At 52.0% G+C, this 115,343-nt stretch carries 91 protein-coding genes (1 of these 91 running past the window's edge); 30 read left to right on the forward strand and 61 right to left on the reverse strand.

Annotation, left to right across the window (positions count from 1 at the left end; all coding sequences use genetic code 11):
* Positions 1–83: 83 nt before the first annotated feature.
* From AB4Z33_RS03985 to AB4Z33_RS04030, 10 genes are all read right to left on the reverse strand, one after another.
* The gene (locus AB4Z33_RS03985; RefSeq protein WP_442048671.1) at positions 84–773 is read right to left on the reverse strand and encodes a hypothetical protein; all 690 of its coding nucleotides are present in this window, start codon (positions 771–773) and stop codon (positions 84–86) included.
* Between the two features lie 185 nt (positions 774–958).
* Positions 959–1,900 carry a 5'-nucleotidase gene (locus tag AB4Z33_RS03990; protein ID WP_442048672.1) on the reverse strand — a complete coding sequence of 314 codons (942 nt, stop codon included), beginning with the start codon at positions 1,898–1,900 and terminating at the stop codon, positions 959–961.
* Between the two features lie 202 nt (positions 1,901–2,102).
* The gene (locus tag AB4Z33_RS03995) at positions 2,103–2,498 is read right to left on the reverse strand and encodes a hypothetical protein (protein WP_442048673.1); all 396 of its coding nucleotides are present in this window, start codon (positions 2,496–2,498) and stop codon (positions 2,103–2,105) included.
* A gap of 73 nt (positions 2,499–2,571) precedes the next feature.
* Complete coding sequence (locus tag AB4Z33_RS04000) at positions 2,572–3,432, reverse strand: carbohydrate ABC transporter permease (RefSeq protein WP_442048789.1); 861 nt, start codon at positions 3,430–3,432, stop codon at positions 2,572–2,574.
* A 49-nt stretch (positions 3,433–3,481) separates the two neighbouring features.
* The gene (locus AB4Z33_RS04005; protein WP_442048790.1) at positions 3,482–4,339 is read right to left on the reverse strand and encodes an ABC transporter permease; all 858 of its coding nucleotides are present in this window, start codon (positions 4,337–4,339) and stop codon (positions 3,482–3,484) included.
* 196 nt (positions 4,340–4,535) lie between these two features.
* Entirely contained in the window at positions 4,536–6,167 is a 1,632-nt protein-coding gene (locus tag AB4Z33_RS04010; RefSeq protein WP_442048674.1) for an extracellular solute-binding protein, read from the reverse strand.
* Positions 6,168–6,789: 622 nt separating this feature from the next.
* Complete coding sequence (locus tag AB4Z33_RS04015) at positions 6,790–8,190, reverse strand: ABC transporter substrate-binding protein (RefSeq protein ID WP_442048675.1); 1,401 nt, start codon at positions 8,188–8,190, stop codon at positions 6,790–6,792.
* Complete coding sequence (locus AB4Z33_RS04020; protein ID WP_442048676.1) at positions 8,187–10,031, reverse strand: sensor histidine kinase; 1,845 nt, start codon at positions 10,029–10,031, stop codon at positions 8,187–8,189. The genes AB4Z33_RS04015 and AB4Z33_RS04020 overlap by 4 nt, the downstream gene beginning before the upstream one ends.
* 20 nt (positions 10,032–10,051) lie before the next feature.
* A complete protein-coding gene (locus AB4Z33_RS04025) occupies positions 10,052–11,659 on the reverse strand; it encodes a response regulator transcription factor (RefSeq protein ID WP_442048677.1) in 1,608 nt (535 codons plus the stop codon).
* A gap of 108 nt (positions 11,660–11,767) precedes the next feature.
* Positions 11,768–12,430: a lysoplasmalogenase gene (locus AB4Z33_RS04030; protein WP_442048678.1), complete on the reverse strand. Its 663-nt coding sequence runs from the start codon at positions 12,428–12,430 to the stop codon at positions 11,768–11,770.
* Between the two features lie 160 nt (positions 12,431–12,590).
* Between AB4Z33_RS04030 and AB4Z33_RS04035 the strand changes: the two genes are divergently transcribed.
* Both AB4Z33_RS04035 and uvrA read left to right on the forward strand, forming a co-directional pair.
* Positions 12,591–13,547 carry a hypothetical protein gene (locus AB4Z33_RS04035; protein ID WP_442048679.1) on the forward strand — a complete coding sequence of 319 codons (957 nt, stop codon included), beginning with the start codon at positions 12,591–12,593 and terminating at the stop codon, positions 13,545–13,547.
* A 7-nt stretch (positions 13,548–13,554) separates the two neighbouring features.
* On the forward strand, positions 13,555–16,452 hold the full coding sequence (gene uvrA / locus AB4Z33_RS04040; RefSeq protein WP_442048680.1) for an excinuclease ABC subunit UvrA: 2,898 nt from the start codon (positions 13,555–13,557) through the stop codon (positions 16,450–16,452).
* A 332-nt stretch (positions 16,453–16,784) separates the two neighbouring features.
* On the opposite strand, the gene AB4Z33_RS04045 is transcribed toward uvrA, so the two are convergent.
* A complete protein-coding gene (locus AB4Z33_RS04045) occupies positions 16,785–19,247 on the reverse strand; it encodes a UTP--glucose-1-phosphate uridylyltransferase (RefSeq protein ID WP_442048681.1) in 2,463 nt (820 codons plus the stop codon).
* Between the two features lie 140 nt (positions 19,248–19,387).
* Here AB4Z33_RS04045 and AB4Z33_RS04050 point away from each other — a divergent pair, with 140 nt between their 5' ends.
* Positions 19,388–21,160 carry an ABC transporter ATP-binding protein gene (locus tag AB4Z33_RS04050; RefSeq protein WP_442048682.1) on the forward strand — a complete coding sequence of 591 codons (1,773 nt, stop codon included), beginning with the start codon at positions 19,388–19,390 and terminating at the stop codon, positions 21,158–21,160.
* The gene (locus tag AB4Z33_RS04055; protein ID WP_442048683.1) at positions 21,157–23,013 is read left to right on the forward strand and encodes an ABC transporter ATP-binding protein; all 1,857 of its coding nucleotides are present in this window, start codon (positions 21,157–21,159) and stop codon (positions 23,011–23,013) included. The genes AB4Z33_RS04050 and AB4Z33_RS04055 overlap by 4 nt, the downstream gene beginning before the upstream one ends.
* 35 nt (positions 23,014–23,048) lie before the next feature.
* On the opposite strand, the gene AB4Z33_RS04060 is transcribed toward AB4Z33_RS04055, so the two are convergent.
* The 5 genes from AB4Z33_RS04060 to AB4Z33_RS04080 all read right to left on the reverse strand — a co-directional run bounded on the left by AB4Z33_RS04060 (position 23,049) and on the right by AB4Z33_RS04080 (position 26,874).
* Positions 23,049–23,270 (reverse strand): helix-turn-helix domain-containing protein, encoded by a 222-nt coding sequence (locus tag AB4Z33_RS04060; protein WP_442048684.1) that lies wholly within the window; start codon positions 23,268–23,270, stop codon positions 23,049–23,051.
* A 10-nt stretch (positions 23,271–23,280) separates the two neighbouring features.
* Positions 23,281–23,763 carry a DUF2975 domain-containing protein gene (locus AB4Z33_RS04065; protein ID WP_442048685.1) on the reverse strand — a complete coding sequence of 161 codons (483 nt, stop codon included), beginning with the start codon at positions 23,761–23,763 and terminating at the stop codon, positions 23,281–23,283.
* Positions 23,764–23,799: 36 nt separating this feature from the next.
* Positions 23,800–24,279 carry a DUF2975 domain-containing protein gene (locus AB4Z33_RS04070; protein ID WP_442048686.1) on the reverse strand — a complete coding sequence of 160 codons (480 nt, stop codon included), beginning with the start codon at positions 24,277–24,279 and terminating at the stop codon, positions 23,800–23,802.
* A gap of 417 nt (positions 24,280–24,696) precedes the next feature.
* On the reverse strand, positions 24,697–26,091 hold the full coding sequence (gene thrC / locus AB4Z33_RS04075) for a threonine synthase (RefSeq protein ID WP_442048687.1): 1,395 nt from the start codon (positions 26,089–26,091) through the stop codon (positions 24,697–24,699).
* A gap of 129 nt (positions 26,092–26,220) precedes the next feature.
* The gene (locus tag AB4Z33_RS04080) at positions 26,221–26,874 is read right to left on the reverse strand and encodes a pentapeptide repeat-containing protein (RefSeq protein ID WP_442048688.1); all 654 of its coding nucleotides are present in this window, start codon (positions 26,872–26,874) and stop codon (positions 26,221–26,223) included.
* A gap of 126 nt (positions 26,875–27,000) precedes the next feature.
* On the opposite strand from AB4Z33_RS04080, the gene AB4Z33_RS04085 reads away from it, so the two are divergent.
* The gene (locus AB4Z33_RS04085) at positions 27,001–28,107 is read left to right on the forward strand and encodes a DUF3895 domain-containing protein (RefSeq protein ID WP_442048689.1); all 1,107 of its coding nucleotides are present in this window, start codon (positions 27,001–27,003) and stop codon (positions 28,105–28,107) included.
* Positions 28,108–28,197: 90 nt separating this feature from the next.
* Here AB4Z33_RS04085 and AB4Z33_RS04090 read toward each other — a convergent pair whose 3' ends face one another.
* From AB4Z33_RS04090 to AB4Z33_RS04110, 5 genes are read right to left on the reverse strand one after another with little or no spacing between them, the layout of a single operon-like run.
* Positions 28,198–34,869 carry an S-layer homology domain-containing protein gene (locus AB4Z33_RS04090; protein ID WP_442048690.1) on the reverse strand — a complete coding sequence of 2,224 codons (6,672 nt, stop codon included), beginning with the start codon at positions 34,867–34,869 and terminating at the stop codon, positions 28,198–28,200.
* Between the two features lie 44 nt (positions 34,870–34,913).
* On the reverse strand, positions 34,914–35,450 hold the full coding sequence (locus tag AB4Z33_RS04095) for a phage tail protein (protein ID WP_442048691.1): 537 nt from the start codon (positions 35,448–35,450) through the stop codon (positions 34,914–34,916).
* Positions 35,451–35,465: 15 nt separating this feature from the next.
* Positions 35,466–35,987 carry a phage tail protein gene (locus tag AB4Z33_RS04100; protein WP_442048692.1) on the reverse strand — a complete coding sequence of 174 codons (522 nt, stop codon included), beginning with the start codon at positions 35,985–35,987 and terminating at the stop codon, positions 35,466–35,468.
* Positions 35,988–36,031: 44 nt separating this feature from the next.
* A complete protein-coding gene (locus AB4Z33_RS04105; protein ID WP_442048693.1) occupies positions 36,032–36,556 on the reverse strand; it encodes a phage tail protein in 525 nt (174 codons plus the stop codon).
* Positions 36,557–36,571: 15 nt separating this feature from the next.
* Positions 36,572–36,934, reverse strand: a complete 363-nt coding sequence (locus AB4Z33_RS04110; RefSeq protein WP_442048694.1) for a GNAT family N-acetyltransferase — start codon at positions 36,932–36,934, stop codon at positions 36,572–36,574.
* 415 nt (positions 36,935–37,349) lie between these two features.
* On the opposite strand from AB4Z33_RS04110, the gene AB4Z33_RS04115 reads away from it, so the two are divergent.
* From AB4Z33_RS04115 to AB4Z33_RS04125, 3 genes are read left to right on the forward strand one after another with little or no spacing between them, the layout of a single operon-like run.
* Positions 37,350–37,895: a DUF4358 domain-containing protein gene (locus tag AB4Z33_RS04115; RefSeq protein WP_442048695.1), complete on the forward strand. Its 546-nt coding sequence runs from the start codon at positions 37,350–37,352 to the stop codon at positions 37,893–37,895.
* 5 nt (positions 37,896–37,900) lie between these two features.
* A complete protein-coding gene (locus AB4Z33_RS04120) occupies positions 37,901–39,283 on the forward strand; it encodes an MBOAT family O-acyltransferase (protein ID WP_442048696.1) in 1,383 nt (460 codons plus the stop codon).
* Between the two features lie 14 nt (positions 39,284–39,297).
* Positions 39,298–40,443, forward strand: coding sequence for a DHHW family protein (locus AB4Z33_RS04125; protein WP_442048697.1), 1,146 nt, complete (start codon positions 39,298–39,300; stop codon positions 40,441–40,443).
* Positions 40,444–40,984: 541 nt separating this feature from the next.
* Here AB4Z33_RS04125 and AB4Z33_RS04130 read toward each other — a convergent pair.
* The 4 genes from AB4Z33_RS04130 to AB4Z33_RS04145 all read right to left on the reverse strand — a co-directional run bounded on the left by AB4Z33_RS04130 (position 40,985) and on the right by AB4Z33_RS04145 (position 46,993).
* Positions 40,985–43,042 carry an alpha-galactosidase gene (locus tag AB4Z33_RS04130; RefSeq protein ID WP_442048698.1) on the reverse strand — a complete coding sequence of 686 codons (2,058 nt, stop codon included), beginning with the start codon at positions 43,040–43,042 and terminating at the stop codon, positions 40,985–40,987.
* A 330-nt stretch (positions 43,043–43,372) separates the two neighbouring features.
* Positions 43,373–44,995 (reverse strand): ABC transporter substrate-binding protein, encoded by a 1,623-nt coding sequence (locus tag AB4Z33_RS04135; protein ID WP_442048699.1) that lies wholly within the window; start codon positions 44,993–44,995, stop codon positions 43,373–43,375.
* Positions 44,996–45,094: 99 nt separating this feature from the next.
* Positions 45,095–45,982, reverse strand: a complete 888-nt coding sequence (locus AB4Z33_RS04140) for a carbohydrate ABC transporter permease (RefSeq protein ID WP_442048700.1) — start codon at positions 45,980–45,982, stop codon at positions 45,095–45,097.
* Between the two features lie 24 nt (positions 45,983–46,006).
* The gene (locus AB4Z33_RS04145) at positions 46,007–46,993 is read right to left on the reverse strand and encodes an ABC transporter permease (protein ID WP_442048701.1); all 987 of its coding nucleotides are present in this window, start codon (positions 46,991–46,993) and stop codon (positions 46,007–46,009) included.
* A 198-nt stretch (positions 46,994–47,191) separates the two neighbouring features.
* On the opposite strand from AB4Z33_RS04145, the gene AB4Z33_RS04150 reads away from it, so the two are divergent.
* The 6 genes from AB4Z33_RS04150 (at position 47,192) to AB4Z33_RS04175 (ending at position 53,649) form a co-directional block, all read left to right on the forward strand.
* Positions 47,192–48,817 carry a response regulator transcription factor gene (locus AB4Z33_RS04150; RefSeq protein WP_442048702.1) on the forward strand — a complete coding sequence of 542 codons (1,626 nt, stop codon included), beginning with the start codon at positions 47,192–47,194 and terminating at the stop codon, positions 48,815–48,817.
* A gap of 21 nt (positions 48,818–48,838) precedes the next feature.
* A complete protein-coding gene (locus AB4Z33_RS04155; protein WP_442048703.1) occupies positions 48,839–50,584 on the forward strand; it encodes a sensor histidine kinase in 1,746 nt (581 codons plus the stop codon).
* A gap of 309 nt (positions 50,585–50,893) precedes the next feature.
* A complete protein-coding gene (locus tag AB4Z33_RS04160) occupies positions 50,894–51,223 on the forward strand; it encodes a PadR family transcriptional regulator (RefSeq protein ID WP_442048704.1) in 330 nt (109 codons plus the stop codon).
* Positions 51,224–51,237: 14 nt separating this feature from the next.
* Complete coding sequence (locus AB4Z33_RS04165; protein WP_442048705.1) at positions 51,238–52,107, forward strand: pentapeptide repeat-containing protein; 870 nt, start codon at positions 51,238–51,240, stop codon at positions 52,105–52,107.
* 12 nt (positions 52,108–52,119) lie between these two features.
* Positions 52,120–52,881, forward strand: a complete 762-nt coding sequence (locus AB4Z33_RS04170) for an ABC transporter ATP-binding protein (RefSeq protein ID WP_442048706.1) — start codon at positions 52,120–52,122, stop codon at positions 52,879–52,881.
* Complete coding sequence (locus AB4Z33_RS04175; RefSeq protein WP_442048707.1) at positions 52,882–53,649, forward strand: ABC transporter permease; 768 nt, start codon at positions 52,882–52,884, stop codon at positions 53,647–53,649.
* An 87-nt stretch (positions 53,650–53,736) separates the two neighbouring features.
* Here AB4Z33_RS04175 and AB4Z33_RS04180 read toward each other — a convergent pair whose 3' ends face one another.
* The 3 genes from AB4Z33_RS04180 to AB4Z33_RS04190 all read right to left on the reverse strand — a co-directional run bounded on the left by AB4Z33_RS04180 (position 53,737) and on the right by AB4Z33_RS04190 (position 60,171).
* Positions 53,737–54,225 carry a hypothetical protein gene (locus AB4Z33_RS04180; protein ID WP_442048708.1) on the reverse strand — a complete coding sequence of 163 codons (489 nt, stop codon included), beginning with the start codon at positions 54,223–54,225 and terminating at the stop codon, positions 53,737–53,739.
* Positions 54,226–54,607: 382 nt separating this feature from the next.
* A complete protein-coding gene (locus AB4Z33_RS04185; protein WP_442048709.1) occupies positions 54,608–57,667 on the reverse strand; it encodes a CBM35 domain-containing protein in 3,060 nt (1,019 codons plus the stop codon).
* Between the two features lie 170 nt (positions 57,668–57,837).
* Positions 57,838–60,171 carry a glycoside hydrolase family 95 protein gene (locus tag AB4Z33_RS04190; protein ID WP_442048710.1) on the reverse strand — a complete coding sequence of 778 codons (2,334 nt, stop codon included), beginning with the start codon at positions 60,169–60,171 and terminating at the stop codon, positions 57,838–57,840.
* 153 nt (positions 60,172–60,324) lie between these two features.
* Here AB4Z33_RS04190 and AB4Z33_RS04195 point away from each other — a divergent pair, with 153 nt between their 5' ends.
* Positions 60,325–61,197, forward strand: a complete 873-nt coding sequence (locus tag AB4Z33_RS04195) for a helix-turn-helix domain-containing protein (protein WP_442048711.1) — start codon at positions 60,325–60,327, stop codon at positions 61,195–61,197.
* Between the two features lie 217 nt (positions 61,198–61,414).
* Here the strand turns inward: AB4Z33_RS04195 and AB4Z33_RS04200 are convergent, their stop codons facing one another.
* Positions 61,415–62,335, reverse strand: coding sequence for a DUF72 domain-containing protein (locus tag AB4Z33_RS04200; RefSeq protein WP_442048712.1), 921 nt, complete (start codon positions 62,333–62,335; stop codon positions 61,415–61,417).
* A gap of 268 nt (positions 62,336–62,603) precedes the next feature.
* On the opposite strand from AB4Z33_RS04200, the gene AB4Z33_RS04205 reads away from it, so the two are divergent.
* The 7 genes from AB4Z33_RS04205 (at position 62,604) to AB4Z33_RS04235 (ending at position 69,668) form a co-directional block, all read left to right on the forward strand.
* On the forward strand, positions 62,604–63,098 hold the full coding sequence (locus AB4Z33_RS04205; protein ID WP_442048713.1) for a MarR family transcriptional regulator: 495 nt from the start codon (positions 62,604–62,606) through the stop codon (positions 63,096–63,098).
* A complete protein-coding gene (locus AB4Z33_RS04210) occupies positions 63,091–64,023 on the forward strand; it encodes a formylglycine-generating enzyme family protein (protein WP_442048714.1) in 933 nt (310 codons plus the stop codon). The genes AB4Z33_RS04205 and AB4Z33_RS04210 overlap by 8 nt, the downstream gene beginning before the upstream one ends.
* A 30-nt stretch (positions 64,024–64,053) precedes the next feature.
* A complete protein-coding gene (locus AB4Z33_RS04215; RefSeq protein ID WP_442048715.1) occupies positions 64,054–65,097 on the forward strand; it encodes an ABC transporter substrate-binding protein in 1,044 nt (347 codons plus the stop codon).
* Positions 65,098–65,101: 4 nt separating this feature from the next.
* Positions 65,102–65,890 (forward strand): ABC transporter ATP-binding protein, encoded by a 789-nt coding sequence (locus AB4Z33_RS04220; RefSeq protein ID WP_442048716.1) that lies wholly within the window; start codon positions 65,102–65,104, stop codon positions 65,888–65,890.
* A gap of 27 nt (positions 65,891–65,917) precedes the next feature.
* Positions 65,918–66,703 (forward strand): ABC transporter permease, encoded by a 786-nt coding sequence (locus tag AB4Z33_RS04225; RefSeq protein ID WP_337100177.1) that lies wholly within the window; start codon positions 65,918–65,920, stop codon positions 66,701–66,703.
* Between the two features lie 45 nt (positions 66,704–66,748).
* Complete coding sequence (locus AB4Z33_RS04230) at positions 66,749–69,019, forward strand: sulfatase-like hydrolase/transferase (RefSeq protein ID WP_442048717.1); 2,271 nt, start codon at positions 66,749–66,751, stop codon at positions 69,017–69,019.
* Positions 69,020–69,131: 112 nt separating this feature from the next.
* A complete protein-coding gene (locus AB4Z33_RS04235) occupies positions 69,132–69,668 on the forward strand; it encodes a superoxide dismutase family protein (RefSeq protein ID WP_442048718.1) in 537 nt (178 codons plus the stop codon).
* 79 nt (positions 69,669–69,747) lie between these two features.
* On the opposite strand, the gene AB4Z33_RS04240 is transcribed toward AB4Z33_RS04235, so the two are convergent.
* From AB4Z33_RS04240 to AB4Z33_RS04310, 15 genes are all read right to left on the reverse strand, one after another.
* Positions 69,748–72,948: a fibronectin type III domain-containing protein gene (locus AB4Z33_RS04240; RefSeq protein ID WP_442048719.1), complete on the reverse strand. Its 3,201-nt coding sequence runs from the start codon at positions 72,946–72,948 to the stop codon at positions 69,748–69,750.
* A 205-nt stretch (positions 72,949–73,153) separates the two neighbouring features.
* Positions 73,154–75,802, reverse strand: a complete 2,649-nt coding sequence (locus AB4Z33_RS04245; protein WP_442048720.1) for an NPCBM/NEW2 domain-containing protein — start codon at positions 75,800–75,802, stop codon at positions 73,154–73,156.
* 198 nt (positions 75,803–76,000) lie between these two features.
* Complete coding sequence (locus tag AB4Z33_RS04250) at positions 76,001–76,741, reverse strand: hypothetical protein (protein ID WP_442048721.1); 741 nt, start codon at positions 76,739–76,741, stop codon at positions 76,001–76,003.
* On the reverse strand, positions 76,734–77,450 hold the full coding sequence (locus tag AB4Z33_RS04255; protein WP_442048722.1) for a hypothetical protein: 717 nt from the start codon (positions 77,448–77,450) through the stop codon (positions 76,734–76,736). Before AB4Z33_RS04255 ends, AB4Z33_RS04250 begins: the two co-directional genes overlap by 8 nt.
* A gap of 171 nt (positions 77,451–77,621) precedes the next feature.
* Positions 77,622–78,101, reverse strand: coding sequence for an MEKHLA domain-containing protein (locus AB4Z33_RS04260; protein WP_442048723.1), 480 nt, complete (start codon positions 78,099–78,101; stop codon positions 77,622–77,624).
* Positions 78,102–78,104: 3 nt separating this feature from the next.
* Entirely contained in the window at positions 78,105–78,737 is a 633-nt protein-coding gene (locus AB4Z33_RS04265; RefSeq protein WP_442048724.1) for a thymidine kinase, read from the reverse strand.
* A 109-nt stretch (positions 78,738–78,846) separates the two neighbouring features.
* The gene (locus AB4Z33_RS04270; protein ID WP_442048725.1) at positions 78,847–79,647 is read right to left on the reverse strand and encodes a TerC family protein; all 801 of its coding nucleotides are present in this window, start codon (positions 79,645–79,647) and stop codon (positions 78,847–78,849) included.
* 224 nt (positions 79,648–79,871) lie between these two features.
* Positions 79,872–81,662 carry a histidine kinase gene (locus tag AB4Z33_RS04275; RefSeq protein ID WP_442048726.1) on the reverse strand — a complete coding sequence of 597 codons (1,791 nt, stop codon included), beginning with the start codon at positions 81,660–81,662 and terminating at the stop codon, positions 79,872–79,874.
* 42 nt (positions 81,663–81,704) lie between these two features.
* Positions 81,705–82,847 (reverse strand): response regulator transcription factor, encoded by a 1,143-nt coding sequence (locus AB4Z33_RS04280; RefSeq protein WP_442048727.1) that lies wholly within the window; start codon positions 82,845–82,847, stop codon positions 81,705–81,707.
* Positions 82,848–82,939: 92 nt separating this feature from the next.
* Positions 82,940–84,607, reverse strand: a complete 1,668-nt coding sequence (locus tag AB4Z33_RS04285) for an extracellular solute-binding protein (protein WP_442048728.1) — start codon at positions 84,605–84,607, stop codon at positions 82,940–82,942.
* 101 nt (positions 84,608–84,708) lie between these two features.
* On the reverse strand, positions 84,709–85,611 hold the full coding sequence (locus AB4Z33_RS04290; protein ID WP_337100189.1) for a carbohydrate ABC transporter permease: 903 nt from the start codon (positions 85,609–85,611) through the stop codon (positions 84,709–84,711).
* Between the two features lie 43 nt (positions 85,612–85,654).
* A complete protein-coding gene (locus AB4Z33_RS04295; RefSeq protein WP_442048791.1) occupies positions 85,655–86,539 on the reverse strand; it encodes an ABC transporter permease in 885 nt (294 codons plus the stop codon).
* 557 nt (positions 86,540–87,096) lie between these two features.
* Positions 87,097–87,990, reverse strand: a complete 894-nt coding sequence (locus AB4Z33_RS04300; RefSeq protein ID WP_442048729.1) for a carbohydrate ABC transporter permease — start codon at positions 87,988–87,990, stop codon at positions 87,097–87,099.
* A gap of 27 nt (positions 87,991–88,017) precedes the next feature.
* Positions 88,018–88,902, reverse strand: coding sequence for a carbohydrate ABC transporter permease (locus AB4Z33_RS04305; protein ID WP_442048730.1), 885 nt, complete (start codon positions 88,900–88,902; stop codon positions 88,018–88,020).
* Positions 88,903–88,995: 93 nt separating this feature from the next.
* Positions 88,996–90,363, reverse strand: a complete 1,368-nt coding sequence (locus AB4Z33_RS04310; RefSeq protein WP_442048731.1) for an ABC transporter substrate-binding protein — start codon at positions 90,361–90,363, stop codon at positions 88,996–88,998.
* 228 nt (positions 90,364–90,591) lie between these two features.
* Here AB4Z33_RS04310 and AB4Z33_RS04315 point away from each other — a divergent pair, with 228 nt between their 5' ends.
* On the forward strand, positions 90,592–92,397 hold the full coding sequence (locus AB4Z33_RS04315) for a sensor histidine kinase (RefSeq protein WP_442048732.1): 1,806 nt from the start codon (positions 90,592–90,594) through the stop codon (positions 92,395–92,397).
* Complete coding sequence (locus AB4Z33_RS04320; RefSeq protein ID WP_442048733.1) at positions 92,387–94,021, forward strand: response regulator transcription factor; 1,635 nt, start codon at positions 92,387–92,389, stop codon at positions 94,019–94,021. The genes AB4Z33_RS04315 and AB4Z33_RS04320 overlap by 11 nt, the downstream gene beginning before the upstream one ends.
* 157 nt (positions 94,022–94,178) lie before the next feature.
* On the opposite strand, the gene AB4Z33_RS04325 is transcribed toward AB4Z33_RS04320, so the two are convergent.
* The 3 genes from AB4Z33_RS04325 to AB4Z33_RS04335 all read right to left on the reverse strand — a co-directional run bounded on the left by AB4Z33_RS04325 (position 94,179) and on the right by AB4Z33_RS04335 (position 96,111).
* On the reverse strand, positions 94,179–94,985 hold the full coding sequence (locus tag AB4Z33_RS04325) for a BclA C-terminal domain-containing protein (protein WP_442048734.1): 807 nt from the start codon (positions 94,983–94,985) through the stop codon (positions 94,179–94,181).
* A gap of 221 nt (positions 94,986–95,206) precedes the next feature.
* Complete coding sequence (locus AB4Z33_RS04330; protein WP_442048735.1) at positions 95,207–95,581, reverse strand: hypothetical protein; 375 nt, start codon at positions 95,579–95,581, stop codon at positions 95,207–95,209.
* A gap of 233 nt (positions 95,582–95,814) precedes the next feature.
* Positions 95,815–96,111 carry a hypothetical protein gene (locus AB4Z33_RS04335; protein WP_442048736.1) on the reverse strand — a complete coding sequence of 99 codons (297 nt, stop codon included), beginning with the start codon at positions 96,109–96,111 and terminating at the stop codon, positions 95,815–95,817.
* A 95-nt stretch (positions 96,112–96,206) separates the two neighbouring features.
* Between AB4Z33_RS04335 and AB4Z33_RS04340 the strand changes: the two genes are divergently transcribed.
* The gene (locus tag AB4Z33_RS04340) at positions 96,207–96,515 is read left to right on the forward strand and encodes a thioredoxin family protein (protein WP_442048737.1); all 309 of its coding nucleotides are present in this window, start codon (positions 96,207–96,209) and stop codon (positions 96,513–96,515) included.
* 6 nt (positions 96,516–96,521) lie between these two features.
* Here AB4Z33_RS04340 and AB4Z33_RS04345 read toward each other — a convergent pair whose 3' ends face one another.
* On the reverse strand, positions 96,522–97,382 hold the full coding sequence (locus tag AB4Z33_RS04345; RefSeq protein WP_442048738.1) for a DUF4362 domain-containing protein: 861 nt from the start codon (positions 97,380–97,382) through the stop codon (positions 96,522–96,524).
* A gap of 160 nt (positions 97,383–97,542) precedes the next feature.
* A complete protein-coding gene (locus AB4Z33_RS04350) occupies positions 97,543–98,154 on the reverse strand; it encodes a hypothetical protein (RefSeq protein WP_442048739.1) in 612 nt (203 codons plus the stop codon).
* A gap of 188 nt (positions 98,155–98,342) precedes the next feature.
* On the opposite strand from AB4Z33_RS04350, the gene AB4Z33_RS04355 reads away from it, so the two are divergent.
* Positions 98,343–99,398 carry a M42 family metallopeptidase gene (locus AB4Z33_RS04355; RefSeq protein WP_442048740.1) on the forward strand — a complete coding sequence of 352 codons (1,056 nt, stop codon included), beginning with the start codon at positions 98,343–98,345 and terminating at the stop codon, positions 99,396–99,398.
* Between the two features lie 90 nt (positions 99,399–99,488).
* A complete protein-coding gene (locus AB4Z33_RS04360) occupies positions 99,489–101,906 on the forward strand; it encodes a hypothetical protein (protein ID WP_442048741.1) in 2,418 nt (805 codons plus the stop codon).
* 88 nt (positions 101,907–101,994) lie between these two features.
* Here AB4Z33_RS04360 and AB4Z33_RS04365 read toward each other — a convergent pair whose 3' ends face one another.
* From AB4Z33_RS04365 to AB4Z33_RS04375, 3 genes are all read right to left on the reverse strand, one after another.
* Positions 101,995–102,432, reverse strand: coding sequence for a disulfide oxidoreductase (locus tag AB4Z33_RS04365; protein ID WP_442048742.1), 438 nt, complete (start codon positions 102,430–102,432; stop codon positions 101,995–101,997).
* Positions 102,433–102,560: 128 nt separating this feature from the next.
* A complete protein-coding gene (locus AB4Z33_RS04370) occupies positions 102,561–103,658 on the reverse strand; it encodes a DUF4179 domain-containing protein (protein ID WP_442048743.1) in 1,098 nt (365 codons plus the stop codon).
* Positions 103,606–104,151 (reverse strand): RNA polymerase sigma factor, encoded by a 546-nt coding sequence (locus AB4Z33_RS04375; protein WP_442048744.1) that lies wholly within the window; start codon positions 104,149–104,151, stop codon positions 103,606–103,608. The genes AB4Z33_RS04370 and AB4Z33_RS04375 overlap by 53 nt, the downstream gene beginning before the upstream one ends.
* A 164-nt stretch (positions 104,152–104,315) precedes the next feature.
* Between AB4Z33_RS04375 and AB4Z33_RS04380 the strand changes: the two genes are divergently transcribed.
* Together AB4Z33_RS04380 and AB4Z33_RS04385 are read left to right on the forward strand one after the other, a co-directional pair.
* Positions 104,316–106,181 (forward strand): 3-oxoacyl-[acyl-carrier-protein] synthase III C-terminal domain-containing protein, encoded by a 1,866-nt coding sequence (locus tag AB4Z33_RS04380; RefSeq protein WP_442048745.1) that lies wholly within the window; start codon positions 104,316–104,318, stop codon positions 106,179–106,181.
* Positions 106,178–107,071 carry a DUF6999 family protein gene (locus tag AB4Z33_RS04385; protein WP_442048746.1) on the forward strand — a complete coding sequence of 298 codons (894 nt, stop codon included), beginning with the start codon at positions 106,178–106,180 and terminating at the stop codon, positions 107,069–107,071. Before AB4Z33_RS04380 ends, AB4Z33_RS04385 begins: the two co-directional genes overlap by 4 nt.
* 12 nt (positions 107,072–107,083) lie before the next feature.
* Here AB4Z33_RS04385 and AB4Z33_RS04390 read toward each other — a convergent pair whose 3' ends face one another.
* From AB4Z33_RS04390 to AB4Z33_RS04410, 5 genes are all read right to left on the reverse strand, one after another.
* Positions 107,084–108,523: an amidase family protein gene (locus AB4Z33_RS04390; RefSeq protein ID WP_442048792.1), complete on the reverse strand. Its 1,440-nt coding sequence runs from the start codon at positions 108,521–108,523 to the stop codon at positions 107,084–107,086.
* Positions 108,524–108,618: 95 nt separating this feature from the next.
* Positions 108,619–109,077, reverse strand: coding sequence for a hypothetical protein (locus AB4Z33_RS04395; protein ID WP_442048747.1), 459 nt, complete (start codon positions 109,075–109,077; stop codon positions 108,619–108,621).
* 154 nt (positions 109,078–109,231) lie between these two features.
* Entirely contained in the window at positions 109,232–109,846 is a 615-nt protein-coding gene (locus AB4Z33_RS04400; RefSeq protein ID WP_442048748.1) for an alpha/beta hydrolase, read from the reverse strand.
* A 49-nt stretch (positions 109,847–109,895) separates the two neighbouring features.
* Positions 109,896–110,870: a ring-cleaving dioxygenase gene (locus AB4Z33_RS04405; protein ID WP_442048749.1), complete on the reverse strand. Its 975-nt coding sequence runs from the start codon at positions 110,868–110,870 to the stop codon at positions 109,896–109,898.
* A gap of 31 nt (positions 110,871–110,901) precedes the next feature.
* A complete protein-coding gene (locus AB4Z33_RS04410; protein ID WP_442048750.1) occupies positions 110,902–111,369 on the reverse strand; it encodes a MarR family winged helix-turn-helix transcriptional regulator in 468 nt (155 codons plus the stop codon).
* Positions 111,370–111,563: 194 nt separating this feature from the next.
* Between AB4Z33_RS04410 and AB4Z33_RS04415 the strand changes: the two genes are divergently transcribed.
* On the forward strand, positions 111,564–112,193 hold the full coding sequence (locus tag AB4Z33_RS04415) for a M15 family metallopeptidase (protein ID WP_442048751.1): 630 nt from the start codon (positions 111,564–111,566) through the stop codon (positions 112,191–112,193).
* A 194-nt stretch (positions 112,194–112,387) separates the two neighbouring features.
* Here AB4Z33_RS04415 and AB4Z33_RS04420 read toward each other — a convergent pair whose 3' ends face one another.
* The 4 genes from AB4Z33_RS04420 to AB4Z33_RS04435 all read right to left on the reverse strand — a co-directional run.
* Entirely contained in the window at positions 112,388–113,410 is a 1,023-nt protein-coding gene (locus tag AB4Z33_RS04420) for an LLM class flavin-dependent oxidoreductase (protein WP_442048752.1), read from the reverse strand.
* A 122-nt stretch (positions 113,411–113,532) separates the two neighbouring features.
* On the reverse strand, positions 113,533–113,991 hold the full coding sequence (locus AB4Z33_RS04425) for an RrF2 family transcriptional regulator (RefSeq protein WP_442048753.1): 459 nt from the start codon (positions 113,989–113,991) through the stop codon (positions 113,533–113,535).
* Positions 113,992–114,159: 168 nt separating this feature from the next.
* The gene (locus tag AB4Z33_RS04430) at positions 114,160–114,558 is read right to left on the reverse strand and encodes a VOC family protein (protein ID WP_442048754.1); all 399 of its coding nucleotides are present in this window, start codon (positions 114,556–114,558) and stop codon (positions 114,160–114,162) included.
* Positions 114,559–114,586: 28 nt separating this feature from the next.
* A protein-coding gene (locus AB4Z33_RS04435) for a hypothetical protein (protein ID WP_442048755.1) crosses the window boundary here: on the reverse strand, positions 114,587–115,343 show its 3' portion. It continues 242 nt past the right edge of the window; 757 of the gene's 999 nt are visible here — the last part of the coding sequence; the start codon falls outside the window, past its right edge; the stop codon is at positions 114,587–114,589.

Raw genomic sequence — 115,343 nt, forward strand, 5'->3', positions numbered from 1 at the left:
TTACTCCTGCCGGACCGATGTTATGTTAAATGCCGGTGCGTGAATATGGTGTTAGATGACGGTGACTTGAGATACCTTCATATTCATGCATTTTGCTGTTCATTAAATACTTCCTTAGAATCTTCCCAAACCATTTCAAAATAACGGACATAATATTCGTAGATATCACCTCTACCATACTGTGTTATACGTGATTGTCTACCATGACTTGTAGCACTATATGGTGTTAAGAAAACATAATCATCAGTAATAATAATTTTTCCTATATGTGGTGCATCATAACCTTTCAATTCAATCGTTCCTTCATTATGATAATAAGATAAAAAGTGATATACCGTTTTTATTTGTTGCTTCAATAAATCTTTTCCAAAAGCATTATCTACTTGCGATAATTCATTTTCCCTATAAGCTATCCAGTCAACACCTCTTGGCGAATTAATGACATCCGGCAATAAAATTTGTATTTTCTTTTTTATTTTCGGGTTTATTTCTAGCAATGGAGAATAAAATACTCCCTGAAATTCATTTCCTCTCCCAGCAAGTATTCTTACAGTACTTGAGCGTTTCAATGACTCATGTATAGTTTTTTGTGCTGCATCTCCATCTTTAAATACATACTTAATTTCTATACTCAAGAAAGTTGATGCAATAGCAGTCAATGCTATTCTTGTTGTCTGGGAAAACCAAGAAGCAAATAGAAAAACCAATGTTGCAGAAATTAATGATCCTACAATACCAATGATTAAATTGACCAACATATTGATTCCATCCATTTCTATGATCTTTTTTATTTTTCATTTTCATATATCACGTTGTTGTGTTCACGATGTCTCACCAACATAAGGTACCTTCAGATATGATTAGTCAGTGCCGATGTGTCCGGCTGATTCCGTTTCCGCTAAACTGAAATGCCTCTCCGAATCCAACTCTATTCCTGCCGGAAATAAGGCAATTCTTTTTATGTTTCTGTTACAGACTTCTTTATTCTGGCTATTTGAGGAGCAGTAATAGCAATTTTCTTAATTGGTACTCTTGCAACTGGTACAAATTTTGATGCGGGTTCTAAGTGAGTATCTTGATCATCAAAAAAGATATGTGCGCCAAATGCTTGTAAAACTTCTGCCTTTGAAACTCCACCAAGAAAGAATGACTCATCTACTCTTACTTTCCAAGCCCTTAGTGTTCTTACCACTCTTTCATGTGCGGGTGAATTCCTTGCTGTTACTAAAGCTGTTCGAATTGGTGTTTTGTCCAACTTCGCATCGAATTGTAAGAATGAAATTGTCTTTAGCAGTTTTGCAAATGGTCCTTCAGGCAGTGACTGCCTTGCATTTTGTTTTTCATGCTTTAGAAATGCCTCTAATCCCTGTGTTTGATATATTTCTTCAGATTCTTCTGAAAACAAAACCGCATCACCATCAAATGCAATCTTGATTTCATCAATTTCTGACATATAAYCACTTTTTGAAGTATATATTAAGCCAGCTGCTATTCCTTGATTTATTGCTTCTTGAACATCTTCCTCTGATGCAGATAGAAATAAATCAACCTTAAAGGGTTTTAAGTATGGAACTATAGATCTTCCACTTGTAAAAACCGCTCGTGAAATATCTAAATGATGATGCTCAGMAGAAGCAAAAATTCTTAATCCAGTGTCAATATTATTCCGTGACATTATAACAACTTCTGCCTTTCTTTTTGAAACCACATTAAGCCTTAATATTGCTTGTACGATTGGAAACCCAGCACCAGGAGAGAGTATTTTCTCCTCGTTCTCCAGCTGGTACTTAATATAAGCATCTAAACCCTCACTATCGAATATTTTATTTTCATGTGAAAGATCAAATAGCGCTCTTGAAGAAATTGCAATAACTAGATATTTTTCTAAATCATACGACATAGTTTTTCTCCTATTCTTGTTATGATGACTTTCCTATAACGTCCTTTGTCTGATCAAAATCCTTTGTACCGTGCCTCGTCTCAATACATATAGTTCCAAAGTCTACTAGTTCTAGTATACCATTTTTGAAATTGTTGGAAATAAAAAAGAAGCTGCAAGGACTATAACTAGCCCTTGCAGCCTCTACTAATCCTCCACTTCATTACATCTCGAACAACACCTCAACCACTTCAACAACTTTGTCATCCGTTTCATAATACTTTCCATTAATGAAGTTAGGCGTGAAGCTCATTGTCTTCTTGTCGCCCTCGAACAACGAGACGGAATAGAGGAATCTGTCCTTCTTGCTCTGATCGATTGATACCGTCAATTCGATATTCTGTATTGACTTCAACCAGCTCTGCACTTGTTCAGCAGCCTCATAAGTGTGCTTCTCTCCAGTAGACCCGTTTGTCATTTCCATCCGATCTACTCGCTCGATCTCTCCGGGATACAGCTGACCTAAACTAATAGGCTCATTGATATCAGCTGCAGCCGAGCAGCCTGATCCAACTGCCGCAATCATCAGCATCAGCGCAATCATTAACATTTGTCGCAACTTCCCACCCCCTATCTACAGCTTAGCAAAGTATTACTTACTAAACGTCAAACAGGGGACAATGTTTCCAAAATTACCCCTTCACCGAACCAATCATGACGCCTTGCTCAAAGTACTTCTGGATGAACGGATAGACGAACAGGATCGGCAGCGTCGACACGATAATCACGCCGTATTTGATCTGGTCCGCATACTTCTGCGCATAACCTCCCGATGCTCCGCCAGCGCCAGCCCCACCCGAGAATACTTGGTTAGATAGCAAGATGTCCCGAAGTACGATCTGAAGCGGCTGCAGCGTGTTGCTTCTGACGTAAATGAGCGCCGTGAAGAAATCATTCCAATGCGCCACCAAATAATAGAGTCCGATGACGGAGATGACCGCCTTGGAGAGAGGTAGCGCCACCTTCATGAAGAAGCCGAAGTGCGAGCAGCCATCCATCGCCGCCGCCTCGTACAGCTCCTTCGGAATAGAGCTCTCGAAGAACGTACGCGTAATGATCAGATTGTACACGTTGACGCAGAACGGGAAGATGAATACCCACATCGTATTCGTCATATGCAGGCCTTTCATTAGCAAGTAAGTCGGAATCAGTCCCCCGCTGAAAAACATCGTAATAACGAATACGAGCATCAGCACTCGCCGTGCGCGGAACTCCTTCCGCGACAACACATAGGCCGCAGGCAGGGTGAACAATAAGTTTACGAATGTGCCTAGCGTCGTATACAAAATCGTATTTTTGTACCCTGTCCATACTCGCGAATCGCCCATAATCTCGTTATAGCCGAACATGCTGAACCCCTTCGGAAATAACGTGACCTTACCCGTTGCCACAAGTGTGGAGTCGCTGACAGAAGCGATGATGACGAAGTACAGCGGATACGCGACGATCAGGAAAACAAAGAGGCCTAACACGATGACGGCGGCATCGAACATTTTATCGCCTAAGCCGAACTTGCGCGTGAATCCCATAGCGATGCCCCCATTACCATAAGCTTATATTCGCGACTCGCCGCGAGATCGCATTGGCAGCGAATAAGAAGATAAAGTTAATTAGTGTATTAAACAAACCGATGGCCGAGGAGTAACTGATCTGGTTCGAAATAATACCTATCTTGTAGACGTACGTTGCGATAACTTCCGATACCGGCAGGTTGAGCGCATTTTGCATCAGAAACACTTTCTCGAATCCCGTACCCAGAACGCTGCCCATGCTCAGCACGAGCAAAATAATAATCGTCGGCAGGATAGCCGGCAGATCGATATGGCGAATCGTTTGCCATCTGTTCGCGCCGTCAATCTTCGAGGAATCGTATAATTGCGGATCGACTGTCGATAACGCGGCCAAATATATAATGCTGTTCCAGCCGCAATGCTGCCAAATGTCGGACAAGACGTAGACAGGCACGAACGTATTCGTTGAGGCAAGAACGTTCGTCTCCCCCATCCCCGGCGAGGACAGCAGGTGGCCGATAATGCCCGAATTAGGCGAGAGCAGCACGTTCATCAGACCGACCATAACGACGATTGATATAAAATGAGGCAAATAAACGGTCGTCTGCAGCGTCTTCTTCGCCCGCTTCCATTTGACCTGATTAATGAGCAGCGCGAGTAATATAGGCGCCGGAAAACCGAGCACGATCGTAGCTAAGCTGATAATAATCGTGTTTTTCATCAAGTCGGCAAACATATAGCTGTCTATGAATTGTTTGAAGTAGAACAGTCCCCGAAATTCGCCGCCCGTAAGCCCCTTCGTAAAATCATAATCGCGGAAGGCCAGCTGAATGCCGTACATCGGAATGTAGTTGAAGAGGATAATGACGACGATAGCCGGCAGTATCATGAGCCATAGCTGATAGTCCCGAACGAACTCCAGGACGATCGACGGCTTCCTTCCGAGGCCGTTGCTTACGTTTTTGCGAGTCAGTACTTTCGTTTGAGCGGCCATCATTCCCTACTCCCCTTAACGCCTGAACCGAATGCCCCGACCGTCGCTATAAAAAGATCGGAACGAAGCATTCGGCGACGCCATCGTTTGATTACTTGCTCATGTACTCGTCGTAGTACTTCTGCATAATTTTAAGATTATCTGCAAGTCCGGTTTTCTTCACGTTGCTCAGGTAAGCATCCCACTCGGACTCGATACCGCCAGCCGTAATCCATTGCGCCCACTTAGCGAGTGCCAAGTTCATCAGATTCGTATTGTTAATGCCAAGCGTGCTGTTGTCCGCCGTGCTGTACTTGATGAACATGCTCGGCAATACGTCGTTCTCCTTGTCGACGGCGTCAAGCGCGGCTTGCAGCGGTTCGGTCTGCTTGCCAACGGATTGCATGTCGGTGCCAAGAGTCAGGTTAAGGGAATCGGAAATGTACATCGGACCGTTATCGGCCCATGAGGACGTCCATTTCCAAGTGCCCGGATCCATGGCCGCATCGGCAGGAGGCAGGATCGCGTAGCTGCCGTCGCCCTTGTCTTCAATATTCGTGCCGAGCGAGCCGAACAATACTTGCATACTCACCTTCGGATCATACAACTCATTGATGAATTTCATCGCTGCCTCTTTGTTCTTCGTGCTAGCCGACATCGTAACCATGTTCGTGCCATAGTTGAGCGCGTTGAAGTCATAGTCCCATGAGACTTGTTCCGTTTGATTCGCTGTTGCCTTAAGCGGCGACATGAACGAATACTGCGGAGCAAGCGTATTGCCGACGCGGTCCGTGATTTCCCAGCCCCATGTGAAGCCGACCGCCGCCGTATCGCCATTACCGCGAGCTACGGATTGGTACTTCGTATAGTCTTGCGTGAATGCTTCTTTGCTAATCAGCCCCGCGCTGTACAGCTTGTTCAGGAATGTCACAACCTGCTTATAGCGGTCGTCGACGAGGAAGTTCTTCACTTTGCCGTCCTCGACGAAGTACCCGAAGCCGCTCGCGTCCGTCAGCGTAATGCCTAGACTTCCGAGCAGCACCGTCGGCATGAAGAAACCGAAGGCTACCGTTCCCGTTGGCGCGAAGTCCATCGGAATCTCATCGTTCGGATCGCCGTTGCCGTTCGCGTCCTTCTCCTTGAAGGCAAGCAGAACGTCGTACAGCTCATCCCACGTCGTCGGCATTTGCAGACCGAGATTATCGAGCCACTTTTGGTTAATGAATTGTCTCGTTGCCGTTCCCGGCCAGAACCGCTGATACTTCGGAAGACCGTAGATTTTGCCGTCGAGCTGCGTTGCGATAACCTTCGTTTCCGGCTTCTCGGAGAACATCGTCTGCACGTTCGGCGCGTTTTTCTCCACGAGCTCCGTCAGATCCTGGAACAAGCCCGGGAACTGTGCGAAGTCCGCATCGGTAATCGCGTTCGGACCGACGATGAGATCGGGAACATCGCCGCTCGCTAGCAGCGCGCCTTTCTTCTGATCCCAGTCCGCCGTAACCTCCTGCCATTCGATGTCGACGCCAGCTCTTTCTTCAGCCTCTTGGAGCCATTTCATCTTCGATAGTTCCTGCGTAAGCGGATGCTTCGTAATGATCGCTGTCAGCTTCACTTTGCTGCCGGAAGCTCCGTCCGCGCCTGCATTCGTGCCTGTGTTATTATCTGTATTGTTCGAACTGCACCCCGCTATTATTGTCGTCGCTATGAGAGAAAAGCTAAGCAAACCTGCAATTGCTTTTTTCATTAAAGTTCCTCCAGTTTTTCGGTTATAGGACCGCCTTCAGAAACGTGTCGTCACGCTGCAGCGAATGACAACCTTAGATTAGCAAACGCTTTCATTTACAACAATTCGGAAAATCATTGGATTAGGAGCTTTTTATTGGGTTCGGTTTCAGGAAGAGACAGGGACGGTGCTGGATGGAGCGGCACATAAGTTGGATAGTGTAGTTTGGGGAAACTATTTACGGGGAAAGTGATTGAACGCTTCATTTAGTTCGATTTCAGGACTCTACTGGGGCGGTTTTGGCATGATGAAGGAAAATACCTTGATTAGTTCGACGATATGCCGTTACACGCACAATTCGGCTGAACTTCCCGAATTAGTTCGACGAAATGCCGCTAATGTGCTTGGTGGGATGTTTGGAGGCAACTCTAGCTCTAATACAAAAACAATGAGGCAAACCTCACTTGCCATGAACCTAAGTTCACGAGCAGTGAGGTTTGCCTCATATCTTGCACGATCATGCCGAAATCGGCCACAAATAGTGAGGTTCTCCTCACTATTTAGTGAGCTCCCTCATAACGCAGAAGCAGCAGTTCCCTCCCCAACCTCCGATTTCCGATCCCACTATTCCATCTCCTCCCGTTCACGGATATGTCCCCTTAAACTCGGCGCTAATCTTCGGCATGATGCTCTCGAATGCTTCTTTGGCGCTTTTTTTGCCAAGAAAAATTTGATCCAGCGCGGGGTTTAATATAGCATTGATCTTCTCAATATTTTTCACATAGTAATCGTACGAGTTGACTCCGTTCTCCAGCGTCTGCCGCATGACGGCATCCTCATACCCTTCGGCATGGCCGGGAGTGACGGTCGCCCACTTGTCGATCAGCTCCTGCTTCGTATAATAATCCTTCGCGATCGGCATCCATAAGCCGCTTGCATGCATATCGAGGGCGCTTTCCGCGTCGAGCAGCCATTTGTAGAACAACCACGCCTCCTTCGGGTGCTTCGTCGATTGGGACATCACGACTGGTTCGCCGAATTGCACCGTCACGCTCTTCTTCAGCATCGGCAGCACGCCGACGCCGTAGTCGATCCCCGTTGCCGCAAGATCGAGCTGCACCCACTGGCCGTTCATATCCATCGCCACCTTCTTGCTCTGAAGCGCGATATCCGGCGTAGGCAGGCTTTTCTCCTGAATCGGGGACGGTGCTACATGATGGACGTAGATTAGATCCGCCAACCGCTGCACGGCCTCGATCACAGCTGGTTCATCGAGATTAAGACCGCTTCCATCCTCCTTGATGACGCTCGCCTCGTTGGACGGCACGAACAAATGCCATGCCCATGCGTTGAACCGCACGCCGTATTGCTTAATCTCACCCGGGTTGAAGCTTGGCGACAACGCATTGTTGCCGTCCTCGTCAAGCGTCAGCCGCTTGGCATAATKAACGAATTCGTCCCATGTCCATGCATCCGCCGCACGCGAAGGGGGCAGCTCTACGCCTGCTTCTTCGAACATTTGCTTATTGTAGTAGAGCGCGAACGATTCTTCCGTCGCCTTAATTCCCGTAACCTTGCCCGAAGCCCAGTACATGATTGCATTGGGGATTAACATATCTTCATTAATATCCTCGTCTTGCCCCAGAAACTCGTTCAGATTGTATATTTTCCCTTGTTCCGCCCATTGCAGCGCCGTGTGCTTGTACAGCACGAATACATCAGGAGCTTTGTTCGCGGCATACAGCGTCGTTAACCGCTTCACATAATCGCCCGGCACGAACAAATAATTGACCGTGATCCACGGGTACTTCTCCATAAACTTTGCGACGATCCGCTCCTGCACCTGCTTCTCGTTCGGCGATCCCCAAGACGCATACGTCAGGGTGACCCTTTCATGGCCGTCGAACGTGAACGGGTCGTTGCCTGCACCCGAATCCCCATCAGATGTGCCGCCGTTTCCGCCTTCCACGAAGCTGCAGCCCGACGCCCCAAGCATGGCGCAAATCATAAGCAACCATACGAATCTGAATCTCATMGTCTTCATCTCCGTTGTCCCCCCGTCCGCGAACCCATACGAATAACGACTCTGGTGCCTTTCCCTGCAAGAGAGTAGATGTCGATCCCCTGACTGTTCCCGTACAACAGCTTAATGCGCTTCTCTACATTGGGCATGCCCGTAGATCCGCTCTCGCCGGACTTCATCCGATCCATGGCATCTTTGCCAAAGCCAGCCCCGTTATCCTCCACGGAGAACATCACTTGATCGTCCTCGTACCAGCCTTTGACGGCAATGACACCGCCTTCCTCAATCTCCGCGAATCCGTGAATAATGGCGTTCTCGACGAACGGCTGCAGGAACAGCTTCGGCACCATCATCTCCTGCAAACTCTCATCCACCTCGAAGCTTACCTGGAACTGATTCTGGAATCGGCTCGCCATGATGAAAATATATTTCTCCAGCCAATCGAGGTCCGTTCGCAGCGGCCATGTCTCGTTTTTGTTACGCGTAGACGTTTGCAGCATCTCGGCCAAGTTGCGCATGATAGTGCTGATCTCCTCTTGCCCGTTCTCGACCGCTATCCAATACATCGTCGTCAGCGTGTTGTATAGAAAATGAGGATTAAGCTGCAGGTTGAGCGCCATCAACTCCGCTTCCTTTTCCCTAAGCCTTGAAGCATAGTTTTCCTCGATTAATGTCTGAATTCTTCCGTTCATATGATTGAACATCCGGGTCAGCTGACCGAGTTCATCGCGCCCCTTCTCGGGAATGCGAATATCGAAGTTGCCTCGCTCAACCATCTTCATCGCTTTTTTGATCCGAATGATCGGCTTCGTAATGAAGATCGACATCAGGTAAGCAAGCAGCGCCGATACAAGCAGCATAACCGCAAGGAACAGAACCGATACCGATTGCAGAGACTTTAGCCCGTACAGCGCGTCCTCGACCGGAATTTCGACGAAGGACATCCAGCCCGTGCTCTCCATCTTGTCGAAGTTAATGAGCATTTCCTTGCCGTCGATCACTTTCTCGAAGCTGCCGTCCCCGAGCCTGTATGCCTCCTCGAGCCACGGCGGCGCTTCACGGCTTGTCTCCTGCTCATGCACCGAATGAACGATCACGTCGCCCTTCGGGCTCACGATGCCGTAGGATAGATTGCGGTATTCATTCTTGCCCGCATAATCCGCGAACAGCTTGCCGAAGTCGTCCGTCGTAAAATTAATCATCAGCACCGGCCGCTCGATCCCCGGCGGGAGCGTATGGAAAATGCCTTCCTCGTCGATATAGGTGAGGTTGAGTTCCTTAACGGCAGATATGAGATGGCTGTACTCGAAGGAAACGGTCTCCATATGCCGGTCCTTGAACGTCTTGGCGAAGTCGTACGTCGGAATCCAGGCGAGATCGCCCTGAGCCCGCTCGGCGAGCAGATCCAGCTCCGAATTGAAGAAGCCCGCGGACGGCACGTACATCCTCGCTCCGTTCCCGAACGTATAGTCCCGCGTTACGATGAAGGTAGCATAGATGTCGTCATTGCCCCCGAAATATTGGAACAGCAGTTCCGTCAGGCGGCGGTCGGCCTTCAATAACGATTCGTTATCCGACATTTTCAGTCCGATCATGATCTGATAGAGCTCGCTATCGACAGGCAAGACGTCGCTCTTGCCCCGTATCGCCTCCAGCTTCTCGTCCAGCAGCTGGTTGTTGTTCAACACGACGTTGCCCAGACTGCTCCTCACGTTCATAAGCATGTTGCTGGCGCTGATCTGGTAGTACGTGAATCCTAGAATAAGAATAATGATGCTGACAAGCAAAAAATAAGAAACGATCAGCTTAATGCGGAACTTGGCATTGGCGACCAGAGCTGCAAGCTTTCGAATCAAGAGCATAGGCTGACCTCATTTGCGGGTTAAGTAGTGGCGAACATTCTGCGGAACTCCTCCGGCGAGTAGAGGAACGTTTTTTTGAATACTTTGTTGAAATATTTGATGTCCTTGTAACCGACCTGCTTGGCTATATCAGCCACTCGCTTATCCGATTCTAGCAGCAGGGAGCGCGCTTTCTGCATACGCAGCTTTACAAGGAAATCGGTGAACGAAATGCTGAAGTGATTTTTGAACAGGATGCTGAAATAAGAAGCGTTGTAAAAAAAATGCTGGGCGACGACCTCGAGTCCGAGATCCTCATGCAGATTGTCCTCGATATATTCGCGGCACTTCTGCATAATCAGCTCGCTTCGCGAGCCCCTGTCCTTCTTCATCTGATTAACGATGTCGCCGAGCAAGCTGGACGCCGTCGCCTTCGTTGCTGTAAGCGAATCCGTCGCAAGCAATTGCTCTTCGATCTCGCGGCCAAGCGAGGCATAATGGCGATCGTCCATAATCGTCTCAGCCTGCTTCAAGCAGGAGAGCAGCAATTGAATCGCATTGCATTTCATGCGGAACGGTGAAGGTCTGGAAGCCGCCAGCTTATCCAATATCGCCATGCACTCTTGAATCGTTTGCTCGACCTGACCTCCGGCTACCGCCTGCTCCAGCCGGCCGTTTTCCTTCACGCTGATGCTGCCCGTCGGGCAGCTTCCGATCTCGGCGCGCAGCTGCTCCGCGGACACCCATCTGCCATCGCGAAAATAATACAAATATTCAAGCGCCATCGCCGCGCTCTCGTAACAGCCCTTCACATCCATTTCAAGCTGGTGCGTTTCATGGCCGATACCCGCGCCGATCGATTTATCATGCACAGTCTCCAATCCTGCAAGAGCCTGCTGAAGCTGCTTCAGCCCATCCGCGGCTTGCGCGCCCGTCTTCCACTGGACAAGGATATACAGCTTGTTTCGCTCATGCTCGGGCGCTAGCATATACGTCATGGCCCATTTGCCAAGCGCCTGTGCTGCCGCCCGCTTCAGGATGCTCCGCCACTCCAGGCTTCCTTCCGAAGCCTGCGTGCAATGCGACTCCAAGATCAACACCGTTCCATGTCCTCGGATGTCGAAGTGCTGGTCGATCTCCTTTTTTTCCGCTGTCTCCAGCTCGCCCGTCATCCATTTGAATRGCAGATGCTCCAGATAGATCGGCTTTGTATGAGCCAGCTCCTCCGTCAACTGCCGCGTCTCCGCGATGGCCGAACTCTCTTGGAGGAGCTGATTCTCCAGCTCCAGCAATACGCCGTCAAGATTTTCCGCGCTCACGGGCTTCACCAAATAATCTTTTGCCCCAAGCCGGATCGCCTTCCGGGCATAATCGAATTCATGGTATACGCTTACAAAAACGATTTTAGGTTCTTTCGGGCATGACTTGCCCAGCTCTGCGGCGAATTCAAGGCCGTTCATAATCGGCATCTGAATATCGGTAAAGACGATGTCGAGCTGTCTGCCTTTCGCGTACTCGAGCGCTTCCTTGCCGTTCTTCGCTTCGCCGACTCTGTAGTCGGGACGCAAGGAGCGAAGCATGGCCGCAAGCCCGCGCCTCTGCCTAGGCTCGTCATCGACGATCAACACTTCCATCTTATCCGAAGGCATACGCATCCCCCTTTAATAGAATCCGATAAGGCTAGTACCTTCATTGTAAGTTGTCCGGCATCCTTTGAGAACGGCACATTCGGTGAAAATAATTGGAAAAGAGTATTATTATTTGCTTCTGAACACATTCGCAATGCTGCCTGCCAGAAGCAGTTGGGCCGTGAAGTACGACGCCATAATGAGAATGCCGGACATCGTTACTTCACCAATGAACTTATTCCAGGCCAAGATCGAGTCCGACGCGACAAAAAATAGCGAGCCAATCGCCGCATGCATGTTACGCGATAGAATGGCAACCACGAACATCGTGCCGATGACGAGAACGTAGACGAGCACCGGAATCCACAAGCCGCTTTGGGAGCTGTCCGCCATGATGCTCTCGTGCAGCTTCATGATCATAAATACTAAGTAGGCAGCAATAGGCAAGCCAGCAAGCAAGCCGAGAAGCGAATAACGCACACGCGGCAGCAGGGCCACAATATAGAACAAATGACCAATCAAGAAAGAGCCAAGCCCGAACATGAACGAAGTATCGCCTGACACCAAGAGGAACGCGTCGCCTGCAATGCCGAAGACGAGCCCAATCACAATGAGCGTTTTGTAAGCGCGAGCCGACTTTCCCTCAGGCGGGGAAGTGACCGCGAGCGCGATAATAAGCAGCATCGGAGTCAGCTTCAATACCCAGTGCAGCGGCGTGCTGTCGACCGACAGCGTTGCCAAGTGAATCAATCCAATTACGATAATGAGTGCTATGAGCCATTTGCGAGCCATAGATCATTTATACCTCCCAGAAATGTGTTGTATTGAAAAACAGGATTTCCATTTCTTGCAACGAATTCAAGAAACGAGCAAATCGCTATTTTGGAAAAAAAGTCTTATTTAAATGATAGCATTCCAGGTGCAGCGGCATCTATAGGATGGAGGTAATTATATGAACCAATACACACAAGCGGACGCCATGACTGCCGTCTTCCGCGCAGCATTGCAAACCTTCGTCGACAAAGCGAAACAAGACGACCAAGTGATCGCCGTCATCTTGCTTGGCAGCCTATCCTACGATCAGGTATGGGAGAAATCGGACATCGACCTGAAGCTGATCGTGCACGATCAGAAGCTGAAATACGGCTATCGGACCTTCGTCGAGATCGATGTGCCGATCAACGCAAGCATTACGACGAGGAACGACTTCAAGCGCGATATGGAACGCACCGTCCAAGGCTCGTTCGGTCATTCGATGCTCGTGCGCAGCACGCTGCTGTTCACGAAGGACTCGTCCATCGAATCGTATTTCGAGCAGATTCGTTATGTAGGCGAACGCGACCGACAGCTTCGGCTGCTGCAGCTTAGCTGCTTCTCCCTCGCGCTGCTGGCGAAGGCCGAGAAGTGGCAATACGTGAAGCGCGACTTCACGTACAGCGCCTTTTGGATCATCAAGATGGTCGATACGCTGTCCCAGATCGAGGTACTGTTGAATGGCGATATTCCGATGCGCGAATGCGTGCAGCAGGCGCTGACGTACAACCCGGATTTTTTTCGGACGGTGTATTCGGAGCTCGTTGCGGCCAATGCCCACGAGGAGAAAGTGAACGATGCGCTTAAGAGCATTAACGTGTATTTGAGCGAGCGAGCCGAACGGCTATTCGCTCCCGTGCTTGCCTACTTGAAGGAGGAAGCCGACGTTCGTACCGCAATCGACATCATGCACAAGTTCAAACCGGTCATCGATCTCGATACGGGAGCGATTACGACGGGCTGTGACTGGCTGGCCGAACAGGGCTTGATCGCTAAGCTGGAATCAGACACGAAGGCGACTCCTGCTAGCCGGGTGAGCTTAAGCGAACCTGCCTATTTATTCGAAAATATGGACGAACCGCAATGGGGGATGTGATCGACGTATGAAGCAATTTATTGAAGTACGCGGAGCAAGGCAGAACAATTTGCAAAATATCGATGTTAACATTCCGCGCGACAAGCTGACGGTCATTACAGGTGTCAGCGGCTCCGGCAAGTCGTCGCTCGCGTTCGAAGTCATTTACGGCGAAGGACAACGGCGATTCCTCGAATCGCTGTCCACCTTCGCGAAGAGCCGAATGAATCAGCTTAAGAAACCGGATGTCGACTTCGTCTTCGGTCTATCTCCCGTCATTGCGATCGAGCAGAAAAAAGGGATCGTCAATCCGCGTTCGACAGTCGGTACGATGACCGACATCTACGACTTCCTGCGGCTGCTGTTCGCCTCGGCAAGCGATGCGGGCTGTCCGTTCTGCGATCATAAAGTTCCGGCTCGGACGCCCGGCCAAATGATCGATCGTATCCAGCAGCTGCCGATGGGCACGGAGCTGGAGGTGCTCGCGCCGATCTACAAAATTTACGGCGAGAACTATGAAACGACGTTCGACGAAATTCGCTCCAAAGGCTTCCGTACGGTTATCATCGATGGCTCGCGGTTCAGCTTGGGCGACCCGATTGCTCTAGACGAGGAAATCGAGCATCAGATCGAGGTCGTGATCGATAAAGTGGTCGTACAGTCAAACGTGTTCAAGCTGCTCACCAAAACGATCGAGAACAGCTTGAAGCTCGTGGGCGAAGGCTTCATCCGCTTCGAGATTACCGGCGTTCCTGAAGGCAAGCAAGTGAATACCGATGACTTCTACCGAGGCTTCGCCTGCCCGGAGCATCATCTGACGCTCGGCGAGCTGCAGCCGAACTACTTCTCCTTCAACGACCCGGACAGCGCCTGCCGCACCTGCGGCGGCATCGGAACGTTCATGCGCGCGGAAGCGAAGTTTCTGGTGAAGAACGCCGACAAAAGCATCAACAAAGGCGCGCTCGATCCGAAGATGCTCGGAACGAACAATACGACCTGGAACTGGGCGATGCTGAACAGCTTGGCGAAGCATTACGGCTTCAGCCTCGATACCCCGCTCAGGGAGCTGCCCGATTGGGCGCACAGCCTTATTTTCTACGGGTCGCGCGGAGAGAAATTCCCGTTCACGCCCGGTGATGAAATCAGCAAAACGCAAGCCCGCCATATCGGCAAGCCGATGAGCTACGGCGGACTCGTCCATATGATCAACTGGTGGTATAAGCTGTACCTGAAGCGCAAGGCAGTGAGTCCTGCTGAAGAAGAATTTTACAAGCGCGTCATGATCGAGCACACATGCCCGGACTGCGAAGGACGCAAGCTGAAGCCGCAGCGCTTCCATGTCAAAGTCGGCGGCGCGGATATACATGAGCTATGCCAAAAGTCGCTTCAAGAGCTGCATTCCTTCCTCGACGGGCTGACGTTCAAGGAAGAAACCGCAGTCATCGGCCGTCAGATTACGGCCGAGATTCAGTCGCGGCTCGTGCTGCTGCTCGATATTGGACTCGACTATCTGAGTCTTGGCAGACGCTCGGACTCGATCTCCGGCGGCGAAGCGCAGCGTATTCGCTTGTCGACGCAGATCAGCTCGGGTCTTATGGGCATGCTCTACGTGCTGGATGAGCCGAGCATCGGCCTTCATGCCCGCGACAGCATGCGCATCATCGATACGCTGAAGAAGCTGCGCGATATCGGCAATACGATCATCGTCGTCGAGCATGACATCGACACGATCTGCAGCGCCGACCATATTATCGAGGTCGGGCCTGGACCGGGCCGGCGCGGAGGCCGTATTATCGCCGAAGGCAAGGTCGAGCAGCTTCGCGCCGAGGCGAACTCCATTACGGGCGCATTCCTGACTGGCGCCCGAAGAATCGAGGTCCCTGCCCAGCGCAGACAGCCGCAAGGGATGAAGCTTACCATCCGCGGCGCGCGGGCGAATAATCTCCGGAACATTACCGTCGATATTCCGCTCGGCGTTATGGTGTGCATTACCGGCGTATCGGGCTCGGGCAAAAGTACGCTCATTAACGAAGTCATGTGCAAGCAGCTCTATGCAACCTTCCATGACGCCCGCATCGTGCCGGGCGAGCATGACGCGCTGGAAGGACATGAGCAGCTTAGCGGCATTATCACGATCGACCAATCGCCGATCGGCCGCAGCTCCCGCTCCAATCCGGCCACTTACGTCGGCTTCTTCGACCGCATTCGCGAGATGTATGCCGAGGCGGCAAGCGCGGAAGGCAGTCCGCTCACGAAGCATGACTTCAGCTTCAATCAGAAGAACGGCGGCCGCTGCGAGCATTGCCAAGGCGAAGGAACGGTCACGACGCAGCTGCAGTTCATGCCCGACGTCGAAGCGGTATGTCCGGTATGCAAGGGCGCCCGCTTCAACGAAAGCGTGCTCGATGTACGCATTAAGGAGAAGAACATCGCGGAGGTGCTCGATATGAGCATCGAGGATGCCGTTGCCTTCTTCGACGATCAGCCTTATATCGCGCGCAAGCTGGCGGTGCTGAACGATCTTGGTCTTGGCTATTTGCAGATCGGCCAATCATCGGCTACCTTGTCCGGCGGCGAAGCTCAGCGTATCAAGCTCGCCACCGAGCTGAGCAAGGTGAAGCGCGGCTCGCATAACCTGTACGTGCTCGACGAGCCGACAACGGGCCTCCACCTGCGCGACATTCAGCGGCTCATCGACTGCCTGAACCAGCTCGTGGATGCCGGCCACACCGTCGTTATCATCGAGCATCATCTCGATATGATCAAGATTGCCGACCATATTATCGATATGGGGCCGGACGGCGGACATAAAGGCGGTACGGTCGTCGCCTCCGGTACGCCGGAAGAGGTTGCGGCCAGCAGCGACTCCTTAACGGGCCGCTACTTGCGCGAGATGCTTGCCCCTCAGCATACTTATGCGCGTTAGGGTGCTAATCTTAATCTAGTAACCAAAGAAATCCGTCCTTTTCCAAGTAACCTCACTAGGTTTGCTTGGATCGGGTCGGATTTCTTTTTTAGGAAGCGTTATTCATCCTATTCTTACAATCTTGCTAATTCGGCATCTAATAGGATGGATTCTTCTGCTTATTCTGCATGAAGCATCTCTCTTGGAGCTTCTGACACCTCATAAGTTCAGCAATAGGCTGAGTATCCATCTTATCCTTTCTACTTTTACTAGACTGGCTGCTGTAAGATGGATTTCACCGCTTATTATTAACACTGCTCGCGGCTGCTTCTGCCGCTGACTCAGTAGCTCTACTATATGAACTGCTTCGCCCCGCCGCTCCCCTTCCTGATCTTAAGCGTGTCGAACAGCCTGCCTTCGATATCGATTGCTCGAAGATCCAGGCAGTCGCCTGCCGCCGTCACCTGTACAAAATGCGGTACGGCGAGCGACTGCGACGTATGCCATTCCCGCTTCGGGAGCTGCCAGCTCGGCATGGCGCCCGCTCCTCCGGCCACGACATAGACAATCCCGTTGTCGAAATCCAGCTTCCCTTCCCGCAGCGGATGGCTTCGCTCGTACACGATCGTATGCGAGCTGAATACGACATCGACGCCGTACTTCTCCATGACCGGCGCGAGCTTCCGCAACGCCTCCACCTCATAACCTCCCGATACGAAAGGCGAGTAATGGATGAACACGATCCGCCATTTCAAAGCCTTATTCTCTGCAGCTGCCTGCAAATCACGCTCCAAAAAATCGTATTGCGCATGGCCGGGGCCAATCGATCCATCACCATCCGGATAAAAGTCATCCTTAATGAAATCGGTGCTGTCCAGCGCTATGAAATGGGCATCTCCATAGTTGAAAGAGTAATAATTGCCCGGATGCGGATAAGCGGAATAATCGTAAAACCACGAGCTTTGATACTCATGATTGCCTAAGCAGCTATAGAACGGTGTCGCTGCAAGCAATTCCTTTCCCGGCCCGAACAAGTACGTATGCCAGTCCTCCTGCCTGCGTCCATCGTCCACCATATCGCCGACGAATAGAGCAAAGTCGGGCCGATACTTGCTCATTTGACTGAACAGCGACCTATTAATATCTCCACCGCTCTGGTCAAAATAATGATAACCTCCCGTCTCGCTCGTCACGACGAACGAGAAAGGAACGCCGCCCGGCGCAGCTATGCGGAACGGATGCGGCCCTTCCTCCACGCTCCTCCCCTCGGCACTATCCGCATACGCCTTATAGAAATAAGTCGTTCCCGGCGTCAAACCATCCACGGTAAGCCGCTGAATCCGTCGATGCGATCCTTCTTCGCTATGCACGGTCATCATAGGGTGATCATGGAGCACGTAATTGCCCCGCTCCCCGCTATGAATCCGATTCGCTGCATAGATCTCAAGCTTTCCGCTCGCCGGCTGCGACGTCTCCCACATCATCGTCATGCCGCGCTCGGTCGGCCATTGCAAATAAGGGCCGTTCACGAACGTCAGCTCCGAAGCCAAGGAGCTGGCACCACGCTGCGCCTCCACCGCCGCCTGTGCCCGAAGAACGAGCTCTCTCGCGCTCGCCGGGCTATCCTCGCCCTCTTTGTTTTTGACAGGCGCGAACTCCCCTTCCCTCCCTGCCTTCAACACCGTCATTCCGTCCGACATCGGGAAGAAATCGAATATAAACCGCTCCAGCTTATAAGCGTTAGGCTCGGTTGGCTCCACATAACGCCCTTCCGCATCGACATAGTCGATTTTCTTCTTCGCGACATGGTAGGGAAGGTCGGTATCGGCATGCTTCTCTATGAAATCTAGCCGGAACAAATGAATTGAAATGTTGCCTAAATGATACGTAAGACTGCCGTCCAGCTCTCGCGATTCGAGCATGGCTTGCGGAACTTCGGTATACTCGACGACCGCAGGTCTGCCATTCCTCATGCATAGAATGCCGATCTTCTCGTCGGGATTCGTCCTCTCCACAACTTTGGTCGCGATCGGATGCCCACCGGCAACCACTACCCCGATGAAAGCCGGATCAGCGATCTGGATAAGCGCGTTATCGACGTTATAATAAAACACCCATTGAATGCCCCGCCGCTTCATATCTTCAAGCGCCCCCGAGCTTCGCAGGGAAGAGAAGCATTCTCCGTTGCCGCTCGGCGCGAAGTTCAGCTCAGACTCCGACGAGAACAGCAGCTTGCCGCTGTAATCAACCGCCGGCATCGTGTGCTGCTGGAAGAAGCAGCAATCCTGCTTCGGATAACCAAAAAATCCCGCTTCTTCGAAAAAAGCTCTCGTCTCCGCATCATTATCGGGACTTGTCATGATATACCAGGGAATAGTGACGCCTGTCCTGCGCGAGAGTTCCGCCAGCCGATCCGCTTGCAGCTCGAACAGCGACTTGCCTGAGGGCAGCCCGATGTCGATTGTTCCTTTTGGACCGTCATGGCCTAACCTGCTGCCATGTCCGCCCGCTACGACGAGAGCGGCTATTTTGCCATTCTGTAATTGCTCCAAGCCTAGCTGTATATAGTCATCGCGCTCCGCTTCGCCAAAGCTGTCCCATTCTTTATAGGCGATTGGAGCAATCATTCCCATGTCATCGTTATCGGAAGCGCGATGCTGGTTCACTATTTTTTTCAACCGATCCAAATCCGCGCGAAGCACTTGCTCGCACAATCGCTCACGCTTCGGCGTATCCAAACTTTTCATGACATGAAGCACATGCTCCTGCTTATGCTGGATAAGCACAGCCTCCGCCTGCTGCAACAAATGATCCATTTTATCACCTCTTCGGCATCGTTCCGCTAGGGTATGTAGATTAAACTTTATATTTAACTTTTACCTTGCGCCTTCCATTGGTCTCCCCCTACTATTAGAACATATATTGGATGAATTTGTCTTCTTTGGAGGAAATCACGTTGAACATACCTATCAAACAATATTGGCGCTTGCTCAGCTCCTACTTGCGGCATGAACGCGGTAAGCTGGCAGCACTCGCGCTATTGCTTATAGCCGGAATCGGCCTGCAGCTCTGGAATCCCCAAATTATGCGCCAATTCATCGACGACGCGACGAAGCCGGGCGTCTCGCTCGGCAGCCTCATCGGCGGCGCGGTCCTATTCATCGTGCTTGCTCTTCTCTATCAGCTCGTTACTGTCTGCTCCGGATACGTGGGCGAACAGGTCGGCTGGACGGCGACGAACGCGCTGCGGGGCGATCTTGCTAAGCATTGCCTTCATCTCGACCAGTCGTTCCATAAGGAAAGAACGAGCGGCGAAATGATTCAGCGGATAGACGGCGACGTGAACGAGCTGTCCAACTTTTTCTCCAGCTTCGTATTTTCTTTATCTGCCAATGTACTGCTCATATCAGGCGTGCTAGTCATGATGTTCCTTGAAGATTGGATACTTGGGCTGGGCATGACGCTCTTCGTCATAGCCGCCGTTATCGTGCTGCAGCGAATCCGTTCCTCGTTCTCGTCCGCTTGGGTCAAGTCGAGCGAGGCCTATGCCGAAATGTACGGTTTCCTTGGCGAGCATATGGCAGGCACCGAGGACACCCGCGCGAACGGCGCAAGCTCTTTCGTCATGCGCCGCTTTCACGGCATTTTGCGCAAGCTGCTTCCAATCCATATGAAAGCAAGCTTCGGCGGCTACACGATGTGGGTATCGACCATTTTCGTATTCGCGCTTAGCCGTTCCCTTGCCCTTATTTACTGCGGTTATTTGTGGGCTACCGATGCCATGAYGCTCGGAACGATTTATTTGGTGTTCACTTATACGGAGCTACTAAACCATCCGTTGGAGCAAATCCGGACGCAAATTCAGGATCTGCAGCGTGCGGACGCCAGCATTGTTAGGGTCAGCCAGTTGTTCGCGACGAAGTCTGCACTCGTGGAAAAGCACTCGCCATCGCAGATGGCAGACGGCGCGCTGGCCGTTAAGTTCGAGGACGTCAGCTTCAACTACAGAGGGCAAGACAGCAGCGAGACCAGCGCTGCATCCGTGCTGCGCAATGTCAGCTTCGAGCTTGCTCCAGGCCGAGTGCTCGGCCTGTTAGGGAGAACGGGAAGCGGCAAAAGCACGCTTGCCCGCCTGCTTGTACGATTCTACGACGCAACGGAAGGCACTGTGCGCATCGGCGGCGAGGACGTCAGAGAAGTAGCCCTGTCTCAGCTCCGCGGCAAGATCGCCATGGTCTCGCAAAATATTCAATTATTCCAAGCGACTGTCCGCGACAATCTCACTTTATATGACTCTTCCATCCCGGATGCTCGCCTCATCGAGGTGTTGACCGATCTAGGCTTAGCTTCATGGCTGGCATCCCTTGAGAACGGGCTCGATACGACGCTCGCTTCGGGCGGCAGCGGTCTCTCGGCCGGAGAAGCGCAGCTGCTTGCGTTCGCCCGCGCATTTCTAGCCGATCCAAGCCTCGTCATTCTGGATGAAGCTTCATCCAGGCTTGATCCCGCGACGGAATCGCATATGGAAAGAGCCATCGATAAGCTGCTCGCCGGACGAACGGCCATCATTATCGCCCACCGGCTCGCAACGATAAAGCGCGCTGACGACATCCTCATCCTGGATGCGGGAACGGTTGTTGAAGCCGGATCGCGTACCGAGCTCGCGGCAGACAACAGCTCGCGCCTCTATCAACTATTAAGAACGGGGACCGAGGAGGTGCTTGCATGAACATGAATAGAAGTATGAAAAAGAACGGCAACAACATCCAACCTTCGACGCTGCAGTCGATGTGGCGGCTCATTCGCTATCGCCCGGTTCTCTATACGGCAAACGCGGTTTTATGGATTGGCGTTCACTTATTCCCGCTATTTCCGGGGTTAATTATACAGCAGTTTTTCGATAAACTGACCGGCCAGTCTACATGGACCTTGAGCGCTTATGGCTTGGCAGCGCTGTTGATGGCCATATCCGTCGCCCGGATCGTCAATATATACGGCGGCGCTTGGACCGATTCGCTCCATCGCTTCCATATGGGGGCACTGCTCCGCACGAATATGCTGCGCCAGATTTTGAAGCAACCGGCAGCAGCGGCGATTCCCGGTTCGCCGGGCGAGGCGCTCTCCCAATTCCGCGACGACGCCGGGCAAGCCGAGGATGCCATTAGCTGGACGCTTGATCTCATCGGCAAAATCGTCTTTGCAGCAGCCGCTATTGTCCTTCTGCTCCGTGTCGATGCCATGATTACCTGCTACGTCTTCCTTCCGATCATTCTTATCGTCTCGGTCACTCAGATCGCAACGAAACGGGTGCAGGCTTACCGCGCGGAAAGCCGCGAGGCGACGAGCAGGGTATCGGGACATGTCGGCGAAATGTTCGGCTCCGTGCAGGCGATTCAGCTCGCGGGAGCAGAAGAGCGATTCATCGAACGTTTCCGCGACCTGAACCTGAAACGCAGGCAAGCTGCATTGAAAGACCGGCTGTTCAGCTCCTTGCTCGCTTCCGTCTTCTCCAACATCGTCAATGTTGGAACAGGACTCATCCTTCTGCTTGGAGCAGCTTCGTTACAGCGCTCCGAGCTGACGGTCGGCGACTTCGCCTTATTCATCTATTACTTGGCGTTCGTAACGGACTTTACGTCGTTCTTCGGCAACTTCCTGTCGCACCTGCAGCAGACAGGCGTATCGTTCAAACGAATGTACGCATTGCTGCAAGGCGCTTCTTCCGACTCACTGACGGAGCATCGTCCCCTGCTCTTAGGGGGGGAATGGTCGGAAGAGTCCGCCGTGCCAATCGACATTGCTAATGGTCGAATAGACGGCGATGCTCCATTCCAGTCATTAACGGTAAGCCATGTTAGCTACCGCTACCCGGATTCCGGCAGAGGCATCGACGACATTAGCTTGGAGCTGCGACGAGGCGGCATTACCGTCATTACAGGGCGCATCGGCTCTGGCAAAACAACGCTGCTCCGCTCCATACTCGGACTTCTGCCGCTTGAGGCTGGCGACATTCGCTGGAACGGACATATCGTCACGGATCCCGCTTCCTTCTTCGTTCCGCCGCGAAGCGCCTATACGTCGCAGGTTCCGAATCTGTTCAGCGAGACGCTGCTCACTAATATATTACTTGGATTGCCCGCCGCGAACGAGAATAAACGCGAGCGCGCTATCCATACGGCCGTGCTCGATCAGGATATTCCAAGCCTGGAGCACGGGCTAGACACCATGATCGGCCAACGAGGCGTGAAGCTGTCCGGCGGTCAAGCGCAGCGCACGGCAGCGGCCCGCATGTTCATCCGCGAGCCGGTGCTGCTCGTCTTCGACGACCTGTCGAGCGCGCTCGATGTGGCGACCGAGCAGCTGTTATGGGGGCGCGTTGCCCATACGCCGCATGCGGCCTGCCTCATCGTCTCCCACCGAAGAGCCGCACTTCAGCGCGCCGACCATATTATCGTCCTTAAGGACGGCAGCGTCGAGGCGGAAGGAACTTTGTCCGAGCTGCTCGCACACTCGCAGGAGATGCGCCTGTTATGGAATCAAGAACAAGAGCAAGAACATGAAGAAGCAGCCCATTCTCGCTGAGACCAGGCTGCTTCGTTTTTTATTTATAGTTGAAATCAAATCGTACTGTCTTCGTCGCTTCTGTATTCTAAAACATCCCCCGGCTGACAATCCAAAGCTTTGCAAATCGCCTCTAAAGTGGAGATCCGAATCGCTTTTGCCTTTCCGTTTTTCAGTATAGAAAGGTTAGCCATCGTAATTCCAACCCGCTCGGCAAGCTCGGTCACGCTCATTTTCCGCTTAGCCAGCATCACGTCTATATTAATAATAATCCCCATATCATTCACCTCAGACCGTCAGGTCGTTTTCTGATTTGATATCGATAGCTTCTTTCAAGAGCTTTTGGAGAACAGCGGCAAATACGGCAATCACCAGCGAGGCAAAAATCAAGACCATTCCGACCAAGATGACGCCAGGCGCGTCGTCCTTCTCCGCAAACAGATAGAAGAGCGGCAAACCTAACACGAAAATACAGCTGATGATAATCGCGCAGTATTTGATATTTTTTAATACGCGTACGGATAGTTCCGAGAAAGCATTGTTCTTGTCGATATAGTTCAAAAGCTTAAATGCTTGATACAGGGCAACGTAAAACGGGATCGCCGCTCCATAAAAAACGATGTAAACAAGATATTGCAAATAAGAATGATCCGGATACATTTCTACTAAGTAGTTCGCTATCTCCGGCACCACGAATATGCATAAAGCAAGTATTGGGAGACCAATAACGATAACAGCCGCTTTCAAAAATAGTGTCGTTCCCCGTTCCATAAAAAAGCCCCTCGCTTATTGTCAATTTTATTCACTTCAGACCGTTAGGTCATTTTCTATTTTGATCCTTATGACATCTCGCAGAACCTTCTGCAGAAGCGCAGCAAAGGACGCAATGACGCTTGAAGCAAAAATGGACAGCGCTCCCAGCGTAATGATGTGCGTAATGTCATCGTCTATGAATATAACGACGAACAACACGCCGAGCGTTATAAAGACACTTATCGTAATGCCGCAACGCTTGATCGTCCTCAAAGCTCTAACCGATGATTCCGAGAAGGCATAACCCCGGTCAATGCAGCTTAAAAGCTGCAACGTCTGAACCAATGCTGCAAAAAACGGGACAGACAATAAATACGAACAAACCAAAAACGGATATTGCAAATAACTGTCCTCCGGGTGGGCTTCCGCATCTCCGCTCGCAATCCACGGCAACAAGAAGATGCATACCGCAAGTGCCCCAAGGCCAAGTAGCACGACAACCCCCTTCAGGAAAAAGGTAGAACCTCGTTTCATCAAACACACCTCCTTTCAATATCCTGATATTGAATTTAACACATTATTTATTGTTTTACAATATATTTTGATTGTTATTAGATACTTAATTATTGTTTTGAATGGTTACACAAAAAAAGAGAGCAGCGCAAAAAAACCGCTACGCAGGAATTCCTCCCCACGTAGCGGCTTTCACATTTATGCCCTGCTAAACCAAACTCGCTGTTTTGATTGGAATTTGTCCAGCCAAACAGCTCCTTTCGACGAATCATTGACTTTTGACTGGAAAATCTCCAATCTAATCGACCCAAATTACTCATTTCCTCCAAAACGCCATCATTAGCCTGTACGAAATCCAATCAAACTGTTGATTTCGCGTTCTTTGGCCTGTTTGGTTGGATGAAATCCATTCTCTAACTTGCCGTTGGGACAGCCTACTTATGCGTTATAGAATTTAACCAGTTCGCCAACAACGTCCGGCAGCGAGCCCTCGACCCGAGTCTGACGCTGCTCCTTCTCGAACAATGCCGAGATCTGCTCCGGATATTGCTGCTCGATGCCGCAGAGACGGATCGCCTCGTCGAACTTCGCAGGATGCGCAGTCGCCAGCGATATCGTTACCAAGCCGTCACCGCTGTATTTGTTGGCCGCAGCAACGCCGCATGCCGAGTGCGGATCAAGCAGGTAATCTGTTTCCGCTTTGTACTTCGAGATCGTGTCGAGGCATTCCTGTCCTTGCACGCCGTGCGCGCCGAACTCCGATTGCACCTTGGCAAGCGCATCGCCGGTAATGACGATTTGCCCTTCCGACTTGAACTGGTTCATCAGCTCGCCGATCGCCGCCGAATCCTCGCCCAGCACATAATACAAGTAGCGCTCGAAGTTGCTTGCCACTTGGATGTCCATCGACGGGCTGTATGTCATTCGGAAGTCGCCCGGCTTGTACACGCCTTCCAGCACGAAACGCTCCAAAATATTGTTTTCGTTCGTCGCCAAGATCAGCTTGCCTACCGGCAGGCCCATCCGCTTCGCCACGTAACCTGCAAAAATATCGCCGAAGTTGCCCGTCGGCACGCTGAAGTTCACAACGGCTGCACCCGTCTCCTTCTTCACTTGGAAGTAAGCGTAGAAGTAGTAAACAATCTGCGCCATAATCCGAATGAAGTTGATCGAGTTGATCGCCGCCAAATGGTTGTTCGCTTTGAAGTCCAGATCGGCGAACAGCTCCTTGATCATGCCTTGGCAATCGTCGAAGTTGCCTTCAACCGACAAGTTCAGCACGTTGCTGTCCAATACCGTCGTCATTTGCAGCTCTTGCACCTTGCTCACTTTGCCATGCGGGTGAAGGATACAAATTTTGATGCCTTCCTTGCCCTTCACGCCCTCGATCGCCGATGCCCCCGTGTCGCCGGATGTCGCGCCGAGAATGTGAATCTTCTTGCCCTGCTTGCGGGACACGTACGTGTACAGCTGACCCATGAATTGCAATGCAATATCCTTGAACGCGAATGTCGGACCGTGGAATAGCTCCAGCAAGTACAGCTCGTCCGACAGCTTGCGCACCGGCGTCACTTCCGGATCGCGGAACGTCGCGTAGCTGGCGTACACCATTTCCTTCAAGTCCTGCTCTGGAATTTCTTCATTCGTGTAATAAGAGAAAATAGCAAGTACCAGCTCTTGGTAGCTGAGCTTCTCCCATTGTTCAAGCGTGCTCGCGGGAACTACCGGGATCTCGCTAGGTACGAGCAAACCTCCGTCATCGGCAAGTCCCATCAGGAACGCGTCCAAAAAGCCGATTTTCCCAATCTTGCCCCTCGTGCTTACATATTCCATCTGTCTATATCCTCCTACATCATAGTGCAACGTCAACTTTATTAGCTTTAATCATTATATGTAAGACAGGCCCTTCATCTCAAGCATATTCGTAAATATCCCCGTCTTTTTCTTTGTATTGTAAGCTTTCTAGTCCTCATTCACAACTAAACCGAACATGGTCGCGAACGACGACGCTTGAAGCGGCGAAATCATACAGCCTTGCAAATCTTCTATATTCACGCTCAAGCTTGCAAAATCGCAGTTGCTGAGATCAACGCCGCGAAGCTTCGTTTGGGCGAATTGCACACCATCAATATTGCATTCGTGGAGCGAGGTTTGAGCATGCGTCATATTGGACAAATCCGCTTTGGCAAGCGAGCACTTCTCAAACTTCACCTGCTTCGTATTCGAGAAACGCAGCACCGCGTAATCCCCGTAACACTCATCGAACAAGACGTTGCGCAGCGTCGCTTCGGTCAAATCCATACCGAGCAGCTTGCATTCATGAAAAGTCACTCTATGCATAATAGCCCCGTTCAAATCGATGTTCGACAAGTCGCAATTATCGAATCGGACGTCCGTCCATTCCGACTTCGGCAGACTCGTTCCTCGGAACGCGACATTTTGAAATAAGATACGATCAAAACAGATCCGATAGCCGGTCTGATTCTCCACTTCGCAATCCCGAACGACGCAATCGCTGATCGCATATTCATCGCATAGCTCATAAGCATCGATCGTTCTAGACTCCAGCGCTGCAGGCAATTTCGGCGCCTCTACCTTCACTTTTGACCCTGACATCTCTTATCCATCTCCTCTCACAGCGGCAACCCTCTTGATTGCTGTGCCAACCCTTATTATATAATGGATGGAGAGACTAAGCACATATCCGACAATTATTTTACGAGGAAGGGGGCAACGAGGGCGATGAACTACGAATTAACGATTGAGCAGCGCGATGTGATTATGGCCCAGTTAACCGAGGAGCAGCGGCAATTCATCCATCACGAGCTCGTGAGGGGCAGAAGGACATTGTTCGCCAGGCAATTAGCCCGTGTTAAAGTCCAATTCATTCCCGATGATGCCAAATTCGAGGAAATTCAAGCCTTTATAGAAGAATGGGACTACCAAGGTTTCACCGACAGCGGCGAAGTATCGCCCGAGACCAAATGCGAATGCGGCAGATCGCTGCGCTATCAGCACAAGGTGCTCCATGTGCCGACGAATACAATCCGTTACTTCGGCATCGAGCATCTGCAGCTCCATACGGGCATTGATGCCAAGGCGGTAAGCGCGATTCTAAAAGGGTTCGACGTGCTGGACGGCGAGATGAACGAGGTGCTCAGCAAATATCGGGACGGCTGGCGGATCGAGCATCAAGTCTATTTGCCCTTCCCGGAAGAGCTCGTCGTGCCGCCGGACATTGAGGCTCATATGCGGGTGAAACTGCCGCTGCTTGGACGACAGCTGATTCGGCTTCGCACCAAGTTGCGGGAGTCAGAGAAGCAGGATAGGCTGGAACGTATTGCTGCGCTGCCGCGAGAAACAAGCGCCGGTTACAGACAACCGTTCGGCACTGACTACGACTACGACTCATCCGTTGCCCTGGAAGAACCTGCTCCCTTGCCTGAACAGCCGCCTGAAGATTCTAGCTTCATGGCGGATGAACAAGGTCAAGGCATGTTCTTGTTCGATCTGTTCGAGGATGAACCAACACCCGCGGCGCCGCCCGCGACTGCGCCTGCAGCAGCACCAGGCTACGTTCCTGTAACCGAGCCTTCGAACGCCAACCTCTTCCGGTTAGGCGCTTCCTCGCAGCGCATCATCGACGACGCGCTCCATCGGGGCCGAATAAGCGCCCGTTCCGTATCCGAATTTCTGATCGAGCAGAAACTGGTGAGCGATAAGCGAATGTCTTCCGGCAAGCCGGATATCTACATTGCCGTTGCCGCTTATTTGGACAAGCTGACCTTCGAAGGCCGTTGCAAGCTCGTTGACTTCAGCGCGGAGGACCGGACATATAGCTCCGCGTAGCTGGTCTGTGGCAGGGTGGAAAGAGAATAACAGCAAAGCCCGCCTACAATTAGGCGGGCTTTGCTTATAATTATTTCGAGCCTGCGAGAATTAAATCAGCTCGGACTTTTGCAAAAGCTTTTGAACCATTATAGCAGCCTCTGCTCGTGTCAAAGTCCCCTGAGGAGCAAGCTTATTCCCTGTTCGCCCGGACACAATTCCTGCTTGCAAGCATTCGGAAATGCTCTCTTGTGCCCATTTGGCCACGTTATCCGCATCTGTAAATGCACGTAAAAGATCGGCTGCATCGACAGGTTTAAGCTTCTCCTTCAGTCCGCTGAGCGTCATCGCTTTCGCAATAATCGTCATCGCTTGCTCCCGTGTAATGTTGTCCATCGGATGGAATCGACCATCGTTATATCCGCTGATCAGACCGTACGAAACCGCGGTTTGTACGGCAGAACTATACCAATCCGAAGCGTGGACATCCGAGAACGAACGGTTTCCGTCCTCCAGCTTTAACCCCAGTCCGCGAACGAGAATAGCGACAAACTCAGCACGTGTAACATCTTGATCAGGATTAAACAGGCCGTTGCTCGTTCCCTGGGCGATCATACGCGAGCCCATATCGTTGATCGCTGCTTGGGCCCAATGCGCGGAGACGTCCGAGAATTCCACCGGATGCCAGACGATGGAATAAACGCTGTTCGTCATACTCTTGATTACGGCATAGTACATGCCGTCCATGAAAACAATTTTGGTCGGCACATGACGAACATTGCCATCCGGGTCAATGACGATACCGGTCGTAATTTTCTTCGGATCGACGCCTTCCGGAATTGCAATGGTACGTTCCACATAGCCGCTGAACTTGGAGATTTCCACGGTTTGGTTGCCATAAATGGCACGCACCAGAAACTCAAGCGGCGGCACGACAATGACAAATTTTCGTTCAACTGCCGAACGTTCCACGACTTTCAAAACGTCATCTGTCGGTATGCCGATTTCAATTTGAATTTTGATGTCTTGAAGATCTTTCTTCCCTCCGAGTTGACCGGCAATCGCATCCATGTTGATTTGTTTAGAATCGATCTCATAGCCGGCACGCTTGGTGACAATTTTTAAAATGCCTTGCTTCTGTTCTATTTTTTTGATCATCTGACCGTTAAGCTCTGCGATAATAACATCGGATTGTGAACTAATCATAATCGTAATAACTGCACGTGGCCCTTCCGCTTCCAGTCTGCTGTCAAGCGCTGACTGATCGACAACCAGGGTCGTTACGATCTTCCCATTCACAGTCGTTGTTGTAATCTTACCGGCGGCAATCGGCTTGCCGTTGACCAACACTTCCGCTCCTGTATCGGGTTCAGAAGTCCCTTCTCCGGATGAACCTCCTGAATGTCTGCGTGTCGGCAAGTTCACGGCGGAGCTGACGATCTCTGTCAGTCCGCTCGCATTAAAAGCGAGCTGCGCCCCGTTCACTGCAGCCGCATTAGCTGCGGCCAGATTCGTAAACGCAACGATACCTGCGCTAGCCGTTTTCGTTGCCGTTCCTGATAGCGACCAGCTGYCGCCGTCTTTCTTCGACGCCGTCACGCTCGTGCTGTGGTCGTTTACACTAATATTGCCATAGGCGTCGAACAGCTTCACGACCGGCTGCTGCGCAAACTTGCCGCCATTAGTCGAAGGCGCGACAATGTTCGTCGTCAGCATCATCGAGACTGCGCTTCCAGCAGCAGGCGTCACAGTCAACGTATTCGTCGCGGAAGTGTTCACGCCCGCCACGCTGAAGCCGATCGTCTGCGACGCCGCTTTGTTCAATTGCAAGTTCACCGTGGCAACGCCGTTCGTAAAAGTAACGCTTATCGCATTCGGCGATGCCGTCAGCGCCGTACCGTTAAAGCTGCCGTACGTGCCGTCAGGCGCTTCCGTGTAGCCGGACACCGTCACGTCGTGTACTCCCGTATAGCTCGTATCCGTATTGCCGAGCTCATCCTTCACCGTCAACGTAATCACATCATCAACACCGACATCCGGTGTTAATGTAGCGGCTGCCGCACTTGCCGTCCACGCTCCCGCCGGAGCAGGCAAGTTCACCGTGCTGCTCAGCACTTGCGTAAGCCCACTCGCGTCAAACGCAAGCTGTGCGCCTGTTACCGCCGCTGCGTTCGTTGCGCCAAGACCGCTAAACGTCACGACCCCAGCGACCGCTGTTTCGGTTTTTGTTCCCGTTAACGTCCACGTATTGGCATCAGCCTTCGATACCGTTACCGAAGTGGTATTGTCGTTCACGTCAACATTGCCGAATGCATCGCGAAGCGTAATGACCGGCTGCTGCGCGAACATCCCGCCATTGCTGGATGGTGCAGCAACACCCGTCGTCAGCACCATCGAAGTTATCCCAATTGCTGGCACAATAGTCAGCGTATTCGCCGCAGGCGTATTTACGCCTGCCACGCTAAAGCCGATCGTCTGCGACGCCGCTTTGTTCAATTGCAAGCTTATTGTTGCAACACCGTTCGTAAAGTTCACGCTTATCGTATTCGGAGATGCCATAAGCGCCGTACCGTTAAAGCTGCCGTACGTACCGTCTGGTGCTGCCAAGTAGCCGGATACAATTACGCTGTGTACTCCGGTAAAGCTCGTATCCGTGTTGCCGAGCTCATCTTTCACCGTTAACGTTATTACATCATCATCACCGACATTCGGTGTTAATGTAGCGGCTGCTGCACTTGCCGTCCACGCCCCCGCCGGAGCAGGCAAGTTCACCGTGCCGCTCAGCACTTGCGTCAGCCCGCTCGCGTCGAACGCAAGCTGCGCATCCGTTACCGCCGCCTCGTTCGTAGCGCCAAGGTCTGTGAACGTCACAACACCGGAATCTGCTGTACGAGACAGCGTTCCTGTCAGCGTCCATGTGCCTCCATCAGCTTTCACTGCCGATACAACAGTCGTGCTGTCGCCTACGCTCGTATTGCCGAACGCATCGATAAGCGTAATGACCGGCTGCTGAGCGAACGAGCCGCCATTGCTGGACGGTGCGTTGACGTTCGTCGTCACTGCCATCGAAGCTGCGTCGCCAGCTGCCGGCTCAATCGTCAGCGTATTCGTAGCAGGCGTATTTACGCCCGCTACGTTGAAGCCGATCGTCTGCGACGCCGCTTTGTTCAATCGCAAGTTCACCGTTGCTGCGCCGTTCGTAAACGTAACGCTTATCGTGTTCGGAGATGCGGTCAGCGCCGTACCGTTGAAACTGCCGTATGAACCATCAGGTGCTGCCGTATAGCCGGACACGGTCACATTATGCGCTCCAGCAAAGCTCGTATCCGTGTTGCCGAGCGAGTTTTTGACCGTCAGCGTTATCGCGTCGTCAGCGCCGACAACGGGTGTTAATGTAGCGGCTGCTGCACTAGCCGTCCATGCCCCTGCCGGAGCAGGCAAGTTCACCATGCCGCTCAGCACCTGCGTAAGCCCGCTCGCATCAAACGTAAGCTGCGCGCCTGTCACCGTCGCCGCGTTCGTAGCGCCAAGGCCGCTAAACGCCACTACACCAGCGACCGCTGACACTGTTTTGGTTCCCGTTAACGTCCACGTATTGGCATCAGCCTTCGATACCGTTACTGAAGTGGTGTTGTCGTTCACATCAATATTGCCGAACGCATCGCGAAGCGTAATGACCGGCTGCTGTGCGAACATCCCGCCATTGCTGGACGGTGCAGTGACATCCGTCGTAAGCACCATCGCAGTGATCCCGATTGCCGGCACAATAGTCAGCGTGTTAGCCGCAGGCGTATTTAATCCCGCTACGCTGAAGCCGATCGTCTGCGATGCCGCTTTGTTCAATCGCAAGTTCACCGTTGCTGCGCCGTTCGTAAACGTAACGCTTATCGTGTTCGGAGATGCCGTCAGCGCCGTACCGTTGAAGCTGCCGTATGATCCATCAGGTGCTGCCGTATAGCCGGACACGGTCACATTATGCGCTCCAGTAAAGCTCGTATCCGTGTTGCCGAGCGAGTTTTTGACCGTAAGCGTTATCGCGTCGTCAGCGCCGGCAACGGGTGTTAATGTAGCGGCTGCTGCACTAGCCGTCCAAGCTCCCGCCGGAGCAGGCAAGTTCACCGTCCCGCTCGACACTTGCGTAAGACCAACCGTATTAAAGGCGAGCAGCGCACCGGTTACCGCCGCCACGTTCGTAGCGCCAAGATCGCTGAACGTTACAACGCCGGAAGTCGCTGTGCGCGTCAGCGTTCCTATCAGCGTCCACGTGCCTCCATCAAACTTCGATGCCGTTACAGCAGTCGTGCTGTCGCTTACGCTCGTGTTGCCGAACGCATCGCGAAGCGTAATGACCGGTTGCTGTGCGAACGTACCGCCATTGCTGGACGGCGCGGTGACGTTCGTCGTCACTGCCATCGAAGCCGCGCTTCCCGCTACAGGCGTTATGCTCACCGTATTCGCCGCAGGCGTATTTACGCCAGCCACGCTGAAGCCGATCGCCTGCGATGCCGCTTTGTTCAATCGCAAGTTCCCCATTGCTGCGCCGTTCGTAAAAGTAACGCTTATCGTATTCGGAGATGCCGTAAGTGCCGTACCGTTGAAGCTGCCGTATGAGCCGTCCGGCGCCGCCGTATAGCCTGACACGGTCACGTTATGCGCACCGCTAAAGCTTGTATCCGTGTTGCCCAGCGCATCTTTCACCGTCAACGTAACGGCATCATCAACTCCGACATCCGGTGTTAATGTGGCGGCTGCCGCGCTAACTGTCCATGCCCCTGCCGGAGCAGGTAAGTTCACCGTGCCGCTCAGTACTTGCGTCAGACCGCTCGCATCGAAAGCGAGCTGCGCGCCTGTTACCGCCGCCACGTTCGCAGCGCCAAGGCTGCTGAACGTCACAACGCCGTTGGCCGCCGTGCGCGTCGCCGTTCCCGTCAACGTCCACGCGCCTCCATCGGACTTCGATGTCGTTACAACAGTCGTGCTGTCGCCTACGCTCGTGTTGCCGAACGCATCGCGAAGCGTAATGACCGGCTGCTGCGCGAACGAACCCCCATTGCTAGGCGGCGCGGTGACGTTCGTCGTCACTTCCATCGAAGCCGCACTTCCCGCCGCAGGCGTTAGGCTGACCGTATTCGTCGCAGGCGTACTCACACCCGCTATGCTAAAACCGATCGTCTGTGACGACGCTTTGTTCAGTTGCAGGTTCGGCGTTGCTACGCCGTTCGTAAAGTTCACGCTTATCGTATTCGGCGATGTTGTTAGCGCCGTACCGTTAAAGCTGCCGAATGAGCCATCTGGCGCTGCCGTATAACCCGACACCGTCACGTTATGCGCTCCGGTAAAAGTCGTATCCTTGTTGCCGACCGAGTTTTTGACCGTCAGCGTTATCGCGTCATTCGCTCCAACTGCAGGGGTACCCGTCGCTGCCGAAGAAGTAGCCGTCCACGCCCCCGTCGGAGCAGGCAGGTTCACTGCCGAACTCAGCACTTGCGTTAGCCCGCTCGCATTAAAGGCGAGCTGCGCACCGGTTACCGCCGCCGCATTCGTAGCGCCTAGGCCGCTGAACGTCACGACGCCGGAAGCCGCCGTCCGCGTCGCCGTACCTGTCAGCGTCCACGAGCCTGCATCGGACTTCGATACCGTCACAGTGGTCGAGTTATCGCCCACGCTCGTGTTACCGAACGTATCTCGAAGCGTAATTGCCGGCTGCTGCGCGAACGAACCGCCATTGCTGGCTGGCGCGGCGACGTTCGTCGTCACTGTCATCGAAGCCGCACTTCCCGCCATAGGCGTTATGCTCACCGTATTCGTCGCAGGCGTATTCACGCCCGCTATACTAAAGGCTACCGTCTGTGCCGACGCTTTGTTCAGTTGGAGGTTCGACGTGGCAACGCCGTTCACAAAATTTACGCTAACCGTAGTAGACGATGCCGTAAGCGCCGTGCCTTTAAAGCTTCCGTATGAACCGTCCGGCGCTGCCGTATAGCCCGACACCGTCACGTTGCGCGCTCCTGTAAAGCTCGTATCCGTAATGCCGGTCGAGTCTTTCACCGTCAGCGTAATCGCGTCGTCTACGCCAACCGTAGGCGTTGCCGTCGCTGCAGAAGCTGTAGCCGTCCACGCTGGCGTAGCAGCTTGCACGTTAGCAATCGTAATATTATCAAAATTTAAACTCGAAGGTGCAGTAAATGCATCATTGTTAAAATGCCAGGAAATCGTCAAARAAGCAACATTCGCAACATTGTAGGTACTGCCGCTATTCAGCAGCGATCCAAGCTGAACCGTATTAGTGGTCAAAGGAATGTTTCTCCCCGTACCGCTAGAGATTGTCGTTATTAACCCCCCGCTGCTGTTATACAAGGTAACGGAAATGGACTCCAAGCTCAGTCCTGAGTCATCGTAAGCACTAATGCCGAGATTTTGAAACGTAAACGTCTTGTTCAAGACCCCGCCTTCTGCTTTAATCGTCAAAGTTCCCGTTGTGCCTAAATCTTGTTGATTTTCGGACCATATCTTAGTTCCATCTTGCCCAAAACCGTTGCTAACGACGAATAGGCCGTTGCCAATCGTCCTGAAGCCTGTTCCTCCGCTCCCATCCGTCAAGGAAAGCCCGCTAAAATCATAGGTCCCGTCTGCCGCCGCCGCATCGGCTATGCGAGGTACGACTTGAAAGATCATCGATAAAGCTAACAACAGCGACAAAAAAATGCGCGCGACAGCCATAGGCTGCCGGCGCATAGGAACGCCGCTATCGCTATCACGAGTTATGCTAGCGATTCGTTTCATATCTAATCCTCCTGCAACTTACATTTTTTAACACCAAGTCCCTATTAAGGCCGCTGCGGAAAAATGCCACTCAAACAAATGATGTAGTTCAAAACCAAATACGGCTGCATGTTGTTGTGCGCCCCCGAGCCGCCAGTCACGCCTATAGCCTGCGGAGACATCGACACATTAGTCGTTGCATCATAAAGAGGCCTTGCTACAGGGGGCCTTCCTGCAGGAGAAAGCTCCCCCCAATAGCTGTTGGCCGGACTTTCTGAATTGCCTACATTGGTAACGGCCGTCGGTATGTGAATATGCGCGGGCATTTCCGTGCTGAGAAGCGTCACGTTTGCAGACCCTACCGGTTCCCCGACATCGCGTGGGGTTAATCCCGGACCATGTCCTTGCCCCATCGGAGCAGTTCCCGCCAAGTTAGGCAAAGCAAAAGTCCTCTGTCCGTCTCCGCCATATCTACTGCCTATAATGGAATATAGCGTTGTATTTTGAGCTATATTCATAATCTGTCCGTTGCAGAACGCCCAGTCTTTCGGAGCAAAGCTCCCTGCAAACAAACGAATCTCACCTACATACGCATCTGCCATCTCTTATCGCCCCTTTTAGCTTCGACTTGGGTAAATTCCCGTTGTTGCAATACAAAAAGCCATGGCCAAATACGGCTGCATGTTGTTATGAGGCTGACTGCCGCCCGAGCTCCCAAGCGCCTCGCGATTCATCGCCACGGGTGCTCCCGTCCCGGTTGTATAAGGGCTTGTTACTGCAGCCCACACGTTATTAGTAGGTGCGTTTAATAAATTTTTATCGTTCGATGAGGCGCTCACCCCATGATTATGGGCTGGCATTTCATTAACAGTCAGCGTGTGCGCCGCCTCTCCCGCCGTCTGACCCTGCATATAAACCGTACCTTTACCGGGATCAAGGTTGAAACCTATCGGTACGCGCCCCCGTAAATCGGGAAGATTGAACGTCGTTGTTCCATTTCCACCATATGTCACTCCGAGCAACGAAAACAACGCCGAGTTGCTGGCGATCGAGTACGTTTGCCCTTCGCAATAGGCCCAGCCTTTTGGAGCAAACCMGATCGGAAACAAGCGAATCTCGCCAAGAAATTGCTCTCCCATTATTAAATTCCTCCTTCATACGAAAAGTAGTTGATTAAAAGCTGCTAGTTCGGTTGCGGAAAAATGCCGTACAGCGCAATAATATAAGTAATCGTTAAGGACGGCATCATATTATCGTGCGGCAAATTGCCGCCTGCAACGCCAATCGCCCGGCCGCTCATCGGCACTTTATTGATAGGGGGCAATGGAGGCGGAGCAAGGCCGTCCGAATACGTTTTCAACGGAGAGGCGGCCCACACCGCATTCGCCGGCGATGAAGCTTCGCCGGTATTTGAAGAGCCGATGACATCATGCGTATGTAACGGAAGCTGAGTCTGCGTCAACGTGACTTGTTCCGTTCCGCCAATGAGGCCAATAGGAGTCGTGTTGCTTTTATGAATCGGAACACGGCCTCTCAAGTCCGGCAACGCAAACGTCGTTTGACCGTCCCCGCCATATGTCGTGCCAAGAAGGGTATACAAAGCCTCATTGTCAGAAATTCTTATTAGAGAGCCATCACAAAGCGCCCACCCTACAGGAGCATAAGCACCCGCAAACATGCGAATTTCACCTAAATACGGTTCAGCCATTCCTTCATCTCCTCGTTAAAATTTTGACTGCTCCCACTGCATTTCAAGCTGAAAGCCGTTGTCACCTGTCGCGCGAAACCCTAATCTCTCATACAGTCGCCTAGCTGCACTTGTCGCCACGACATGAAGGACAATCGTTTTGCCCGATCTTCCGGCTTCCCGCTGCAGCTTCTCGATGAATGCCGTACCGATTCCGCCACCGCGAAAGTCCGGCAGCAGCGCGATATCGACCAATACCATCCGTTCTACCTGCTCCGCCACCAGCATGTGACCTACAGGTTGATCGTCAACCAGTATAATCTGATAACTCGACTCGGGATAATTCGTCTTATAAGACTGTTGCTGCATTTCGAACTGCATACGTAAAAAAGTTTCCAACTGTGATGTCTCCCAGTTCAAAGCAGAGAACTCCTCAAGTCTCGTACTCGCGTACACTTGAAATCGAAAAACTTCTTCCTGCGGAGCTGCCTCTTTGATGTGCAGAGAGCTTTGAGCATAATTTTGAACCGGACGCACCCTCCCAACATCTTCATAGAAAATCTTGGTATAAATTCTCCAAAAATATCTATTTTCCTGCTAAGGTTTTACAATTTTCAATCTTCGCTTAAGGCATAGCTCATACAATTCGGTCCGTGTTTCAAATCGCAATAAACCCTTGCCGGGTATCGTTTCTCAACCCCTAAGCCAAAATAATTGCATACCTTCCCAAAAATTTCATTGCAACAATTGTCGAACCTTGCTCGTTTGAGGCTATATGAAATTCAAAAAAACAGACAACAAGGAGATTACACACATGAAAAAAATGTACATGGCACTGCTGCTCACGATCGTATTAGGACTTATGCTTACTGCTTGCTCAGGCGGCAACGGAGGCAATAACAACGGCGCGAATGATGGATCGGGCAACAACATACAGCAAGAAGAGAAAGTCGTTGAACCGACGCAAACGACGAAAGAAATGATGGATGCATTGCTGGCGAAGGTCGAGCAACCGGCACTTATGGAGCTGCAAGGCGACATGCTGACGCAATTGTATTACCTCGACGCTGCATTGCTTGACCAATTCACGATAATGACGCCGATGATGAATGTGAAAACGAACGAAATTGCGATTATTAAAGTGAAGGATGCTAAGGATGTTGCAACGGTAGAGGAAGCAATCAAGAAACGTGCCGGCGACGTACAGAAGCAATTCGAGACTTATCTCCCAGACCAATACGAGAATGCCAAAAACTATAAGCTGATCACGAAAGGCAACTACATCTTCTTCGTGATTGCCGATAGCGCGGATGTAGATAAGCTAACAGCTGAATACGAAACCTTCTTCGCTCAAAAATAACCGTTATGGTATTTAGCAGCCTATTATTCCTATTTATCTTTCTGCCTGCGGTACTGCTGCTCTACTTCAGCTCGCCATGGCGCATCAAAAATTTAGTTCTGTTCGCCGCAAGCCTTATCTTCTACGCATGGGGCGAGCCGATCTACATTGCGATCATGCTGCTGTCGACGGTCACCGACTACTGCTTCGGCCTGCTGCTAAGCAGGCCGAATATGAGCGCAGGCAAGCGCAAAGGCATCGTCGTATTCTCGATCATTATCAACCTGGCGCTGCTCGGCTTTTTCAAATACGCCGACTTTCTGATTCATAATGTCAACGCATTGCTGGGTACGAGCATTCCGCCGACTGACCTGCCGCTGCCGATCGGCATTTCGTTCTATACGTTCCAATCGATGTCCTATATCATCGACATCTACCGAGGCACGGCGAAAGCGCAGCGCAACTGGCTCGACTTCGGCACATTCGTTGCTCTATTCCCGCAACTGGTGGCTGGCCCGATCGTTCATTACAAGACGGTCGCCGAGCAGTTGAAGCATCGTACCGTCACGATGGACATGTTCGCTGAAGGCGTTCAACGGTTCATCATCGGTCTTGCCAAGAAGGTGCTGCTGGCGAACAATATCGGCCTGCTCTGGGACGGCATCTCAAGCAGCAGTCCAGGCTCGCTGCCCGCCTTAACCGCTTGGATCGGCATTATCGCCTTTGCGTTCCAGATCTACTTCGACTTTAGCGGTTATTCCGATATGGCGATCGGACTCGGCCTTATGTTCGGCTTCCGCTTCAACGAGAACTTTAACAAGCCGTATACGGCGACAAGTATTACCGACTTTTGGCGGCGCTGGCATATCTCGCTCAGCACCTGGTTCCGCGATTACGTGTACATCCCGCTTGGCGGCAATCGCCACGGCATTTGGAAGCAGCTTCGCAACATCATGATCGTATGGCTGCTGACGGGTATCTGGCATGGCGCAAGCTGGAACTTCCTGCTGTGGGGTCTTTATTTCGGAGTCGTGCTTATTTTCGAAAAATGGATCGGACTGCGGTTATTGCAACGCGTACCTGCCTGGGTTCGGCATACGTACGCGCTTGTATTGATCCTAATCGGATGGGTGTTCTTCGCTTTCGAGGATTTAGGGGAGATGGGTGCTTATTTCGCCGCGATGGTCGGCGCGGGCGGGCAGCCGCTGTTGGATAACAACAGCTTGTACTTGTTGTACACGAATGCGATCTTATTGATACTGCTAGTCGCAGCATCGCTGCCTGCAAGAAAAAGAGAAAGCAGCAGCGGCGGTGGCGTTCGCCTCGTCTGGCACGGCATTTTATTTTTCTTGTCCGTCGCTTATTTGGTCGATGCAACGTTTAATCCGTTTTTATATTTCCGCTTCTAGGAGTTGTTACAGCAATGAAGAAGACAAATGCCGCATACGTATGGGGGTTCACCGGCAGCTTGCTCGTCATGTCGGTCCTGTTCWTCTCCCTGCCGATGCAAGCTTTCTCCGACATGGAGAATCGGAGTTTGCAGGGCAAGCCTGAGCTTACTTGGGACAATATTTGGAACAAGAAGTTTTCGGAGCAGACGGAGAGCTACATCACCGACCATTTTCCGTACAGGGATAATTGGGTATCCGTCAAATCTGCAATGGAGCAGCTTCGTCTGCAGCAGGAAAACAACGGCATATACAAAGGCAAGGACGGCTACTTATTCGAGAAGTTCGACAAACCTGACTTCGAGCAAATCAAGCAGTTGACCGATGCCGTAGCCGCTTTCGCCAAAGCTCATCCGGAAGCGGATATGTCCTTTCTGCTTGCTCCGGGCTCTGTTGGCATCTACGGAAAGAGACTGCCATGGCTCGCTGAAGCGTACCCGCAGACGATCGTTAACGGCTACATTGAGAAGCAGCTCGCTGACAGCTTACATTTCATGAACGGCTTTGACATTCTAAAGCCGCATGCTGCCGACGAGAAACCGATCTATTACCGGACGGATCACCACTGGACCTCATACGGTGCCTACTTGGCCTATGCGGCATATGCGGAACAGATGGGCTGGGCACCGCTGCCTGAATCCGAATTCCGCATCGAGACCGTCACGGGCGATTTTCTCGGAAGCTACCATACGCGCAGCCAATTCAGCGGCCTGAAGCCGGACTCGATCCAGGTGTATAAACCGCTCAATGAGGCGTCTACGCAAATGTACGTGGCCGATTCAGAAGAGACGTTCGATAGCATGTACGACGCCAGTTACTTGGAGAAGAAGGACAAATATTCTTACTTCCAAGGCGGCGTCCACGCGCTTATGACGCTGACAACGAATATTGATCCAGCCTATGCAGATAAAGAGAAACTGCTCGTGATCAAAGATTCGTACGCGCACAGCATGCTGCCTTTCCTGACGCAGCATGTTTCCGAAATCCATGTCATCGACATCCGTTACTACAACGGCAGCATCGCCGACTACATGGAACAGAACGGCATCGAGGATGTCCTGCTGCTGTTCAACACCTCAACCTTCATCACCGAGCGCAACATACTGAAGTTGAAGTACTGATGCAGTCCGCTGAGACCGCAGCTTGTCCAACTCACTTTCATGGGCGATAGGTATATTTTCTATACCTATTCCCCTCCAACGCACTCGATTTTGTGATATACGTATACTTTCTATCCTTATGTAGGCGCGCGAGGCTGGGTTGGAGCACTTGGACGTTACTTTCATAGGAGGTAGGTATATTTTCTATACCTATTCTCCTCCAACACACTCGATTTTGCGATATACGTATACTTTCTATACTTATATCGTCGCGTGGTGACGGGCTCGAGGACATGGGCGACCGTCAACGCCACCATAGCGAAAAAAACTTTCGCTATTTGCACCAATTGATGCCCTTTCTCAGAAATAGTGAAACAAGCTTTCTCTATTTCCCACCAATCGAGCTCCAACCACTATTCAAGCACTCTCCCGCGCCACCATAGCGAAAAAAACTTTCGCTATTTGCACCAATCGCCGCCTCTACTCTAAAATAGAGTAACAAATTTTCGCTATTTCCATGCAATAAAGGGCTGTGCCAGCTAATGGCACAGCCCTTGTTATGTTATTTGTAGAATAGCAGCTTAGATTCGGCTGCTTCCAGTGTAACGACGTGCTCGGCCGTGCCCGGCGTCAGACTGTATTCGTCGCCCGACCATAGGTCGCGGACGAATAAGCCGTTAGCGGCGTCAATGCCGACGCGAGCGAGATCGATTGTCTTCGACTGGCCGCTCTCGGCGTCGAAGTTGAATACGGCTACGTATACGCCGCCGTCGCCGGCCAGCGTGAACAGGTGCTCGCCCTTTGTACCGCTGCGGCCTTCCGCAGGACGGAATGTCTCGCCGCGGCGGGCGAGCGTCATGACCGCCGTGTTCGTCATCCATTCCTTCGCGCGGCGAGCGGCCTCCTCCATGCGGTAGTCGTCGCCAAGCAGCAGCGACGTGCCTGCGATGACGCCCGCATTCAAGCGGCTGCGACCCTCATGCTCCGAGGTGGCGCGCTGGTTGTCGCTCTTGTACAATACGATATGGTCGGGATCGTTGAAGCGATATAAGTTGTCGCTAATCCACCAGCCATACGTCAACGCGTTCAGCATATATTCCGTATCATCGATTGTTCCGAACGCATCGCAAGATACGCGTCTGCTATGCGCATAGCCATGAGGGAAGAGCGGAGCAATCGACAGGTTAATAAGGAACTCGCGGCCGATTCGATCTGGACTGAGCGCCTCTGCAATGGCAGCCATGCCAAAGTTGTACGCTTGAATGCCGGTCCGCACGGCCGAATCGTAATGAACGCCTTCCATCGCGCCATGCGCGAGGAAGTCCATTTTCAAGTAGTCGAAGCCCGCGGCAACAACCTCATCGAGCTTGCGCATAATCCGAGCGATCGCTTCCGGATGCGACGGATCGATGGGGAATGCGCCATCCAGCTTCGGCAGCGGGTTGCCGCCGGCGTCCTTAAGCAGTATTTCGCGGTACAGCACAGCGCCGTCCGTTCCTTCCACCGGCGTATCCGGGTTGCTTCCCCAGAACGCGAACGGCGTATAATACGTGCCCGGCTTCTGACCGTTCGCCTTCACCCGGCGCACCGCATCCGTAAGCTGCTCCGCCGGCAAATTGTCCGAGAAGGCGTCGAAGTTTACATACAAGCTGCCGCTGTCGTCGGCGAAGCCTTCGCCTTGAAGTGCCGATGCGAAGAAGTCCGACGTATGCGTGTATACGTCGTAATCGAGCTTCGCCATAACGGCCGACCAGCTGTTCCAGCCCATCGGCACGCCGCTGGACCAGCCCAGCGCCGGCTTCACGATAGCGTTCGCCTTGCCGTAGGCTTCCATGCCTTCGCGGTAATCGAGATACGCGCCAACGAATATCGTCGGCGAGACGATGCTCGTTCCGCGCAGCGAGCCGTGCGGAACGGTATCGCGAGTCTGCAGGTCCGCAGCACCGGCTTGCACACGCACCCTGCCAACCGTCGAAGTGAATGTACCCTCCACGTCGATCGCCGTTTTCCAAGTATCATGCGTCACCGAACCGAAGACGAAGCCGCGGCGCGATTCCGAACGGTAGACCGCCGTCACTTCATAGCTGCGTACGCTGTTCTGATTCGCATGCGAGGCGAAGCGCACCCACTTGTCGTTATCGTACGGAATGAACAACGCCCGAACTTCCGCCTCTCCGGCGTCATCGCCGAAGTCCAGCACGCCGCCGTCATTCAAATAGGCGGCAAGCGGAGTCAGCTCGTTCGTCTCCCACTCATGCTCACTCACCGCCTCCAGCTCGACAAGCGCATACGGCAGCCCTTCGTACAACCGAATATGCTGACGGAGCTGCGGTTTACCCAGATCCTCATGCACGAAGCTGAAGCGCACGCCTTCGCCGAAGCCGTCCGCAATCGGCTTCACCGATTCAGCAGGCACGTCATGCTTGCTATACAGCGAAGAACGCACCGTCTCCCAGCCATAACGTGCTTCAGCGTAAGTAGCGCTTAACGACTGTCCATCCTTCCATGCATACGAAAGCGTACCGTCCGCAACATTCGCCGTTACTTTTACGATGCCGTTATCCGCCACGTAAGCGTTGCCATCCTTCTCCAACTTAATTTGCCCAATAACCGTTGTCATGTGTAATCCTCTCCCCGTTGCCCGTATTCGTTAAGTTATGAAGTTTCATCACTGTAAGGAATCGTTGAAACCTTAATTGCTATTTCACGCTGTAATCCGTAGGTTAGCGAATCCAGAACACCTTATTTCACTCTTATACTTACATTTGGACGCTATTTCGATTAAATAAGATTACCTAAGTTCCTAAGAAAGCTCCCCGCTCCCGATAGTCACTAATAAGCGCTTCTTGATTTCTTTCGGAGGCAGGCGAAAGCAAGATATAATCTTCTAATAGAAAAGGCCAGCAATGCTGGCCTCCCATTCGTACGTTTGCTCCTTGCCGCTCGCTTCTTACTTCCACAGCTCCGAACGAGATGCGAAGTTCGTCGTATAGACCGCTTCTACTTTCTCGTCGCCGGCTGCTTTCATGTCGGACAACATTTTGTCGAAGATCGCTCCCGCTTCTTCAGCAGAAGGCGCCATGATCGCTTTCGTGATCGCCTGCTTCGTAATGTCGTTGATCTTCTGCTCGTTCAGCGCTTCCGGCGTGCCGCCTTGCGGGCTTAAGCCGTCATAAATCGCCGTGTCGAAAATCGAATCCGACAAGTTCTTGATCGCCATTTGGTCGATCGGGGAACGCTCGTAACGGCCAGGAAGATCGTACGGCGTACCGTCGGCGCCTGGTCCGTTCTTGATGAACCAAGTCCATTTGCGAATGCCTGTTTCTTTCGTATAAGCAGCCCAGTCGTCCTTGAAGCTTTGCAGCACTTCCGGACGCGGCGTATGCTTGCCGTCCTTCATATCCCAATGCGTGCCTTCAATGCCCCACATGAGCAAGTATTGGCCTGCTTCGCTGGCGAGGAAGTTGATGAACTGCATCGTGCGTTCCGGATTTTTGTTTTTCTTCGTAATCGCGATCGCGTCCCAGCCAAGGGAACTGCGGCCGCCGTACGTTGTTTTCGACGGGTCGAGACCGTCTGCAACGACTTTGTAAGCGAACAGCTGCGATTCCTCGCCGATGTCCTTTTTAATGATTGTATTGGAGTTGCCCAGATCCCAGTACGCGCCTGTCGAGGAGAAAATCGTGCCTGTCGCAATTTTTTGCTCCCATACTTGACGCTTGTTGATTGCCCATTCTTTATCCATCAAACCCGAGCGGTACAGATCGTTCATGTACAGAATCATGTCGCGATATTTCGGATTTTTCACGTCGTATTGCAGCTTGCCGTCCGTCTCATAGTAGTTGGTCAGACCGAACATGCCTTTGAACGTTCCCATCGTGCCGCCGAAGTTCTCGCCGTCCATCGTCAGGGCAATCGTATCCTTGCCTTCGATTTGCGGATATTTCGCTTTGAAGTCGCTCAGCAGCTGCTTGAATTCCGTCGCCGTAAACGGCACGCCGCCGTCGGCTTTGTCCGGAGCAAGCTCCTTCAYGATATCTTTGCGCATATTGAAGCCGAATACCGGCTCATGCTCAAGGCCGTACCAGTTGGATAAGTAGTAGTTGTTGCCGTCCTTGTAACGCGTCTTGTTCAGCACATCGCCGTACATTTCGGATACGTCATGGCCGTAATCTTCGATTAGTTTATTAAGAGGAATGATAGCTCCTGCCTCGATATACTTTGCTACCAGATCGCTGGAGCGGTCGAACATGATCATATCCGGCAAGTCTTCGCTCGCCAGCATCAGGTTCAGCTTTTCTGTCGGGTTGCCGGTAGGCTGCTGAATTTCGATCGTCACACCAGTCTGTTTCGTAATCTCTTTGGCAATCAGGTTATCGAATTTGTCGCCCGTGTTTTTATCGAAGAACGTAATCGTGATCGGATCGGTACCCGGTTCCTTCGTTCCTTCGGCACCGTTCTCCGTGTTGTTGCCGTTGCTAGGTTTATTAGATGAGTTCGAAGCGCATGCGGACAATACGGATACCAACATTACAGCCGTAAGCATCGAGAGCAGCCATTTCTTTGCGTTCATGCAAAATCCCCCTTGTTCGTTGTCGTCATTTTAACAGATAAACGTTCCGTACTCCTAATACTAGTAGCCGCAACACCTCCCAAAAGAAATTCGCATTGATTAGCTCTTAACCGCGCCTAACGTCATGCCTTTGACAAAATATTTCTGCAGGAACGGGTACACCATAATGATAGGCAGCGTAGCGACCATCGTGGCCGCCATCCGGATCGTATCCGGCGATACGGCAAGCCGCTTAGCGGAGTTGGCCATCTGCTGCGCGTCTCCAACCATCGAACCCGTCTGATATTGGTTCAAAATCTTCACGAGCACGGCCTGCAGCGTCTTCAGCTCCGGATCGTAAGTAAAGACGTACGAGTCGAACCACGAGTTCCAGTGGCTGATAGCGGTGAACAGACCGATCGTTGCCAGTACAGGCGTCGTGAGCGGAAGGATGATGCGGAAAAAAATTTGCAAGTAGTTCGCGCCGTCGATTTTCGCCGATTCGTCCAACTCCTGCGGCAGTCCCTGCATGAACGTCCGAACGATGATCATATAGAACACGTTCATTAGCCCAGGTACGATGAAGACCATGAAGTTGTCGATAAGGCCATAGTTTTTGAGCACCATATAATAAGGGATCAGGCCGCCGCCAAAATACATCGTGAACACGAAGTACAGCGTCCAGAAGCGGTTCGCAACCAGCTCCCTCTTACTCAGCGCGAACGACAGCATGCTGATCGTCATGACAGCCAGCGGCGTACCGACTGCCGTCCGCAGCACCGTCACCTTGATCGCCGTCCATATTTCGCTGTCGGTCAGGATCTGCGCGTAGCTTGCCAAGCTGAATTCCCTCGGCCATAAGTACAAGTTGCCCCGCAGCGTATCCTCCGCGCTGTTCAGCGAAATAATGAATATATTCCAGAATGGATAGAAGGTCACGACGAACACCGAAACGATAAACGCATAAACGGCGGTCATAAAGAGAAAATCTTTTTTGTCTTTCACCATGGCGCGTTCTCCTCTTCGTTTTTGCTAGAACAGTGACTGTTCGTTCATTTTTTTGGCCATCTGATTCACGCTGATGACGAGTATGAAAGCGACGACTGATTTGAATAAGCCGACGGCCGCCCCGTAGGAGAACATGCCGTTCTGCAAGCCATACTTGTACGTGTACGTATCGATGACTTCGGAATATTGCAGTACCGTATTGTTTTGGAGCAAATATTGCTGATCGAACCCGGCATTCAGAATGCCGCCAACCGCTAGGATGGCCAGGATAATGATCGTCGGCCGGATCGACGGAAGCGTAATATGCAGCATCTGCTTCAGCCTGCTCGCTCCGTCCACCTTGGCTACCTCATACAGTTCGGGGTTGATCGCCGAGATCGCGGCCAAATACATAATCGCATTGAAGCCCATATCCTTCCACGTATTCGAGAAGGCGATGATCCACCAGAACAATGGCCCCTTCTGCATGAATTGAATCGGCTCGTCGACGATTCCCAGTCCCGTGAGCAGGTTGTTGATAACACCGCCGGAGGACAGCATCGTGACGATAATGTTCGCCGCGATGACCCATGAGATGAAGTGCGGCATGTAGGAGACGGTCTGGAACGTTCGCTTGAACCAGCCATTGCGCAATTCATTAATCATGAGCGCCAGTATGATCGGCATCGGGAATCCGAACAGCAGCGACAGGAAGCTCTGGGCGATCGTATTGCGCATGATTCGAACGAAGTCGCCGTTCGTGAAGAAATATTCGAACCATTGCAGCCCGACGAAGTCGGTTGTAAAAAATTGCTTGAAGAACGACCCGCCGCCCGGCTGATAATTAATGAATGCCATATACAGCCCGAACATCGGCACGTAGGAGAACATTAAGGTCAGAATGATCGCCGGCAGCATGAGCACGTACAGCAGCCGCTGCTCCTTCAGTCTGGCAAGCAGTCCGCCCCTTTCGGGCTTACGGACGGCAGGTGCGCTGCGCTGGTTAGGTTGCGCTTTCGATAGCATGTTCATCGTGTTGCCTCCCGTAAATTGATTGCGCTTTCTTTGCTTCGTGTCCTCATTATAGGTCCGGTACTAAAGCCGTTCTATATAAGGATTTAACAATTCGTGCTCCAAAAGCACACACTTCCTCTCCTTCCGTTGTTGAATAACGGCATTGCCGTTACACTGGAGGAAAGAGCATCATTTTCACAGAAAGGCGGTGGCTAGATGTACAGTGTGCTGCTGGTCGACGACGAAACAATCGAGCTGGAAACGATGGTTCAATACGTTCCTTGGGAGCAAGCGGGCATTCGAGTAGCCGGAACGGCACGCAACGGCAAGGAGGCGCTCGGCAAGCTCGCCGAGCTCAAGCCCGACATCATCGTTACCGATGTCCGCATGCCGATTATGGACGGTCTTGAATTCGGACGCCGGGCGAAGCAGATCGACAAAAGCGTCAAGCTTATCTACTTAAGCGGTCATAATGAATTTCAATATATTAAGTCGGCGCTTAACATTGAAGCGGCCGGCTACGTGCTGAAGCCGATCGATATGGAGGAGCTGCTAGCCCTCCTTGAGAAGGTGAAGAAGAAATGCGACGAGGAGCAGCTTGCCGGGCAAGGCGGCGGATGGCTGCTGGAGAAGCTGCTGCTTCGCATCGTGCGAGAGCCTTTGGAGGAGCGAAGAATCGAATGGACTCGCCAGTGGGAAAGCCAGGCAACGGGCTTCACGGCTCACCTGCCTTACGGCGCTGCCTATATAACGTTCGAGCCGCCAGCTTTCCCGGACGGCATGAGAGCCGCCGTCGCTGCCATTCGCGTGGCCGCTGGCGATACCGACACGGAATCAGCAAATGCAGCCTACGAGCTTGCTTACGATGCGGCTGAATATGCACGAACCGTACTTGGACCCCGCCTCGACGCCTCCATTGTGCTGGAGACCAGTCCGAATACGCTGTTCGTCCTCTTCCAAGGCAAGCCCCAGCAATGGGAGCACGCTTATTGGGAGCTTCTGCGAGAAGAGCTGTCGCGAGCAATAGGCGGCAAGGCAGACTTGTCGATCGGCTTGTCCAGTCCATACAGAGGCTTCAACCTGCTGAGGGAAGCTTACGAGGAGTCGAAGCGTTGCAACGACGAGAAGCTGTATCGGCAAGCAGGAGCCGTCATCAACCCGGGAACGGTGACGCCCGTGAAGCAATCGGAGGAGCTGAGCGCGGAGCATGCCGCCGCCGCTCTCATCGGAGCGATTCAAGCGTCCGACTCGGATCGGACCGGACAGGTGCTGGGCGACTGGTTCGCCGCCATGCGGCAAGAGCGAATCGAGCGCAACTACGCCGTCAGAGCTAATATTCAGCTGCTTACCGCTTTGGAGCAGCACTTCACGACGCTGATGGCCGGAACGTTCCGCGACCATCTGCTTGCCGACCATTGGAAGGAGCTGTCGCAGCTTCCGACGATCGCCCACTTCCATGCCTATACGCTGCGCTTCTGCGGAGAGCTTCTGAAGGCGGCCAGCGAACGCGATCTCGACCGCAATCAATCGGTCGCCGACCAGATCGCGAAGCTCATTGCCGATCGTTATCATCTGCCGATAACGGTCGAGGACATTGCGAAGGAGGTATTCTTGTCGCCGAACTATGTTCGCTCTATTTTCAAAGACAAGACAGGTGAAACGATCCTCGATTACCTGACCCGCATCCGCATGGGGCATGCCTCCGAGCTGCTCAAGGACCGGTCGCTCAAGGTACGCGAGATCGCTCATAAGGTCGGTTACGAGAACGTATCCTATTTCTGCTCTGTGTTCCAGAAGCATAAGGGCAGCACCCCAAACGAATATCGCAAAATGCATCTATAGGCTGGAGTGGAGTGAACGCGCATGAGAAAACTGTCCGGCTGGCTAATAAAGCCGTTATACAACTGGCGGCTCCGCGAGAAGCTGTTCGTCATGTTCCTGCTCGGCGGCATTCTGCCGCTGTTGTTCTTCGTCCTGTATTCCTATACGACGATTCGCGGCGAGCTGTCCGATCAGATGGTGACGAATAGCGCTTCTACCGTGGCACAGATTAACTCGAACCTTGAGAACAAGCTCGACACGTATACGAAGCTGTCCGCCACGTTTTATTTGGATAGCAATATGCGCGCCTATCTGACGAACGACTATTCGAAGGACGCGTCCTTGTTCGTCGATGCTTACAAATACATCAATAACTCGTTCGTTAATATGCTGACGACGAATCCGGATATTGATTCCATGACCATCTATATTAACAATGACACCTTGCCCGCGGACGACCTTTTTATCAAAAAAATGGACAAGACGTTTCGCGAATCGCTTGCCTACAAGTCGCTCAGCGGCAGCTTCGGCAACGTTCGCTTCGTGACGTCGCCCTCCGAGCCGGATAAGCCGCCTATATTCACGCTCTCGCGCATGCTGAATATCAACAGCATGAACAACGCGTACGGCGTACTGACGATTAATATTTTGGAATCGGATATTTTCCGGCTTATGGAGAAGGAATCGTCGGACAAGACGGTGCTCATCATTAACGAGCAAGGCATCATCATGTCCGCCAAGGACAAGAGCCTGCTGAATCAGCCGCTCGCCCTGCCGGACTCCTTCCCGGTAGATAGCGGAGGGAGATTCGACAGCACGTATAACGGAGAGAATGTGCTCGTCGTCTACAACACGACCAAGTACGGATGGAAGAGCGTATCGCTCATCCCTTACAGCAGCTTCCTGTCCAAAGCGAACTTGGCCGCCAAGCGGATCTTTATCTACGCGATCGCCAGCCTTGGCGTTATGGCGCTGCTGATCTATGTTACGGCGCGGCTGTTCACGAAACGGGTAGAAACGCTCGTCGGCATGATGAGGCGCATCGAGAAGGAAGAGTTCGAGCTCGCCGACATCCGGCCGCTCGGCCGCGACGAGATCGGCCAGATCGGCAATGCGCTGCGCAAGATGGGCCAGCGGCTAAGCTCGCTCATCTCCGACGTCTACAAGAAGGAGATCGACAAGCGGGAAGCGGAGCTGAACGTGCTGCAAGCGCAGATTAATCCGCATTTTCTGTACAACTCGCTCGCGTCGATCTCGTCTCTCGCCATCCGCAACGCAGACCCGCGCATGAACAAGATGGTGACCGATCTGGCGAAGTTTTACCGCATTTCATTGAACAAGGGCAAGAACACGTTATCCATTCACGAAGAGCTGCAGTTGACCCGTTATTATATTTCAATCCAGCAAGTGCGATTCGGCAACCTGCTTCGCGTTCACTTCGACGTCGATGAAGCGGTGCTGCCATGTCCGATCATTAAGCTCACCCTTCAGCCCTTCGTCGAAAATTGCATCAATCATGCGATATGGGATCATGAGCTTGGCGTGAACATTACGATCCGCGCCTGCCGCGACGGCAGCGATATCGTGCTCAAGGTGATCGACGACGGCATGGGCATGCGCCTTCGGGGCGATAGCGAGCTGCCGCAAAGCGGCGACAAACTGTCCGGCTACGGCATTCGCAACGTCGACAACCGGATCAAGCTGCTGTATGGCGAATCCTACGGCGTCTCGATCTACAGCAGGCTCGGCATCGGGACGACCGTGATGATTCGAATTCCGGGCAGATGAACAATAAGCTAAGAAGTTGTGCAAGTCCCATAGGCTCCCCTTACGGTAGACAGGTGAAATCAATGAACCTACTGCTGCAAGGGGAGCTTTTTCATGGTGAGAAATCCTCTATCGAGGCCTATTCAGGATGATCGACCGCGTTTAGAGGTAGGATTTATCGCCAAATAGAATTTCAGATTCCTGTACCTCGAAAACCTATAAATTCTATTGTGGGCAAACAACCATTTTTCAAGCAAAGTATTTTATTTAAAATACTACCTTGACAGTCATGGTAGTATGCCGTATTATACAGACATGGAGGTTGATTACATGAGCGAGAACAAAATAACATCCGACTTGCTGCGAGGACATACCGATACGATGATTTTACGACTCTTATCCGAAGCTGACCGCTACGGCTACGAGATTGTAAAGCTGATTGCGGAACGTTCGGACGGCGAGTATGAATTAAAGGAAGCCACCATGTACTCGAGCGTCCGGCGGCTTGAAGCCGACGGTGATATCGAGTGGTATTGGGGCGATGAATCACAGGGCGGCCGGCGTAAATATTTTCGGATTACCGAAAAAGGCAAAGGTGCTTACGTCCGCAACAAAAGCAATTGGGAGTACGCGAAGCGCGTGCTCGAAAACTTACTATAGGGGGATTGAATGTTATGAATGAAAAGTTGACTAGCTACTTGAACGGCGTTTTCGCACCATACGATGGGGTTAAAAGCGTCACCGAATTAAAGGCCGACCTGCACTCCGATTTACAGGAGCGCTTCCGCGATCTCAAAGCCGAGGGCAAGGACGATGAAACGGCTTTTGAGATGACCGTTGACAGCATAGGCGATATCGAGCAGACGGTACTGGAGGTCGCTAACCTCTCCCGCTCGCTGGAGCGGCAGCTCGTGACGAACTTTAACGCGAGCGACCTGTCAGAGAGCGATTTTGCCGGCGTTACGGCCCATAAAGGACAATTTAACGCTAGCGCGTTACGCGGTGCCTACTTTGCGGGCGCAGACTTGACTGGCAGCTCGTTCAAGGCCAGCGACGTACGCGAAGCCAATTTTGACGGCGCGAATCTGACGGACTGCACCCTATCCGTTGTTGACCTTGCGAATGCAAGCTTCAATAAATCGATCCTTGTACGCACCAACTTCAGCAAGTCGGGAATGGAAGGAACAACATTCACGGGCGTCAAACTGACCGACGTTACGCTAAGCATGATCGACCTTAGAAAAACGATCTTTGAAGGTTGTTCCTTTGACGGCGTAGACTTCGAAAAATCCGACCTTAGCGGGCTGTGTTTTGACGGTCAGACCTTTACTGGCGTTAAATTTGACAAGTCGGCAGTAAACGACGTCTCGTTTAGAGGCGCTACACTCAAGAATGTATCTTTTCAGGCGTATTTTTCGTTGACCAATAAGTATTACCGTACCATCAAAACGATCTGCTTTGACGGTGCATTGATGGATAAACTGACCTACGCCGGGCTTAAAGGCATGGGAGCCGATTTATCGAAGGTTACGATTATTAAATAAGGAGTGGTTCCTATGCAAACGAAGTCGATTCAAGTGACTGGACTGCAAAAGTCCTACAAACAGCTTCATGTGCTGAAGGGCGTAGATTTCGAGGTGGAAAAGGGCAGCATCTTCGCCCTGCTCGGCTCTAACGGAGCTGGCAAGACAACGGTTGTCAAAATCCTCTCCACGCTGCTCAAACAAGACGGCGGCACCGCCACCGTAGGCGGATTCGATGTTGCGTCAAAGCCCGACCATGTGAAGCAGGCGATCAGTCTGACCGGACAATTCGCCGCCGTAGACGAGATACTGACCGGTCGGGAAAATCTGATCATGATTGCCAAGCTGCGACACCTGGGCAATCCGCGTCAGATTGCAGACGATTTGCTTCAACGCTTCGGCTTGACCGAAGCCGCCGACCGCAGGGCTTCCACTTATTCGGGCGGCATGCGCCGCAGGCTCGACATCGCCTTGAGCCTTGTCGGCAAACCGCAGATCATTTTCCTAGACGAACCGACCACCGGGCTTGATCCCGAGGCGCGCATCGAGGTTTGGAAGGTAGTCAAGGAGCTCGCCGACGGCGGTACGACGGTACTTCTAACGACGCAGTATTTGGAGGAAGCCGAGCAGCTTGCCGACCGAATCGCCATTCTGCACGAGGGAAGAATTATCGCGAACGGCACGCTCTCGGATCTTAAAAAGTTGTTCCCGTCCGCAAAGGTGGAGTATGTCGAGAAACAGCCGACCTTGGAGGAAATATTCCTCGCGATCATCGGCAACAAGGAGGGAAAGTAAATGGAGCGGATAGAGAAACATTTTTTCAGTGATATGGGCGTTATGCTTGGACGTTCCATGCGTCATATTACCCGCAGTATGGACACCATCGTCACGGTCTGCATCACTCCGATTGCAATGATGCTGCTGTTCGTCTATGTATTCGGCGGCGCAATCCAAACCGGTACGGATAACTATGTGAACTACCTGTTGCCCGGCATTCTGCTGATTGCGATTGCTAGCGGTATATCCTATACGGCTTACCGCTTGTTTTTGGATAAGCAGCGAGGCATATTCGAACGGTTTCACACCATGCCGATTTCACGTTCCACTTTACTGTGGGGGCATGTGCTGACCTCTCTGGTATCCAACGCCATCTCGGTTGTCGTCATCATTCTCGTAGCGCTCGTTATGGGCTTTCGTTCGCCGGCAGGGATATTGCCGTGGCTTGCAGTGGCCGGCATCCTCATGCTGTTTACGCTGGCATTAACTTGGGTCGCAGCAATTGCCGGACTGACCGCCAATTCGGTGGAGGGCGCAAGCGCCTTTTCCTATCCGATCATCTTCCTGCCATTCATCAGCTCGGCGTTCGTGCCGACCGATTCGATGCCGTCAGTCGTTCGCGCCTTTGCCGAGAATCAGCCGGTAACCTCGATCGTGGAAGCCATCCGTGCGCTGCTGTCGGATCAGCCGGTAGGCAATGATATTTGGATCGCTCTTGCATGGTGCGTCGGCATATTGCTCGTAGCTTATTTCTTCGCAATGAGGGTGTATAAAAACCGGGTTTAATAAATATGGTTTATAGCTAACTATCGCAGCATCTCTATGCAATATGACAAAGGAACCGCCTACAGCGGTTCCTTGTCAGTCCCAACATTATTTAAGCAACTCGTCAACTTTGGCTCTCATTGAGGATATTGTCGTTTTTTTATATTGGAGTCCCAATCGGAGAACTTTGATTTGCTGCGACCGGGTTAAGTTTTTGAAACGAGGATCTTGTTTGAGAAATCTTTTTATAATCGACCAGCTGCTTCCAACGAACCGTTCAGGTTTAATGTGGGGAACTTGATCAAGCAGCTTTTGCTTCCGGAAGTGTTGCATAAACGGGAATAGCCTTGAGGATACCTTGCTTTCATCAACCAGACATGCCGCGGTCATTTTTTTCGTATGCTTTTTGAGGTAATCCAGGTTACTGTGCCCGCTTACTACAATATACCCGCCTTCTGATTTGCTTTTGCGAACAATGAGCATGTGCACGCAATCCTGGGCTGTTTTACGCAATTCCTTGATCCGCCGAGTAAGCTTGGACGAGATGCCGCCTTCTTTTATTGTGTTGAGAGGTATATACCTTACTGTATATCTCATAGGGTAAATTCGCCTCCTTTTTAACATTTATGTAGCTTATGCCGATCCTTCGCTTTCGAACACTCTATCTTACACTCCCCTTTACTCAGCATCAGACTTAATCCGGCTTATTCAACCATTGGAATTGTCCGATCTTACGGACTGTATGGACCTTAGCAGTGAAATATACCTCTTGTTTGTTCCGTTACGGACTCCAGAGTGTTTATACGTATGTTTTTGGCATTCTGAAGACTAGTATGGCGCGGTAAAGGTCTCCTCGGTCCGTTAAATTTGTCACAAAAGCATTTTAAGCCTAATAGCGTCGCCTAAGTCCGTAACCAGGTTTCGCATACTAAAATAGGCCAACCAGTATTAACTGGTTGACCCATTCTAACCACGGATCTCATCTCGATACTTTGTACAACTTCGATTGCGCGCCTTCTAGGCTGACTTCAAGTGTTCCCTTCGCTTCCAGCTTCGCTCCTGTCCACGCATCCGTCAACTGCAGCTTCGCCGCCAACTTTACGCCGAGCGCGCGCGTCAGATCAATGGACTTCACTGCCGCTTCGTTCGTGTAGTTGAAGACTGCGATATAGAATTCGTCTTTATCCTTCATGACGAATACGTCGGCTGCTGCCGAACCCGTATTGCCTTCGACCGGCTGGAATGCCTTGCCTATTGTCGCAATGTCGATCACGCGCTTGTTCGTAAGCAGCGAATTCATAAGCTGCTGCGCGTTCGGATCATTAACGTCGTCCGAGCTCATGAAGACCGTTCCCGAGATCGCCGCGGCGTTTACTCTCGTCTGCGCGGCGTTATACGAACCGCCTTTCACAAGCGTCATATAATCCGGATCGGTGTAGCGGTAGATCGTATCGTTCTGCCACCAGCCGTACGTCAGGTTGTTCAACTGATATTCGGTGCGGCCAAGCGAGCCGTCGATGTCGCAGGATATGCGTCTCGCATGAGCGTATTGGCTTGGGAACAGAGGCGCGATTGACGCGCTGATGAACATGCGGCCTCCGAGCACTTTGTTGATGTGCGCCATGCCTTGATTGTACGCTTGAATACCGGTCTGCGCCTTCGGATCGTAATGCTGCCCTTCGAACGAGCCATGGCTCAGGAAGTCGATCTTAATGTATTCGAAGCCGTAATCGATGAACTTTTTGAAAATATATTCGACGCGCAGCTTCGAGCCCGGATGCGTCGGATCGATGGCATAAGCGCCGTCAACCTTCGGCAGCGGGTTGCCGTTCGCATCCCGGAGGATGATGTCGCCATACGTATACTTGCCGTCCGTTCCTTCGACCGGCTGCGCCATATTGTCGCCCCAATAAACAAACGGTCCATAATAGATGCCGGCCTTCTGACCGTTCTTGCGGATGACCTTCACCGCGTCGCGAAGCTGCTGCTCGGTCAGATTGTCCCAATACGAATCCATGTTAATATAAACTGTTCCTTTGTTCGAGAACGTCTTCTGCAAATTGGCTTTGAAGAAGTTCGATACGCTGACGACCTTATCGTAGCTCAGCGAACTCTCGTATGCGCCCCAGCTGTTCCAGCCAACCGGTACGCCCGATGGAACGCCGCGGTCGAACTTGAGCGGTGGCGCTACAGCAGCATTCGCCTGGCCATAACTCGTCAGGCCGCTGCGATAATCGCTGTAATAACCGACCGCGATCTGCGGCGATGTTATCGTCTTGCCCGATACCTGGCCATGCGGCAGCGTGTCGTGAGTAGACGTCTGCGAAGTAAATCCGCCGTATACCTTCAGCTTGTTCAAACGATCATTCGACCCGCTCCAATAAATGCCGGTCTTCCACGTATCATGCGTCACCGAGCCGATAACGAGACCTCCGCGGCTGACGTTGTCATAGATCGCCGTCATCTCCGAGCTTACGTAATTGTTGTTATTCAACGGCGTATTGATCGTCCGCGCTTGGTAACGGGACCACATATCGTTGTCGAAAGGCGTGATGAGCACGCGGTTGTCGCCATAGCTGCCGATGTCCACGCCGCCCTTCGCGTTAACAACGATTGGCGCTATATCGCTAGCGCTTACCGTCGTACCGCTGACAATCTGCTGCGATACGAGGAAATAAGGCTGATCCTCGTACAGCTGATACGTCTGCTTCATCGTCGGCAGTCCTTCGCTGCGGTTCTCTACCGTGATGCGAACGCCTTTGCCGTGTCCATCCTTAATCTTCGCGACCTCGCTAAGCTTGAAGCGATGCTCGCCGTACTTGCGGCTGTCGAGCAGTTGTTCATTCAATTGCGCGGTTGCATAAGCGCCCTTAACGAGCGTCTTGCCTCCCCATGCATAAGCGGATAAACCCGATTCCGTATTGTACGTAATGCTGTACGACTTGGTCGAGAACACGGCTCCTTTCTCATGCGCGCTCACTTTAATCGATCCATGCTTTGCCGAACCGATAACAGCGCCGATAAGTCCGATATCGTCGATCGGTCCTGGATCCTCTCCCGAACCGCCCGCCTTCGCGAGCTCGATCTTGTCGATGTCCGGCGACCAACCGCCGTCGTCATCGAACGTGATCGTATTCATGCCGGCCTGCAGCTCCACTTCGACGGTAAATACGCCAAGCGTGTCCCAATCCGCGGTCTTCGGCAGCGCATAGTTCTCGGACTGTCCCTCGTTCACCTTAATGGACACCGGACGAGGATCGCCCGATACGTACGAGACGCTGAGCGTATAGATGCCGGCTTCCTCTGCGGCAATATCTCGGAACTGCAACGTCGATCCGCCCCATAGATTGCCTACCTTAAGGCCTCCCGAACAGCCGGTAGCAGGTTGACAGCCGGATACTCCGGCGTTGCCCGTCCGCACGTTCACGGCAGCTTCCGCTTCGTAACCGGTGGCCGGTCCACCAGGCTCACCCGTGCCGGATTCGCTGAGTACGATTCGATCGATATCCGGCGAGTAACCGCCCTCGTCATCGAAACGAATCGTATTGCTGCCCGCCTGAAGCTCAATCTCGATCGCATACGTGCCAAGCGTCTCCCAATCCGCCGTGCGCGGAAGATCGTAATGATCGCCTGCACCGCCGTTCACGCTGACGGCGAACGACCTCGGATCGCCCGAGATGTAATGCACCGTCATCGTATAGATACCTGCTTCCTCCACCGTAATGCCGTTCATCGTTACCGACGAGCTGTCCCATAGCCCTCCAACGACCCCGGCGCCCGAACATCCGGTAGCTTCCGCGCATGTTTTGCGCTCCGCTCTCCCTGACAGCACATTGCCTTCCGCCTCTGCTTCGAACGAGTAACCGTCAGTAGCCAGCGCAGCCGACAAGTCTTGCGTTTCCTCTGCAATCGGAGCAGCAGCCTCAACGTTCGAATCGGCACTCTTCCACGGTGACAGATACACTGTCTGCATAAGCAATACAGCCGCGAGCAGTACGAGCCAGCCTCGCGTGAAACGCACCCTATCGTTCTTAACCATTCATCATTTCCTCCTATTCGCCGCGTTAATTGGTAAAGCGCTTTCAATCGCACTTCCAATGTAAAACAGCGGACAGGCCCGAACAATCCCAATATTTAACGATCAATAACTCAAACCGCCATATTTGGGGGCAATACTTCGAATGCCCCCAGACTCAGCGCACCATCCATTTAGTCGATCTTTGCTGCCATATCCATAACGACGTTAAGTCCGCCATCCACTCTGCGGCTTATTCCAGCTTCAAGCGCCAGCTTAACGACTTGGCCGCCGTATCTTACACTCACCTCGCATGCTTGGTATGCCGTAAGGACAGCCTCCGTGAGGCTGCCCTTCTCCCAAGCCGCATTCACCTCTATACCGCTCTTCGCGCGTAGACCGCGATAGGAGCCGTTAGCCCAGTCTTGAGGAAGCGCCGGCAGCAGATGAACCTCGCCCGTATGGCTTTGCAGCAGCATATCGGCGATTGCGGCCGTGCCGCCGAAGTTGCCGTCGATGACGAAGATGTTCGTCTCCGCCCCAGCCACGCCCGACTTGGAGTACGAGAGCAGATTGTCGAAGCACAGCTCGCCGATCAGATGGCGGACATGACTCGCGGCGCGATCGCCGTCATTCAGACGCGAGAAGCCCGACGCGAACAAAGCCGCCGTGAACTCGATATCCTCCAGCTCTCCTTGCTGCATACGCCCGATCAGCGTGTTGCGAGTAGCGTCAGCAAGCTCCGGCGTCTGAATCGGATCGATCTGGCTTCCCGGATACAAGCCGTACAGATGAGATAAGTGACGATGCTCCGGTTGCGCTTCCTCGTAGTCCTCCAGCCATTCCTGCAGTTGTCCCCGCTTGCCGATCATAAGAGGCGGCAGCAGGCGGATTGCTTCCCGCAGCTGCGTGCGAAGCTCAGCATCGACTTGCATAAGCTCTGCTGATTCCAGACAAAAGACGAACAGGTCATGCACCAGCATTTGATCCATTGTGCTGCCCATCGACAGCTGCTGCGCTCCTTTCTCATGCGCGCCCGGGTAGAAGCTGTTCTCCGGCGAATTCGACGGCCCGGTAACGAGCCAGCCATACTCGGGATGCACGATCATATAGTCGAGGAAAAATAGAGCCGCCTGCTTCATGACCGGATAAGCCTGCCGTGCGAGAAACGTACGATCCTGTCCGTACTCGTAATGCTCCTTCATGTGCATCGCAATCCAGAGGCCGCCGGTTACGTTAAGCCCCCACGACGTTTCCCAGCCTGGAGACGCGAAGCCCCACGCGTTCGAGAACACATGCGCGACCCAGCCATCGGCGCCGTAGAAGTCCTCAGCCGCTGCCCGTCCCGCTATCGAAAGTCGTTCGATATAATTCATTAACGGAACATGGCATTCGGCCAGATTGCTTATTTCTGTCGGATAATAGTTCATCTGTGTATTTACGTCGAGGTGATAGTCACAGCTCCATGCCATACGATTCGCTTCCCCGTCGTTCCAAATGCCTTGAAGATTAAGCGGCAGCCGCGAATCTTCGCGTGATCCCGCGATCGTCAAGTAACGCCCGTATTGATAGAACAGCGCAATAAGCGCCAGGTCGTCCGTCTGTCCGTTCCGCAGTCGGCGAACCCGCTCGTCCGTAGGCAGCGCGGCTGCCTCTTTCGATCCGCCAAGCTCCAAGCTTACGCGTCCGTATAGCGCCTGATAGTCGGCGATATGTCTTTCCTTCAGCTTATCGAAGCCTAAATGTATCGCGGCATCGACCTTCTCCTCGCTTTCCTTGAGCCAGTCTTCATCGCCTTCTCGACCATAATCCGTTGCAACCGCAAAATAAATGACCGCCTCATCGGCTCCCTCCACCGTCAATTGCCCGTCTTCGCTGCGCAGCCTTCCGCCTTCGATGGCAACTCTCACCAACCCTTGCGCCAATACGCCGCATGTTCCGTCGCTATGAATATTTTCCGTCGCTTGGGACCGAAAGCCGATACTCTCTCCGTCTTCGCCGCTCCACACCGCGAACGTATCCGACCGTCCCTGCAATCGCAAGGTAAAGGATACGCTTCCCTTCCGTTCGCCCGCGATGCGGGCAGCTACGAGGCCATCGGCGTGGGAAGCGATATATTCGCGTTGTATCGGCACACCATCCTGATCTCGATAATTTACAGCAGCAACCGCCGTGCCCAGGTCCAACTCTCTTACTACGTCCTCGCCCTCATGCCCATAAGTAATGAGGACGTCACACAGCGACAAGTTGGTTCCGAAGTTTCCTTTCTTCGGCTGCAGCGTCTCCTTGGCCAGCTTGTCTCCTTCGACGTAATCGCCGCGAAAGAAAGCTTCCCTCATCCGCGACAGCTTTTCTTTGGCGTCCGGCGTGCCGCCGAAACGCTCGCTTTTGCCCGACCAGAACGTGATCTCCGTCATATTCCACGTTTCGCTGCCAATTCCGCCGTGCAAAACAGCTCCTAGTTGTCCATTGCCAAGCGGCAGCCCTTGCGACCAGCCTGTTGCCGGTCCGTTGTATCGTAATTTCATAGCTCGTATCCCCTCACTCATTTGATTGATCGTCCTTTGCCATGAATCAGCCACTATCGTAAAATTCGCCATTATTGTACCATTGAATAACGAATCCGTATTTGACCGCCCATCCTATCAGTTGACGAATAATCCGCTATCTTAAGGAGACGCATGATGAAAACATTGAACGAGCTGAAACCTTTCCTCGGTGATTCGATGCGCTATCTGTATGACGGGAGCTGGAACGAGAAGCTGCGCGTATGCAGCGTTTACGCCTTTCATCTCTTCGAAGACGGCCCCGGCGAGATGGAAGTGAACGGCAAGCTGTACCCGATCGAGCGGAAAACGCTTATTTTTTTGCGGCCCGGCGAGCCCCATGCTTTTCATGTAAAAGCAGGACAGCCGCTTTCTTCTTATAATTTGTATTGCGATATGTGGACAACGGAAGCGGCGAGTCCCGTCTCGCTTAACCGGCATTTCATTCATGCGCCCGAGCCGTTCTCGTTCGAGACCGTCTCCACCGAGGAGGATTGCCCCGAGCTTGCCATGCTGCCAAGCCGTTTCTCGCTGCAGCCGTTCCCATGGCTATTCGATTCGTTCGTCACGCTTGCCAAGCTATTCGAAGAGACACGTTACTACCGCGCCGAACTGGCGAACAGTTTGCTATACGCCTGGATGCTCAGCTGGTATAACGCCGTTCATACCCGTCAGCCGAGCGATTACCGGATCGTCAAGCTGCTCGCCCATCTGGACGCGCATCCTGAAGAACGCTCATCGGTTGATGCATGGGCGGCCATGTGCGGACTGAAGCGCTCGTATTTCCACGCTCTGTTCCAACGCGAGACCGGCTACTCACCAAGCGTCTACCGGCATCGCCTGCTCATGAAGAGGGCGGCTCATCTGCTCATCGAGACAAGCCTCTCCGTAACCGACATCGCGGACAAGCTCGGTTACACATCTATCCATCCGTTCACTCGCCAGTTCGGCGCCTTCCACGGCATCAGCCCGCGCGCTTACAGACTTCAGTCGGGAGCGGATCGGTAGCCAATAGCTGTCGTGGCGCGATTAGCGTCCTTTTGGGCAACTATTTGTCTGACCATGACAAAAAAGCTTTGAATAGCTCCATTTCGGGAAGCTATTCAAAGCTTTTTTCGCACAATGCTATTTTAAGCCGATTTAGTTGCCTGAAAGAACACTATTCGGCCTCATTACGCATACAACGTCCGATTAGTTGCCCAAAAAGACACTACGGCTTCCGCCATCACGAATTATTCAAGTCGAATAAATCTAATTGCTCTAGAGCAGGCAACTCCCGCTCCTTCGGTTCGAGCGGATCGCCGCCGTCGGGACGGCGCTGGCCCAGCATCGCCATGAGCTGCTTGGCGTTGTCGGCGGCATCCCCGCCGGAATTGTTGTTGAAGATAACGCTAACGTGACGGCTGCCCTGCTCTAACAGAAGAAGTCGCTCCGCCCACTCCGTAAGCTCGGCCTCGTTATAGCAATACAAATATCTCACGTCCMGCCAATTCGGCGCGTTGCTCTGCTTCCAGCCGGACGCGTTGCGCCCGTGCATCCGCACAATCGTCACTTCTTCATCCGTCGTCTCAAGGACGGTCGGCACCGAGCCCGGATGCACCTGCGGCTCATCGCAAACGCTGTGAATCCATTGCTCCTTCTGCATGAATTCAATCGTCTTAGCACGCATCTCCGGCGCGAACCAGCTTTGATGGCGGAACTCAAGCGCGCAAGGAATGCCCTCCATCCGACGCTTCGCTTCACGAAGCAGCTGTACGTTCTCGCGCGTGCAATCGAACCACGGCGGATACTGGAACAGCGCTGCCCTTAATCGCCCAGCCTCAATCGCCGGCTCCAGCATATGGCGGAACGCGCCGAACATGCCGTCCTGCAGCGCCCCGTTCTTGGCGACGGCTGCTGCCGCACCCGCTCCGCGCAGATGCCCCGTCATCCCTTGATACGCCTTCACCACGAAGCGAAGCGTCTCCGGAGTATCGGTCACCCACTTGGCGAACCGCTCCCTAGGCTGAATCGCGTAGAAGGTACTATCCACCTCGACGACCGAAAAATGCTTCGCATACACGCCCAGCTTCTCATTGACTCTCGTGCCGGACTTGTACAGCCGATCCTGATCGCCCCAGCCGGCCAGTCCGATTTCAATCGGCATTCCCTTCACCTCAACCGTTTTTTCTTTTCCCTTTACTATAAATGGAAATAAGGACGCAATCAAATTTCTAATTCCCCACTTTACAGGTAGGAATTATTATGATATTTTATTTTTACATCAAAATAAATTTGGAAACAGGAACGCCTACTGGACCACCAATGGCTTCCGAACAGATATCGGTATGAGGCTTGCTTGCGCACAAAGCGCTGCTTCCTATACCCGATGCGTTCGGAAGCCTTTTTTGTTGGGCTTTTCTGGAGGAGGGACAATGACCGCTAAGCTACCGTTGGACATAGAACTGGACGAGACATTCCGCAAAATGATCCGAAAATTCGTTGTCGAGCGCGATAAGGTACTCATTAACGACGAAATATCGCCGCCTCAGCTTGTCGTACTATCGAAGCTGTACATGGAAGGACCGCAAAAGGCGGGGGCACTATCCGAAGCGCTCGACTTCTCGCCGGGAGCGACGACCGCGCTATGCGACAAGCTCGTAGACGGCGGATACGTCTTCCGAACCCGGCCCGACAGCGATCGTCGCGTTATGATGCTGCAGTTAACCGATCGAGGAATACAGTTCATTGAGCGATTGCATGGCAGCAAATCAGACTCGAGAGGCATCTTGTTCCAAACCTTCTCGGAAGACGAGAAACTACTGATGCTCGATTTTTGCAAAAGGGTCGTCGGGCAGCTGCATGGCTATTCCGATGTGCTCATGAAGGAATTCAATGAAATTTTTAAGGAAGAGACCGTCCATGAGTGAGCAGCTTCAGCCATCTTGTTGCTCGGCTAAGCGGGACGTTGTCACCCCCTTGCCCAAGAAACTGTCCGTATCCGCCGCAGCGACGATTGCCTCACCTGCCCGCAAGCCTGAAACGTCGCAATCGATGATTTATTTGGCAGGCGGCAGCTTCCTGATGGGAACGGACAGCAAGGAAGGTTTTCCCGCCGATGCCGAAGGACCTGTCCGCGAAGTGACGGTTAAACCGTTCTACATCGATGCAATGACAGTAACGAACGAGCAATACGCGGCGTTCACGGACACCACAGGGTATGTCACGGAAGCAGAGCAATACGGCTGGTCGTTCGTCTTCCATCTATTCGTATCGAAGACAACGGCAGCGAAGGTAGACGCGGCCGTGCCAGGAGCGACTTGGTGGTGGAAGGTCGACGGGGCCGATTGGCGCCATCCGGAGGGACCCGATTCGGATATCGAATCGCGGCAAGACCATCCCGCCGTTCATCTTTCTTGGAATGACGCGGCTGCCTATTGCGAATGGGCTGGCAAACGCCTTCCCACCGAAGAAGAATGGGAATACGCCGCCCGCGGCGGGCTGGAGCAGAAGCGGTACCCATGGGGCGACGAGCTTACCCCTGGAGGCGAACATCGCTGCAACATTTGGCAGGGGCAATTCCCGGTCAACAATACGGCCGAGGATGGTTATGGGAGCACTGCACCTGCCAGCTCCTACATGCCGAACGGTTACGGCCTCTACAATATGTCGGGCAACGTCTGGGAATGGTGCTCGAATTGGTTCGATGCAGGCAAGCAGCAGAAAGCGGTTCGCGGTGGTTCCTATCTCTGCCACGAATCGTATTGCAACCGGTACAGAGTCGCGGCGAGAACGTCTAATACGCCTGACAGCTCGACGGGGCATATGGGCTTCCGCTGCGTGCGGGATAGCTAATTTTTATATAACAAATAAACGGAGTGATCGATGATGAAACCATTTAACCGATTCAAATGGAAACAAACGGCCGCAGCCATCCTATTGGCTTCCATAACGCTCTTAGCAGCAGCTTGCGGCAATAATGCCAATTCGGCAAGCGGCGATGCCGCGGACGGCAAACCGGTCAAAGTGCGCTTCGCGCTTGACACGGCGGCAGGCGGCTCGCTGCAATTCCGGGTTGCCGAGGAGCAAGGCCTCTTCGACAAATACGGCATCGACGCCGAAATAGCCAACTTCGCTTACGGCATCGATACAATCAACGCCATGCTCGTAGAACGATCGGACACGGGAACGGCCGCCGATTACGCCCTCCTCAACTCGCTCAGCAAAGGCGACTTCAAGGTCGTAAGCACGCTGACCCGCGAGACCGAGAATCAAGCTGCAGCTACCGTGCTAATCGCCAAGGGCGACGATATTAACGAGCCGAAGGACTTGGTCGGCAAGAAGCTCGGCGTGGCCAAAGGTACGGTATACGAGTACATTTGGTACAAATTTCTAGAAAACGAAGGGATCAATCCCGATGATATCAAGTTCGTTCCGTACAGCACGCCGGACGAAGCGCTTATCGGGGTACAGAAAGGACAGATCGACGCCGTATGGGCAGCAAGCATCTTCATCGACAAGTTCCTTGCGCTCGACGGTGCCAAGAAGATCGCAGACCTCTCTTCAGCCGAAGCGAACATCTCGTCCTACTTCGTTCTTCAAACCAAATTTATCGAGGAGCATCCGGAAGCGGTCGAAAACATTTTAAAAGCGGTATCCGAAGCTATTGGTTACGTTGAAGGCCACAAAGAAGAAACGGCCGAGCTCGCATTTAAGGAGCTAAAGCTGCCTAAGGAAGGCGTCTTGAAAGATTTGGAGCAGCTCACCTATACGATCGGATTTACGCAGGAGGATTTCGCCCATTTGGAGGAAATGAAGCAGTTCATCAAAGACAAAGGCATCCTACAGCAGGATTTCGACCTAAAAACAAAGTTGTCCCTGGAGCCGCTTAAGCAAGCATTCCCTGACTCCGTTACCTACAAACCGTGAGAGGATGATCACCGTGCAGCCATTAAGACAGTCAGAAGCGATTCATATCGAGAACCTGCGCAAATCGTTCCATGCTCCCGTCGCCAACAAGGAGCCGCATTATATTATCAAAGACATCAATCTGACGATCAAGGGCGGCGAGTTCTTCATTCTGCTCGGCCCGAGCGGCTGCGGCAAGTCGACGCTGCTTAATCTGATTGCCGGCTTCATCGGCAAGACGGAAGGAAAGATCGCGCTGGGCGGCAAGGAAATCCAACGCCCCGGCAGCGAGCGGGCGATGGTGTTCCAGCAAGCCGACGCCTCGCTTTTCCCTTGGCTTACGGTGCGCGAGAACGTCGAGTTCGGCCTGAAAATGAAAAAGATCAAGAAGGCTGAACGCCATGAAATCTCGAGCCGGTATATCGAGCTCGTCGGACTCGGCGGCCATGCCGACAAATTCCCGAAGGAGCTCTCCGGCGGCATGAAGCAGCGCGTGCAGCTCGCAAGGGTGCTGGCGAATGATCCCGCGATCCTGCTCATGGACGAACCGTTCGGCGCTCTCGATGCGATGACGCGGCGCACGATGCAGAAGGAATTAATCCGCATCTGGAGACAGACGAACAAGACGGTTATTTTCGTCACGCACGACATTCAGGAGGCGATTCTGCTCGGCCAGCGAGTCGGCGTCATGTCCGTCGGTCCTTCCTCCCAGATTACCGACCTGCACGATATCCCGCTTGAATACCCGAGAGATCTGTCCGACCCGAAGGTGCTGGAGCTGCTCGGCACGATTCAAAATCATTTTGACGAATAACGTTCTTCCCCAAGGAGCTGCATGAAGATGACAATATTCAAACAACTGCTGAAGCTGGGCATTCTGCCATGGCTCGGAGCGCTGCTTATTTGGCAGCTGGCGGCGATGGCCTCCAATCCTGATTTTTTACCCGGGCCGTATCGTACGCTGAAGGCGGCCGTCGAGCTTTCACAAGACGGCTCGCTGTTCACTTATATCGCCTACAGCTTCTACCGCGTGCTCGTTGGATGGCTGCTCGGCAGTCTGATCGCGATTCCGATCGGCTTGCTGATGGGACGAATTCGAGGCATTCGCGCCGTTACCGAACCGATCTTGAACTTCATCCGATTCATACCGCCGCTCGCGTTCATTACGCTGTTCATGCTTTGGTTCGGCATCGGCGAGCAGTCCAAAATCATTCTGATCATGTACGGCACGATATTTACCGTTATCCTGAACACCTTGACCGGCGTGATGGCGATTGAAGAGGATAAAATCCGCTCCGCCCGAAGCATGGGCGCATCGGAGACGCAGATCATGTTCCATGTCGTCATTCCAGCAACTATCCCTTATATCTTCACGGGCGTCCGCCTCGCGATGAGCACTTCCTACATGGCTATTATTGGCGCCGAAATGGTTGCGGCGAACGAAGGCGTCGGCTTCCTTATCTGGAATTCGCGCCTGTACTTCAAGACCGACTGGATCTTCGTCGGCTTGATCATCCTTGGCCTAATGGGCTTCCTGACCGACCGTTTGCTCGGCTTGACCGGCCGGAAACTTCTCGGCCGCTACGGCATCGTGAATACGGGCGGCTCCCGCGTTCGCCAATTCTAATCCATACGTAAATACGCTCGTACTATCCTTTAGGAGGAATCTATTATGTCTAACTGGAAAAAAGAAAAATTCCAAGGCCGCATCAGCGCAGCCGTCGAAGACTCCGTCCCCCATTGGCCGCAGCCCGCGAAGCCGCAAGACGGAGCTCCCAATATCGTCGTCATCTTGCTTGACGATCTTGGCTTCGCCCATCTTGGCTCATACGGCTCCGACATTGCGACGCCGCACATCGACGCGTTGGCTCAAGGCGGCCTCCGATACAACAACTTCCATACGACAGCTGTCTGCTCCCCGACGAGAGCGGCGTTGCTGACCGGGCGTAACCCGCACGCGACCGGCGTCTCCTTCGTATCCGGCTTCGACAGCGGCTTCCCGAACACGCGCGGCAAAGTAAGCAAAGAAACGGCGCTTCTGAGCGAAATATTAGTTGAAGAAGGCTACAATACGTTCGCCGTGGGCAAATGGCATCTCGTTCCGGCAGCCGAGCATTCCGCCGCCGGACCGTTCGACAATTGGCCGCTCGGACGCGGCTTCGAGCGCTACTACGGTTTCCTGGAAGGCGCTACGAGCCAATGGAACCCGGATCTGGTCGAGGATAACCGTCCCGTCCAGCAGCCGAAGACCGTCGAAGAAGGTTATCATTTGACCGAGGATTTAACCGATCGCGCGATTCAGTACATCCGGGACCAGAAGTCGGCCGCTCCGGATAAACCGTTCTTCGCTTACGTCGCGTACGGCGCGACTCACGCCCCACATCATGCGCCTAAGGCGTATGTCGACAAGTACAAAGGCAAATACGACAAGGGCTGGGACGTTGCCCGTACGGAATGGTTCGAGCGCCAGAAGTCGCTTGGCATTATTCCGCAGGATGCGGTATTGCCGCCGCGCAATCCAGGCGTGAAGGCATGGGCCGATCTAACGGCCGACGAACAGAAGCTGTTCGCGCGTCAACAAGAAGCGTTCGCCGGCTTCCTCGAGCATACGGATGAGCATATCGGCCGGCTTGTCGATTTCTTGAAGGAAATCGAACAGCTCGACAATACGCTGCTCGTGCTGCTCTCCGACAACGGCGCATGCGCCATGGGCGGCGACGAAGGAACCGTTCATAGTTGGGCGGAAGGATTCGGACTAAAGGAATCGTTCGAGGAGAAGCTCCAGCGGATCGACGAGATCGGCACCCATCTCGCTAACAACCACTACCCGGCAGGCTGGGCGCAAGTAGGCAACACGCCGCTGAAATGGTACAAATCATTCGTCCATGCCGGCGGCGTGCAGGACCCGCTCATCATCCATTATCCGAACGTCATCAAGAAAGGCGGCACGGTTCGCAGCCAATTCCACTTCGTGACGGACATCGTGCCTACCGTGCTGGAACTGCTCGGCATCGAAGCGCCGGATACGTACAAAGGCGTAAGCCAGCAGCCGATTCACGGCACCAGTCTAGCTTACACGTTCGAGGATGCGGACGGCCCGTCGCGCAAGCCTGCCCAATATTTCGAAATGATCGGCAACCGCGGCATTTGGAAGGATGGCTGGAAGGCTGTCGCTATCCATAAGCCGAATACGCCATTTGCCCAAGATGAATGGGAGCTGTACCATGTCGCCGAGGATTTCACCGAATCGCGCAATTTAGCTGCCGAGCAGCCGGAAAGACTGCGCGAGCTTGTCGACCTATGGTGGGCGGAAGCCGGCCGCAACGGCGTGCTGCCGCTTGACGGCCGCTCGATTATCGCGAAGGTAAGAAGCATCGAGTCCGCTCGTCCGGCTAAGCAAGATGTCGTATCGCGCACGTTCTATCCAACATCATTCGGATTGCCGTTCGCCAAGGCGCCTGATATTCGCAATAAGCCTTTCGAAATCAACGCCAGCTTGGATCGTTCCAGCACCCGGGACGAGGGCGTAATCGTCGCCCAAGGCGGCCGCTTCGGAGGTTACTCGCTATATGTGCAGCATAATCGGCTAACGTTCTTCTACAATCATTCCTACGGTGTCCAGTATGTCGTTACTTCGGACTCCGAGCTGCCTGCCGGCGCCGTTACTGTGACGTTCCGGTTCGCCAAAACTGGCGACAATGTAGGTGTCGCGACACTGTATGCGAATGGCACCAAAATCGGCGAAGGCCATGTTGGACATACGGGCTATCTCGGCTTCTCGAACGAGCAATTCCACGTCGGCGAGAACAACCCGACACCGGTCAGCCCGACCTATGCGTCGCCGTTCCGCTTCAGCGGTAAGCTGAACAACGTCGTATATACGCTTGGCGGCTATTCCGCCGACCTGGAATCGCTTCTTGCCGTAGAGCTCGCTACAGAATAATAACTAGGTTCGGCCCCATGAATAGTTTCCATATTTATACACATACTAGAGATGCTCTGCTTAATCAAGCAGTTGCAAATCATGATCCATATGTGGAGGGAAAAGATTCACGATGAAAATTTTCGCGATTACGACGGCACTGCTGCTCCTGCTTCAAACGCAAACGTTCGGAGCCGTATCTGCACATGAAGGCAATGAGGCGCACGGCGCTTCGATAACGATCGTAAATGCCGACAATCAGGCGATCGGCAAAGCGACGCTGACTCAGAAAGACGATAAGGTGCTCATCCACCTTGAAGCAGAGAAGCTTTCGCCGGGCAAGCATGGCATCCACATTCATGCGGTCGGCAAATGCGATGCTCCGGACTTCAAGACGGCGGGCGACCATTTCAACCCGACGCAAAAGCAGCATGGCTTCAATAATCCGAAGGGCTTCCATGGAGGCGACCTACCGAATATCGAAGTCGGCGCGGACGGCAAAGTGACCGCCGATCTAGAGACTGCYGTTGTCACCCTCAAGCAGGGACAACCGAATTCGATCATTAAGGCCGACGGCGCAGCGCTTGTTATCCATGAGAAAGCGGATGACTATGTAACCGATCCATCTGGCAATTCCGGCGCTCGGATTGCTTGCGGCGTCGTGAAGTAATTGTAGGTTTACAGCAAAAAAAAGCATATCCCCCTGCCGCCACGGCTAGGGGGATATGCTTTTTATATGCCTTTAAAGCCTATTGAATCGGAGCCAGATGCGCACCATCAATGACCGAGTACGTGGAGCTGCCCGGCGTTTTCCAGCCTACCGCCACATGGTCGCCGCCGCTCTCTTCCTTATGCAGCACTTCTACATAGTAGCGTTGCCCTGCCGTTAGCGTAATTTGGCCGGATTGCTGGTTCGTGTAGGATGTAAAGCTCAGCTCGCCCACCCAATCTACGACTTCGCCGATCTGTACTTTATTGCCCGCCGTATTGTCGGTGCTTAAGTAAAGCACGCTGTTGTTGTCGCCCGCGATCGAGAACTGATAGGTTCCCGTTACTGTCGGCACGATATAGCCGCGGATACGCGTACCGTAATTGTCGCCCCAGTTCGAAGGCGCCTGGAAGCTCGTTAGCGAGGACGTGCCAGATGGCGTTGTCGATACCGGAATGCTGCCGATCGTCGGTCCCGTTATATTCGTCCAGTATTCTCGCGTTATCGATCCTGTCGACGTCTGACCGCCCGATGCGCTAGTCGTTACGTTAACGGAACTGCTTGCAGCCGATACGTTGCCCGCCGCATCCTTCGCTTTTACCGTGAAGCTATAGGCTGTGCTTGCCGACAGCCCTGTTACCGTGTAAGTCGTAGCTCCTGTCGTCGTACCTGCAAGCGAAGATCCATTGTAAATCTCGTAACCTGTCACACCTACATTATCCGTCGATGCCGTCCACGAAAGGCTTACACTCGATGCCGTTGTTGACGTCGATGTTAAACCTGTCGGTGCTGTAGGAGCCTGCGTGTCGCCTGCAGGCGCATTCGTCGTCACGTTAAGCGCGGAGCTTGCCGCCGATACGTTGCCCGCCGCATCCTTCGCTTTCACTGTAAAGTTGTATGCCGTGCTAGGCGAGAGCCCTGTTGCCGAAAAGGTCGTAGCCCCCGTCGTTGTGCCGGCCAATGTCGTACCTCTATAAATCTCGTAACCCGTTACGCCTACGTTATCCGTGGATGCCGTCCACGATAAGTCTGCGCTTGTCGAGGTCTTAGCCGGTGAAGTTAATCCGGTTGGAGCCGTCGGTGCCTGCGTATCTCCGCCGCCACCGCCGCTTGATGCCGTGTTCACGAAGCATGATTTATATTGCCCCGGTGCCGGGTCGCCGAACGTATTGTTGGAGCACATAACGCCGTTCGTGTACGTGCCGTAATTGAAGCTGCTGCCCGCTCCGTAGCGGACTTCCTTCGTGCCGGTGAAGCTGCACATATTGTTCTCGCCCGCGCACAGCTCCCAATTTGCAACCGGCGTCTGGTCTGTTGTAACGCTTAGCGCGCTGCTCGCTGATGACATATTGCCGGATGTATCCTTCGCCTTCACGGTGAAGCTGTATGCCGTGTTCGGAGTCAGACCCGTCACGGTATACGAAGTCGAGCTGCCGCCGATCGTCGTACCGGCAAGACCGCCGTTCGCGTAAACCTCATAACCTGCGATGCCGACATTATCAGTAGAAGCGTTCCACGTAAGCGTTACGCTAGTGTTCGTCTTCGCAGGCGATGTCAGATTAGCAGGAGTGGATGGTGCCGTCGTATCCGGCGGCCCGGCTACAACCGTAATCGTCTGCTCCTTCACATGCGCTCTGCCGCCGTTATCCCAAACGCCGAGAATAACTTGATACGTACCCGGCTTCTGATACGTGAATGTCGGGCTGACCGTCGTAACCGGCAGACCCTCGCCCAGATCCCATAAATGCTCGACGATCGTACCATTGTCCGTGGACGTGTTCGTGAACGTCACCGACTGACCGAGTTGAACCGTCATTGGCGCCGTGAAGTTCGCTACCGGCTTCGGATCGCTGAAGCCGCGGCTCGTAAGCTGCGTATTCGTGCCATTGCCGCTGACCGTATTGCCGCTCCACTCGAGATCCGCCGCCGAGGACGGATATTGATCGATGGAAGGACCGCCGTTGCCCGTAATCGTATTGTTCACGAAGCTGAGACGATCCGTTCCGCCTGCCGTCGTAATCTCAATCGCTTTTCGCCCATTGTTAATGATTTGGTTGCTGTCGAATGTAATGTTCTTCGTATTGCCGTGGATACGAACCGCATTCCCGTCATAGCCCTGATAGGCTGCCGAAGGATGCCCGATCGGTCCGTTCTCCCATACGTTTTTATAAAAATATTGGAACTGCTCCGTTTGTCCCGTTCCTTCGCCCTGCAGCTGCATCCCCCACATGACGATGTTTTTGACGGTGTTGTAGTTCCAGAGCTGATAGCCCGTGCCCGGCGATTGCTGCATGCCGACCTGCTGACCGCCGTCGACGAGGTTGTTGCTCGTTACGCCGTGGTCAACCATGACTTCCAGCCCCATGTTGCCTACCGTTCCGTCCGTTGCCTTCACGATATTGTTGCGTACCGCGATATAAGAGGAACGTACCGCGCTGATCCAGTGATCGACGTTATTGTTCTCGATTATGGAGTTGTCTACGTTCGTATGAAGCTCGATGCCGAGACCTTCCATCTTTTTGCCTGTACCGGTAACGGTGTTGCCGCGGACGATCGCCCCCGGACTATTGTCGTTTACGAAAATACCGCCGCGACCTGTAAGATGAATAACGTTGTTCTCGATCAACGCATTGTCCGATCCCCAGCCGACGCGAACTCCGCCGCCCCAGTCGGAGTTGACGCCGATATTCGTGACGATATTGCCCGAAATGGTCAGATTATCCGTATTGACGCCGTATAGGGCGAATGGACCGAAGCCCGATGACGTGCCTATATCCTTCACTTTGAGATTCAACATTTTGTTGCCGCTGCCGTTTTCCGAAACGACTACGGACTGCGGGACCGTGCTATTGTTCGCGTCCAGCGTCATGTTGGACACTTCCGCGCCGGTCAGATTGTACATGGAGAAGAAGGTTAGCGCCGAAGACGAATTGAATTTAATGATCGACGTATCGCGGTTCGCACCCGTTATTTTCACGCCAGACTTGCCGTTAACCGTACTCGTTAAGTAAAACGTGCCTGCAGGAATAAGGACGGTATCGCCGCTCGATGCAGCGTCGACGGCGGCTTGTATGGCGGCGCTGTCGGACACCGTGTCGTTGCCGGCGGCTCCATAAGAAGTGATATCGAGCGTTGCGGCGAATACGGCCGGTACTGGCAAGATCGGCAGCAGCATAGACAATGCGCACAAGGCGCTGAATATGCGCGTCTTCATCCTCGGTCGCTTGCTTAATTTGGTCATTAGTAATCCCTCGCTTCAATTAAATTGGATTTGTTACAGAATGGTTTCTGTCTTTATCCCCGTCATGATGCGATTACCCCTTGGTATATCTGCATGACATGTCCGTAAGCCTCACCTCCTCAACTTATATCCCACCGATTATCCGGCAAACGTCAGGCCGCTCGATCAACGGGCGGCCCGTTCGCTTCAAGTAACTGATTCCTGCTTACTCCGCTTGAAATAGGATCCGGGCATCGCCCCAATCCGCGTGATCCCAATCCGTTCCGTTGCCGCCGTTCGTGACGACGAGCTTCAACTGCTGCGCACCGCTAATATCGACATCGATATCGATCGTATCCGAATTCGCATCCATGACGCCGCTGTCGTAAGCAAGTACCCCGTCCAACCATACCTCGAAGGAGACAGAACCGTTGCCGTACGTCTCGTCGTCGACCCCGACGCTTGCTTGGAACTTCTCATACGCACCGCCTACCGTGTATACAATCTCAGAAGCGGCATGCGTTCCAAAACCTTTCGCATAGACTACGCCGTTCAACGTTATCGGCCGGCCATCCGAAGACTTATCGAGCTGGATGTTGCCCCAGCCTGCCGTACCGGAATCCCAAGCATAATCGCTCAAATTAACAGCCGATGTCGGCGCGTTCATTGTGACCGATGCCGGTGCGCTCGAATCCGAGCGATTGCCGGCTGCGTCCCTCGCCTTCACGGTGAAGCTGCTCGTCGTGCCCGGCAGCAGCCCTTTAGCCGTATACGAAGTTGCAGCTGCTCCTGAGGTTGTACCGATTAGGCTGTCATTACGGTATATTTCATAGCCCGTTACAACCTTGTTATCGGAGGATGCCGACCAAGAGAGAACAGCACTTGTTTCGCTCGCTGCAGCGGCCGTCAGGTTCTCAGGCGCTGTAGGCGGTGACGAGTCAGGTGCCTCCGTCGTAATGGAAAGCGCCGAGCTTGCTCCCGATACATTACCCGCCGCATCTCTAGAACGTACAGTCACGCTATACGTCGTTAATGGCGCTAGACCTGTCACCGTGTACGATGTTTCACCCGGTTCCGTCGTACCTTGCAATACTCCATCCACGTATACGTCATAACCGACGACACCCACATTATCGGATGCCGCTTGCCAGCTCAGCTCTGCCGTCTCATCGGTCTGCGACGGTGATGCCAGGCCTGTCGGCACGGCCGGTGCTTGGCGATCCGGCATTCCCGGCCTAACGAGCAAGCTCTTCTCCTTCAGGTGGGAGCGCCCTTCGTTATCCCATACGACCAGCGTTACGCGGTAAATACCCGCTTTATCATACACATAGGTCGGCGAGACGGCTGTGCTTGGCAGACCGTCGCCGAAGTCCCATAGACGGTGGGCGATCGTACCGTCGCTGTCGAACGAGCTGTCAGTGAACTTTACGGGTTCTCCTACGCGGATGAGAACCGGAGCAGAGAAGTCGGCCGCCGGCTTCTTATTTTGGAAGCCGCGCGACTGCGGCTGCACATTGCTGCCGTTGCGGAGCACGATATTGCCGGACCATTCCAGATGCTCGGCCGCAGCAGGATACGGATCCATCGTTATCCCTTTATTTCCCGTAATGAGGTTATTCGTGAAGCTCAGCCGATCAACGCCTGCGGCACCGGTTATTTCAATCGCTTTGCGGCCGTTACCCGCAATCAGATTGCTGTCGAACGTTAAGTTCTGCGAGCTTCCGTGAATCCGGACGCCGTTGCCGTCATAACCGGGATAATTCGCTTTCGGATTGCCCTCTTGCGTATTAATGAAGCTGTTCTTATAGAAGTATTGGAACTGCTCGTTCTGTCCGGAGCCTTCTCCTTGGAGCTGCATGCCCCACATGACCATGTCCTTCACGATGTTGTAGCCCCAATATTGATGCCCCGTTCCCGGCGACTGCTGAATCCCGACCTGCTGCCCGCCGTTCACGAGGTTATCGGTCGTAATCGCATCGTCCGCCATAATCTCCAGGCCGATGTTGCCGACTCGGCCGTCCTTCGGCTGAATGATATTGCGCCTAACCGCAATCTTGCTGGAGCGGACCGCGCTGATCCAGAAGTCGACTTGGTTGTCTTCAATAATGGAATTGTCCACGTTTGTATGCAATTCAATGGCGAGACCATGCTCCTTCAGCCCGGAACCCGTAATCTTATTGCTGCGCACGACGGCCCACGGACTGTTGTCGTTCACGAGAATACCGCCGCGTCCCGTATCGGCAATGACATTACCTTCAATCGTGGCATGCGAAGAGCCCCATCCGGCACGTATGCCAGCGCCCCAAATGGAAGCGATTCCAATATTGGTGATGTGATTGCCTGAAATCGTTACGTACGGCGAGTTATCAACGAACAGCGCATGCGGGCCGAATCCTTCGGTGGCGGTAAAGTCCTTCACCCGAAGGTTCTTCATGCTGTTGTCGCTGCCGCCCGACACCGCGACGGCCGACATCGCAATTAAGCTGCTATTGCCGTCGAGCGTCAAATCCGATACGGAAGCGTTCGTTACATTTTGCAAATAGATCATGTATGTATCCGACTCTGAGGTGAACTTCACAATCGACTGATTCTGCTTCGCGCCCTTAATAGCAACCCCTGACTTGCCATATACCGTGCCTGACAAATAATAGGTACCTTTAGGAATGAGAACCGTGTCTCCTGGCGATGCGGCATCGACGGCTGCTTGTATGGCTGCCTTGTCGTCCAACGTATCCGTGCCGTTCGCGCCGTACTCGGCGATGGACCTTGCCGTTCCCGCAGAGCCTGGCGATGCTTGTACTCCCGGCAGCGGTCCTGCCGCCAACAGCAGCGACAGCGACAACAATAGGCTGACCCGCGCTCGTTTGGATTTCATMACTACTATCTCTCCCTTGCCAATAGAATAGGGCGGGAACGCGGTACCCTGTCCGGGTACTTTGCTTCCGCCCTTCTATCTTGCACTATGGATTAACGCTTCGAAACTGTTCAATTCTCGATTTACTTTACTTGCAGGCTGTACATATGGCTAATAGCTGTATTATTTCAATTCCCGCTGTCGAGGCTTGTCGAGCAATTAACGGGGAAACTCCAGCTCTGCCTCATTCAGTATACGCACGAATTCCAAATCAATGGATCCATTGTTCCAGCCTCCGCTAACGTTATGGGCGAAAGGCGTCGCCTTCTCCCCCGATAAGGCGGGTATATATCCGATATAATACGAAGAAATCCGAGGATTAACTTCGAACATGAACGGTCTCCGCAGCTTAGCGCTTTGCATACGCCCATCCGTCTCAAGCATAGCTGCCCATTCCTTTGGGATTTTTACGGCGCCATACGACCGTTCCGCAAGAATAGCTTTCCATTCCATCTGAATGCGCGGGTTATAGTAGTCCATTCCGTTCGTCCGTCCGCCGTTCCTATCCCGAATAAAATAAAAGGTTAGGTCTTGAATCGTCGATCCCGGACTCATGTTCCATACGATGTATCGGCTGGACGGATCGTTCGCCCGAAGCCCCCATATATGCGGATAAACATTAATCTGAATCGCGCCGATCTCCCACTTGAATCCGTCCCAGACCCAGAAGCTCATGCCATGCTCGCTTTGATCGGTTACGAAGGGAACGAAAGCATGTCGAGCGTCCAGCTTGACGATGTCTTGTATGTTCTTCACGCCAGCTTCTGGATATTGTTTGATAATGGCTGCCGCAGCCTGCTCGGCATTAGGTAGTTCCTTCGGTTTTACTCCAATCTGTAAAAACAGTACAACCCCGGCAATAACGGCCAACAGAATCGTCATTACGATTTTCTTATTCATCGGTACGACCACCTATCTCAAGAAGCGACTCCTCAGAGACGTAGTAATAATACTGATCTCCCCTGGAGACTAATAAACCTTTGCCGTCAGACTGGATAAAGATTTCAGCATGAATGCCGCTGCCCCATCTCGGTTCCACGCCTATTAATGCGTATGGAAACCGCTCGCGCCCGCTGTCCCTGGACTCATAATACCAGTCCATGCTTAGATTCATTTCCTCCGGCCGCAAGGAACTAAGCTTCGACTGGAATAATGACCGATCGAAGACAGCTTCCGTAGCTGACGGGTGGATGGATGCAATACCAGCGGAATCCACGTTCGCAATATAGGTAGCAACCTCGCGTTTCGGATAAATAACCTCATGACTATAATAAGCAGCCAAGTGCGATGCCATAAAAATATAATTTGCCAAAAAACCAATCCAAGCTATCGCACGATACTGCTTCCAAGTCGTCTTTGCCGTAACGAGATAGACTACCCATACACCGAGCGGCAAGACAGCGAACTTCGCCGTCGTTCCGCCTATTGTCATCTGAATACTGAAAGCAATGATGCTTATGAAAAAAACGATCAAAGCCCGCCATAAACGAGGTTTCTCGACCGCTCGCCGATACTTTTGCCAGACTAGCGCCAATAAGATCAACCATCCAAGCAATAATCCGATAACCGCTACAACGTTCTCAAACCCTTCCAATCGAAACAACAGCACTTGATCTCCCCTTCCTGGCAGTCGCTAAAACCCCCTCTTTTTACTCTAACACGCCTGATTTGGGAATGTAATCCTTTTTATACGAAGGGGTCATAGCCTAAAGCAAAAAAAAGGCCGTACCGTCGGCAACTTTCGTCACCCTCGGTACAGCCTATCTCCTCTTGCCCCATCTTACTCGATGTAACTATAGTCCGTGAATGTCGCGGCTTGTCCTCTGTACACACCTGCTGCGTCGATCAGATTCCAGACGGTAGCTTGCTTCATATAGAAGCGCCGCCCCGAGCTGGAAATGCGCACGCCGGTGTAATCATCAACATAACCGTTTGCCGTCACCATGGTGAAGAATCGGTCGCGTTCCTCCCGCTCCAGCGACTCCGCAGTCAAGCGCGAAGGTATGCTCGTCAGCTTGTCCCACTCCATCTCCCACAGCTTAAGCGCAAGCGCATTGCCGAAGTTTAATACAGGGTCAGCCTCCGTGCCATGCGACAAAATAACTCTTGGGGCTTGAAACAACAAGTCCGCAGCTGACGTCACATTGCTTAACGACTCTCGGTCGACGAGCTCCCTGCCTGTCCAGCGCAAGTAGCTGTCCATTAGCAACAGCGCATGTGCCTCCGTTGCTCCAACGCCTGATCTTAACGAGTCCGTCATCGCTTACGCCTCCTCGTGCGCTGTCAAAGCGTCACCTGCAGGCTTTTCTCCGCGGAAAGCATTGTTATAGCAGCGTCTGCATACCGGCTTATAATCCTCGTTGCCGCCAACTTGAATCTGCTCGCCCGCATTGACCGGCTGGCCGTCTCGGAAGCGAATGACCATCGTCGCCTTGCGGTCGCAATACCAGCAGATCGTCTTGATCTCCTCAATCTTGTCCGCTTGCACGAGCAAATAGTAGCTTCCCTCGAACAACTGATTCTGAAAGTCGTTCTTCAGCCCGAAAGCCATGACGGGTATGTTCAGCTCGTCTACAACCCGCGTCAGCTCCAATATATGATGTTTCTTCAGAAATTGAGCTTCGTCAATAAGAACGCAATAAATTTGCTTATGCTGCGCTCCTGGATTAAGGAACGACTTCACGCTTTCGAACAGATCCGTTTCGTCGTGAACCGGTATCGCATCACGCTCGAAGCCTACGCGCGAGCCGACTCGGTCTACCTCGCCTCTGGCGCTGACCGATGGCGAGAATATAAGGACCGGCTTGCCTTGCTCTTCGTAGTTGTGGGCGACCTTAATAATCTCGAACGACTTGCCGCTGTTCATCGTTCCGTATTTGTAATAAAGCTGTGCCACCTGTATCTCCTCCACCTAACGTATCAGTACAACTATTATACAGGAAGATAACGGCGCAACGGACAACAACTTTATTCGGTTATTCATCTGATTCTGTTTCTGCTACTCATTAAGCAGTTGCTTTGGATTTGCCTTCTTCTTCTTCCTTGTCGCTCGACAAGAACCAGCCAAGTGCCGCGATGATGATGAGTACGATGTAGAACGTCAGCTTCCAGCCCGTCGAATGCGCGAAGTGCTCGGAAACAACGCCAATGGACGGATGTGCAAGTGTAATAACAGCCAGCTTAACGCCTACCCAGCCTACGATGAAGAACGCCGCAAGCTCAAGACCCGGTTTACGCTCCAGCAGCTTGACGAATGCGGATGCCGCGAAACGCATAATAAGCAAGCCGATAAATCCGCCAAGGAATATAACGGTGAATTGTCCAACATCCATACCGCCAAACGTACCCAAGCCTGTTGCCGGAAGCGCTACTGCAAGCGCTACTGCTGCAAGAATCGAGTCAACGGCGAAAGCGATGTCGGCAATCTCGACCTTAACGACCGTCATCCAGAAGCTGCTGCCTTTCTTCTCCTTGGCAGGCTTGCCTGCCGCCTCGTCAGCTTCGTCCTCAGCTTTCTTGATGAGAAGCTTTCGGAAGATGTGGTTACATGCAATGAATAACAGGTAAAGCGCTCCAATTGCTTGAACTTGCCATACGTCCACCAAGAACGAGATGGCGAACAAGGAACCGAAACGAAGCACGAATGCTCCGACCAAACCGTAGAACAATGCTTTTTTGCGCTGCTCTTCAGGCAAATGTTTAACCATAATCGCCAAGACAAGCGCGTTATCCGCCGCAAGCAAACCTTCCAGTACGATCAATACTAGCAATACCCAACCGTACTCCAACAACAGTGATAAATCCATGCTGATCCCTCCATTTAATTTGTAGTATCTCCCGAGGCATAAAAAAAACCTCTGCCTAAATAGGCAAAGGTCTGGCTAACAACGTTGACGTTGCCAATAAAGCCGGAGAAGGTCATTCTCGTAATGACGACTTTACTGTAAAAGCTACTCCCCTTTGGAGTGTTCAGTACGCTATGCAATTGTGTAGCATTCTGATTACCGTATAGTTACGAAGCCCATATTATTTAGGTTTCAGTTTTTTTAAAATTTTTTTCCTTATATAACGGAATGCGGATAAGGACGGTTGTGCCTGCGCCAAATCGACTGCCGATCTCGACGCCATATTGCGGACCGAACTGCAGCTTGATTCGCTCATCGACGTTGCCAATGCCGTAACCTGCTTGATCTCCGCCGCTGCGCTGATTGATCGCCAGAACATGCTGCGGCTTCATGCCGACGCCGTCATCAATTATTTTAAATACAATGGCGTCCTTCTCCCGATATGCACATAATTTGATCGTTATGCAGCTTTGGAACAGCGCGTGCTCCAATATATTTTCGATAAAAGGCTGCAAAACAAGCTTAACCGTATCATACCCGTAGACATCTGCTTCTATGTCATACATAACCTCAACACGGCTGCCGTATTTGATCTTCTGAATTTCGATGTACGTCTTTGCCTGCTCGATTTCCTTCTCCACCGGAATAATGAACTTCCCATGATTGAGCGTCAGCCGGTAAAACTTAGCGAGGCCGGTTACCATCTGATCGAGCTTGTCGATCTCGCCGAACTTGCCTAGGCGACTAATTGACGACAGCGTGTTGTAAAGAAAATGAGGATTGATCTGCGCTTGAAGCGCTTCAAGCTCCGCCTCCTTCTTCTCCAGCCTTACTTCGTACACTTCCTTGATGAGCGAGTTGATATGCCGCCCCATATCGTTGAACGCTTCAGCGATTTGGAAAAACTCGTCATTGCCCGAATATTGAATTCGCTTATCGAAGCGTCCTTCGCGGAAGGCATTAAGCGAGCGAATGATCTTCGTTACGCGAACGGAGAAGAAACGCGAGATGAACAGGCTGATGCTGGAGAGCACGATGAAACTGCCTAAGCATATTAAAACGGTCAGCCATTTCACCTTATCGGCTTCCTTCGACAGATCCTTATGCGGAATTAAAGCAATAATCGTCCAATCGACATTCGGAAGCTTCTCCACGACAGTCAGATGCCCTCGTGACAGATCCTCCGTCCACGTTGCGTATGCCGGATAGGAGGTTTCCTTGGAGGAGGCATGAATGATCCGATCGTTTTCGTTCAAAATAATAACGCTGCTCTTGTCGCCGAATTTCCGATAATCCGCGCTGCCGGCAATATCCTTCATCCGAGCGATAATACGCATGAAGCCGATCTGTTTTTGCTTCTTGTAGTCGAACATCGGCCGAAGCAAGGAGATATTATCGTATCTCGCATCCTCCTCGATCTGGCGCCAGAAGGATCGGCTCTCAATTTTTTCCGCGTCGACTTCGCTCGACTGAAATGATTTAAACCAGTATGTATTCATGATCCGATCCATATGGAACAGCTCGAAGGAATCGACCAATAGCAATGGGTCGCTCCCCTTCGTTGGTACAGCGTATATTTCCGGATACGTCTTATTCGTAATATAAAACTTAAGCAGCGCCCGATTCGGCGTTAAGTTAATGGCGTTCTGCAGCTTCGGCACGATCGATTTCATTGTCTTGTCGTAAATGGTCCAGCTGTATTCATTCAGCCGAAGGTCATCCTGCAGCGCATAGTCCCAGTACAACTGATCGGACGTTCGCTGAAGCTGATCGATCTGATACATCATATTTTCCTTCGTCTGCGTGAGCGTGCCTTGAATGGTCGACTTCGCATGCTCCGTAATCGCTTTCACGGAAGTCGTATAGGCAAAGTAACCGATCAGAATAACGGGTATAAGTACAATAACGAGATACGATGCCATAAGCTTGTAACCAAAAGGAATCATTCGTCTCTGTCTCTTGCTGGCTGCTGCCATTGCTTCGTCTCCTCGTCCCCTCTGCGGGCTGATCGCCTTTAGTTAGCTTCGTTTGCGATAATCGCCCGGCGTCATGCCGGTTGCATCCTTGAACAGCTTGCTGAAGTAGGCAAGACTGCCGCAGCCGATCTGATCGGCAACCTCGTACACCTTGAGACTCGTATCCTTAAGCAGAAGCTTCGCCTTCTCCACGCGCTTGCGCGTCATGAAGTCGCTGAAATGCTCATCCGTCTCCTCCTTAAAGAGCTGCCCTAAATAATTGGGCGAGAAGCTGAATGCGGTTGCCAGCTCCCTCAATGTCACGTTCTGATGCAATCTAGTATCTATATATAACTCGATTTCTCGGATTAGTTTCATATTTTTGCGCTGCTGCTTGCTTTGCAGCTTGTTGGCTAGAAGGCTTATCGTAGTCGTCAGCCAACCATGGAAGGCGTGAATGTCGTCATATTGAAACAGCTGATCCACCTGCATAGCGTCACGTTCCAGAATTACGCTCAAATCCTCGTTCAAATCATTCAAGAACGTATCGAGCTTCGATACGATATATGTCACATAACCTTGCAATGCAGCCTTGTCGCTGCCAATCTGCTTCACATTAAAGAACAATTCATCAAGAAAATCCTTCATCCGCTCCAGCTCATGGTTGGCCATCGCAACAAGCAGGCTCTCTACGATGGCATCCAAATTAGCGGGGCTTGCTTGCGCTATATCGAACGTCGGAGCGAAGCCTGTACCGCTGTTCTTGCCTCTGAATAGGAAATACGACATCGATTGCTTAAGCGATTGCTCCCACTGCTGCTGATTGCGTTCGCGGATAAGCGTGCTGCGCACGCCGGATAACGCTTCGAATATTTCCGCATCGCCGACCGGCTTGAGCACATAACTGCTCGCATTGACCGCAATGGCCCCTTTTGCGTAATTGAAGTCCTCGTGCCCGCTTACGAATACAATTTTAAGGCCAGGACGTATCGTCTGCGCCTTGCCTGCCAGCTCGATGCCGGTCATGATCGGCATCCGAATATCGGATACGAGCACATCGACCTCGTTCTCATTAAGAAATTGAAGCGCCGAGAATCCGTCGTTGCATGCGCCGACAACCTCCATCTGCAGCTCGTTCCATGGGACGAGCATTCGTATGCCTTTCAACTCTAGCTCCTCGTCGTCCACTAGCAACACTTTGTACATGATCCCGCCTCCTTAAGCGCCGTTAAGCCCAAAGAAGAGGACATACGCCTGGCGGCGTACACCCTCTTGACCTTGAAGCCTACATGAATATATTACTTGCCGTTGATTTTCGCAACGTTTTCTTGCCATTTCGTCGTACGGTAATCAAGAACCTTTTGGAAGCCGAGACCGTCCGTCTCTTTTTTCGCTTGCTCGATCAAGCTAAGCACTTCATCGTCGCTCTTCGCGAACAGCATTTTACCGAAGTATTCAGCCGCAAGCTCAGTTACTTGCTGGTTAATGATGCCTTCCTCTGTTTCCGGAGCCGGATCGATATTATTGTACTCCGTGTTGTTGTGCGACGTCTTCCAAGCGACATTGAATTGCGCGATCGCACCCCAGTTTTGTTGTTCCTTAGGAAGCATCATTTCAATCTTCGTTTTCGAAGTATCTACATAAGTCGCGTTGCCTGCCCATACGTAGGCCTCGAGCTTCTCTTTATCCTTCTGCTCTTGCGGCGTGCTGTACCACTTGTCGTTCGGAATCGGAGCGCCGTCTGCGTCGAACTCATCCCAATACAAGCCTTGCGGACCGAAGAACATAATCCGTTGACCCTCTTCGCCCGCCATCCAGTCCAGGTATGCGAAGATCGCCTCAGGGTTTTTCGCGTTCGTTGTAATAACGTTGACATTCCAGCCGAGCGCATTGTAACCATTCGGGAATACATTGTTTTTGTCTACGCCTGGCTTAACGATTGGCCAGATGAATTCATAGCCGCCGCTTGGGTCGGCGTTTTTCCACGTATTGTGGCCTTCTCTGCCKACGTTCGTTGCATTGCCGCCTACATAAACCGCTACGCGGCCTGTAGCCAGCTTCTCTTTCACTTGATCTTCCTTCTGCGTCATCGCGTCTTGCGTAATAAGTCCTTCTCTGAACAGCTTGCTTGCGTATACCATATTTTCTTTCCAAGCTTCATTATCATAGATCGTGCGGAATTTGTCTCCGTCCGGATAAGATTTCATATGGCTGTAAGCCGTCGTATTGCCTTCGCCGAAGCCTGGGAACATGACTTCCACGCCTTCTGCCGTTCTTCCGACTTCGAGAGGCACAACATCCGGATAGCTAGCTTTCACTTGCTTCAAGTAGCTGTAAAGGTCGTCCGTCGTTTCAAGCTTCGGAGAACCAAGCTCTTTGTAAATTTTCGAGTTGACGAACCAGCCGCCATTGCCCGTAGGAGCAGCCGTGAACCAGTTCGGGAATTGATAGATTTTGCCGTCGCTTGAGCGAAGCATGTTCAGCGTCTCTTCGCCTGCCCACTTCTTCAGGTTCGGATATTTATCGATGAAGTCATCTAAAGGAACGAGCACGCCTGCTGATCTCAGACGCTCAACGTCCGGACCGCGGTCCATCATCATCGCGTCGGGAAGCTCTTTGGATGCGATCATCGTGCTTAGCTTCTGTGCAGCTGCGCCGCCGGATTGAATCGGCTCAACGGTTACTTTCTTATTCTCTTGAACCCATTTACTGTTCKGGTTAGCCCCCCATGGCTCGGTTGTCCACCAATCGTAGTTAACATAATAGGTGAAAGTGAATGGCTGTTCGCCGAATACAAAACCATTTTCTTCCTTCTTGTCGCCTTCCTTGTTGCCGCCGTTGTTGCTGCCTTGCGCAGGCTTCTGGTCGTTAGCAGGCTTGTCGTTGTTCGACGAGCATCCAGCCAAGGTCATGCTTGCGGTAACAGTTAGCGCCGTAAGTAGAACGAGCAGCTGTTTTCCTTTCATCTTTTAAACCCTCCCGTTATGTTTGTACTCTTAACTTTCATTTATCTATTCATAACCCGCCGGTAGCTAGGCGGCAGGATTGAATACTCCCATTCCAGCGCCTATTCCTTCAGCGAGCCGACGAGCACGCCTTTCACAAAATATTTCTGTACGAACGGATATACCATAATAATCGGGATTGTTGCAACCATCATTGTCGCCATCGTCAGCGATTTGGTCGTTACGCTCTGCATTCGGCTGAGCGCGTCGGCAGCGGAAGCGTTGCCCTTCGTTGCAATGGAAAGCTGCTCCGACATGATGTTCGAGTTCAGAATTTGCTGCAGCATCGTCTGTACCGGGAACAGCTCCGTCTTCGTAATGAAGATCGTCGGCGTGAACCAATCGTTCCAGTGATAGACGGCTGTGAATAATGACAGCGTAGCCAAAACAGGTCCGGACAATGGCAGTACAATCTTAAAGAAGATGCCGAACGTGCTGGCCCCGTCGATTCGCGCCGATTCCTCAAGGCCTGAAGGCAAGCCCATGAAGAATGTGCGGAATATAATCATATTGAAGACGCTGACGGCAGTCGGTATAACCATAACCATGAACTTGTTCATAAGACCAAGCTCGACGTTAAGCAGGTAGTAAGGGATGAGGCCGCCGCTGAAATACATCGTAATGACGGCGAACACCATGTAGAACTTCTTGCCCATGACGCCTTTGACCGACATGCCGTAAGCGAATATCGCCGTCATAAAAATCGATAGAATCGTGCCGGAGATCGTCCGCAGCACMGAGATATAGAAGGCAGTTACGATTCTGCCGTCTTGGAATACGATTCGATAGTTGTCCAGCGTGAACGCCCTAGGCCAGAACGTGACGCCCCCTCTTGAGGTATCCATACCGACGTTGAAGGAAATGACTGCCGCGTTCCAGAACGGATACAGCGTTGCGATTCCAAGCAGGACGAGGAATATATAGATGAAGGTATGCAAGGTTTTGTCTCCGCTGCTTAGCTTCACAAGGATTCACCACTTTTCTGAAAATAAATGACACAGCTAACGGCTACCATAGGCTCGACCCTGCTCTTCTTGCGATATAGTTCGCGCCTGTAAGAAGGCCGACGCTTATAATGGCCTTGAACAATCCGACCGCGGCTGCATAGCTGAATCGGTTGTTAATAATGCCGGTTCGATACGCATAGGTGTCGATTACATCCGCGACGTCGCGCAGCATCGGGCTTGAGCCGAGCAGGAGCAGATCGTCGAAGCCCGCGTTAAGTAGGTTGCCGATGCTAAGTATTAAGAAGATGATAATGACAGGCGTAATCGACGGCAGCGTAATGAGAAAAATTTGTTTGAACTTATTCGCGCCGTCTATGGAAGCTGCTTCATACATGCTCTGATCGACCCCTGCAATCGCAGCCAAGTAGACGATCGTCGCGAATCCGACTTCCTTCCACAAGTTCGTCGTGATAATGATGGCCCAGAAGTTCTCCGGCATCGACAAGAAGTTGATCGGCTTATCGATAATGCCGAGCGCTTGGAGCAAAATGTTCAAGCTGCCGTTATCGACGGACAGCATCGAAATCGTGAAGCCCGATACGATTACCCATGACAGGAAGTGCGGCAAGTAGCTGATCGTCTGAACGATCCGCTTGAATGCCATGTTCTTCACTTCGTTCAGCATGAGCGCAAGTACGATCGGAGCCGGGAAGTTGATGACCAGCTTCAGGGCGCTGATTACGATCGTGTTGCGGATAACCCGGAAAAAGTCAGGGGAGTTGAAGAACATGTCGAAATGCTTGAACCCTGCCCAGGGACTATTCAGGAAGCCTTTGTACAAGTTGTAATCCTGGAACGCCATCAGCACGCCGTACATCGGAATGTAGTTGAAAACGAGTATGAACAGAAGCGCCGGAAAGATCATGACCTGAACTTGCCATTGCATCAGAAACCGCTTCCAAGCCGGCTTTTCCGTTCTGGCTGCCTTAACAGGCGTGTTAACGGAGACAGGTGACTGCAAGGATGATTACCCCCCATTTCTATTTGATACTGTAATTCTAATATTGTAAGCGCCCTCATTCTACTCAACAAAACAACGGAATGTATCAAAATACAACGCTTTCATTTTTATGGTCAAGTCAGCTTTTGAAGGGGGATTTGAGTGCCCGGCCTCACCGGCTGATATGACGTTTTGCCTGTATTTCATACAGTCTAATTGATCCCAATCGCCTGTTAAGCGACTTTTGAGTGGAAAACATGCAGTCAAAACTGGAATTTTGGCCCTCAGCGAGTTTACTCTGTCCATATGACTGTACAAAATCCAATCAAACTCTGATATCGCATCTTTTCCAGCCATTTGACTGCACAAAATCCACTCAAAAAGCTAGGACACACCATCTAAAATTCAATATCCTTCCAGAAGGAATGTTGCGGACAGCAGGACATACAAAAAAACGGCAGCGCAGGGACTAAGACCTGCACGGCCGTTTCTCTATTTATTTGTCATCCTTTGACCGCTCCCGCCGTAATCCCGCGCGACATTTGCTCGGTAAACAGCAGATACGTAATGACTGTCGGCAGCGCGATCATCGTCATAACAGCGAACTGGGCGCCGTAATTAGACGAGTATTGCCCGGCGAACTTCATGATCGAGAACGGGAGCGTCTTGAAGCTCTCTGACGTCAGGAACGTATTCGCCATAATGAATTCATTCCACCAGCTGATGAAATTCATAATGCATACGGTAGCAATCGCCGGCTTCGTCATCGGCAATATAATGCGGAAGATAACACCGAACACCGAGCAGCCGTCCATGACGGCGGACTCCTCAATGCTCCTCGGAATCGTCTCCAGAAAGCCCGATATAATAAGCGTGCTGATCGGCAGAGAGAAGGCGATATACGGCAAAATAAGCGACAATGGATTATCGATGAGACTAAGCTGATCGAACAGGATGAAGTTGGGCAGCAGCGTCGCATGGATCGGGACGATCATGCCCAGCATGATGAAGGAAAGCGTCGTGCCGCGCAGCTTCCATTCCATTCGCGAGAAGGCATAACTTAACATCAGCGATAGCACGGCGGCTACGAGTATCGTAATCGTTGTAATGATCAAGCTGTTCAGCAGAAAGCGCGGCACACTGCCATAGGTAAATGCATTATGATAGTTCTGCCACTCGAGCGACTTCGGCCACTTCAGCAGACTGCTGCCGAAGAAATCGCCGCTCTTTAGGAACGAATAGTTGATGAGCCATACGAGGGGAAAAATCTGTATCAGCGCGACGATCCACAATGCGGTATGAAGGGTCGTTCGACCGAGCAGCGCGCCTACGGTCAGCCGCTGCCTCAACTTCTTAGGCTGCCGCGGAGTCGCCGTGATTGGTTTGATAGCTTCCATAGACATATCACTCCTTAGCTAGTCTAGTTAGAACTCGCCGACATCCTTCTTGAACGCTTTGTTCATCGCGACGGTTATGAACAAACAGATGATGACGAATACGACGGATATGGCGTTGCCGTAGCCGTACAAAGATGACGTGAAGGCGGACTTATACAAATAGTTTCCGATGAACTGGGTCGTATTGGCCGGTCCGCCGTTCGTCATAAGGAAGACCGTCTCCATCTGCTTGAGACAAGCGGTTACTGCAATAACGACCGCGACGCGGACCATTGGCGTCAGCAGGGGAATGACCAGCTTCGTGTACAGCTTCACCGGTCCCGCTCCATCCAGCTCTGCCGCCTCGAATAAATCCTTCGGAATGCCTTGCAAGCCTGCGTAATAGAGCAGCAGCGCATAACCGAATCCTTGCCACATGACGACAACGATAATGCACCAGATAGCTAGCTGAGGGTCGCCGAGCCAATCCTGCTTCCAAGCAGAGAGCCCTACCCCGTCGAGTGCTTTATTTAACATCCCGTAGTTCGGATGGAATACGCTAACCCACATTTTCGAAGTAACAACAACGGAAATAACGGCCGGAATGAAGAATACGGTCCGGAACAGCTTCTCCAGCCTCCCGGCATGCGTAACGAGAATGGAGAACAACAGCGCGATGGGATGCTGAATAAGCAGTGTCGCGGCGAGCAGCAGCAAAGCGTTCCGCAATGAACGCCAGAAGACGGGATCATGGAACAAAATATTGGAATAGTTCTTGAAGCCGACGAATTGGTAATCGCCAAGCCCCGTCCAATTGGTCGTACCGTAATAAKCGCTCATGGCGATCGGAAAACAAACCATGAACAGAAACAACAATAATCCAGGCGCTACAAGCCATAATATCGTCAATCGATTGCTCAGCAGCTTATGCATGGCCTCTCCTACTCCCTTACCTTGCTTAATGAGAAAATGTAGTGAAGACAAGGAGCAGCCGAACTTGATTTCGCCTGCTCCTTATCCGGCTTGCTATTTCAATACGGCTACTGCCGCGTCCATCTGATCAAGGAACTGCTCTGGCGTTATTTGCTTGCCGAACAGCTGCTGGTGCRCCTCAATCACCTTCGTCTTGAACTCCTCCGTTCCTTTATCGAGCACTGGGGTGCCGCTGGAGGAAGAGATCGAGCTGAATATCGAGACCAGCTCCTTCTGAAGCGACGTCTCCGTGCCGGTGAGGAACGCTTCGAATTGCTGCGCCGGCGTGCCTGCGCCTGTCTGCCATACTTGCTTCGCCCAGTTCTCGGGCTTGAAGAAATATTTCAGGAAGGCGACTGCCGCTTCCGGATGCTTGGATGCGCTCGACACGGAGTAACCGCCGCCGAACCACGCCGCTACATCGGATGCTTTGCCTTTGTCGGATGCTGGGTAAGGAATAGCGCCTACGTTATTGCGGAAGTCTTCCGGGAAGTTCTCGTCAAGCGCGAGGCCCGCTTCCCAGTTGCCCATGATGTACATCGCGGCTTGGCCTTGGCCGAACAGGTTGCGGGACGTGCCGTAGTCTGCCGTCAGGAAGCCGTCGGCAAGCGCCTTATTCTCCGCAAGCGCAAGCAAATCTTGTGCTGCTGTCAGGAAGTCTGCATCGCCTGCGAACTTGCCAGTACCTTCAAGAACTTGGTCGATCTTGTTGAAATCGCCTGTTGCGCGCTGAGCCGCATATTCGAACCAGATCGGCAGCGACCAGCCTTCCATCGCGTTCGTCGTGATCGGATTGATGCCTTTCGCCTTGAATTGCTTCGATACTTCGATTAGCTCTTCTTTCGTTGTCGGCGGATTAAGTCCATTATCCGCGAACAGCTTCTTATTGTAGTAGATGACCAGGAAGTCCGTGCTTCTTGGCAATCCGTACAGCTTGCCGCCTTGCGAGAAGCCGTCGGTCGCACCCGCAACAAAGTTGTTTTCCGTGAAATCGCCAGGGTTCAACTCGAGCAGCATGTTGCTGTCGATGAGCGGCTTGATGAAGGAGGACTGACCCCAAGATTGAATAATATCTGGCAACGCATCCGTCGAAGCGTACACTTTCACCTTCGCTTTGTAGGGCTCATCCTGCAGCGCCTCTACTTCGATCTTCACGTTCGGATTTTCTTTCATATAGGCATCGATAATGTCCTGTTCGATCTTGCCTGAACCGCTTGCGCGATCGGCAAGCGCCGTGAAAAACTTCAGCGTAATTTGCTCAGGTTCCGGATCTTTGGCCTCTTCGGTAGCCGCCGGCTTGTCGGTCGCTTTCGGAGCGTTCGTGCTCTTGTCATTGCCTTCGTTGTTTTCTTTGCCTGAGCTGCAGGCCGCCATCGTGAACACGAGAATAACGGCTGCGAATACGAGCAGTAATCTTTTCATCCAAACCCCACCTTCATTTGTTTGACCAGGCATGCCCTGTTCTGCACCCATTATATCGTRTTAAGTTTCGGCAAAATATGCTTCAAAATTTAGAATAGGTGCTTCATTTTTTGGATGATTGGGAAAAACCGCCGCATGAAGGAAAATTGTTGCTATACTGATTTTACTCTTACATTTCTATTAAAAAAGGTGAAGCGTATGAAGCTACTGTCCCCCTCCCTGCGAAATATGCCGCTGCAGCGCAAGCTGCTGGCGCTCGTCATCCCGCTGCTGATCGTCACCGTCGGCATTACAGGCTTTTACTCGTATACGATCGCCTCCGGCGAGGTTGTCGATAAGATTCGACAAGCCCAGATGAGCATGGCCCTCAAGACGAAGGATCAGCTCGACTTCGTAGCGAACAATACGCTTAGCTTCGCGAACTACCTGTTCCTCAATCCGACCGTGCAGGGCATGGTCATGAACGGCGACACGCCGCAGCGCCGCGATCTGGTCTACAAGAGCCTGCTGCCGCTGATGGTTACGGGCGAGACGATCCAATCGCTCATCTTGTACCCCGTACCAGGCGACGATTCCAATGGACAGCCGTTCACCATTACGCAGACCGGCATTGCAAGCGCCATTAGCTTGCCATCCTTCCAGCTGACCTCCTACTACGAACGACTGAACGCATCGAAGAGCAAAGTGATATGGGATATGTTGATCCCCTCCGACAATATATTGACCGGAGACAACCATTACAAGCTTGTCCTCATAAAGAACTTCAAGAGCTTCTACGACTATAAGCAAAACGGCGTGCTCATCCTCGGCCTCGACGCCGATAAGCTCAGCCGAAGTCTGTTCCACGACAAAGGCTACGGCCAAAACGATGGCGATGGCGCGCAGTTCATCGTGAACGAGCGGGGCATCGTGCTTGCCGCCACCGATATATCGTGGATCGGCAAGCCGATTACGAGCCTGCCTCTCGTCAAGCAAGAGCTTAGCGTTGATATCGAGGCGGGCTTGGCACTGGACGCGCTGAAGCGGAATGACAGCTTCATCGTATCGGACTCGTATTCCGAGGTGACCGGCTGGCATACGGTCGTCATACAGGACCGCAGCACGCTCGTCGCAGAGCTGAACCATATCGGATCGGCCACGGTAACGATCATGGCGATCGTGAGCATCATCGCGATTTTGCTTTCTTGGGTGATCGCCCGCGTTGTAACGAATCCGATGAAGAAGCTGATGCATTCGATGAAAGCATTGCAGATCGGCGACTTCTCGCAGCGCGTCAGCTTCACCGGCAATGATGAGATCGGCCGGCTCGGCTACTTGTATAATTCAATGGTCAGCCAGATCAAGATGCTTATCGACGATGTATACGCATCAAGCCTTAAGCAGCGGGAAGCGGAGCTAAAGGCGCTGCAATCGCAGATCAACCCGCACTTTCTATACAACACTTTGAATCTGATTAACTGGAGCGCCGTTCAGAAGGGTGATAACGAAATATCGGAGATGGTCGTATCGCTGTCGCAGGTGTTCCGGCTAAGCCTTAACAGCGGCAACGAATACGCCCTGCTGGAGCAGGAGATGGAGCTTGTCCGCCATTATTTGTTCCTGCAGAAAAAAAGGTATACGAGCCGGTTCAGCTTCGAGATCGAGATGGATCCTATTGTCTCCAAACTGCAGATGCCCAAGCTGCTGCTGCAGCCGCTCGTCGAGAATGCCATTATTCATGGCATTGAGCCTTCGGAAGGCAACGGCATCATCTATGTTCGGGCGTATGCCGAGCAGGAATGGGCTGTTCTCGAGGTGACGGACAACGGGCCGGGCATGCCGGAGGAGCAGGTGAAGAGGCTGCTTGGCAAGGGGGGCATACCGCTCCGCAACAGCAACACGGTCGTCTCGCATTCGGGGATGGCGTTGTCCAATATTAAGGAGCGGCTTGCATTGTTCTATGAGCAGTCGGTATTCGATATCGAGAGCAGAGAAGGCATCGGTACGAGAGTACAAGTTCGAATTAAACAGGGGGTCGACGGACATGTCGCTTAAAATGATCGTGGCGGAGGATGAACAGTCGTTCCGCGAAGGAATCGTAGGTTTAATCGATTGGCAGCTCTACGGTATTGAGATTTCGGGTGAAGCGGCGAATGGCCGCGAAGCGCTCGATATGATTATTGCCGATCCGCCCGACCTCCTGCTGACGGATATTCGGATGCCATACTTGAATGGTCTTGATCTTATTCGCGAGGCGCGGGCGACCGGCGCCCAGTTCCATACGGTGCTGCTTACCGGCTACAACGAATTCGAATACGCGAAGGAAGCGATCAAGCTTGGCGTTTCCGACTACTTGCTCAAGCCATGTATGCCGGCAGATATTATACGCGTAATTCTTGAAGTGAAGGGCAAGATCGAGGCGATGGAATCGAGCGGCAACGAGGTGAAGGCGCTCAACCGGACGTGGAAGCGAAATGTTCATCTGCTCAAAAATCAAATTCTGTCCCAATGGGTTCAACAGCCGCTAATGCCGCTTGAGAACCGCTCCATCGCTATGCAAGAGGTTTCCCTCTCCCTCGACAATGGACCGATCCAGATCGGCATGCTCCAGATCGATTCGGGCGGCAGCACGCGAGCATTCGAGACGATGCAGGATCTAGAGCTCATTCGATATGCCATGCTGAATATTACCGGCGAATCGTTAGCTCCTTTATACGGCGGCAAGATTGAAGTATTCCGCCATGACGATGAGATGTTATGGATCGGCAGCTGCGGGCCTGACACGCCTGCTTGGCAGGTTGAGCAGTCGTTGCGCACGCTGCAAGCGAATCTGGAAGCTTTCTTGAAGCTGTCCATCTCTTTGTCGCTTAGCTCTATCCAAGCTTCCGTCGACTATGCGCACACCGGCTATCAACAAGCGTTGTCTGCAATGGAGGGACGATTCTACCAAGGCAAAGGCGGCATCTATGTGTATAGCGAATCGCCGGGACAATCGGCCTCGCGGACGTCCATTCTCGACGACGCTTACTTGCACCGTATGGAGAAGGAGCTGCTCACCTTCCTGCAGAACGAGCAATATGCGGCGGCCGTTGACGTCATAGAAGCTGGCTTCAGCTATATTAGGGACAATACCCGCTACACGAAGGCAGATGTTGTGTTGCGGGTGACAGGCCTCATACTGGAGCTGCAGAAGTTCGCCCAAGAGCGGAGCGCCCCGTCGATCGAATGGCAAGATAATGTGGTAAATGGCGTAGACAGCATTCCGAGGATGGAGACTTTGGAGGAGTGCGCGGCGATTCTGCAGAAGATCGTCCAAAGCATCGTCGAAGCCGTCTCCAAGCAGAAGACGGTTCACCGCACCGTGCAAGCGACGATCGAGCTTATTAAAGCGAGGTACAATACGAACCTGACGCTGGAGCTGGCCGCGAAGGAGACGTTCGTCAGCAACAGCTACTTAAGCTCGCTGTTCAAGCAAGAGCTCGGGGTCGGCTTCCTCGATTACTTGCATCAGTTCCGCGTCGAGAAATCGAAGGAGCTGCTCCGCGAGAGCTACAAAATATACGCCGTCGCCAAGCTCGTCGGCTATCAGGAGGAGCGCCACTTCAGCTCCACCTTCAAGAAGTGGACCGGGCTGACGCCACGGCAGTATCAGAAAAACTACGCCTCGAAGCAGGCGTAGAATCGGTCCGCCCGTACGCCTGCCGTTAGGAATTCCAGCATCGCTATTTTGCCGAATCCCCTCAATCTGGATCAGTTGCGAATCTAGGACACCTTATTTCCATCAATTCAACGAAAAAAGCGCTATTTTGCACAAATAGCGCTCCTACGATTCCCAACTAATTTAACTTTTTAATAACAATAGAGGCATTTACGTTTATTTGCGTACCTCCGGCTAGAGGCTGAAGAGTAACTCCGGCAGTTGAAGTGTGATTTCGCAGCGTAATAAAATCACCGGCCGACATAGCGACTATCACCTGACCGCTGCTTAGCTGAGTGCCGGCACCCGAACCATATACGGTTCCAGCAACGGGCGCGTTATTTAAAAATATCGTAAATTGGTTTGGTTGTTGACCCGACGCGGAAAAAGTAACCTCATAGTGGCCCGTCTCACTAACCGAAATCTGAGTCGTTCCTGGGGTATGCGTGATGCCTGGCGTAAGAATACCATTAGTATCAAAAATAATATCCTCTTCTAACGCAACGACTCGAGAAGTTAGGTTATAAATATACCCGTACTGTGAAACTCCACCTGCCGCACCGGTGGCACCAGTCGCACCGGTAGCACCGGCAGCTCCAGTAGCTCCAGTGCCGCCTACAGCACCTGCAGCGCCTACCGCGCCTGCTGAACCTACTGCGCCCGCAGTCCCTACACTGCCCGCCGATCCTACTTCTCCAGCTGGGCCGACCGACCCTGCAGAACCTACACTGCCTGCCGATCCTACCGAGCCTGCTGAGCCTACACTACCAGCACTATTAATATTCCGTATTACACGAACAATTCTCTTTCTGATGATGATTTTTTTGCAGCAATCTTTTCTTTTCCGCTTGCACTTTTTCTTTGTCCCTTTAGGTTCCATAGATGGCCAGACAAGCGTATCCACTTTTATACAACTACTTTTTCTCTTAGGCTTATTACACCCCAATGCACACACCTCCACTTTGATTTATTGTATAGTACTCTAGTGGTGTGCTGGAGGTATGGACATTTATCTCAAATCGGATAGACGGCTATCTATTTATTCGAAAAATAGGTATATACTAGCATCAGAAAGGTATATATATCGTTCTTGAATTATGGTCAGATATAGATTAATAGAATTTACCTACTAACTATTAGACCTTGGAGCAGAAACCGCCACTATAATTAATACTGTCTGTTCCTCAGATCTTTGTCGTCGAACCAAATTTGGATGAGCTCTACTTTATCAGCGCCGCTCAGTGAAATGACGTATTCGCCATTGTGATATAATCCCTCCGTCAAATGCTTATAGCCTTKCGACAACAGCATCTCGATCGCAGCCTTCCTATCATCTCCAATGTTGATGCCGTACACGGCATAGGCTGGTTCCCAAAAGGCAATGGAGCTCACTTGGCCATAAAGATCATTGTCCTTGTCTCCGGAAAAACCGATGCGAATGCCTTTGTCCTCATAGGTCCGAAGATATCCGCCGAAGCCTTCCACATAATCGCCTTCACCGAACAAAGCGATTATTTTCTCCTCGGTTTGAGCTAATTGCACACTCGCAGCGGATAGGTTCTCATTTAGATGAGTGAGAGTTTCAACCTGCCTCCCCTTTTGCAGCAACAGCCACGTGAGAAGAGCTGCGCATAGTACCGCCGCAATGATGCCAATCCATACGAATTTCCGAGTTCGGGATACCACGATTTCATCACCTCATCTAATCATTTTCGAGAACCGCTGCGGTTCACTTCACATTCCATTCATGTCCCTATTCTAAGTATCCTATAACATCAAGGCCCTGTGCCTGCGCTAGCTACGTACCAGAAAATGCCCGTTTTTTTCAAATAAACCGCTCCAAGCTCGTCGCCTGTTGCCCTGTTCATGTAGCCGTCCACACTATATAAATACCCATACTGCGGATCCACCCTGCTCGTCGTCGAAATATCCGCCTTCAAGCTATTAATCGGCTGCAAACTCTCCAAAATATGTCTTCTAATCGTCCATTCCGGCGACAGGAAGCTTGCCGCCCATAATAGTACGATAACCGCAGCAATCGAGATCCCAATCGTTCTTTTTCTCATTGACATGAAGCACTACTCCCCTTTCATGGCGCGGATAGATTGAATATCTGAATAAAATATAGTAAAYTACAAGTAATAAGTGAAGTAAGAGGTGCGTAAACATGGCTATCCAAGAGCTCGAAGAAGCAACTTTATTAGATCGAATCCAACAAAACGGCGGCCAGACTGGCGTCTTTTTATTCACGCCGTTATGCGGCACCTGTATGGTCGGAGAGCGAATGCTCGAAATTGCCGAAGCGACAGGCGTCAAGACCCCGCTCTACAAAATAAACATTAACTATGCGCCTAAGCTGCGCGACCAATGGCAAATCGCAAGCGTCCCTTGCCTCGTCGTGCTAGAGGGCGGCTCCCCTGTACGCAAGGAATATGCGATGCAATCCGCTCAGCATCTGTATTCGATTCTTCGCTAACATGCCTTAATCATAACCCCCTTTAACCTCCGGCAGCGCCTTGTACTCATCCTTCCCTTCTACGATCGCGATAACCTTCTGCACCATCTTCGTCATCGCCTCGTTATCTTCGCCGCTGTTGCATTCCGACCATTCATAATGCCTCTCGCCGCCATTAATACGAACGGTTAAGTTGTAGCTGGCATGAGGCTTCACGTCGCATGCGGCCGACAGCTTCTTCTCTTCCAAATAATTAGCAAGAACCATTTCCTTGTAGATGAGACCGCGTTCTTCACTCGTAAGCGTGAAGTCGGATAGCTCCGCTACCTCTCCATTCTGAAGATCCTTGACGAGCTTATGCTCTGCCGTATGGATCTCGTTCTTCTCCGTTATGCCGTGCAGTAACGTGAATTCGAACAAATCCTGCTCCGAGACGTTATAGTCTAGCGTCAGCACGTCAATTTCGTCGCTTTCACCCTTGCAGCCGGTTAATGTATATCGAAGATCGACTTCCGACTCGCGCTTCTCGAAGCCTTTGCAATCGTATACCTTCACGAGCGGAGAGCCGAACTTGTCTTCGCTCGTATCGTAACGAAGCTGGAAGCCGCTTTTGCTATATTTCAAATCATAAAAGATAGGGTCTCCTTCGATCGTGTAATGCACGATCCGCTGCATGCCCTCATTCCCATCCGTGAACGAATCAAGCTTCTCCCAATTGCTGACTCTGTTATGCATCGCAATAACATCATTCGATTCATTGATATCGTAATCTTCTCTCCACTCTGAGCTAGTATTCGTACCGGGGACCTGCTTCTGATCGTTACTGCCGCATGCTGCAAGCAGCATACACATCATAAGCGCTACAATCACCGTTTTCCATTTCCCCATATCTGGTTCTCCCCCATCTTTCATTATTAGGCTAGACGAGGCTAGGCGGATAATTGTTACATAAAGTTACGTGCGACAGAAGTGACTATTTGCAAAAAGAAAAGAGACAACCTGTATTTTCACTTTATTTGGCAGGTTGCCTCTAATGCGTATTTTGGATTTAAGGTTTCTTCGTTGCGGTTGGTTTTCTCGTTGTACCTTGATTGGCGTCCGGAATAAGCTTCTTTGTTGACTTCGAATCCGGTTTATTGGTAACCGAGGGCTTCACGGCAGGTTTTTTGGTAGCGCTAGGCTTGGCAGTTGGTTTAATCTTCTTCTTTGGATCATCATTATCATCATCATCATTATTATTATCGTCATTAGTGCCGTTATCATTCTCATTGCTAGTTACTTGGGTTGGCGCTTCAGTAGACATAGGATTATTCGTTGAATCCGTTCCCGCCAAACCGTTTTTTGTATTTAGCAATGGTACGGCAGTCGTGGCAGCAGGGCTAGCGTTCGGCGCATTCTCGCTTAATTGGCTTCTAATCTTTTGCTCTACTTCATCGGGCATATTTCCCGTACAGCCGATCAATGAAATAAGAAAAATGAACATACTAATTAAAAAATACTTTTTGTATCGCCTATCCTTACTGCGCTCGAAATTATTAAACGAGACACTTAAACCAAGCACCAAAAAGATAATAAATGAAATCGTTGTAACCGCTAAGAATACAATAAAGCCAACCAAACTAGATCCCCCTCTTGAATAATGAATTGCTGCAGCTCTCATTTAAACGTCACCGATTCGGTTGTGTTTCATATTTTTGGAATTTTTTTGCGAATGAGCCAATACTCGTTCTTGGCATACTGCTTAGCTTACTGTTACTCTTAACAAGTATTCGCAACTATTTTCACGATTTCTGAATATTGGTCATATAAAATTAACTCCAAATAACAAACAAAAGGGGAGCCCCGACTATGTCTGAAACATACGCAACACAGCTTGACCGCTCCTATATCGTTAACCAGCTGGAGGCGCTGCTGCGCATTCCGAGTCCGAGCGGCTTCTGCATGGACATTATAAAATACGTACAAGAAGAGATCGGAAGGCTCGGTTATGCGCTCGAAATGACGCCAAAAGGCAATGCAATCATTACACTGCCTGGACCGGGCAACGAACGAGTCATCGGCTTATCCGCCCATGTCGATACGCTTGGGGCTATGGTTCGCTCCATCAAGCCGAACGGCATGATCCGCTTCACGCCTGTTGGAGGATACAACATGCATACCGTTGAGGGCGAGTACTGTCTGGTTCACACCCGTGACGGCCGTACATACGAAGGAACGGTATTGTCTTCCAAAACTTCCGTTCATGTGTACACCGATGCGCGCGATTGGAAACGCGAGGAAGCGAATATGGAGATTCGGATCGACGAAGCCGTGAAATCCAAGGAAGATACCGATAAGCTGGGCATCGCCGCCGGCGATTTCATTTCGTGGGATCCTCGAACGCGCGTATTGCCTAACGGCTGGATTAAGTCGCGCCATCTCGATGATAAAGCTAGCGTAGCTGCGTTATTCGGCTTGCTGGAATGGCTGAAACGGACCGGCCAGACTCCGGCTCATACGCTCAAGCTCATCCTGTCCACCTATGAGGAGGTTGGGCACGGCAGCTCCCACATTCCGAGCGACATTACGGAAATGATCGCCGTCGATATGGGGGCGATCGGCGACGATCTAACCACGACGGAGCTGGATGTATCAATCTGCGCCAAAGACTCCTCCGGCCCATACGATTATAATATGACGAGCCGTCTGATTGAGCTGGCGAAGCGCGAGCAGATTCCGTACGCCGTCGACATCTATCCGCACTACGGCTCGGACGCTTCCGCTGCGCTGCGCGGAGGAAGCAATATCCGTGCCGCTCTCATCGGTCCAGGCGTTCATGCCTCGCACGGCATGGAACGGACACATGCCGAAGCGGTCGTTAATACGGCAGCGCTGCTGCTTGCTTATGTGATGGAATCGGAATAGAAGATATAACACCGCTGACAGCAACATACGCTCTGCATCATTCGTCTATAAATGGAATAAATTATGCGATCGAATGAGGGAGTGGCTATCATGGAGCTGCGCAGGCGGCGAATCATTTGGACCGTATGTATCGGTATTCCGGTGCTTACGGTCATCCTTTATCTTTATATGGCAGCCGATGCTAAGCCCGAGCGCGAGGCGGTCATACCTGCAGTAACACCTCTTGTCTCGGCACAACCAATTGCTGACGCAGCACCGGACTGGTCTCCTCCCTCAGAACCGTTTGATCCCGATACGGCAGAGCCGCTTGTGCTCTGGAAGAAGGATCATAGCAGCATTTACGTACAGAACTCGCACCTCAATTACTCATCGGACGGAGTAGACGAGCGAGTCCTCTATACATGGGAACATTCTCTCCCCACACAAGCATGGGTTAGCGGTAATGCCCTGCTAATTGGCACTCAGCTTATCGACAGCAGTTCCGAGCAAGAAGGACATCGCGGTGCATGGATCTCGGTGCAAACGCAGCCTACGCCCGCTGTTACCGAGCTGGACAACATTTATTTTGGACCGCAACAGGTGCTAGCCATCACAGCCGCCAATGAACCCAGCCTATTTCTCGTCATGGCGCGCAATGGCATATCCAACTTTTCCGAGTACATCGTCGCCCCCTCACATAAAGAATGGATCCCCAACAACAGCCCGAGAACGTTCACTCCGGATCCGAAAGAGCCCGGATCTGATAATCAACTGCGCTATTTCAAAAACGAGCATACCTTTCATTTACCTGGAGGTCCTGACGTTTACACCTTTTCCGACGAGTACAGCAGCCTGCTTTATATCCAACCTTATCTCTTTGTGTGGCGCTTTACGGACTATAGCTTAATCGACGTAAAGCAAATGTTGTCTTCAGAAGGACAAACAAGTCGGTTAGTCGGCCGGTTCAACAATGAGGCTGGCGATGAGGCCATATCCATTCTCAACGAATCATTCGCCTATATGCCTTATGAACCGAGGCTATGGGAAGGAGAGTGGCAGGATCTGAACAGCTACGCGTTCACCCGAATTACTCCCGAGCAGATTGAAGTGATTGCTTACAAAGAAGATGCGCCTTTCGACACTAACATACCGACGTATAGTCATTTTCCAACGACAGAAGGACGATTGACAGCTGTGAAAGGAACGCTTGCGGAGTACGACGTGCAAGGAGTAACCAAATATATTTCCTTATATGATCTCGTTAATACGAAGGATACGTCTGCCAGTCATCTATGGTCTTCTCCCTTGAAAGATTTCGTCGTCAAGAAGGAAGAGCGTCCCGCTTATATTCCCCCATACTTCAGCTACGAGATTCCCGAATGGAGCTATCAGGATTACAATACGAATGATTCAATTCCTCAAGAGCTGCTTAACGAAATTGGCGAAGTAAGAATAGAAGGAGATTATGGTTATGCGAAAGTATTCCGCAAGTATGGATCCCAGTGGTTTGCGTTATACGATCGTTATTTCTATGAATATACGGACGGGCAGCTGCACGAGCTTGGAGAGCTTCCAATCACGGTTAAAGTTATGATCGGGGAGGCGGCAGGCGGGCTAGGAGCGATGGACTTCGTTCGTTGGAGGGACGCTTGGTTTATCGCGGATACGGAAGGCTCACGCGTCATCAAGCTGAATGACAAGCTGGAGGTAGAAGCCGAGTTCGCCGTTCATAACCCTTACCAGCTAACCGCTGACGGCGATCAATTGCATATTGCATCGGTCGCGGGTCAATTAACGGTTGACTCGCAGTTTAAGCTTCTGAATACGAAACAGCTGCCATTCGAATCCACGGCAAACAAGAAAAAAGCGATGTTCGAAGGGTTCATGCCGCAACAATTGTACGTGGATACGACATCTGGACTTACTTGGTATTACTTGGGAGGTTTCCTCTATCAATACGATGCCAAGAAACAGAGGTCACGTTCCCTTTATACAGGCTACACGGTCAACATGCGAGCACATGTTAAGATCATCCCTTACAAGGACGAGATGGTTGTTCTGCTTGACCATCGGCTGGAGCGGTTCGATCGACAGGGCAATTGGCTAAGCACGCTGGCCTATCCTCGTTCCACTCCCGACGGCATTTATGATACGACGACACAGGGGGAAAGCACCTTGATCGTCGATGAATCGTCGGAACTGTATTATCTCGTTCAAGGCTATCGGATATTGGCGATCGATTTGGCTCGTAATGAGGTGAATACGGTGTTCCGCCAAAACTATGCGGATATAGGGTCGCTCATCAGGCACGGAAACAGTATCTACTTCCTCCTATACGGCGACTTGCTTGATATTTATAACCAACGCACGCAACAGTTTCCGAATGAGATGCCTTACACCGAAATCGTAAAGATTGATATGCCAACCCAGACAATCAGCCGTTCGGTCGTTGATGGCTACTATAGCACCTTCGATATGGAGGGCAACGCCGGCGACGAGCCTTCTTTCGTTTTAACAAGCTATAATTAATCAAACGGAGCCCTAAAAACAAAGAAACCCAACGCTCGAAAGAACGTTGGGTTTCTTGACAATCTGATAAGAACTGACGCAGGTCTTATTATTGTTCCGATTGTTTCACAACCGCTCTAATTCGAAGCAGCGCGACCAAGATGATGATGAACGCTGTTAGCGCAAGCATCGGTATCGTAATAAAGCCGAACCAGTTGAGATAGTCGCCCTTGCACGAAACCGGACCGCATGCACTAAGCGCCGAATCATGCGGCAGTTTCTGCAAAATCATGTGGTACAATGAGAAACCTCCGCCGATCGCGACGAGAGGCAGTGCATACGACACGATGCCTTTATCCCCCTTGGCATACGCCACTATGAACAGCAGCGTCAGCGGATACATGAATATGCGTTGGAACCAGCATAAGCTGCAAGGTACAAAATGTTGAACCTCGCTGAAATACAAGCTTCCCGACGTAGCTAATACGGCAACTGCCCAAGCGGTAAACAGCCAAAACGATACCTTCTTCTCCTGCTCTTCCGTCAAGCCAAGCCCTCCTTGCTCTTTAAACGAACTCTCTCTTATTTTCGCTTAAAAAGCCGCTTCCGCACATGACTCGATCGAGCTATCCGCAGCAGTAGAAGACATCGTTCCGCCTCATCTTGGCTTCTCTTTTATTTTGAGATGACGGGGAGCGTAAATTCCAGATCCTTCAAGTATTGCTTCTCCCTTGTGTTCTCCTGCTTGTAAGGCTTTACGATAAGCGTCTTCGGCAATTCCTTGAACGGCTCGAACATTAGAACGTTCAGATACGTGTTCTCGGCTGCCCCAGGGGTAGAAGTTCCGCCTAGCAGTGTTGCGACCTCTCCTCTTTCATTCACGATGTCGTAGTTCATGTAATCGCCGATCGGCTCCATCTCTTGGCCTGCCTTGAAGTGCAGCAAAACCTCAAGCTGCATCGTGGCTTCCGTCATTTCCAGCTTACTTATGCTCATATCATAATCGCCTTGCGTCTTCGCTTCCTCAGAGGCAAGCACGATATATTGATTCGTCGTCCTCTCAACAGGGAAGGTCAGCTTGAATTCTTGATTAATCGTCGCATCCTGAATCTTAACCTCGAATTCGAAACGCTCTGGCAAATCGAATGCCGATGACCCGGTTGCTCCTACGTCCGGCTGTATCGTTAGAATGGAGGAATGATGATACGCAATATCAGAGGCCAGGTGACGCGAGACGGCCAGTTTTACACCATTCGCGCGAACCTCGATGACATCGCTTGGCGTTTCGTCTTTTTTCAAAGCAGCAATATACACATCCCTCGATTTGTCCACCCACTTCTTAAGCGGCGGGTTCTTGCCGTCACTCGTCTCTCTCGTCAGCACCATCGAAATTCGAGTACCGTCGTACATCATATCCGATATCGTGAACGTCACACCCTCATGGGTTACGCTCGTATTCACATTCTGAATCATCCCTTGCTCGGCCACCGTCTTCAGCCCGGCATCGCCTGCCTGACCGAACAATCCGCCGATAAGCGGCAGCTGGTTAAGCGCGCTCGCCATCATCGGCGACACGAATCCTGAACCTATGAGGCAAATAATAACCGCCGCCGCGGCTGCAATAGCAATACTTCCTCTGCCTATGCGGCTTCTCTTTTGAACCGGGGCTGTCTCCCGCTGCAGCATTTTGTCCAATATGGCCGCTTCCGCTTGGTCACTATTAGCGCGGAGATAAGCCGGTTTTGCCTGACGAATACGACTCTCCAAATTCATCGCTATCACCTCTTCTTAATCGATTCTCTAATTGTTTCCGTCCTCTTGCCAGCCGCGTCTTCGCCGCTCCCTCACCGATTGCAAGAGCATAGGCAATTTCTTTGACAGACATCTCCTCAAAATAATACAAAATAATCGGTATCCGGAATTTGTCTGCCAAGCCCATAATGCCTGCGTACACTTCCTTATCTCTGCTGCGCTGCATGTACACGTCCTCCGTGCTGGCGATACTTATCTCCGGAACATGCTCAGCCAGCTTCTCCCGCTTCTGATTCCGGATCGTGTTCAGACATTGATTAATGACGATTCGAACGAGCCATGGGTACGGCCGATCCATATCCTTCAATTGCCGTACTTTGAGATAAGCATTTACGAATGCCTCCTGCACGACATCCTCCGCTCTGCTCCGATCCCGCACATACGTATAGGCTACATAGCAGAGCCGATCGTAATATTGCTCCATCCATTCCTTTAATTGCTTATCAATCTCCAACTGTCTCTCACCCTCTTCCCTACTACAATGACACATGAGAACGGAAATGGTTTCATCAAAAAAATTAGGGTAACGCACCAGTACCATAAAAAGTTGGAACTATCCGTTACTAGCCCCTTAAGCGATTATGGGATATATACCATATCCTTCAGGAGGTGTACAGGATGAATCACGTCTATGTAACGAGCATGGGAAAATTTCTGCCGGGAGAGCCTATCGGCAATGAAGAGATGGAAGACTATCTTGGCCGAATTAACGGCAAGAGCTCCAAGTCCAAACGCCGCATCCTCGAGCAAAATAAAATACGCTACCGTCACTATGCGATCGACAAGCAGCAACGGAGCTTATACAGCAACGCCGAGATGGCGGCTTTAGCGATTCAAGATGCGCTCGCGCGCAATTCTAACGCGCTGGATGAAGGGATCGATTTCCTCGCCGTCGGCACAACGCAATGCGATTTGCTCGTTCCAGGCTTCGCAAGTATGGTTCATGCCGAGACCGGCTTGCCCGTCATGGAAATCGCGACGCATCACGGCGTCTGCGCCAGCGGTATGCAGGCGATGAAAAACGCCTATCTGCAAGTGCTGTCAGGCGAGAGCCGCATTGCCATATCATGCGCAAGCGAATTTCCGAGCCGCGTCTTCAAGCATACACGGTTCGAGGCGCAGCAAGCGTATGGCGATAGCGCCGTACCGTTCGATACCGACTTCCTGCGCTTCATGCTGTCGGACGGCGCGGGAGCAGCCGTCTTACAGAACGCGCCGGCGGTAAGCGGTCTGTCGCTTCGCATTGAGTGGATCGACAACAAGTCGTATGCGAACAGCTATGACGTATGCATGTACGCAGGGTTTAATAAAGATAACAACGAGAATGCCTGCTGGCATGATTATCAGTCCATACATGACGCAGCCGACGACGGGGCGATGAATCTGAAGCAAGACATTCGGCTTGTGAATGAAATGCCGAAAGTTGGTGTCGATCGTTTCTTCGAGCTTGTGGAGGAGGGCGCCGTCGATCCTTCCGCGATTGATTGGATGGTATGCCACTATTCCTCGCACTTCTTCCGCGACGAAATATTCCGGCTGCTGAAGCTGGGCGGCTTAACGATTCCCGAGGAGAAATGGTTCACGAATCTATATACGAGGGGCAATACGGGAGCGGCATCGATCTACATTATGCTGGAGGAGCTGCTTGGCAGCGGCAAGCTGTCACCAGGCGAAAGGGTGCTGTGCATGGTGCCGGAGAGCGGCCGATTCCAAACATCGTATATGCTGATGACGGTTGTCGGTTCGAAGGACTCGGCAAGTAAAGCTCCGTTCGAGGAGCGCGTGCCCGAAGCCCCGCAGCTTGCGTATGACGCGTCCAATGATGTGCAGGCGCAGCTCGTTCGCCAGCTTGTACGCGTATGGATCGATTTCGAGCAGAAGCTGGCCCGCGTACCCGTTATCCGCAAGCTGTATGAGGGCAAGTTCACGATGAACGACTACAAAGCATTAATGGAAAATATTCGACAGCAGGTCATCGACGGCTCGCAATGGATCGCGCGGGCAGCCTCCTACATCCCGATCGAGCATATCGATCTTCGCTCGACGTTCATTGCCCATGCGCGCGACGAGCACCGCGATTTTCAAATACTGGAGCGCAATTATGTAGCTGTGGGTGGAGACTTGGAGGCTATTCAAACAGGGGAGAAAAATATCGGCAGCGAGGCATTGTCGGCCTACCTGTTCCAGCGTGCGAGCCGCGACAATCCGGTCGATCTTATCGGCGCGATGTGGATTATCGAGGGACTCGGCTGCCGGATGGCCCGTTATTGGGGTGAAATGATTCGCGACCAGCTTGGGCTAGACGACGAGCAGGTGTCTTTCTTGCTGTATCATAGCGATTCCGACGAGCTGCACTTTGAGCGCCTGGAGACGGTCGTGCATCATCCGCTGCTCACGGCGGATATTGCGGCGCGCATCGTGAAGACGGCAAAGACGACGGCACGGTTATATTTGCTGCAGTTAGAGGAGCTGAATAACGTATGAGCGAGGCTGACTATTTCCGTAATATGAAGCATGACCGGAATGATCCGAATCCTTTTCTCGCGATCTATCTCGATCAGAGCATTCCGTTCAATGAAGAGGCGAAGGCCGCCTATTTGAAGGACTGCTCCAGCAGGTCGCGGCAGTTTCTGCTTCCGCTGCTTCGCCCGCTTGCCCGTTTATTAATCATTTTGCTGCAAATCTACAAAATCATCGTACCGAAGGCGCTCACGTCTTCCCGTTTGCTGCACCGGGTGCTGCATTGGGGCATGAAAACATTCGTCAGCCCGAGCGCCAACTATATGATCCTTCGCCACTTCTACCTCGGATCGGAAGTACTGCAGTTTATTCGCGACAACGTGCCGGGCGTGAACATCACAATGAATCCGCTCAAGCCAACGAATTTGGAGCCGGTGAAGGATGATCTGTTCCTCATCCATGACCTCAACTTATATAACTTCGTCATCAATTTGAACAAGGAATTGCGTGACAACAAGCTAGAAGTGACGAAGCAGGATCGGCTTAACTTCGCGGCCATTACGTCAAGCCCGCTGCCTATCGAGCCGATGCCGAGGCGGTGGACGAACTTCATGGATTTGACGACGGCGATTGAGTGCTTCACACCCGTGTATCAGCTATTCCTGACCGACAACGACTTCTGGCGGGCTACGAATTCATTGCAATTGGATGAAACGATCGGCATTCTCGCTTCGAAAATTATCGGCAGCAACGATCGGCTTGCGCTCATTAATAACAAGCATCCGATGGTGCCGCTGACGACGCTAAGAGCCGGTTTCCGGCTCGTCCTGCATGGCCTCGCGACGGAGCAGCTGCACGCGCTGCTTGTCGAGCTGAAGCATAAACAGGAGCAAGAGCCGGGGCTTCCAGCTTAACGCGGGGCGCGATTATTCCAAATCAGGCGGGAAGCGGCGTTTCGTCGCTTGCTCGAAGCTGTAGGCGAGCCGAATTAAGGTCGGCTCGCTAGATGCCGTTCCAGCGAAGGCAATGCCGAACGGTCCTCTCGTCGAGAAGTCGTTCGGATGGCGATAGCCTTTCTCGGACCAGCCTGCAGGAACGGTTATGAGCGGATAACCTGCTATAGCAGCAGGATCTTGCTCGTCATGCATCGCCGGCAGCAGCAGCGCATCCAGCTGATGCTCATTCAGCGCATAATCGATCCCTTGCCCGCGAGCCCTCTCTTTCGTGAGGGCTGCTCTTGCCAAATAAGCAGGGTCATCCGTCGTTAAGGTCATCGTTTCCGACCATTCAAGCACGCCTTGTCCGTACTTCAATGCGGCTTCCGCATGCTCCTTATTGAAGGCGATTACGTCGCGCAAACTGCTAACGGACGCATCTGGCGTTATCGGCAATGCAGACAAATAAGCATTCACGCCTTGCTTGAATTCAATCGCGAGCAGCTCATGATCCCATTCTGCGTCCTCGCAGGGCAGCTTCACATCGTCGATGATTGTCGCTCCCTGCTCCTTCAAGATTGCGATCGCTTCCTCCATAATCGCAAGTCTTTCTTTATGCAGACGACGATAGTAGAAACGCGGAATACCGATGCGCGCTTGCTTCAAGTACATCGCATCCAAGTATCGCGTATAGTCAATTTCGGTTAATGTCCCTAGTAATATCGCCGCATCCGTAACCGTCCGTGCAATGGGTCCTGCCGTATCTTGTCTATGAGAGATCGGAATGATACCGCTGCGGCTAATAAGGTCGACCGTCGGCTTGATGCCGACGACCATGTTCTGACTAGCCGGCTCAATGATCGAGCCGTCCGTTTCCGTGCCGATTGCAGCCGCTGCTAAATTAGCCGACACAGCTACAGCCGATCCGGAGCTTGATCCGCCGACGAACAGTTCACCCGGCCCGTACGGATGCAGCGTCTGCCCGCCTCTTGCGCTGTACCCCGACCACATTCCGTTAGCCATAAAGTTTGCCCATTCCGTCATATTCGTCTTCCCGAGTAAGACAGCGCCTGCAAGCCGCAATTGTTCGACCAGTGCGGCATCCGCAGCGGCAATCGATTCGGCTAACGCCAGCGATCCTGCGCTTGTATGCATCCGATCCTTCGTTGCAATATTGTCCTTGAGCAGAATCGGTATGCCATGCAGTGATCCTCTGCTGCCTTTCTCTATCCTCTCCCGGTCCAGCTCTCTAGCAATCTCTATCGCATCCGGGTTCACTTCCAGCACCGACCTAAGCTTTCCGTCGAACTTCTTAATCCGTTTCAAATAAGCCCCCGTCAACCGCTCCGAGCTTAAGTCTCCCTTTTCCATAGCGAGCTTCATGCTCCCTATATCCGCTTCTATTATCCATTGTTCCAACTCGACGTTCATATTCATCGTACGCACCCTCTCTTGACAGCTATCTTAATCATAGAAAACAGAGTGGCAGAGAAGAAGATAAAATTTGATTCAAATAAAAAATTACGTTATTTCAGAAAAACCAACACAATGAGAAAAACGGTCATCGCAAGCGACAAAATGCCGGAATACGGCCATAATTTCTTAGCATGATAAGCATAGTTCGAGACGCCGTAATAAATACTGGCGCATGCTACTCCAATTAGACTGGCTATCATCGAAAAAAGGTTCAATCCGCCCATCATCACCACAAAAGGTAATATGCCGCCAAACAGATAGAGCGGGATCTTGTACAAAATTCGATCTTCCGGAATTATCTTGCGTGTCAGGAAATCGACGAGAATAGACCATATAGTAGCGTAACCGTAATAACAAAACCACAGAAGAGGATTTTTGGCCGTAGATGGCCAGTCTTCAAAATGAAATCCCTTAATAATGAGGATCGTCGACAAATATAACACACCTGATCCAATCAGCTTCGATGTAACATACTGGCATATTTGATTCCTGCTCCATGTTCGCATCATATTCATTATCCCCTCAGAGTTACGATTCTTCCTTATGCTTAGCATAATCCCTATAAGCAGCAGGTTGCAGTTCTAACATTTATAGAACCGCCATCCAAACAGCAAACAGCCCAATGCTCTCTTGCAGCATTGGGCTCCCACTTGGAATCACTATTTAGTTAGTAACATAATTCGTATTAAACCATTTTGCCGCTTCGAGCACTTCACCGCGCGTCAGTTGATGTCCGTAGCTTTCCCAGTGCAGCGTCACCTCACCGGATGCGCCCTGCAACAAGGCAGCCAAGTCCGTCGTCTCGCTCGGCGGGCAGATCGGATCGTTGTCACCTGCTCCGATAAAGATTGCGGTTCCGCCTAGATCGGGCAGTGTGATGCCTCTTCGCGGCACCATCGGATGGAATAGAATCGCGCCGTTCAGCACGTCTTTATAGTGGAATAACAAGCTGCCTGCAATATTTGCGCCATTCGAATAGCCGATAGCGATAACGTTGTTCCTGTCGAACTTGTATTGCTCCGCGCTCTCGTCGACGAACGTCTTCAGCTCCTCCGTACGGAAGATCAGGTCCTCTTCATCGAAGATGCCTTCTGCCAGCCGGCGGAAGAAACGCGCAGCGCCATTCTCGGATACATTGCCCTTCACGCCTAGCATCGATGAGCCCGGAGAGATCATTCGCCCGATTCCAAGCAAATCCTGTTCGCTGCCTCCCGTTCCATGCAGCAGCAGCAGCGTCGGCGCATTCGGATTGTCGCCTTGCTCAAATATATGTTTCATACTCCTCACACCTTTCTATATTTTCCATCTTTGATTGCTATTCTAATCGTTATCCAATAGGCGTGCTGAGCGGCTGCAAGCCCGCTTCGATCTGTGCTCTTCTGCCTTCTAAGAATGGAGGCAAGGAAAGCGCTTCGCCGAGATGATGGATATCCTCGTCCGTATCGAAGCCAGGTCCGTCAGTTGCAAGCTCGAACAAGATGCCGTTTGGCTCGCGGAAATACAACGAACGGAAGTAGAAGCGATCCACGAAACCCGAGTTTGGAATTCTTACGCCGCGGATGTGCTCAATCCACTCGCGCAGCTCATCGTCATTATCGACGCGGAAGGCAACATGATGGACACCGCCGACGCCCTGCACCTCGCGAGGCAGATCGTTCCGCTCCTCGATATGGATCTCCGCGCCGCTGCCGCCTTCTCCGGTCTCATAGACGACAATATCCTTTTGTCCTGCGACAGTCGATGCGTATTGGCCTTTCTGGCGGAAGCCCATAAGCTGGGTCAACACGAGAGCGGTCTGTTCCGCGTTGTGAACCGTCAGTTGTACCGGGCCTAAGCCGGTAATGCCATACTGCGCTGGAACCGGGCTTTTCTCCCACGGTATGCCGCCTGCGACGCCCACGTTGTTCTCGTCGGAGACAAGCACGAGACGCTGGCGCTCGAAGTCGCGGAAAGCTAATGTCTGACGGCCGGCGCGTTCGATAATGTCGTCATGCTCGACGCCAAACTCGGCAAAACGCTCTTTCCAGTACGAAAGCGCCGCATCGCTTGGAACACGCAAGGAAGTTGTCGAGATACTGCTCACGCCTGCGCGGTTCTGCGGTACACCGGGAAATTCGAAGAACGTCAATTCCGTTCCCGGATTGCCTTTCTCATCCCCGTAGAACAAGTGATACACCGAAGTGTCATCCTGGTTGACGGTTTTCTTTACAAGGCGAAGGCCTAATATTCTTGTATAAAAATCAAAGTTCGCAGACCCTTTGCCGGTAATCGCGGATACGTGATGGATACCTTTTAATTGCATAGTATGGACCTCCCAATATGGATGTATTTTTTTACTTCTGAATTTTTCTCAACAGTCGTACGAGCTGCTTCTTCTCATCTCGCGTCAAAGCATCGAATTGCGACACTTGGAACCGCTCCTGCTTAGGGACGACTTCAGCATATAGCGCTTTTCCTTTGTCGGTTAGCGATACGAGCTTGATCTTCCATTGCTGCTCGCGAGTAATGAGCCCTTGCTCCTCCAGCTTCACTAACAGCTGCGTAATATTCCCCTTAGTGACGAACAGTTTATCCGCAAGCTGCTGCTGAGTAAGCTTTCCTTGTTCGCCAATCTGTGCGATCACATCGAATTGAGCAACCGACAAATCCCATTTTTTCAAATGCTGCTGTGTCTCGCGAACGTTATGACCGTATACCCGGGACAAGCGGTACCAGATCAACAACCCTAATCTTTCGTCTTGCTTGCTGTAATCAGACGCTGTATCGTTTGGCTCCAACTTATCACCTCGTTTCTTCTTCATGTACTCAGTTTAGATCTAAACTGATAATTTGTCAACCACTTAACTTTTCATTATCATTTCTTACTTTAGACTTAAGACTAGGGCGCAAATATAGCTCGTATGATAATATTAGCGGATAACTTATCCCACTTTTGCAGAATACTTATACAGCCATAATACCGATATCTATCGGCAATATTTGAAGGAGAACACGAATGATTGAACGCACTTCCTTTACGCCCGGCACGATGCCTCAGCCCCCGCTTCCCTCTAGTCGGAAGTCGGCAAGCAGGCGCAGACGCAATCAGTTCCTTATATTCATCATTACTTTCCTTATAGCAGTTACAGCTTGGAAGTTGCTTCAACGATCAGGCGCAGAGCTGCCTTTCACACCTGAAATTAATGTGCCTCCCGTAACAGAATTACATCCGATTGTTGCAGCCAAACAGCAAGAGCTAATCACGCAGACTGCCGCAGCTGGCATTACGATATTGATTACGGACGGCTTCCGTTCCACTGAGGAGCAAAATGCGCTGTATGAGCAAGGAAGAACATTAGATGGACTTGTCGTGACGCAAGTTCGCGGCGGTCATTCGTACCATAATTACGGCCTTGCGATCGACTTCGCGCTTCGAACGAAGGAAGGCGATGTCGTGTGGGATATGAAATATGATGGAAACGGGAATAGTAAACCCGATTGGATGGAGGTTGTCGCGATCGCGAAGAAGCTTGGCTTCACTTGGGGCGGAGATTGGGACAACTTCAAGGACTATCCCCATCTACAAATGGACTTCGGCTACTCCATTCGCGAGCTGCTGCGGGGCAAGCGTCCTCAGGTGGAATAGAACAACCGGTTTGGCATGAGTGGTGCTATGCCTGTACTTATTCCATACAAACACCGCTCCCGCCGCCAATTGCTCTTTTGGATTGGATGAAATCCATTCACCTGATGGTTGGTCGTTGAAATTTTTCTATTGCATCACAAAAGAAACCTCCAAGCGACTGCGCAGCTGCAGTCACTTGGAGGTTTCTTACTCGCTTATTGGTATAAGCTCGATACGATTTCGTACGAACGCAATCGGGCTTGATGATCGTAAATATGTGCCGCTATCATGATTTCATCCGCGCCTGTCGCGGCAATGAAGGCATCCAGCTTTCGCTTAACCGTATCGGGACTGCCGATAATTGACGATCCAAGCTGCTGCTGTATCGCAGCCTTTTCTTGCTCGCTCCATACTTCATCCATATTGTCGACCGGCGGTTTCAGCGGGCCTGGACGATTGCGGACGAAGGACAGAAATAGCTGCTGCATGGACGTCGATAGTCGAATCGCTTCCTCATCCGTATCGGCGGCAATTACGTTGACCGCCACCATGCCATGAGGCTTCTCCAGCACTTCGGAAGGCTGGAAGCTGCTTCGATACAGATTCATCGCCGGCACCGTGAAGCCTGGGGAGAAATGTCCTGCGAAAGCGAAAGGCAAACCAAGCTGTCCGGCTAGATTCGCACTAAAGTCGCTGGAACCTAGCAGCCAGATCGGGATGTCTTGACCTTCGCCTGGAATCGCTCTTACGCCGCGATTAACCGCGGAGCCTCCTGGCTCTAAGAAAGCGCGCAGCTCTTCCAACTGATCAGGAAAGTCGAGCCCATTGCTGCGCCGACCTCCCCGAAGCGCTGCCGCAGTCAGTTGGTCCGTGCCTGGCGCTCGCCCTAAGCCAAGGTCGATACGCCCTGGAAATAACGCCTCAAGCGTACCGAATTGCTCGGCAATAACGAGCGGGGCATGGTTGGGCAGCATGATGCCGCCTGCACCGACGCGAATCGTAGATGTGCCGGCAGCTACATGGCCGATTACGACAGAGGTTGCCGAGCTTGCGATGCTCGGCGAATTATGATGCTCCGCAAGCCAAAAGCGGTTATAGCCCCATTGCTCCGCATGGCGGGCAAGATCCAGCGTATTATGCAGCGAATTCGCCACTGTGCCGCCCTCTATAATGGGGGAGACGTCCAATACCGACAACGGAATCGAACTGTGTTGCATGTGTTCATTACCTATGGACATACGTTCACCTGCTTTATCGAATTGGTTGTGAAAACAGTAACTGTATGAAATAAAAATACATTATAGCTAGGAGTAGACCATAACCGGCTGCGGTTGTGCCCGCTCCGCTATGCCTGCTCCAGTTACGATTGCTGCGGCTGCCCGGATAACTTCTTCTGACTCTGCTGACAGAGCCGAATTCGTTCAAGCACCGTTTGGATCGTATTTTGTTCCAAATACGATACGTAATATTGCTCCGCTTCATGGAAGAAATGATCCATTACGCCTTCGATATTCGCGGACACGAGACATTCCTCGTCCGGATTGCCCGAGCACCAGTGCGGCTTAAGCGCACCGCCGCCGAAAGCTCTGTATACTTCCGCAAGCGTGACCTGCTGCGGCTCGCAACTCAGAATATATCCGCCGCCAATGCCTTCCTTCGTGCTCACAAATCCATGCTTGCGCAATATGCTCATAATCTTGCGAATACGAGTCGGATTCGTCGATACATTCCGCGCAATCGTCTCGCTGCTCGCCATATGCTCCGGCAAGTAAGCCAGCAGCACAAGGCTGTGAACAGCGACTGTGAATTCACTATTCATCGATGCAACGCCCCCTATGAAGGATACTGTAATTCTATTTCATACAGTTAATGAAGTCAATCATCATGTCTTAAAGCGGAGTAGACCGCAGTCGCCAATCTCCTAAACTTCATCAGCGATCATTGGCGACCACTCGTCTTGATCCGCTCATTACTGCTTGCCTTCCGATTACTCCGGCTGCTGCCACACCTGATATTTGTTCCCATCCGGGTCCTTGAAGTTAAGCTGATGCCCGCAGGTACCTTCATCACGAACCTCAGCTTCGAGCCATAAGCCAGCTTGCCGCAGCGATTCATACAGCTTCTGAATATTGTCCGTCTCGAAGCAGATCGGGAACATTTCGAACGACTCGCCCACTTCCGTCCAGCCTGTTGTCGCAAAAGTAAGCGGCGTCATATTCGGGCTTGGCTGCAGAAACAACCATCCGCCGTCACCCATAATCATAATCGCCCCTCTGCCTGGCTGGATCGCTGAACGAAGCTTCATGCCGAGCACTTCTTCATACCATTTGGCCGATCTCTCCACATCCGAGACTGGGACATATGCGCATTCAATCCGTTTAATCATCTTATTCTCTCCTCATATCTTAGGCGAATCAGTTCACCCAAGTCTCCGAATGATATTCTTTCATAAAATGAAGCAGACGTTCCAATAAAGCAACACCTCGCGTCTCGGCTTCTTGCGCCTGCTTCAGCCATGCGATAGCCTTCTCTGCTGTCTCTTCGTCGTTCGGACTACCTCCCTCAGGAAAAGGAAACAGCTCTCTCATATTCCCTAACGACTCTGCGACCGCACTATAGCATAACGCCGCTTCACCTGCCAGCTTGCGCACATTCCTCTCCACCACGTTGCCGCCATCCCATCGAAAAGCTAAGTCTTGCAGAAACCGTGCCGCATGCTCCCTTGCGTCGGCGATAACCTCCGTATTGTACGAATGGCCATAAGCATCCGCGCTCCTGCGTTCAAGGACGGATATCCACGCCTCGTAACCGGCAAGGCCTTGCACGAACTTGCCTTCGAAAACATGCATCCACTCTCGCCCTCTTGCATGATCTACAATCATATCGAGTGCCATTCTTAACATCTCATATTTGGAATGCGGCAAGCTCTCGCTTATGGTCGTCACAAACAACAGATCAATCTTGGGGTCGGCGAACTGGGCATACGTAATCGTTCCATCCTTGGATACATCCTTCGCATAGAATAGCTGTTGATCGTCGTCATAACCATAGATCAAGCCGAACTCAGGAATGAACAGATCAAATGCTATCGCTGGCACACCGCGATCAATCGATTGTTGGACTAGCGCTATCGTCCTTTCCACCTTATCAGGGGTCAAAGGTGCATCGGGA

Origin of the sequence: Paenibacillus sp. 2TAB19, assembly GCF_052115185.1 — a bacterium.
Taxonomy (GTDB): Bacteria; Bacillota; Bacilli; order Paenibacillales; family Paenibacillaceae; genus Pristimantibacillus.

Coding starts and splice junctions, on each gene's coding strand:
- AB4Z33_RS03985 (WP_442048671.1), bottom strand. CDS start 773: ATGGATGGAATCAATATGTTGGTCAATTTAATCATTGGTATTGTAGGA.
- AB4Z33_RS04000 (WP_442048789.1), bottom strand. CDS start 3,432: ATGTTCGATGCCGCCGTCATCGTGTTAGGCCTCTTTGTTTTCCTGATC.
- AB4Z33_RS04005 (WP_442048790.1), bottom strand. CDS start 4,339: ATGATACTGCCGGCTATCGTCGTCATTATCCTCTTCAACTACATTCCG.
- AB4Z33_RS04010 (WP_442048674.1), bottom strand. CDS start 6,167: ATGAAAAAAGCAATTGCAGGTTTGCTTAGCTTTTCTCTCATAGCGACG.
- AB4Z33_RS04020 (WP_442048676.1), bottom strand. CDS start 10,031: ATGCTCTTGATTCGAAAGCTTGCAGCTCTGGTCGCCAATGCCAAGTTC.
- AB4Z33_RS04030 (WP_442048678.1), bottom strand. CDS start 12,430: ATGGCTCGCAAATGGCTCATAGCACTCATTATCGTAATTGGATTGATT.
- AB4Z33_RS04035 (WP_442048679.1), top strand. CDS start 12,591: ATGAACCAATACACACAAGCGGACGCCATGACTGCCGTCTTCCGCGCA.
- uvrA (WP_442048680.1), top strand. CDS start 13,555: ATGAAGCAATTTATTGAAGTACGCGGAGCAAGGCAGAACAATTTGCAA.
- AB4Z33_RS04045 (WP_442048681.1), bottom strand. CDS start 19,247: ATGGATCATTTGTTGCAGCAGGCGGAGGCTGTGCTTATCCAGCATAAG.
- AB4Z33_RS04055 (WP_442048683.1), top strand. CDS start 21,157: ATGAACATGAATAGAAGTATGAAAAAGAACGGCAACAACATCCAACCT.
- AB4Z33_RS04060 (WP_442048684.1), bottom strand. CDS start 23,270: ATGGGGATTATTATTAATATAGACGTGATGCTGGCTAAGCGGAAAATG.
- AB4Z33_RS04065 (WP_442048685.1), bottom strand. CDS start 23,763: ATGGAACGGGGAACGACACTATTTTTGAAAGCGGCTGTTATCGTTATT.
- AB4Z33_RS04070 (WP_442048686.1), bottom strand. CDS start 24,279: ATGAAACGAGGTTCTACCTTTTTCCTGAAGGGGGTTGTCGTGCTACTT.
- thrC (WP_442048687.1), bottom strand. CDS start 26,091: ATGGAATATGTAAGCACGAGGGGCAAGATTGGGAAAATCGGCTTTTTG.
- AB4Z33_RS04080 (WP_442048688.1), bottom strand. CDS start 26,874: ATGTCAGGGTCAAAAGTGAAGGTAGAGGCGCCGAAATTGCCTGCAGCG.
- AB4Z33_RS04085 (WP_442048689.1), top strand. CDS start 27,001: ATGAACTACGAATTAACGATTGAGCAGCGCGATGTGATTATGGCCCAG.
- AB4Z33_RS04095 (WP_442048691.1), bottom strand. CDS start 35,450: ATGGCAGATGCGTATGTAGGTGAGATTCGTTTGTTTGCAGGGAGCTTT.
- AB4Z33_RS04105 (WP_442048693.1), bottom strand. CDS start 36,556: ATGGCTGAACCGTATTTAGGTGAAATTCGCATGTTTGCGGGTGCTTAT.
- AB4Z33_RS04115 (WP_442048695.1), top strand. CDS start 37,350: ATGAAAAAAATGTACATGGCACTGCTGCTCACGATCGTATTAGGACTT.
- AB4Z33_RS04120 (WP_442048696.1), top strand. CDS start 37,901: ATGGTATTTAGCAGCCTATTATTCCTATTTATCTTTCTGCCTGCGGTA.
- AB4Z33_RS04130 (WP_442048698.1), bottom strand. CDS start 43,042: ATGACAACGGTTATTGGGCAAATTAAGTTGGAGAAGGATGGCAACGCT.
- AB4Z33_RS04140 (WP_442048700.1), bottom strand. CDS start 45,982: ATGGTGAAAGACAAAAAAGATTTTCTCTTTATGACCGCCGTTTATGCG.
- AB4Z33_RS04145 (WP_442048701.1), bottom strand. CDS start 46,993: ATGAACATGCTATCGAAAGCGCAACCTAACCAGCGCAGCGCACCTGCC.
- AB4Z33_RS04150 (WP_442048702.1), top strand. CDS start 47,192: ATGTACAGTGTGCTGCTGGTCGACGACGAAACAATCGAGCTGGAAACG.
- AB4Z33_RS04155 (WP_442048703.1), top strand. CDS start 48,839: ATGAGAAAACTGTCCGGCTGGCTAATAAAGCCGTTATACAACTGGCGG.
- AB4Z33_RS04160 (WP_442048704.1), top strand. CDS start 50,894: ATGAGCGAGAACAAAATAACATCCGACTTGCTGCGAGGACATACCGAT.
- AB4Z33_RS04165 (WP_442048705.1), top strand. CDS start 51,238: ATGAATGAAAAGTTGACTAGCTACTTGAACGGCGTTTTCGCACCATAC.
- AB4Z33_RS04170 (WP_442048706.1), top strand. CDS start 52,120: ATGCAAACGAAGTCGATTCAAGTGACTGGACTGCAAAAGTCCTACAAA.
- AB4Z33_RS04175 (WP_442048707.1), top strand. CDS start 52,882: ATGGAGCGGATAGAGAAACATTTTTTCAGTGATATGGGCGTTATGCTT.
- AB4Z33_RS04180 (WP_442048708.1), bottom strand. CDS start 54,225: ATGAGATATACAGTAAGGTATATACCTCTCAACACAATAAAAGAAGGC.
- AB4Z33_RS04185 (WP_442048709.1), bottom strand. CDS start 57,667: ATGGTTAAGAACGATAGGGTGCGTTTCACGCGAGGCTGGCTCGTACTG.
- AB4Z33_RS04190 (WP_442048710.1), bottom strand. CDS start 60,171: ATGAAATTACGATACAACGGACCGGCAACAGGCTGGTCGCAAGGGCTG.
- AB4Z33_RS04195 (WP_442048711.1), top strand. CDS start 60,325: ATGATGAAAACATTGAACGAGCTGAAACCTTTCCTCGGTGATTCGATG.
- AB4Z33_RS04205 (WP_442048713.1), top strand. CDS start 62,604: ATGACCGCTAAGCTACCGTTGGACATAGAACTGGACGAGACATTCCGC.
- AB4Z33_RS04210 (WP_442048714.1), top strand. CDS start 63,091: ATGAGTGAGCAGCTTCAGCCATCTTGTTGCTCGGCTAAGCGGGACGTT.
- AB4Z33_RS04215 (WP_442048715.1), top strand. CDS start 64,054: ATGATGAAACCATTTAACCGATTCAAATGGAAACAAACGGCCGCAGCC.
- AB4Z33_RS04220 (WP_442048716.1), top strand. CDS start 65,102: ATGATCACCGTGCAGCCATTAAGACAGTCAGAAGCGATTCATATCGAG.
- AB4Z33_RS04225 (WP_337100177.1), top strand. CDS start 65,918: ATGACAATATTCAAACAACTGCTGAAGCTGGGCATTCTGCCATGGCTC.
- AB4Z33_RS04230 (WP_442048717.1), top strand. CDS start 66,749: ATGTCTAACTGGAAAAAAGAAAAATTCCAAGGCCGCATCAGCGCAGCC.
- AB4Z33_RS04240 (WP_442048719.1), bottom strand. CDS start 72,948: ATGACCAAATTAAGCAAGCGACCGAGGATGAAGACGCGCATATTCAGC.
- AB4Z33_RS04245 (WP_442048720.1), bottom strand. CDS start 75,802: ATGAAATCCAAACGAGCGCGGGTCAGCCTATTGTTGTCGCTGTCGCTG.
- AB4Z33_RS04250 (WP_442048721.1), bottom strand. CDS start 76,741: ATGAATAAGAAAATCGTAATGACGATTCTGTTGGCCGTTATTGCCGGG.
- AB4Z33_RS04260 (WP_442048723.1), bottom strand. CDS start 78,101: ATGACGGACTCGTTAAGATCAGGCGTTGGAGCAACGGAGGCACATGCG.
- AB4Z33_RS04270 (WP_442048725.1), bottom strand. CDS start 79,647: ATGGATTTATCACTGTTGTTGGAGTACGGTTGGGTATTGCTAGTATTG.
- AB4Z33_RS04275 (WP_442048726.1), bottom strand. CDS start 81,662: ATGGCAGCAGCCAGCAAGAGACAGAGACGAATGATTCCTTTTGGTTAC.
- AB4Z33_RS04280 (WP_442048727.1), bottom strand. CDS start 82,847: ATGTACAAAGTGTTGCTAGTGGACGACGAGGAGCTAGAGTTGAAAGGC.
- AB4Z33_RS04295 (WP_442048791.1), bottom strand. CDS start 86,539: ATGCAATGGCAAGTTCAGGTCATGATCTTTCCGGCGCTTCTGTTCATA.
- AB4Z33_RS04300 (WP_442048729.1), bottom strand. CDS start 87,990: ATGGAAGCTATCAAACCAATCACGGCGACTCCGCGGCAGCCTAAGAAG.
- AB4Z33_RS04315 (WP_442048732.1), top strand. CDS start 90,592: ATGCCGCTGCAGCGCAAGCTGCTGGCGCTCGTCATCCCGCTGCTGATC.
- AB4Z33_RS04320 (WP_442048733.1), top strand. CDS start 92,387: ATGTCGCTTAAAATGATCGTGGCGGAGGATGAACAGTCGTTCCGCGAA.
- AB4Z33_RS04335 (WP_442048736.1), bottom strand. CDS start 96,111: ATGTCAATGAGAAAAAGAACGATTGGGATCTCGATTGCTGCGGTTATC.
- AB4Z33_RS04340 (WP_442048737.1), top strand. CDS start 96,207: ATGGCTATCCAAGAGCTCGAAGAAGCAACTTTATTAGATCGAATCCAA.
- AB4Z33_RS04345 (WP_442048738.1), bottom strand. CDS start 97,382: ATGGGGAAATGGAAAACGGTGATTGTAGCGCTTATGATGTGTATGCTG.
- AB4Z33_RS04350 (WP_442048739.1), bottom strand. CDS start 98,154: ATGAGAGCTGCAGCAATTCATTATTCAAGAGGGGGATCTAGTTTGGTT.
- AB4Z33_RS04355 (WP_442048740.1), top strand. CDS start 98,343: ATGTCTGAAACATACGCAACACAGCTTGACCGCTCCTATATCGTTAAC.
- AB4Z33_RS04360 (WP_442048741.1), top strand. CDS start 99,489: ATGGAGCTGCGCAGGCGGCGAATCATTTGGACCGTATGTATCGGTATT.
- AB4Z33_RS04370 (WP_442048743.1), bottom strand. CDS start 103,658: ATGAATTTGGAGAGTCGTATTCGTCAGGCAAAACCGGCTTATCTCCGC.
- AB4Z33_RS04380 (WP_442048745.1), top strand. CDS start 104,316: ATGAATCACGTCTATGTAACGAGCATGGGAAAATTTCTGCCGGGAGAG.
- AB4Z33_RS04385 (WP_442048746.1), top strand. CDS start 106,178: ATGAGCGAGGCTGACTATTTCCGTAATATGAAGCATGACCGGAATGAT.
- AB4Z33_RS04390 (WP_442048792.1), bottom strand. CDS start 108,523: ATGAACGTCGAGTTGGAACAATGGATAATAGAAGCGGATATAGGGAGC.
- AB4Z33_RS04395 (WP_442048747.1), bottom strand. CDS start 109,077: ATGATGCGAACATGGAGCAGGAATCAAATATGCCAGTATGTTACATCG.
- AB4Z33_RS04400 (WP_442048748.1), bottom strand. CDS start 109,846: ATGAAACATATATTTGAGCAAGGCGACAATCCGAATGCGCCGACGCTG.
- AB4Z33_RS04405 (WP_442048749.1), bottom strand. CDS start 110,870: ATGCAATTAAAAGGTATCCATCACGTATCCGCGATTACCGGCAAAGGG.
- AB4Z33_RS04410 (WP_442048750.1), bottom strand. CDS start 111,369: ATGAAGAAGAAACGAGGTGATAAGTTGGAGCCAAACGATACAGCGTCT.
- AB4Z33_RS04415 (WP_442048751.1), top strand. CDS start 111,564: ATGATTGAACGCACTTCCTTTACGCCCGGCACGATGCCTCAGCCCCCG.
- AB4Z33_RS04420 (WP_442048752.1), bottom strand. CDS start 113,410: ATGTCCATAGGTAATGAACACATGCAACACAGTTCGATTCCGTTGTCG.
- AB4Z33_RS04425 (WP_442048753.1), bottom strand. CDS start 113,991: ATGAATAGTGAATTCACAGTCGCTGTTCACAGCCTTGTGCTGCTGGCT.
- AB4Z33_RS04430 (WP_442048754.1), bottom strand. CDS start 114,558: ATGATTAAACGGATTGAATGCGCATATGTCCCAGTCTCGGATGTGGAG.